The 112,179-nt window shown below is 62.9% G+C and carries 108 protein-coding genes, 2 tRNA genes and 2 pseudogenes (1 of these 112 only partly in view); 43 read left to right on the top strand and 69 right to left on the bottom strand.

Going from position 1 to position 112,179, the window contains the following annotated elements:
- Positions 1-160 precede the first annotated feature (160 nt).
- The 8 genes from N5A92_RS10150 to N5A92_RS10185 all read right to left on the bottom strand — a co-directional run bounded on the left by N5A92_RS10150 (position 161) and on the right by N5A92_RS10185 (position 8,336).
- Entirely contained in the window at positions 161-631 is a 471-nt protein-coding gene (locus N5A92_RS10150; protein ID WP_260902372.1) for a YbaK/EbsC family protein, read from the bottom strand.
- 18 nt (positions 632-649) lie between these two features.
- The gene (locus N5A92_RS10155; RefSeq protein ID WP_260902373.1) at positions 650-1,468 is read right to left on the bottom strand and encodes an MBL fold metallo-hydrolase; all 819 of its coding nucleotides are present in this window, start codon (positions 1,466-1,468) and stop codon (positions 650-652) included.
- Positions 1,461-2,264, bottom strand: a complete 804-nt coding sequence (locus tag N5A92_RS10160) for a TatD family hydrolase (protein ID WP_260902374.1) — start codon at positions 2,262-2,264, stop codon at positions 1,461-1,463. Before N5A92_RS10160 ends, N5A92_RS10155 begins: the two co-directional genes overlap by 8 nt.
- Positions 2,265-2,268: 4 nt before the next feature.
- The gene (metG, locus tag N5A92_RS10165) at positions 2,269-3,828 is read right to left on the bottom strand and encodes a methionine--tRNA ligase (RefSeq protein ID WP_260902376.1); all 1,560 of its coding nucleotides are present in this window, start codon (positions 3,826-3,828) and stop codon (positions 2,269-2,271) included.
- Between the two features lie 78 nt (positions 3,829-3,906).
- A complete protein-coding gene (locus N5A92_RS10170) occupies positions 3,907-4,971 on the bottom strand; it encodes a DNA polymerase III subunit delta' (RefSeq protein ID WP_260902377.1) in 1,065 nt (354 codons plus the stop codon).
- A complete protein-coding gene (gene tmk, locus N5A92_RS10175) occupies positions 4,964-5,638 on the bottom strand; it encodes a dTMP kinase (protein WP_260902380.1) in 675 nt (224 codons plus the stop codon). The genes N5A92_RS10170 and tmk overlap by 8 nt, the downstream gene beginning before the upstream one ends.
- A gap of 127 nt (positions 5,639-5,765) precedes the next feature.
- Positions 5,766-6,923 (bottom strand): D-alanyl-D-alanine carboxypeptidase family protein, encoded by a 1,158-nt coding sequence (locus N5A92_RS10180; protein WP_425248564.1) that lies wholly within the window; start codon positions 6,921-6,923, stop codon positions 5,766-5,768.
- 216 nt (positions 6,924-7,139) lie between these two features.
- Positions 7,140-8,336 (bottom strand): septal ring lytic transglycosylase RlpA family protein, encoded by a 1,197-nt coding sequence (locus tag N5A92_RS10185; RefSeq protein ID WP_260902383.1) that lies wholly within the window; start codon positions 8,334-8,336, stop codon positions 7,140-7,142.
- 254 nt (positions 8,337-8,590) lie between these two features.
- Here N5A92_RS10185 and N5A92_RS10190 point away from each other — a divergent pair.
- A tRNA-Ser gene (locus tag N5A92_RS10190) sits at positions 8,591-8,680 on the top strand.
- A 168-nt stretch (positions 8,681-8,848) separates the two neighbouring features.
- Here N5A92_RS10190 and N5A92_RS10195 read toward each other — a convergent pair.
- Positions 8,849-9,345: pseudogene (locus N5A92_RS10195) on the bottom strand (dihydrofolate reductase family protein).
- Positions 9,346-9,876: 531 nt separating this feature from the next.
- Here N5A92_RS10195 and N5A92_RS10200 point away from each other — a divergent pair.
- Positions 9,877-10,251 carry a hypothetical protein gene (locus N5A92_RS10200; protein ID WP_260902384.1) on the top strand — a complete coding sequence of 125 codons (375 nt, stop codon included), beginning with the start codon at positions 9,877-9,879 and terminating at the stop codon, positions 10,249-10,251.
- Positions 10,252-10,435: 184 nt separating this feature from the next.
- On the opposite strand, the gene N5A92_RS10205 is transcribed toward N5A92_RS10200, so the two are convergent.
- Both N5A92_RS10205 and N5A92_RS10210 read right to left on the bottom strand, forming a co-directional pair.
- Positions 10,436-10,708 (bottom strand): hypothetical protein, encoded by a 273-nt coding sequence (locus N5A92_RS10205; protein WP_260902385.1) that lies wholly within the window; start codon positions 10,706-10,708, stop codon positions 10,436-10,438.
- 683 nt (positions 10,709-11,391) lie between these two features.
- Positions 11,392-11,688 carry a glycine zipper 2TM domain-containing protein gene (locus N5A92_RS10210; protein WP_260902387.1) on the bottom strand — a complete coding sequence of 99 codons (297 nt, stop codon included), beginning with the start codon at positions 11,686-11,688 and terminating at the stop codon, positions 11,392-11,394.
- A 360-nt stretch (positions 11,689-12,048) separates the two neighbouring features.
- Here N5A92_RS10210 and N5A92_RS10215 point away from each other — a divergent pair, with 360 nt between their 5' ends.
- The 4 genes from N5A92_RS10215 (at position 12,049) to speE (ending at position 14,213) form a co-directional block, all read left to right on the top strand.
- Positions 12,049-12,363 carry a DUF1236 domain-containing protein gene (locus N5A92_RS10215; protein ID WP_260902388.1) on the top strand — a complete coding sequence of 105 codons (315 nt, stop codon included), beginning with the start codon at positions 12,049-12,051 and terminating at the stop codon, positions 12,361-12,363.
- A gap of 162 nt (positions 12,364-12,525) precedes the next feature.
- On the top strand, positions 12,526-12,789 hold the full coding sequence (locus N5A92_RS10220) for a hypothetical protein (RefSeq protein ID WP_260902389.1): 264 nt from the start codon (positions 12,526-12,528) through the stop codon (positions 12,787-12,789).
- Between the two features lie 84 nt (positions 12,790-12,873).
- Positions 12,874-13,353, top strand: a complete 480-nt coding sequence (gene speD / locus N5A92_RS10225) for an adenosylmethionine decarboxylase (protein WP_260902391.1) — start codon at positions 12,874-12,876, stop codon at positions 13,351-13,353.
- Positions 13,350-14,213, top strand: coding sequence for a polyamine aminopropyltransferase (gene speE, locus N5A92_RS10230; protein WP_260902393.1), 864 nt, complete (start codon positions 13,350-13,352; stop codon positions 14,211-14,213). Before speD ends, speE begins: the two co-directional genes overlap by 4 nt.
- Here speE and N5A92_RS10235 read toward each other — a convergent pair.
- From N5A92_RS10235 to pcsA, 7 genes are all read right to left on the bottom strand, one after another.
- Complete coding sequence (locus N5A92_RS10235; RefSeq protein ID WP_260902396.1) at positions 14,210-14,866, bottom strand: glutathione S-transferase family protein; 657 nt, start codon at positions 14,864-14,866, stop codon at positions 14,210-14,212. The genes speE and N5A92_RS10235 overlap by 4 nt on opposite strands.
- A 143-nt stretch (positions 14,867-15,009) precedes the next feature.
- Entirely contained in the window at positions 15,010-16,095 is a 1,086-nt protein-coding gene (locus N5A92_RS10240) for a BMP family ABC transporter substrate-binding protein (protein WP_260902398.1), read from the bottom strand.
- A 40-nt stretch (positions 16,096-16,135) separates the two neighbouring features.
- Complete coding sequence (locus N5A92_RS10245) at positions 16,136-17,050, bottom strand: ABC transporter permease (RefSeq protein ID WP_260902400.1); 915 nt, start codon at positions 17,048-17,050, stop codon at positions 16,136-16,138.
- A complete protein-coding gene (locus N5A92_RS10250; RefSeq protein ID WP_260903548.1) occupies positions 17,043-18,146 on the bottom strand; it encodes an ABC transporter permease in 1,104 nt (367 codons plus the stop codon). Before N5A92_RS10250 ends, N5A92_RS10245 begins: the two co-directional genes overlap by 8 nt.
- The gene (locus N5A92_RS10255; protein ID WP_260902402.1) at positions 18,146-19,723 is read right to left on the bottom strand and encodes an ABC transporter ATP-binding protein; all 1,578 of its coding nucleotides are present in this window, start codon (positions 19,721-19,723) and stop codon (positions 18,146-18,148) included. The genes N5A92_RS10250 and N5A92_RS10255 overlap by 1 nt, the downstream gene beginning before the upstream one ends.
- 153 nt (positions 19,724-19,876) lie before the next feature.
- Positions 19,877-20,848, bottom strand: a complete 972-nt coding sequence (locus tag N5A92_RS10260; RefSeq protein WP_260902404.1) for a quinone oxidoreductase family protein — start codon at positions 20,846-20,848, stop codon at positions 19,877-19,879.
- A gap of 2 nt (positions 20,849-20,850) precedes the next feature.
- Entirely contained in the window at positions 20,851-21,573 is a 723-nt protein-coding gene (gene pcsA / locus N5A92_RS10265; RefSeq protein WP_260902406.1) for a phosphatidylcholine synthase, read from the bottom strand.
- Positions 21,574-21,853: 280 nt separating this feature from the next.
- On the opposite strand from pcsA, the gene N5A92_RS10270 reads away from it, so the two are divergent.
- A complete protein-coding gene (locus N5A92_RS10270) occupies positions 21,854-23,083 on the top strand; it encodes a UbiH/UbiF family hydroxylase (RefSeq protein ID WP_260902408.1) in 1,230 nt (409 codons plus the stop codon).
- Between the two features lie 2 nt (positions 23,084-23,085).
- On the opposite strand, the gene N5A92_RS10275 is transcribed toward N5A92_RS10270, so the two are convergent.
- Positions 23,086-24,048: an AEC family transporter gene (locus N5A92_RS10275; protein ID WP_260902410.1), complete on the bottom strand. Its 963-nt coding sequence runs from the start codon at positions 24,046-24,048 to the stop codon at positions 23,086-23,088.
- Between the two features lie 105 nt (positions 24,049-24,153).
- Here N5A92_RS10275 and hspQ point away from each other — a divergent pair, with 105 nt between their 5' ends.
- Entirely contained in the window at positions 24,154-24,486 is a 333-nt protein-coding gene (gene hspQ / locus N5A92_RS10280; RefSeq protein ID WP_260902411.1) for a heat shock protein HspQ, read from the top strand.
- A gap of 65 nt (positions 24,487-24,551) precedes the next feature.
- Here hspQ and N5A92_RS10285 read toward each other — a convergent pair whose 3' ends face one another.
- A complete protein-coding gene (locus N5A92_RS10285) occupies positions 24,552-25,178 on the bottom strand; it encodes an invasion associated locus B family protein (protein ID WP_260903549.1) in 627 nt (208 codons plus the stop codon).
- 256 nt (positions 25,179-25,434) lie between these two features.
- Between N5A92_RS10285 and N5A92_RS10290 the strand changes: the two genes are divergently transcribed.
- Both N5A92_RS10290 and N5A92_RS10295 read left to right on the top strand, forming a co-directional pair.
- Positions 25,435-27,270: an extracellular solute-binding protein gene (locus N5A92_RS10290; RefSeq protein ID WP_260902412.1), complete on the top strand. Its 1,836-nt coding sequence runs from the start codon at positions 25,435-25,437 to the stop codon at positions 27,268-27,270.
- Positions 27,271-27,377: 107 nt separating this feature from the next.
- Complete coding sequence (locus N5A92_RS10295) at positions 27,378-28,061, top strand: DsbA family oxidoreductase (RefSeq protein ID WP_260902415.1); 684 nt, start codon at positions 27,378-27,380, stop codon at positions 28,059-28,061.
- Between the two features lie 335 nt (positions 28,062-28,396).
- On the opposite strand, the gene mfd is transcribed toward N5A92_RS10295, so the two are convergent.
- Together mfd and N5A92_RS10305 are read right to left on the bottom strand one after the other, a co-directional pair.
- Positions 28,397-31,903 carry a transcription-repair coupling factor gene (mfd, locus tag N5A92_RS10300; protein WP_260902416.1) on the bottom strand — a complete coding sequence of 1,169 codons (3,507 nt, stop codon included), beginning with the start codon at positions 31,901-31,903 and terminating at the stop codon, positions 28,397-28,399.
- A gap of 13 nt (positions 31,904-31,916) precedes the next feature.
- Positions 31,917-32,207: an FAD assembly factor SdhE gene (locus tag N5A92_RS10305; RefSeq protein ID WP_260902417.1), complete on the bottom strand. Its 291-nt coding sequence runs from the start codon at positions 32,205-32,207 to the stop codon at positions 31,917-31,919.
- A 92-nt stretch (positions 32,208-32,299) separates the two neighbouring features.
- Between N5A92_RS10305 and recG the strand changes: the two genes are divergently transcribed.
- The gene (gene recG / locus N5A92_RS10310; protein WP_260902418.1) at positions 32,300-34,408 is read left to right on the top strand and encodes an ATP-dependent DNA helicase RecG; all 2,109 of its coding nucleotides are present in this window, start codon (positions 32,300-32,302) and stop codon (positions 34,406-34,408) included.
- Here recG and N5A92_RS10315 read toward each other — a convergent pair.
- The 5 genes from N5A92_RS10315 to N5A92_RS10335 form a co-directional block, all read right to left on the bottom strand.
- The gene (locus N5A92_RS10315; protein ID WP_260903550.1) at positions 34,360-35,058 is read right to left on the bottom strand and encodes a DUF502 domain-containing protein; all 699 of its coding nucleotides are present in this window, start codon (positions 35,056-35,058) and stop codon (positions 34,360-34,362) included. The genes recG and N5A92_RS10315 overlap by 49 nt on opposite strands.
- A 101-nt stretch (positions 35,059-35,159) precedes the next feature.
- On the bottom strand, positions 35,160-36,983 hold the full coding sequence (gene glmS, locus N5A92_RS10320) for a glutamine--fructose-6-phosphate transaminase (isomerizing) (protein ID WP_260902419.1): 1,824 nt from the start codon (positions 36,981-36,983) through the stop codon (positions 35,160-35,162).
- Between the two features lie 147 nt (positions 36,984-37,130).
- Positions 37,131-38,259, bottom strand: a protein-coding gene (gene prfB / locus N5A92_RS10325) for a peptide chain release factor 2 (RefSeq protein WP_260902420.1) whose coding sequence is annotated in 2 segments (ribosomal slippage) — positions 37,131-38,192 and positions 38,194-38,259 — 1,128 coding nt in all. Because the reading frame shifts where the segments join, the coding sequence is not laid out codon by codon here.
- A 131-nt stretch (positions 38,260-38,390) separates the two neighbouring features.
- Positions 38,391-40,841 (bottom strand): penicillin-binding protein 1A, encoded by a 2,451-nt coding sequence (locus N5A92_RS10330; protein ID WP_260902422.1) that lies wholly within the window; start codon positions 40,839-40,841, stop codon positions 38,391-38,393.
- 208 nt (positions 40,842-41,049) lie between these two features.
- Positions 41,050-42,330 carry an N-acetylmuramoyl-L-alanine amidase gene (locus N5A92_RS10335; RefSeq protein WP_260902423.1) on the bottom strand — a complete coding sequence of 427 codons (1,281 nt, stop codon included), beginning with the start codon at positions 42,328-42,330 and terminating at the stop codon, positions 41,050-41,052.
- Positions 42,331-42,924: 594 nt separating this feature from the next.
- Between N5A92_RS10335 and N5A92_RS10340 the strand changes: the two genes are divergently transcribed.
- The 7 genes from N5A92_RS10340 (at position 42,925) to aat (ending at position 51,069) form a co-directional block, all read left to right on the top strand.
- Complete coding sequence (locus N5A92_RS10340; protein ID WP_260902425.1) at positions 42,925-45,522, top strand: ribonuclease E/G; 2,598 nt, start codon at positions 42,925-42,927, stop codon at positions 45,520-45,522.
- Between the two features lie 206 nt (positions 45,523-45,728).
- Positions 45,729-47,105, top strand: a complete 1,377-nt coding sequence (locus N5A92_RS10345) for a M48 family metalloprotease (RefSeq protein WP_260902428.1) — start codon at positions 45,729-45,731, stop codon at positions 47,103-47,105.
- 51 nt (positions 47,106-47,156) lie between these two features.
- Positions 47,157-47,909, top strand: coding sequence for a DsbA family protein (locus N5A92_RS10350; RefSeq protein ID WP_260902429.1), 753 nt, complete (start codon positions 47,157-47,159; stop codon positions 47,907-47,909).
- Between the two features lie 122 nt (positions 47,910-48,031).
- Positions 48,032-48,472 carry a type II 3-dehydroquinate dehydratase gene (gene aroQ / locus N5A92_RS10355; RefSeq protein ID WP_260902430.1) on the top strand — a complete coding sequence of 147 codons (441 nt, stop codon included), beginning with the start codon at positions 48,032-48,034 and terminating at the stop codon, positions 48,470-48,472.
- 37 nt (positions 48,473-48,509) lie between these two features.
- Entirely contained in the window at positions 48,510-48,971 is a 462-nt protein-coding gene (accB, locus tag N5A92_RS10360) for an acetyl-CoA carboxylase biotin carboxyl carrier protein (RefSeq protein WP_260902431.1), read from the top strand.
- Between the two features lie 22 nt (positions 48,972-48,993).
- On the top strand, positions 48,994-50,337 hold the full coding sequence (gene accC, locus N5A92_RS10365; protein ID WP_260902433.1) for an acetyl-CoA carboxylase biotin carboxylase subunit: 1,344 nt from the start codon (positions 48,994-48,996) through the stop codon (positions 50,335-50,337).
- A gap of 120 nt (positions 50,338-50,457) precedes the next feature.
- A complete protein-coding gene (gene aat / locus N5A92_RS10370; RefSeq protein ID WP_260902435.1) occupies positions 50,458-51,069 on the top strand; it encodes a leucyl/phenylalanyl-tRNA--protein transferase in 612 nt (203 codons plus the stop codon).
- Positions 51,070-51,093: 24 nt separating this feature from the next.
- Here aat and N5A92_RS10375 read toward each other — a convergent pair whose 3' ends face one another.
- The 4 genes from N5A92_RS10375 to gatB form a co-directional block, all read right to left on the bottom strand.
- The gene (locus tag N5A92_RS10375; RefSeq protein ID WP_425248565.1) at positions 51,094-51,513 is read right to left on the bottom strand and encodes a DUF2155 domain-containing protein; all 420 of its coding nucleotides are present in this window, start codon (positions 51,511-51,513) and stop codon (positions 51,094-51,096) included.
- Positions 51,514-51,601: 88 nt separating this feature from the next.
- Complete coding sequence (locus tag N5A92_RS10380) at positions 51,602-52,000, bottom strand: NADH:ubiquinone oxidoreductase subunit NDUFA12 (RefSeq protein ID WP_260902437.1); 399 nt, start codon at positions 51,998-52,000, stop codon at positions 51,602-51,604.
- A gap of 111 nt (positions 52,001-52,111) precedes the next feature.
- Positions 52,112-52,606 carry a GNAT family N-acetyltransferase gene (locus N5A92_RS10385; protein WP_260902440.1) on the bottom strand — a complete coding sequence of 165 codons (495 nt, stop codon included), beginning with the start codon at positions 52,604-52,606 and terminating at the stop codon, positions 52,112-52,114.
- A 2-nt stretch (positions 52,607-52,608) separates the two neighbouring features.
- The gene (gene gatB, locus N5A92_RS10390) at positions 52,609-54,111 is read right to left on the bottom strand and encodes an Asp-tRNA(Asn)/Glu-tRNA(Gln) amidotransferase subunit GatB (RefSeq protein ID WP_260902442.1); all 1,503 of its coding nucleotides are present in this window, start codon (positions 54,109-54,111) and stop codon (positions 52,609-52,611) included.
- Between the two features lie 276 nt (positions 54,112-54,387).
- Here gatB and N5A92_RS10395 point away from each other — a divergent pair, with 276 nt between their 5' ends.
- The gene (locus N5A92_RS10395) at positions 54,388-54,645 is read left to right on the top strand and encodes a YjhX family toxin (protein WP_260902444.1); all 258 of its coding nucleotides are present in this window, start codon (positions 54,388-54,390) and stop codon (positions 54,643-54,645) included.
- Between the two features lie 36 nt (positions 54,646-54,681).
- On the opposite strand, the gene N5A92_RS10400 is transcribed toward N5A92_RS10395, so the two are convergent.
- Both N5A92_RS10400 and N5A92_RS10405 read right to left on the bottom strand, forming a co-directional pair.
- Positions 54,682-55,113: a CBS domain-containing protein gene (locus N5A92_RS10400; RefSeq protein ID WP_260902447.1), complete on the bottom strand. Its 432-nt coding sequence runs from the start codon at positions 55,111-55,113 to the stop codon at positions 54,682-54,684.
- Between the two features lie 92 nt (positions 55,114-55,205).
- Positions 55,206-55,931, bottom strand: a complete 726-nt coding sequence (locus tag N5A92_RS10405; protein WP_260902448.1) for a rhomboid family intramembrane serine protease — start codon at positions 55,929-55,931, stop codon at positions 55,206-55,208.
- A gap of 338 nt (positions 55,932-56,269) precedes the next feature.
- Here N5A92_RS10405 and N5A92_RS10410 point away from each other — a divergent pair, with 338 nt between their 5' ends.
- The 3 genes from N5A92_RS10410 (at position 56,270) to N5A92_RS10420 (ending at position 58,548) form a co-directional block, all read left to right on the top strand.
- A complete protein-coding gene (locus N5A92_RS10410; RefSeq protein WP_260902450.1) occupies positions 56,270-56,902 on the top strand; it encodes a PAS domain-containing protein in 633 nt (210 codons plus the stop codon).
- 151 nt (positions 56,903-57,053) lie between these two features.
- Entirely contained in the window at positions 57,054-57,659 is a 606-nt protein-coding gene (locus tag N5A92_RS10415; RefSeq protein ID WP_260903552.1) for a PilZ domain-containing protein, read from the top strand.
- Positions 57,660-57,933: 274 nt separating this feature from the next.
- Positions 57,934-58,548, top strand: coding sequence for a transglutaminase-like cysteine peptidase (locus N5A92_RS10420; protein ID WP_260902451.1), 615 nt, complete (start codon positions 57,934-57,936; stop codon positions 58,546-58,548).
- 109 nt (positions 58,549-58,657) lie between these two features.
- Here N5A92_RS10420 and N5A92_RS10425 read toward each other — a convergent pair whose 3' ends face one another.
- On the bottom strand, positions 58,658-59,185 hold the full coding sequence (locus tag N5A92_RS10425) for a gamma carbonic anhydrase family protein (RefSeq protein WP_260902453.1): 528 nt from the start codon (positions 59,183-59,185) through the stop codon (positions 58,658-58,660).
- A gap of 140 nt (positions 59,186-59,325) precedes the next feature.
- Between N5A92_RS10425 and N5A92_RS10430 the strand changes: the two genes are divergently transcribed.
- Positions 59,326-60,063, top strand: a complete 738-nt coding sequence (locus N5A92_RS10430) for a hypothetical protein (RefSeq protein ID WP_260902456.1) — start codon at positions 59,326-59,328, stop codon at positions 60,061-60,063.
- A gap of 114 nt (positions 60,064-60,177) precedes the next feature.
- Here the strand turns inward: N5A92_RS10430 and N5A92_RS10435 are convergent, their stop codons facing one another.
- The 6 genes from N5A92_RS10435 to N5A92_RS10460 form a co-directional block, all read right to left on the bottom strand.
- Positions 60,178-60,387 carry a DUF3126 family protein gene (locus N5A92_RS10435; RefSeq protein WP_159591833.1) on the bottom strand — a complete coding sequence of 70 codons (210 nt, stop codon included), beginning with the start codon at positions 60,385-60,387 and terminating at the stop codon, positions 60,178-60,180.
- A 113-nt stretch (positions 60,388-60,500) separates the two neighbouring features.
- Positions 60,501-61,319, bottom strand: coding sequence for a serine O-acetyltransferase (cysE, locus tag N5A92_RS10440; RefSeq protein WP_260902460.1), 819 nt, complete (start codon positions 61,317-61,319; stop codon positions 60,501-60,503).
- A 115-nt stretch (positions 61,320-61,434) separates the two neighbouring features.
- Positions 61,435-62,304: an alpha/beta fold hydrolase gene (locus N5A92_RS10445; RefSeq protein ID WP_260902463.1), complete on the bottom strand. Its 870-nt coding sequence runs from the start codon at positions 62,302-62,304 to the stop codon at positions 61,435-61,437.
- Positions 62,301-63,056: an alpha/beta fold hydrolase gene (locus N5A92_RS10450; RefSeq protein ID WP_260902466.1), complete on the bottom strand. Its 756-nt coding sequence runs from the start codon at positions 63,054-63,056 to the stop codon at positions 62,301-62,303. The genes N5A92_RS10445 and N5A92_RS10450 overlap by 4 nt, the downstream gene beginning before the upstream one ends.
- Before the next feature lie 24 nt (positions 63,057-63,080).
- Positions 63,081-63,554, bottom strand: coding sequence for a DUF192 domain-containing protein (locus N5A92_RS10455; protein ID WP_260902467.1), 474 nt, complete (start codon positions 63,552-63,554; stop codon positions 63,081-63,083).
- 27 nt (positions 63,555-63,581) lie between these two features.
- Positions 63,582-64,178, bottom strand: a complete 597-nt coding sequence (locus tag N5A92_RS10460; RefSeq protein ID WP_260902469.1) for a cold-shock protein — start codon at positions 64,176-64,178, stop codon at positions 63,582-63,584.
- 226 nt (positions 64,179-64,404) lie between these two features.
- Here N5A92_RS10460 and N5A92_RS10465 point away from each other — a divergent pair, with 226 nt between their 5' ends.
- On the top strand, positions 64,405-64,845 hold the full coding sequence (locus N5A92_RS10465) for a VOC family protein (RefSeq protein WP_260902470.1): 441 nt from the start codon (positions 64,405-64,407) through the stop codon (positions 64,843-64,845).
- A 94-nt stretch (positions 64,846-64,939) separates the two neighbouring features.
- On the top strand, positions 64,940-66,472 hold the full coding sequence (locus N5A92_RS10470) for an acyl-CoA carboxylase subunit beta (protein WP_260902471.1): 1,533 nt from the start codon (positions 64,940-64,942) through the stop codon (positions 66,470-66,472).
- Here the strand turns inward: N5A92_RS10470 and N5A92_RS10475 are convergent.
- Complete coding sequence (locus tag N5A92_RS10475; RefSeq protein WP_260902473.1) at positions 66,469-66,762, bottom strand: hypothetical protein; 294 nt, start codon at positions 66,760-66,762, stop codon at positions 66,469-66,471. The genes N5A92_RS10470 and N5A92_RS10475 overlap by 4 nt on opposite strands.
- Positions 66,763-67,009: 247 nt before the next feature.
- Here N5A92_RS10475 and N5A92_RS10480 point away from each other — a divergent pair, with 247 nt between their 5' ends.
- A complete protein-coding gene (locus N5A92_RS10480) occupies positions 67,010-67,246 on the top strand; it encodes a hypothetical protein (protein WP_260902475.1) in 237 nt (78 codons plus the stop codon).
- 40 nt (positions 67,247-67,286) lie between these two features.
- Here the strand turns inward: N5A92_RS10480 and N5A92_RS10485 are convergent, their stop codons facing one another.
- On the bottom strand, positions 67,287-67,628 hold the full coding sequence (locus tag N5A92_RS10485; protein ID WP_260902477.1) for a hypothetical protein: 342 nt from the start codon (positions 67,626-67,628) through the stop codon (positions 67,287-67,289).
- Positions 67,629-67,866: 238 nt separating this feature from the next.
- Here N5A92_RS10485 and pncB point away from each other — a divergent pair, with 238 nt between their 5' ends.
- A complete protein-coding gene (gene pncB, locus N5A92_RS10490) occupies positions 67,867-69,171 on the top strand; it encodes a nicotinate phosphoribosyltransferase (protein WP_260903553.1) in 1,305 nt (434 codons plus the stop codon).
- Between the two features lie 66 nt (positions 69,172-69,237).
- On the opposite strand, the gene cckA is transcribed toward pncB, so the two are convergent.
- Positions 69,238-71,832 (bottom strand): cell cycle histidine kinase CckA, encoded by a 2,595-nt coding sequence (gene cckA / locus N5A92_RS10495; RefSeq protein ID WP_260902480.1) that lies wholly within the window; start codon positions 71,830-71,832, stop codon positions 69,238-69,240.
- A gap of 200 nt (positions 71,833-72,032) precedes the next feature.
- Here cckA and N5A92_RS10500 point away from each other — a divergent pair, with 200 nt between their 5' ends.
- Positions 72,033-72,761, top strand: coding sequence for a flagellar biosynthetic protein FliO (locus tag N5A92_RS10500; RefSeq protein ID WP_260902481.1), 729 nt, complete (start codon positions 72,033-72,035; stop codon positions 72,759-72,761).
- A gap of 6 nt (positions 72,762-72,767) precedes the next feature.
- On the opposite strand, the gene glmU is transcribed toward N5A92_RS10500, so the two are convergent.
- Positions 72,768-74,126 carry a bifunctional UDP-N-acetylglucosamine diphosphorylase/glucosamine-1-phosphate N-acetyltransferase GlmU gene (glmU, locus tag N5A92_RS10505; protein ID WP_260902482.1) on the bottom strand — a complete coding sequence of 453 codons (1,359 nt, stop codon included), beginning with the start codon at positions 74,124-74,126 and terminating at the stop codon, positions 72,768-72,770.
- A 75-nt stretch (positions 74,127-74,201) separates the two neighbouring features.
- Positions 74,202-74,939: a cytochrome c biogenesis CcdA family protein gene (locus tag N5A92_RS10510; RefSeq protein WP_260902483.1), complete on the bottom strand. Its 738-nt coding sequence runs from the start codon at positions 74,937-74,939 to the stop codon at positions 74,202-74,204.
- Between the two features lie 204 nt (positions 74,940-75,143).
- Here N5A92_RS10510 and N5A92_RS10515 point away from each other — a divergent pair.
- A tRNA-Lys gene (locus tag N5A92_RS10515) sits at positions 75,144-75,219 on the top strand.
- A 186-nt stretch (positions 75,220-75,405) separates the two neighbouring features.
- Entirely contained in the window at positions 75,406-75,627 is a 222-nt protein-coding gene (locus tag N5A92_RS10520; protein WP_260902485.1) for a hypothetical protein, read from the top strand.
- A 642-nt stretch (positions 75,628-76,269) separates the two neighbouring features.
- On the opposite strand, the gene N5A92_RS10525 is transcribed toward N5A92_RS10520, so the two are convergent.
- The 4 genes from N5A92_RS10525 to N5A92_RS10540 all read right to left on the bottom strand — a co-directional run bounded on the left by N5A92_RS10525 (position 76,270) and on the right by N5A92_RS10540 (position 78,717).
- Entirely contained in the window at positions 76,270-76,992 is a 723-nt protein-coding gene (locus N5A92_RS10525) for a hypothetical protein (protein ID WP_260902487.1), read from the bottom strand.
- Positions 76,993-77,017: 25 nt separating this feature from the next.
- Positions 77,018-77,284 carry a hypothetical protein gene (locus N5A92_RS10530; RefSeq protein ID WP_260902488.1) on the bottom strand — a complete coding sequence of 89 codons (267 nt, stop codon included), beginning with the start codon at positions 77,282-77,284 and terminating at the stop codon, positions 77,018-77,020.
- Positions 77,285-77,440: 156 nt separating this feature from the next.
- A complete protein-coding gene (locus tag N5A92_RS10535; RefSeq protein ID WP_260902491.1) occupies positions 77,441-77,590 on the bottom strand; it encodes a hypothetical protein in 150 nt (49 codons plus the stop codon).
- A 122-nt stretch (positions 77,591-77,712) separates the two neighbouring features.
- Entirely contained in the window at positions 77,713-78,717 is a 1,005-nt protein-coding gene (locus N5A92_RS10540; RefSeq protein ID WP_260902493.1) for a hypothetical protein, read from the bottom strand.
- A gap of 57 nt (positions 78,718-78,774) precedes the next feature.
- Here N5A92_RS10540 and N5A92_RS10545 point away from each other — a divergent pair, with 57 nt between their 5' ends.
- Entirely contained in the window at positions 78,775-78,939 is a 165-nt protein-coding gene (locus tag N5A92_RS10545) for a hypothetical protein (protein ID WP_260902495.1), read from the top strand.
- 978 nt (positions 78,940-79,917) lie between these two features.
- Here the strand turns inward: N5A92_RS10545 and N5A92_RS10550 are convergent.
- Positions 79,918-80,089, bottom strand: a pseudogene (locus N5A92_RS10550) (IS1595 family transposase); the annotation flags it as partial.
- A gap of 32 nt (positions 80,090-80,121) precedes the next feature.
- On the opposite strand from N5A92_RS10550, the gene N5A92_RS10555 reads away from it, so the two are divergent.
- Positions 80,122-80,277 carry a hypothetical protein gene (locus tag N5A92_RS10555; protein WP_260902498.1) on the top strand — a complete coding sequence of 52 codons (156 nt, stop codon included), beginning with the start codon at positions 80,122-80,124 and terminating at the stop codon, positions 80,275-80,277.
- On the opposite strand, the gene N5A92_RS10560 is transcribed toward N5A92_RS10555, so the two are convergent.
- A complete protein-coding gene (locus N5A92_RS10560; protein ID WP_260902499.1) occupies positions 80,278-80,469 on the bottom strand; it encodes a hypothetical protein in 192 nt (63 codons plus the stop codon).
- Between the two features lie 242 nt (positions 80,470-80,711).
- On the opposite strand from N5A92_RS10560, the gene N5A92_RS10565 reads away from it, so the two are divergent.
- Positions 80,712-81,434 (top strand): LecA/PA-IL family lectin, encoded by a 723-nt coding sequence (locus N5A92_RS10565; RefSeq protein WP_260902502.1) that lies wholly within the window; start codon positions 80,712-80,714, stop codon positions 81,432-81,434.
- 270 nt (positions 81,435-81,704) lie between these two features.
- Here N5A92_RS10565 and N5A92_RS10570 read toward each other — a convergent pair whose 3' ends face one another.
- The 4 genes from N5A92_RS10570 to N5A92_RS10585 form a co-directional block, all read right to left on the bottom strand.
- Positions 81,705-82,088, bottom strand: a complete 384-nt coding sequence (locus tag N5A92_RS10570; protein WP_260902504.1) for a DUF1515 family protein — start codon at positions 82,086-82,088, stop codon at positions 81,705-81,707.
- Between the two features lie 11 nt (positions 82,089-82,099).
- Positions 82,100-82,375 carry a hypothetical protein gene (locus N5A92_RS10575; protein WP_260902506.1) on the bottom strand — a complete coding sequence of 92 codons (276 nt, stop codon included), beginning with the start codon at positions 82,373-82,375 and terminating at the stop codon, positions 82,100-82,102.
- Positions 82,376-82,540: 165 nt separating this feature from the next.
- Positions 82,541-82,675 (bottom strand): hypothetical protein, encoded by a 135-nt coding sequence (locus N5A92_RS10580; RefSeq protein WP_260902508.1) that lies wholly within the window; start codon positions 82,673-82,675, stop codon positions 82,541-82,543.
- Between the two features lie 143 nt (positions 82,676-82,818).
- Entirely contained in the window at positions 82,819-83,904 is a 1,086-nt protein-coding gene (locus tag N5A92_RS10585; RefSeq protein WP_260902511.1) for an N-acetylmuramidase domain-containing protein, read from the bottom strand.
- A gap of 849 nt (positions 83,905-84,753) precedes the next feature.
- On the opposite strand from N5A92_RS10585, the gene N5A92_RS10590 reads away from it, so the two are divergent.
- Positions 84,754-85,836, top strand: a complete 1,083-nt coding sequence (locus tag N5A92_RS10590) for a hypothetical protein (RefSeq protein ID WP_260902512.1) — start codon at positions 84,754-84,756, stop codon at positions 85,834-85,836.
- 65 nt (positions 85,837-85,901) lie between these two features.
- Here N5A92_RS10590 and N5A92_RS10595 read toward each other — a convergent pair whose 3' ends face one another.
- Together N5A92_RS10595 and N5A92_RS10600 are read right to left on the bottom strand one after the other, a co-directional pair.
- Positions 85,902-86,513 carry a hypothetical protein gene (locus tag N5A92_RS10595; protein ID WP_260902513.1) on the bottom strand — a complete coding sequence of 204 codons (612 nt, stop codon included), beginning with the start codon at positions 86,511-86,513 and terminating at the stop codon, positions 85,902-85,904.
- 247 nt (positions 86,514-86,760) lie between these two features.
- Positions 86,761-88,086, bottom strand: a complete 1,326-nt coding sequence (locus N5A92_RS10600) for a hypothetical protein (RefSeq protein WP_260902514.1) — start codon at positions 88,084-88,086, stop codon at positions 86,761-86,763.
- Between the two features lie 18 nt (positions 88,087-88,104).
- On the opposite strand from N5A92_RS10600, the gene N5A92_RS10605 reads away from it, so the two are divergent.
- Positions 88,105-89,442, top strand: a complete 1,338-nt coding sequence (locus N5A92_RS10605; RefSeq protein ID WP_260902515.1) for a hypothetical protein — start codon at positions 88,105-88,107, stop codon at positions 89,440-89,442.
- 119 nt (positions 89,443-89,561) lie between these two features.
- Entirely contained in the window at positions 89,562-90,236 is a 675-nt protein-coding gene (locus N5A92_RS10610; protein ID WP_260902516.1) for a hypothetical protein, read from the top strand.
- A 78-nt stretch (positions 90,237-90,314) separates the two neighbouring features.
- Here N5A92_RS10610 and N5A92_RS10615 read toward each other — a convergent pair whose 3' ends face one another.
- The 5 genes from N5A92_RS10615 to N5A92_RS10635 form a co-directional block, all read right to left on the bottom strand.
- Positions 90,315-91,946 (bottom strand): AMP-binding protein, encoded by a 1,632-nt coding sequence (locus N5A92_RS10615; RefSeq protein WP_260902518.1) that lies wholly within the window; start codon positions 91,944-91,946, stop codon positions 90,315-90,317.
- A gap of 188 nt (positions 91,947-92,134) precedes the next feature.
- Positions 92,135-92,359 (bottom strand): hypothetical protein, encoded by a 225-nt coding sequence (locus N5A92_RS10620; protein WP_260902520.1) that lies wholly within the window; start codon positions 92,357-92,359, stop codon positions 92,135-92,137.
- Positions 92,360-92,460: 101 nt separating this feature from the next.
- Entirely contained in the window at positions 92,461-93,528 is a 1,068-nt protein-coding gene (locus N5A92_RS10625) for a Nal1-like putative serine protease (RefSeq protein ID WP_260902522.1), read from the bottom strand.
- An 87-nt stretch (positions 93,529-93,615) separates the two neighbouring features.
- The gene (locus tag N5A92_RS10630; protein WP_260902524.1) at positions 93,616-94,524 is read right to left on the bottom strand and encodes a bile acid:sodium symporter family protein; all 909 of its coding nucleotides are present in this window, start codon (positions 94,522-94,524) and stop codon (positions 93,616-93,618) included.
- Positions 94,525-94,600: 76 nt separating this feature from the next.
- Positions 94,601-96,106 carry an NAD(P)H-hydrate dehydratase gene (locus N5A92_RS10635; protein ID WP_260902525.1) on the bottom strand — a complete coding sequence of 502 codons (1,506 nt, stop codon included), beginning with the start codon at positions 96,104-96,106 and terminating at the stop codon, positions 94,601-94,603.
- A 299-nt stretch (positions 96,107-96,405) separates the two neighbouring features.
- Here N5A92_RS10635 and N5A92_RS10640 point away from each other — a divergent pair, with 299 nt between their 5' ends.
- Complete coding sequence (locus tag N5A92_RS10640) at positions 96,406-96,744, top strand: P-II family nitrogen regulator (protein ID WP_260902529.1); 339 nt, start codon at positions 96,406-96,408, stop codon at positions 96,742-96,744.
- 47 nt (positions 96,745-96,791) lie between these two features.
- On the top strand, positions 96,792-98,201 hold the full coding sequence (glnA, locus tag N5A92_RS10645; protein ID WP_260902530.1) for a type I glutamate--ammonia ligase: 1,410 nt from the start codon (positions 96,792-96,794) through the stop codon (positions 98,199-98,201).
- A 79-nt stretch (positions 98,202-98,280) separates the two neighbouring features.
- Here the strand turns inward: glnA and N5A92_RS10650 are convergent, their stop codons facing one another.
- The 4 genes from N5A92_RS10650 to N5A92_RS10665 all read right to left on the bottom strand — a co-directional run bounded on the left by N5A92_RS10650 (position 98,281) and on the right by N5A92_RS10665 (position 102,351).
- Positions 98,281-98,850, bottom strand: a complete 570-nt coding sequence (locus tag N5A92_RS10650; RefSeq protein ID WP_313958402.1) for an ABC-type transport auxiliary lipoprotein family protein — start codon at positions 98,848-98,850, stop codon at positions 98,281-98,283.
- A gap of 107 nt (positions 98,851-98,957) precedes the next feature.
- Positions 98,958-100,337 carry an MlaD family protein gene (locus tag N5A92_RS10655; protein ID WP_260902534.1) on the bottom strand — a complete coding sequence of 460 codons (1,380 nt, stop codon included), beginning with the start codon at positions 100,335-100,337 and terminating at the stop codon, positions 98,958-98,960.
- A 17-nt stretch (positions 100,338-100,354) separates the two neighbouring features.
- Positions 100,355-101,179, bottom strand: a complete 825-nt coding sequence (locus N5A92_RS10660; RefSeq protein ID WP_260902536.1) for an ABC transporter ATP-binding protein — start codon at positions 101,177-101,179, stop codon at positions 100,355-100,357.
- Positions 101,179-102,351: an ABC transporter permease gene (locus tag N5A92_RS10665; protein WP_260902538.1), complete on the bottom strand. Its 1,173-nt coding sequence runs from the start codon at positions 102,349-102,351 to the stop codon at positions 101,179-101,181. Before N5A92_RS10665 ends, N5A92_RS10660 begins: the two co-directional genes overlap by 1 nt.
- A 104-nt stretch (positions 102,352-102,455) precedes the next feature.
- On the opposite strand from N5A92_RS10665, the gene dgcA reads away from it, so the two are divergent.
- Positions 102,456-103,439 carry an N-acetyl-D-Glu racemase DgcA gene (dgcA, locus tag N5A92_RS10670; RefSeq protein WP_260902540.1) on the top strand — a complete coding sequence of 328 codons (984 nt, stop codon included), beginning with the start codon at positions 102,456-102,458 and terminating at the stop codon, positions 103,437-103,439.
- An 18-nt stretch (positions 103,440-103,457) separates the two neighbouring features.
- On the opposite strand, the gene N5A92_RS10675 is transcribed toward dgcA, so the two are convergent.
- On the bottom strand, positions 103,458-104,267 hold the full coding sequence (locus N5A92_RS10675) for a UDP-2,3-diacylglucosamine diphosphatase (protein WP_260902542.1): 810 nt from the start codon (positions 104,265-104,267) through the stop codon (positions 103,458-103,460).
- A gap of 127 nt (positions 104,268-104,394) precedes the next feature.
- Between N5A92_RS10675 and N5A92_RS10680 the strand changes: the two genes are divergently transcribed.
- From N5A92_RS10680 to N5A92_RS10695, 4 genes are all read left to right on the top strand, one after another.
- On the top strand, positions 104,395-105,174 hold the full coding sequence (locus N5A92_RS10680) for an SDR family oxidoreductase (protein WP_260902543.1): 780 nt from the start codon (positions 104,395-104,397) through the stop codon (positions 105,172-105,174).
- A 160-nt stretch (positions 105,175-105,334) separates the two neighbouring features.
- Entirely contained in the window at positions 105,335-106,177 is an 843-nt protein-coding gene (locus tag N5A92_RS10685; RefSeq protein ID WP_260902544.1) for a fumarylacetoacetate hydrolase family protein, read from the top strand.
- Positions 106,178-106,205: 28 nt separating this feature from the next.
- The gene (locus tag N5A92_RS10690) at positions 106,206-108,560 is read left to right on the top strand and encodes an NADP-dependent malic enzyme (RefSeq protein ID WP_260902545.1); all 2,355 of its coding nucleotides are present in this window, start codon (positions 106,206-106,208) and stop codon (positions 108,558-108,560) included.
- Positions 108,561-108,648: 88 nt separating this feature from the next.
- A complete protein-coding gene (locus N5A92_RS10695) occupies positions 108,649-109,671 on the top strand; it encodes a DUF2865 domain-containing protein (RefSeq protein ID WP_260902546.1) in 1,023 nt (340 codons plus the stop codon).
- Here N5A92_RS10695 and gltX read toward each other — a convergent pair.
- Together gltX and N5A92_RS10705 are read right to left on the bottom strand one after the other, a co-directional pair.
- Positions 109,589-110,962, bottom strand: a complete 1,374-nt coding sequence (gene gltX / locus N5A92_RS10700; RefSeq protein ID WP_260902547.1) for a glutamate--tRNA ligase — start codon at positions 110,960-110,962, stop codon at positions 109,589-109,591. The two genes, N5A92_RS10695 and gltX, sit on opposite strands and share 83 nt — an antisense overlap.
- Positions 110,959-112,179, bottom strand: the 3' portion of a protein-coding gene (locus N5A92_RS10705) for an MFS transporter (protein WP_260902548.1). Its footprint extends 24 nt past the window's final position; only the last 1,221 of its 1,245 coding nucleotides appear in the window; the start codon falls outside the window, past its right edge — the gene reads right to left on this strand; its stop codon occupies positions 110,959-110,961. Before N5A92_RS10705 ends, gltX begins: the two co-directional genes overlap by 4 nt.

Raw genomic sequence — 112,179 nt, forward strand, 5'->3', positions numbered from 1 at the left:
TCCGCAATCTCCCACGTCATCCAAACACGGGAGAGTGACATTCCTACTTTGCAGAATCAGGACATTTTAACTTTGCGCCTACAACCTCGGATCACATAAGATAGATTATGGAACTAACACGTACACCCTGATCTTGAGCTGCTGCTGCGGGCGCCAGCATCTATGCCACGATATCGGCCACCTCGGCGCGCGCTGCGGCAAGGAGCGCGTTCGGCTCGGCTGCAAAGACTGCATCGTGGGCGCCGGCCGCCGCCCAGACCGTCATGAAGCCAAGCAGCGTCGCATCGGCATAGCGTCGCACGCTGTCGGGATGGCCGAGTGGCGAAACGCCGCCGATGGCGAAGCCGGTTTCCTCGCGCACCTTGCGTGGATCGGCGCGCGTCAGGTTTTCGCCGGCAAGCCGGCCGGCTTTTTCCAGGTCGAGCTGGTGGCCGCCGGACACCAGGAACAGATGAAGCTTTCCGGATGTCTGGCCGGCAAAGACCAGCGATTTGACGATCTGGTCAACCGCACAGCCGCATTGCATCGCTGCTTCCTCGGCCGTGCGCGTCGATTCTCCCATGCGCCTGATTTCGATCTCCAGTCCGGCCTCCGCTGCCGCAGCGGCCACACGGTTGACGCTCTTTGACATTGAAAAAACCTCGTTATTTCAATCGCCTGGAATATCTATCTCAACAACCATACCATCATAAGCCGGGTCCACGTGATCCGGCGTTTCCCGCCGCACGGCCTCATAGTCGAGCGGGGTGTGCATATGGGTCAGGATGGCGCGCTTCGGCTTCAGCCGGTCGATCCACTCCAGCGCTTGCCCGAGTGAAAAGTGGCTCGGGTGCGGCCTGTGCTGCAGCGCGTCGATCACCAGCACCTCGAGGCCGGCCAGGAGCGGCACGGTCTCCGGCGGATAATCGCTCACATCGGAACAATAGGCGAACGGACCAACGCGGAAGCCCAGCGAGCGGATGTCGCCGTGAATCTGCGGCAGCGGTGTGAAGATCAGCGCTCCGCCCTCGCCGGTGAGCATGAACGGTTCCTCATGGCTGATGAGGTGCGGCGTCACGATCGGCGGATAGTTGCTCCCCAGGGGCGTCTCGAAGCAGTAGGCGAAGGCGTCGCGCAGGCGCTCCATGGTTGGCCGGTCGGCATGGATGTCAATGCGGTGGCGCTGCACGTGCACGTAGCCGCGCAAATCGTCGATGCCGTGGATGTGGTCGGCATGCGGGTGGCTATAGACGACCCCGTCCAGGCGCGGCACCTGCGCGGCGATCATCTGCTCGCGGAAGTCTGGTCCCGTGTCGATCGCCACGCGCGTGGCGCGCCCGTCCGGCTTGATGCGCTCCACAAGGGCGGCCGCCCGCGTGCGCCGGTTGCGCGGGTTTGCCGGATCGCAAGCGCCCCAGTCGCCGCTGATCCGCGGCACGCCCGGCGAGGACGCACAGCCAAGAATGGTGAGCCGCAGCCGGTCAGCCAATGTCAGGCACCTTCCTAAGCGAAGGCGGCACCTTGGTGAAGAGACGGAAGAAGTTCTCCGTCGTCAGCGCGGCCATCTCGTCGGCTGAGATGCCAACCGTCTCGGCCAGCACCGCCGCCGTGTGTGCCACGTAGGCCGGCTCGTTGCGTTTTCCGCGAAAAGGCACCGGCGCCAGATACGGCGCGTCCGTCTCCACCAGCAGCCGGTCATGCGGCACACTTCTGGCGATCTCACGCAGCGCCTCTGATTTCTTGAACGTCAGGATGCCGGAGAAGGAGACATAGCCGCCCAGCGCCACGCCGGTGCGCGCCAGAGCCGGCCCGGAGGAGAAGCAGTGCAGGATGAAGGGAAAAGCCCCCTTCCCTGTCTCCTCCTTTAGAATGGCCGCGATATCGTCGTCAGCCTCGCGCGCATGGATGACGAGCGGCAGGCCGGTCCGCCGCGCCGCCTCGATATGGATGCGGAAACCTTTGGCCTGCAGGTCGCGCGGCGCCTTGTCGTAGAAATAGTCGAGGCCCGCCTCGCCGATCCCGACCACTTTCGGATGTTTCGAAAGCGCCACGAGCTGGTCCGCCGTCACATCCGTTTCCTCGCCTGCGTTGTGCGGATGCGTGCCGAGGGTGCAGAAGACGTTGTCGTAGCGCTCGGCGATGGCCTTGATGCCGCCGAATTTCGCCACACGCGTGGAGATGGTGACCATCAGCCCAACGCCGGCCGTTCCGGCACGCGCCACCACATCGTCCCGCTCCGCTTCGAAATCCGGAAAGTCGAGATGGCAATGGCTGTCGACCAGCATGGCGCTAGACCCCCTGCCCCTTGTCCTCGGCCTCCACGTAGCGCGGGAAGACCGGTTGCGGCGCCGGCAGTGGCGTTCCGGACTGGAGCATGCCGGCTTCCGTGATGTCCGCAAAGCCGCGCTTGTCCGCCGGCACGGCGAGAAGATCGAGAAGCTTTTCCGCAGAGCCTGGAATGTAGGGCTGGCACAAGATGCCGACGCGGCGCAGCACTTCCGCCGTAGTATAAAGCACCGTCTCCATGCGTGCCGGATCGCTCTTGCGCAGCGCCCAGGGTTCCTGACCGGCAAAATAGCGGTTGGCCTCCGCCACCACCTCGAAGACGGCCGCAAGCGCCGTATGGATCGCCTGCCGGATCATCGCCTCGCGCGCCGTGGCAAGCGCCTTCTGCGCTCGGTCGAGAATGACCGTGTCAGCCTCCGCCAGCTCGCCCCGTTCCGGTACCTTGCCGCCGCAGTTCTTGGCGATCATCGAAAGCGAGCGCTGCGCCAGGTTGCCGAGGTCGTTGGCAAGGTCGGCGTTGGTGCGGTTGACGATGGCGTCGTGGCTATAGCTGCCGTCCTGGCCGAAAGGCACCTCGCGCAGGAAGAAATAGCGCACCTGGTCGAGCCCGTAGTGCTCGATGAGCGCGAAGGGGTCGACCACATTGCCCACCGACTTCGACATCTTCTCGCCACGGTTGAACAGGAAGCCGTGCGCATAGACGCGCTTGGGCAGCGGGATTCCGGCCGACATCAGGAAAGCCGGCCAGTAGACCGTATGAAAGCGCACGATGTCCTTACCGATCACGTGGACGTCCGCCGGCCAGTATCTCCATTGCGCATTGTCGGTATCGGGGTAGCCGGCGGCAGTGATGTAGTTGGTCAGCGCGTCGACCCACACATACATCACATGCTTGTCGTCGCCCGGCACCGGAACGCCCCACTTGAAGGTCGAGCGGGAGATGGACAGGTCCTTCAGCCCGGATTTCACGAAGCTGGCCACCTCGTTGCGCCGTTCGGCGGGCCCTATGAAATCCGGCTGCTTCTCGTAAAGCTCCAAAAGCCGGTCCTGATAGGCTGAAAGCCGGAAGAAATAGGTCTCCTCCTCGTTCCACTCGACCGGCGAGCCGAGCGGTTCACGGCGTACGCCATCCTCGCCCACCGTGGTCTCGCTCTCATCGAAATAGGCTTCCTGGCGCACGGAGTACCAGCCCGTGTAGCGGTCGATATAGATGTCGCCATTGTCGGCCATCCGCTCCCAGATCGCTTGGGCGGCGCGTTTGTGCCGCTCCTCCGTCGTGCGGATGAATTGATCGTTGGAGCTGCCGATGGCCCCTACCATAGTGCGAAAGATCGCCGAGTTGCGGGCGGCCAGATCCTGGACCGATACACCCTCCTTGTCGGCCGTCTGCTGCATCTTCAGCCCGTGCTCGTCCGTGCCGGTCAGGAAGAAGACGTCCTTGCCGTCATGGCGTTGGAAACGCGCCAACGCATCGGTCGCGATCACCGTGTAGGCGTGGCCGATGTGCGGCTTGCCGTTCGGATAGAAGATTGGCGTCGTTATATAGAAGGTCTCACGCGTCATATGGGAAGATGTCCAGATCGATATTGGCTCGCGCCCAGATAGCGCATCGCAGCGGCGAACGCCATGCATTGAAGCGGCTCAATTCGGGGGCATTCCGTGTTCCGCCTCGCGAAGCCGCCGCATCAGGCCCACCACGTGCTGCTTGCGCTCGAGATTGAAGATCTCCGCCTGGCGCACGGTCTCGGCCATCTCCTCCCACGAAGCAGCCATGCGTGCTGCCCGTGCGGCGTCGCCGGCCTCTGCTGCGCGCGTCGCCGCCCCGGCCACGCGGCTGAGCACCGTGCGGTTGAAGATATCAAACTGCACCTGGGCGTCTCGTGCCGCCACAGCCTCCGCCAGCCGGTATGTCTCGGACACATCGAACCGGCTCCCGCCGGCGACCCGCTCGATCGCCTGCGCAATCTCCAGCCCACCGAACTGGGTCAGTAGCACGGCATTGCGCACGCTGCCGCCGGCGCGCTCGACAAGCAGGCGCCTTTCCTCCGCGCTCTCGGGCAGGTCCGCGCCGAGGCGCTGCAAGAGTTCCTCCAGCGACCCCGCCCCCAATGGCTGAAGTTTTATGACCTGGCAACGCGAGCGGATGGTCGGTAAGAGCCTGCCGGGCGAATGGGCGATCAGCACGAACAGCGTGCGCGACGGTGGCTCCTCCAGGTTCTTCAAGAGCGCATTGGCGGCACTTGTGTTCATGTCGTCGGCCGGGTCGACGATGACAACGCGGTAGCCTCCATCCGATGCCGTCATGGAAAGAAAGCGGCTGACGCGGCGGATTTCGTCCACCGTGATCACAGTTTTGAACTTCTTCTCCCGCTCCCCGTATGGCCGTGTCAGGTGTAACAGGCCAGGATGCGCTCCCTGCGCCGCAAGCCGGAACGCTTGCGAGCGGGCATCTGCTTCGCCAAAAATTTGCGGCGCTTCTTCGCTCTTCGGATGGGTGAAGAGGTGGTGCGCCAGATGGAAGGCGAGCGTCGCCTTGCCGGTCCCGCGCGGCCCGGCGAGAAGCAGCGCATGGTGCAGCTTGCCGGCGCGGTAGGCGCCGGCGAGCATGGTGCGCGCTTCCTCATGGCCGACGAGCAGCGGGTTTTCCGCCGGCTCCGGGATGTCCGGCAGCGTGTCGTGCTGCTCCGGTGCCACACGCTCAAACATCGCCCGTCCCGCGCTTTGCCCCGTCAGTCTCGTCTTCCGGCATCGCTTTCTCGACTGCCCGCGCCACCGCTGCGGCGACTTCTGCACGCGGCGCCGACGCATCGATGACGACGCACCGTTGCGGCTCCTTCTTGGCGATGTCGAGGAAGGCCTTGCGCCGCCGGCGGTGGATCTGCAGGGTCTCCTTCTCGAACCGGTCGGCGCCCTCTCCTCCCCGCCGCTCCGCGGCCCGGCGCAAGCCCTCCTCCGGGTCGATATCGAGGATGATCGTCAGGTCCGGCATTACGCCGTTCACCGTTACGCGCTCCAAGGTCGCCATGAAATCGGCATCGAGCCCGCCGGTCACGCCCTGATAGACGCGCGAGGAATCGACGAAGCGGTCACAGAGAACGACGGCGCCGCGGGCGATCGCCGGCCGGATGACCTGCTCCACATGGTCGAGCCGCGCGGCGGCGAAGAGGATCGCCTCCAGCGTCGGCCCGAAGGGCTCCGCCGCGCCCGACAGGAGCACATGACGCACCGCCTCCGCCCCTGGAGAGCCGCCCGGCTCGCGGGTCACCAGCACCTCGCGACCCTCCTCCGCAAGATGCTCTGCCAGGAGCCGGATATGCGTGGACTTACCCGCACCCTCACCACCCTCGAACGTTATGAAGAACCCGCGCGGCAATTGTTCCTGTCCTAGATCGGCCTCGTCGGCCCTTCATAGTCACCCAAAAGTTGAAGGTCCAACGTTCTGTTGGAATAAGCGAAATGTCGAGACGCGCCCCTCGTTGCAAGCCCGTGCGGGATCGAAGTCACCGCATCCAGCCGAGCAGAAGCTCGCCCACCGCGCCGACAGCCCGTTGGCGCAGGGTGCCTTTCGCCACCGGTTCGGCGGCATAGAGCGGCGCCTCCTGGCTCAGCGTGTCACCGAGCCATATCTGCAATGTCCCGATCTCCGCCCCCTCCTCCACCGGCGCCGGCACCGGCCCTTGGTAGACAATGCGCGCCGACAGGCGCTCCGGCTCGTCAAGCGGCATGAGGACCGTCAGGCTTTCTGCCGTGCGTACCGCCAGGCGGCTTTTGTCGCCACCATAGACGTTCACCTCGCCGATCGCTTCGCCGGCGGCCAATATCTCTCGTTTTGCGAAGGCGCGCATGCCCCAGTCGATGATCTTGCGCGCCTCCTCCACCCGCTCCTCCTCACTCGCCAGGCCGCCGAGCGTGACGAATAAGCGCCGCCGCTGGCGTGCCGCAGATGCGGTAATGGCGTAGCCGGATGCTTCTGTGAAGCCGGTCTTCAGCCCGTCGGCGCCGATCTCCAGCGGCAGGAGCGGGTTGCGGTTACGCTGGAAGATGCCGTTCCACTCGAAGGCGGGCTGCGAGAAATATCCGTAGTATTCGGGATACTCGCGCCAAAGGTGCCGCGCCAGAAGTGTCATCTCCCGCGCCGTCACCTGCTGGCCCTCGGCCGGCAGGCCGGTCGGATTGACGAAGGTCGATTTTTCCAGGCCGATGGCGCGTGCCCGCTCGGTCATCAGATGCGCGAAATTCTCCTCCGATCCCGCCATGCCCTCGGCGATGATGATGCAGGCATCGTTGGCTGACTGCACGATGGCGCCCTTGATCAACGCTTCCAGCGGCACCGAGGATTTCACGGCGGCGAACATCGTCGCCGTACGCGAGGGAGCGCCGCCGGTGCGCCAGGCATGCTCGCTGACGAAAAACGTCTCCTCGAGCGCAAGCCGCCCCTTCTTCAACGCGTCAAAGACGATTTCCATCGTCATCAGCTTGGCGAGCGAAGCCGGCGGAAAAAGCTCGTCGGCATTCTTGGAATAGAGAACTGCGCCCGTCTCAGCATCGATCATGAAGGCGCGGGGCGCCTTGGATTCGAAGGGCGCTGCCCATAAAGGCCCCGCAAACACCAGGATGGCAAGGAGCAACGTTGCTACCGTTGCAACCGATCGAAACACTTCGTCCTCCGCCCGTCGACCCGCTCTATAGCATCGGCCCGAAAACCGGAATCGGCTTTCGGCAGCACGATGCACAGGTTCAACAACCTACAGTGTCCTTTGTACGTTCAAAAGGACGCTCGGCGCTGTATAGGCCCCGAATGGGTTTATAGGCGCGATAGGCTGCTGATCCAACCGCGCCGGCGGCGCGGATGCGGTGATCGATTTGGCAAGCGGTCAGTCGCGGACGGTAAAGGCGTCAACGGCGCCTGCCGCCCATGCGGCGCGCAGGACCTCGTTCAGATCGGCATCGCCGCCGGGCACCAGCGAGAGTGCGTAGAACGTATCTCCCTGCATCTCCGCCTCCTCGATGCGGATCTGCCCATGCGTCGAAAGCGCGTCGATCACGCTCTCTGCCTCACGGCGCGAAGCCCAGGTGCCGAGATTGACGACGGCAGCCTCCTGCGGCCGATCCTCCTGCTTGCGCGCCCACCATGCAGCGAGCGCCTCCCCGTCGAGCTCTGGCCGTAAAATGGCATCGAAGGCCTGCGAGGCGGCCTGCACCCGCTGGTCCGCATAGGACAGAAGTGCAAGGCTTTGGGTAGCGGGCAGCGCGGGCGCGGCGTGCGGCCTGTCCGGCACGATCGGCCCGACGGCCGGCAGTTCGATGCCACGCGCCGTTGTGGCGGGGGCCGGCTGGCTGGCAAAGGCGGTCACCATCTCGGGCACCGGCTGCGAGGGCGTCGGCCCGTTCATGGCGATCATCACGCCGGAAGGAAGACCGTCTGAAGGATCCGGAGCACGGTCGCCCGGCCGGTATGAGGCCATGAGGTAGCTCTCGTCCTGACCATGCAGCGGTGCGGGGCCGACATATTCGACACGGACCTTGGCCACGCCCGAATGCGTGTAGTCCAGCATCTCGGCCGCCCGTTTCGACAGGTCAATGACGCGGCCTTCGGCGAACGGCCCGCGGTCGTTGACGCGCACGACGATGGAACTGCCATTGTTCAGATTGGTGACGCGTGCATAGCTCGGCAGCGGCATGGTCGGATGCGCCGCCGTCAGATGCGTCATGTCGTAGACTTCGCCATTGGCCGTCAGCCGTCCGTGGAATGCAGAGCCGTACCAGGAGGCCGCGCCCTGGGTAACGTAGTTGGGCTCTTCCTTGGGGCGATACCACTTGCCCTTCACGCTGTAGGGCTTGCCGACGTGGTAGCGCCCGCCGCCGCGTTTCAGGCCAGACTTTCCCATGGCCACGCGCGGACTTGCCTTCACGCCATATTCCGATTCGGCGAAATATTCCTTGCTGCCGGTTTCCTTGAGCGCGACCTTCGGTGTCTGGCTGCCACAGGCCGAGACAAGCAACGCCAACGCACCAACGCCGACCGTTCCCCAATGCACCGGCGCCCCTGCCCGCTTATTTCGTATTCCCATAAACGCCTTCCCCCGGCAATTATTTGTTCTTCGTCTCAACCGCCTTCACGCCGGCAAACCACCGGCCAAAACCACGCATGCCCTGCCGCAGGTAACCCCACTCATGCGCAAGAAATCATTAGCGATAGGTGAATCACATGTGGCAGGAAAACGGCAAAAATAAGTATTACACATACCTCTCCTGATACCAACCTGCGCCAGACGCCGTGCCAGCGCTTGAAATAGCCGAAATTCGCGCCTACACGAAACGCGCTGGAGGGATGGCCGAGCGGTTTAAGGCACCGGTCTTGAAAACCGGCGTGGCAGCGATGTCACCGTGGGTTCGAATCCCACTCCCTCCGCCATTTGCCCTCTATAATCAACACTGCCGCCGATCATCGCACGGTATAGCGAACCGCCGATTCTACGCTGTAGCGCGATATGTTTTGGAGACCGGTTCAGCGCAATCAGGCTGCTTATGGCCCCAAAGTGGACGTGACCCGTCGGCGCAGTCAGTCGGGCGAGACGCGCGATTAAGCAGGAACGTAGGTCAGCCTAACCGTGTCCTCGCCAACGGGATCGGTGGAAACAAGGCGGAGCGGCGGCCGTGGGTCGGCAAAAAACGGCTTGCCGCGACCAAGCACGATGGGGTGGAAGTAGAGTCGATACTCATCGATAAGACCAAGGTCGGTCAGGCTTTGTGCTAGGTCTGGTCCGGAAACTGTAATCTCCCCAACGAGCCGAGCCTTCAGGCTACGTATCACCGCCTCGACGTCATCCTCGACAAGTGTGGCGTTCGGGCCGACGGACTTCAACGAGCGCGACACGACCCGTTCGGTTGGCGCCGCCACGCCGCCGCGAACTTGTGTTGCTCCGCACTCCACTCCGGTCGGTCTTCGTCCCAATAATGCATGGTCTCGTACATGCGGCGACCGTACACACTGCCGGTCAGGTCGCGCACGTGCTCTATCCAGTGACGAAAGAGCGCGGGACCTGTCCGCATTTCCAGGTGGTCGACGTAACCGTCCATGGACTAGTTCATTCCGAAGACAAGCTTTGCCATGCTACTAAATCTCCACCTCGAGGCCTTCACGAAAGTATGAGCAGCGTGACGCAGAAAGTGAAGTTGGCCGCAAACCGCGCGCCGCGTTGTCGGTTGGCGAATAACCAGATGCCCGCTTACCACCCAAGCCATTCGCTCGTGGGTCTATCTAGGAGCGTCATGGAGGGCTATGGCGTAGACGTAGTTCTCCGTTTCATCGCTCTCTACCCGCCATAGTGCCCTGAATTTCAACAGTGACAGAAACTGCCACATCGGCCACATAAAAACCCGCCGCCCCTTCCAGCAGCCGGGCGCACGGGGCGCACAAAAAACTCGTCGAAGCGAGCCGTTGACGTGGGGGCGTACCTAATCGCTAGGTTTGCGCAGATACATGTCACCGAGTTGAGACGGACCGTCAAAATCAGTGATGATGCTGCTCGAAACAAATCTGGCTTACGTCTCGTTCAGCAAATCGGCACCGTTTTGGGTGCCGCATATCCCCACCCAAAGGAGGACGAGATGAAGAAGCTTCTCGTAACAACGATGTTCTGCGGCGCTCTGGCCATGCCGGCGTTTGCGCAGGACGAAACGACGACATGTGCGGAATTTACGGAGATGGACACCACCGCCCAAACGGAAGCCCTGGCTTCCATCGAGGGCGCAGGCTCGGCCGATGTCGGTACGGACTCCACAGCCAGCGTGGAGGGTTCCGACGATGACACCGCCTCGGGCACGGCTTCCGGGGATATGGCAGCGGAAGCGACGGACGATACGATGGACGGCACGGCTGCCGAAGCAGGCACGGAAGTGACCGCATCGGCCGTTGTGGATGCGTGTGCCAACAATCCAGACATGCTGGTCGTAGACGCGATCGAGCAGGCCAAGTCCAACTGAGACTGATACCGCCAGCACGAGAGGGCGCACCGCCCTCTCGTCCGCGATAGCAACCTGTTTCGCAGCAACAAGAACCCCGCCGCCTGCTAGGACGGCGGGGTTTTCTCGGCGATCTGGGCTGCAAAAAAGCCCCCGCCGAGGCGGGGGCTATTTGTGACCTTCGCAGCTTGATACGCTGTAGCTATCAATGCCTCCCGAGCGCCTGATGGGCACGCATTGCAGGAGGCCGCTCAATGATGCTCCTGTCGAAGGCGATGCTGCCTCCGAACTTGATGATCTCGCGCGAAATCATCAGTTCCAACTCATCATCCGATTGCGCGAGGTCCGGAAAGACAATTCGCGTGCGCCGGATCATGTCTGCGATTGATACGGCTCTCTCGCCCTTCCGTCTTTCTAGGTAGAGTTTCAGCGCAGCTTGCAGTCTCGGAGGGATAGCCTGTACGCGTCCCTGTTTCATCTGCTGCCTCCTAGGTGAGAAACACGCAGTATGGAACCTGAAAACTGCATATTAGACCCTCTCCGAGGGTAGTGCGAATCAAAAATTGGGCAATATCAGCCTCACTGATGCACCTTTCCAAGCTGATAAGTTCCTGGTGCTCGTGGCGCATCCATTCGTTTGGGACAACGGCATCACGGCACCATCAGTTCGACGCACATGGCGTTCCTTTCGATGAGGTAAGATTGATGAAGACGAACTCCTGGCCGCGGACGTTACTCATCGTTGCCCTCGCAGCGGCCCTGTCCGGATGCCAGGTCTTCGGGGCAGCGAAAGCAGTTCGCATCACCGGCGAGACATTCGATGAGGCCGAATGTTTGGCTCGCGACTTCAGGGGTGAAGAACCATGCCCAAAGTCCAAGTATTGAGTCCGCAATAGCCTTCGGCCCTGTGCTGCCTGCGCATCTTCGACCGTTGGTTCAGAGTCCGACCCGGCGAAGCCTAACCGCCGATGAAGAACCCGCCACGGCGCGCGAAATTCTAGAGCGGCTATGCGCCTGAAACTTGCCGATGACTAGGTTAGAGAGTCTCTCCCACTACAGCGACCACTCGCTCTGTTGGCCCAATGCGACCACCCTTTATGGCTGCACGAAAAAGGCCGCCAAGGTGGCGGCCTTTATTGCGTTCCACAGGGCCGATGGTGATCAATAATTGCAGGGGGCGGTGTAGATGCTGCCATCTGCTGCCTGATAGCGGCAAAGCTCCTGGCTTTGACGTCGCGGCGCAGTCGCCGATCCGATGACACCGCCGAGGATCGCGCCGCCTGCGGCTCCGGCAAGGGTGCTCTTCGTGTCACGTCCGAGCGCCTGGCCGGCGAGTGCTCCGGCGCCGGCTCCAACCAACGCCCCCGTCCCCGCGCGCTGCTGCTGTTCGCTCGCACAGCCGGCTAATGCCATCGCCACAAGAATTGCAGAGGCAAGTTTAATCCTGCGAAATTCCATCGTGTCTTCTCTCCATAATATCCCCCACTCCACAAAGAATGCCCGCCACCGTTCCCGGTGGCGGGCGCAGCGGCAGGCTTTGGGATACCCGCCGCATGTTGCTAAGGCCACGCGATTGAGGCGCAGCTGTGGCGTGTTGGTCAAGCTCCGTTACCTGTAACGGGCATGGCGGGCGCGCTAGGCTAGGCCGCAACCAGATTCTCGGCGAAGAACCGGTGGTCATTGACCTTGGCCAGCGCCTTTCCGTATTGGACGCGCTGCCCCTGCTCCGTCCTTGCAGGCCGGTGCTTGTTGATTGGCGGGAACCAGTTTCCACCTCAGAAGTTTGAGCCGTCACCAGTACAACGGAGACAGACGGATATGAAAACGCTGACATCCATCACTCTATCAGGCTTCTTACTCGCAGCTGGTGCCGGTGCGGCATCGGCGCAGAGCGTCGTGATTTCGCCGGAGCAGGAGACGGTAATCCGTGAGTATGTGACGACCCAGGAAATACAGCCCATCGAGGTTCCGGCCGAGGTGACGATAGAGGTGGGCACCACTCTACCGGAAACGATCGAACTCCGGCCCCTGGAGGTTCCGGAGGCTGAGGTGGAATACCATTACATCGTCGTGGACAACCGGACCGTCCTCGTCGAACCGCAGACCCGGGAGATCGTTTACATCATCGAATAACGTTCAGGAACGCAATTGCACTACGAGAAGCCAAAACCTCCCATTGGCTTCTGGTGAACGGCCGCTCTCTCGCACAACTGGGAGCGGCCGCTGGGATTTGCCCAAAATGCGCCGGGTTGCGGTGGCATGGCACGGGCTCCGGTTATTGTCGGAGTGTTATGGATGTATTCGCGGTTCGTGCTCGCCCTTGGTGCCCTTGCGCTTCTTTCGGGATGCGCCACCATGACGCCTGAAGAGCGGCGCGCCGCCGACGAGGCGAAGTGCCGCTCCTATGGCTTTACGTCCGGCACCGACGCCTTCGCCGAATGCCTGCAGCGCATCGACCTCGACCGCAGGGCCGAGTGGCGGGCGCGCAGAATCGAGATGGATCATTGGCACCGGCCGATGGTGATCTACCAGCCGGTCGTCGTCAGGAGGCGCGACTGAGACTCGCCCGGTTGCCAACCTGCGTGTGATAACTATATTCGCGCTTCGACAGATCAGGCACATCTGCTGGTTGGAGGGGACGCCATGGTGCAAGACGCCCTCTTCCAATTGGGGATGGATTCAGCGCGACTGAACACCGCCCAAACGGAAGATAAAAACGATACGCAAGCGGCTGCAACGGCCGGCGGCGGCAAGGATCATTTCATTGAAAAGGACGGCGTGGAATGCGCCGGCGCGCATCTGATCGTCGATCTCTACGACGCGAAACGCCTCGACGACCTCGCTTTCATCGAACGAACGCTGATCGATTGCGTGGAGGCGGCCGGCGCCACGCTTCTGCATATCCATCTCCACCCGTTCGAGCCAAATGGCGGGGTAAGCGGCGTGGCTGTGCTCGCCGAAAGCCACATCTCGATCCATTCCTGGCCGGAGCGCGCCTATGCCGCGCTCGATGTCTTCATGTGCGGCGATGCCGTGCCGGAACGCTGTATCGAGGTGCTGGAAAAAGCCTTCCGCCCCGGCCGCCTTGAGGTCAAGGAACTGCTCAGGGGCAAGGAAGCGTGAGCGGGCGCAAGACCGTTTCGGAGACGCTGCATGAGCACGTGACGCTGTCCTTTACCGCGGACGAGGTGCTGCACGAGGCGACCGGGCACCACAAGCTCGAACTCGTCCGCAACCGCCTCTTCGGCAAGGTGCTCTTGCTCGACGGTGCGGTGCAGGTCACCAGCGCCGACGAGTTCATGTATCACGAGATGATGGCCCATGTGCCGCTCATGGCGCACGAGAATCCCGCGGACGTGCTCATCGTGGGCGGCGGCGATTGCGGGCTTGCCGAGGAGGTGCTGAAGCACGCCCGCGTAAAGGCGCTGACCCAGGTGGAGATCGATGCCTCGGTGCTCGACTTCTCGCGCCGCCACTTCGCCGAGTTCAACGCCCCGGTCTTTGACGACCCGCGTTTCCACGTCGAGATTGCCGACGGCGCGGAATTCGCGTCGGCAACACAAAGGCGCTTCGACGTCGTCCTCGTCGATTCCACCGATCCCAGCGGGCCCGGCGCAGCCCTCTTCACGCCGGCGTTCTACGCCAACATCAAGCGCATCCTGAAGCCCGGCGGCATCGCCGTCACACAAAACGGCGTGCCCTTCCTGCAGAAGCACGAGTTCGTCAGGGGCCTCAGTGCTCTTTCCTCGGTCTTCGCCGTCACGCGCGCATATCTCGTTTGCGTGCCCACCTATTTCGGCGGCCATATGATGCTCGGCTGGGCGAGCGAGACAGACGATGCGCTCAACGTGCCGGAGGAAGAGCTGGCGCGGCGGGCGGCGGGAATCGACACCCGCTATTACACGCCCGCCCACCACCGCGCGTCATTCGTCCTGCCGCGCTATATCGAGGACCTGCTCGCCGAGGCGCAGGCCCGGCCCTAGGCCGGCGCTTCGCCGCCGGCGGCCATCATCTTCTGGAAGAACGGGATTTGCGCGGCGAGAGCGGCGTCCTTCTCGGCGCTCGCCTTGTAGGCCGGGCGGCCCGTCGTCCGCGCCACATAGTCGAGGAAGACCGGCCGTTCCGGCAGCGCCTTGAGCATGTTCATGACATAGTTGATGCCGCCGCCGAGTATCACGTCCGCCAGCGTGAAGCGCTCACCCGCCGCCCACGGCTGGGCCGACAGCTTGCGTTCCAGATTGGCCACCATGTCGTCGTAGAGCCCGAACGGGTAGTCGTTGCTGATATAGCTGAGCCCATGCACCTTGGCGCAGACGACGGGGTCGAACACTGCGTCGTGGTAGACGAGCGTGCTGAGATAGGCCGCGCGGTCCGGATCGCCCACCGCCGGCGCAAGGCCCTTCTCGGGAAACGTGTCGCCCAGATAGATGGTGATCGCCGCCCGCTCCGTGACGACGGTGCCGTCATGCTCGATCGCCGGCACCTTCTTGTTGGGCTGGATCTTCCTGTATGCCTCCGGCGCGCCGCCCTCGCCGCGAATATCGACCAGTTCCATCCGGTACTCGACCCCCAATTCTTCGAGCAGCCAGAAGATGGTGGACGAGCGGGACCATGGTGCGTGATAGAATTTGAGCATCTTCCTCTCCTTCGGTTCGATGCGTGCATCCTAACAGGATGCTCCTGACAGCTGTCTGTCAGGATGACGTCGTACCCATCTCCCAAACAAGAGGGGCGGCCACGCGGGACCGCCCCTCCCTGTCACTTTCTGCAGCGCCGACGTCAGTTCGGCAGCTGATCATCCACGCCTTCAACATAAAAATTCATGCCAAGCAGCGTGCCATCGTCCGTCACCTCACCCTCGGCAAGCCACGATGTGCCGTCCTGCTTGTTGACGGGGCCGGTGAAGGGATGAAACTCGCCGGAGCGGATCTTCTCTTCCGTCTCCTCGGCGAGCGCCTTCACGTCGTCGGGCATGTTGGTGTAGGGCGCCATCACGACGTGGCCTTCGGCAAGGCCGGCCCAGACGTCGACCTGCTCCCACGTGCCGTCACGAACCGCCTTTACGCGCTCGACATAGTACGGCCCCCAGTCATCGACGATGGAGGTGAGCTGAGTCTCTGGGCCGAACTCGATCATGTCGGAGGCCTGGCCGAAGGCCTTGATGCCGCGCTCGGCCGCCACCTGCATCGGCGCGGTGGAGTCGGTGTGCTGGGTAATGATGTCGACGCCCTGGTCGATCAGTGCCTTGGCGGCATCGGCTTCCTTGCCGGGGTCGAACCAGGTGTTGGCCCACACCACCTTCACCTTGAAGTCGGGATCGATCGACTGGGCGCCGAGCATGAAGGCGTTGATGCCCATCACCACTTCCGGGATCGGGAAGGAGGCGATGTAGCCGGCTACGCCCGCCTCGGACATTTTGGCGGCGATCACGCCCTGAATGTAGCGGCCTTCATAGAAGCGCGAATTATAGGTGGCGACGTTCGGGTGCTCGCGCTTGTAGCCGGTCGCATGCTCGAACTTCACGTCCGGGAACTTCGCTGCCACCTTGTTTGTGGGGTCCATGTAGCCGAAGGAGGTGGTGAAGATGATGTCGCATCCCGAGCGAGCGAAGCGTTCGATGGCGCGCTCGGCATCCGCACCTTCCGGCACGCTTTCGAGATACGCTGTCTCAACATCGTCTCCCAGCTCCTCCTCGACCTGCAGCAGGCCCTGGTGATGCTGGTAGCTCCAGCCGAAATCGCCGATCGGCCCGACATAGATGAAGCAGGCCTTGGTCGGATCGTCCTGCGCCTGTGCCGTGCCGGCGGCCGCAAGCCCCAGCACGGCGGCGGCCGTCAGTGCCAGAAATGTCTTTTTCGTTCTCATTCCGTTTGTCCTCTTCCTGTTGCCTGTGGCGCCTTCCCGTCTAGCGTTCCGGCACGAATGGGCGCCCCAGCGATGCCGGCGTGTTCATCATGGTCAGTCTCCGGTTACGCGAGATTATGACAAGAACGGCGATCGTCGCCAGATAGGGAAGCGAAGATAATAGCTGGGAGGGGATCGCCATGCCCTGCGCCTGGGCGTGGAGTTGGCCGATGGTCACGCCGCCGAAGAGATAGGCACCGGCCACCACCCGCCACGGCCGCCACGAAGCGAAGACGACCAGCGCCAGCGCGATCCAGCCGCGCCCAGCGGTCATGTTCTCCACCCATTGCGGCGTATAGACCAGCGACAGATAGGCGCCGGCAAGACCCGCGCACGCCCCGCCGAACATGACTGCCAGATAGCGCACGGCGACCACGTTGATGCCCTGAGCATGGGCCGAAGTGTGATTGTCCCCAACCGCGCGCAGCATCAGCCCGGCGCGCGTGGCGAAGAGGAAATAGGCGACCGCCGCCGTCAGAAGAAGCGAGACGTAGAAAAGCGGGTCCTGGCCGAACAGGAGCCGCCCGACGAAGGGCAGGTCGGAAAGGAAGGGAATGTCGATGCGGCCGAGCTTCAATCCCGGCCGGCCGACGAACCCCTCGCCCAGCATGCCCGACAGGCCGAGCCCGAACAGCGTCAGCGCCAGGCCGGTCGCCACCTGATTGGTGACCAGCGACAGCGTGAGGAAGCCGAAGATGAGCGCAAAGGCAGCTCCCACCAGGATTGCCGCGAACACGCCGATCCAGACCGAGCCGGTCGTCAGCGCCACGGCAAAGCCGCTGATGGCGCCCATGATCATCATGCCCTCGACACCGAGATTGAGGACGCCCGAGCGTTCCACGACCAGTTCGCCCATGGCAGCGATGAGGAGCGGCGTCGCCGCTGTCGCGATGGTGATAAGGATCGATTCAAGCATGGCCGGCCGGCGCCTCCACGCCCTTCGCCCTCAAGCGGCGGGAAATGCGGATGCGATAATGGATGAGCGTGTCGCAGGCGAGCACGAAGAACAGAAGCATGCCCTGAAAGGCCCGCGCCACCTTGTCGGACACGCCGATTGAAATCTGCGCCGCCTCGCCGCCGAGGTAGGACAGTGCAAGCACAAGGCCGGCGGCGATGATGCCGAGCGGGTTCAGCCGTCCCAGGAAGGCGACGATAATCGCCGTGAAGCCGTAGCCCGGCGAGATCGACGGCCGCAGCTGGCCGATGGCGCCGGAAACCTCGCTGATGCCGGCAAGTCCGGCGAGCGCGCCGGAGACCAGGAAGGCGAAGATGACCATGCGCGCCCGTGAGAAGCCGGCAAACCGCCCTGCTCGCGGGCTCTGGCCGATCAGCTTCACCTCAAACCCCTTCAGCGTGCGCGACAGGACGAACCACAGCACCAGTGCCGCGACGATGGCGAAGATGAAGCCCCAGTGGGCCCTCCCCGAAGCCGGCCAGATCTCCGGCAGGACCGCATAGGCGTGGAAACTGCGCGTCTCGGGAAAGTTGAAGCCTTCCGGGTTGCGCCACGGCCCGCGCACCAGCCAGTCCAGGAAAAGCTGCGCCACATAGACCAGCATCAGGCTTGTCAGGATCTCGTTGGTGCCGAAGCGCGCCTTGAGCCATGCCGGTATGCCGGCATAAGCGGCACCGCCGACGACCCCCATCAGGAGCATCAACGGCAGCACGATCCACGACTGGAAACCGGGAAAGACGACCGGCAGGATGGAGCCGGCGATGGCGCCGATGATGAACTGCCCCTCCGCACCGATGTTCCAGTTGTTGGAAAGGTAGCAGATGGAAAGCCCCACCCCGATAAGGATCAGCGGCGCCGCCTTCACCGCGAGCTCATGCAGCGACCACGTCTCCAGAAGCGGCTCGATGAAGAAATAGTACAGCGCGTCGACCGGATTCTTGCCGAGGAACAGGAACATGATGGCGCCGGCCACCAGCGTGAGAAGCAGTGCGATAAAGGGCGAAAGCGCGCTGAAAAGCGCAGACTGTTGCGGCCGCTTGACGAGCTCGACGCGCATCATACCGCCTCCAGCATCGGCTCGGCAGTCTCGGGTGTGGCGCCGCCCATCAGCAGGCCCACCTTCTCGTAGGTTGCCTCGCCGATCGGAATGGGCGCGGAAAGCCGTCCGTGATGCATGACGGCGATGGCGTCGCAGATCTCGAACAGTTCATCGAGGTCCTGGCTGATGACGAGCACTGCCGAGCCGCCCTTCGCCAGATCGATCAGCGCCTGGCGGATGCGCGCCGCCGCCCCCGCGTCCACCCCCCAGGTCGGCTGGTTGACGACCATCACCATGGGCGCGCGGTCGAGCTCGCGCCCGATGACGAATTTCTGCAGGTTTCCACCCGAAAGTGCTGTTGCCTCCGGGTCTTCGCTGGCCTTGCGCACGTCCATCGCTTCGGCGATGCGCTTGGCCGCCTTGGCCACCGCGCCTTGGCGGATGACGCCCAGGCGCGACAGGAATGCGCGCGCGTCCGTGCGGCAGCGTGAGAGCAGAAGGTTTTGCGACAGCGTCATCAGAGGCGCGGCGGCATGGCCGAGACGCTCCTCCGGCACGAAGGCGGCCCCCATCAGGCGGCGGCCGGAAATGTCGCGCCGGCCGGCATCCTTACCGCGTATGCGCACGGCATCGGCCTTTTCCTGCAACACTTCGCCGGAAACCGCCTCAAAGAACTCACCCTGCCCGTTGCCGGCCACGCCGGCGATGCCGAGCACCTCTCCCGCATGCACGGAAAGATCGATATCGGAAAGCGAGACGGCAAAGGGATGGCCGGCCTTGCGGCTCAAACCCCGCACCTCCAGGAGTACCTCGCGTGCAGCAGAAGGCTTCTCGCGCACGACGGCCTGCACCTCGTCGCCCACCATCATGCGCGCCAGCGAGGAGGCGGTCTCGCGGCTCGGATCGCAATGGGCGATCACCCTGCCCTGCCGCAATACTGTCGCCCGGTCGCAGATGCGCTTCACCTCCTCGAGCCGGTGCGAGATATAGAGGATAGAGCGGCCTTCCACCTTCAGCTTTGCAAGCGTTTCGAACAGCCTGTCCGCCTCCTGGGGTGTGAGCACCGATGTCGGCTCGTCGAGGATAATGAGCTCCGGGTTCTGCAGGAGACAGCGGATGATCTCGATGCGCTGCCGTTCGCCCACGGAAAGATCGCCGACATGGGCGTTCGGATCGAGCGGCAGGCCGTAAGCCTCAGAAAGCTCGCGCGCACGCGCCGCCACGGCGCCGGCGGGCGCGGGATCGTCCAGCGACAGCATGATGTTCTCCGCCGCCGTCAGCGCATCGAACAGCGAAAAATGCTGGAACACCATGCCGATGCCGAGCTTGCGCGCTTCGCCCGGGCTGGCGATTGTCACCTTTTCACCTTTCCAGCGGATGGTGCCGGCGGCCGGCTCCAGCGCACCGAACAGCATCTTGACGAAGGTGGATTTCCCCGCCCCGTTCTCGCCCAAAAGCGCGTGAATCTCGCCGCGATCGATCGCCAGATCGATGCCGTCACACGCCTTCAGCGATCCAAAGAGCTTCGTCAGGCCCCGGACATCGAGCAGACTCTCGGCCCGGTTCTCGAGTGTTGCTGACACAACACCTCCCATTCAGCCGTGCATTTTTTTCTTCTTTAGTTCCCACAGCCATCGTAGGCGCGCAAGATTGCGTTGCAATAGGCGCGCGGCGATTGAAACTGCTTCAAGTTTTTCCACACCTTGTGGCCTGCTGATTGATCCGCATGGTTGGCGCCATCATCTATCCTACGGGATAAGCACGCTCGTCCCCGTGGTGCGCCTTCCCTCCAGATCCTGATGCGCCCGCGCCACCTCCGACAGTGGGTAACGCTGGTTGATGACCACCTTCACCGCACCCGAGCCGACGACGGAGAACAGATCCCTGGCCGCCTCCTCCAGATCCTTCTTCGCCGCGATGTAGTTGAAGATGGTCGGCCGCGTGGCGAAGAGCGAGCCTTTCTGGGCCAGAACAGTGATCTCGAAGGGCGGGACAGGGCCGGAAGACTGGCCGAAGCTGACGAACATGCCGAGCGGTCTCAAGCAGTCGAGCGAGGCGGGAAAGGTATCCTTGCCGACCGAATCGTAGACGACGTCGCACATGCGCCCGTCGGTGATTTCCCGCACCGCCTCCAGGAAGTCCTGCTTCGTGTAATCGATCACGTGGTCGAAGCCGTGGGCGCGGGCGATCTCGACCTTCTCTTCGGACCCTGCCGTGCCGATCACCGTGGCGCCCAGGTGCTTGGCCCACTGGCCGAGGATGAGGCCGACGCCGCCGGCCGCCGCATGGTAAAGGATCGTGTCCCCCGCCTTTACGGGATAGGTGCGGCGCAAGAGATACCACGCCGTCATGCCCTTCAGCATCATCGCCGCCGCCTGCTCGTCGGCGATATTATCCGGCACCCGCACCAGCCTCTCAGCCGCAATCAGCCGCCGCTCGGCGTAAGCTCCGCCGCGCACGCAATAGGCAACGCGGTCACCCGGCTTGAGGTTGTCGACACCCTCACCTGTCTCGAGAACGACGCCCGCCCCTTCCCCGCCGGGAACGAAGGGCGTCTCGGCCTTGTAGAGCCCGGTGCGGAAATAGATGTCGATGAAATTAAGGCCGATCGCCTTTTGCTCGATCAGCACCTCGCCGGCGCCTGGCTTGCCGGGATCGTAGTCCTCGAAGCGCAAAACCTCCGGCCCGCCCGTCTCATGCACACGGATTGCCTTGGCCATCGTCAAGCCTCCCTTTTTCCAAGCTGCGGCAGTGCCTGCATCACAGCACCGATGACGAAGAGATAGATGCCCGTTACCCCGATGCCGACTTTCACGATGAAGGCTGCCTGCATGTCCTGCAACAGGGCGGCGGCGCCGAAGGCGCACCAGGCCAGGAAGGCGCCGAGGTTCAGCGTCCTGAGCCGCTTCACCCGTACCGGATGCAGGAAATGGATCGGCAGGAAGGTCAGCACCGCCGACACCACCACCACCGTGAAGGAGAGATATTCGCCCGGTCCGATGACGAACAGGGTGAAGACGATCATGTTCCAGACGACCGGAAAACCCTTGAAGAAGTTCTCCGTCGTCTTGATGCCTGTGTCGGCATAGTAGATGGCACTGGAAACCACGATGATCGCCGCCGACAGGAAGGAAAGCCCCGCCCCCATGAAGCCGCTCTGATAGAGCGCAAAGGCGGGGATGAGGACGTAGGTCACGTAGTCGATGATGTTGTCCAGCATGTCTCCGGACCAGGTGGGCAACACCTCCTTGACCTCGAGCTTGCGGGCGATCGGTCCGTCGATGCCGTCGACGAGCAGTGCCAGCCCCAGCCACCAGAACATGGCCGTCCAGCGCTCCTCGCTTGCCGCCACCAGCGACAGGAAGGCCAGGAAAGAGCCCGAGGCCGTCAGCAAATGAACGGAAAAAGCCTTCGCCTGCGGTGCCGTTACCTTCTTCCTCTTCATGGGCGGGCTCCGCCCGGCCGCACGTATCCGCCTATCACGGTCGCCGACCCTTCCTGAATGACGAAGCTTCGCCCATTCATCCTCTGCCCCTTTCCGGCGGAAATTTCGCCGTCTGGCAAACGCATTAGCACGGCTCGCGCCGCCGGATGCAGTATCATGCCGCCAAACCGTGTGGAAAACCAACTGTCACGTCCGCATCGGCTGCGGCGCCTTTGCGCGTTGATCGCATTCCCGTGCCTGCCCTATATGTGCGGAACGGATCATCGAGAGGAAAGCCCCGGTGAACAACGATGTGAACAACGATGTGAGCGACGATCGGGACGGGACGATTCTTGTGGCCGGCACCGGCCCTGCGGGCCTCGCCGCGGCCCTGGCACTGGCCGCACTCGACCGGCCGGTGGTGCTTGCGGGCCCGCCGCCCGTCTTTGCCGACCAGCGCACGACGGCGCTGATGCGCCCGGCGGTGGAGTTCCTGCAGGGGCTCGGTCTCGGCGATGTGCTGCGCGAACATGCCGCCCCTCTCTCCACTATGCGCGTGGTCGACGCCACGGAAAGGCTGATCCGCAGCCCTACCGTCACCTTCCGCGCCGCCGAGATCGGCGAGGAGGCTTTTGGGCTGAACATCCCCAACGCCCGCCTCAATGCCGCGCTGGCCGATGCGGCGCGTGGTGAGGCACGCATTTCTTGGCACGAGAGCCTGGTGGAGGAATGGCGGCTGGGTCTGGAGACGGTCTCGGCACGGCTTGCCGACGGCACAACGGTCGACGCCGCGCTCGCCATCGCCGCCGACGGGCGCAACTCCCCTGCGCGCGCGGCCGCCGGCATCTCCGCCCAAACGCGGCGCCTGCCGCAAAGCGCGCTGGTGCTCAATTTCGGCCATGCGAGGCACCACGAATTCACCTCGACCGAATTCCATACCGAGCACGGCCCGTGCACGCAGGTGCCGCTTCCCGGCGGCTTCCGCTCGAGCCTTGTATGGGTCACGCGGCTCGAGGAGGCCGAGGAGTTGGCGGCCCTCGACGAGGCGATGCTTTCCAAGCGCCTGGAGAGGCGCCTGCAGTCCTTCCTCGGCAAGGTGACGGTGGAGGCCGCTCGCCAGGTCTACCCGCTCTCCTCCGCCCTGCCGGCGCGCTTCGCCGCAAGGCGGATCGCCCTTGTTGGCGAGGCCGCCCATGTCTTCCCGCCGATCACCGCGCAAGGCCTCAATCTCGGCATCCGCGACGTCATGGATCTCGCCGAGGTGGTGAGAACGCATCTGGACGATCCCGGCTCGACGGCGGCCCTCGTCCTCTACGATATGCGCCGCCGCCCCGATATCCTAGCGCGGTCTAGCGCGGTGAACCTGTTCAACGCCTCGCTCCTGTCCTCCCTCCTTCCCGCACAGCTTGCCAGAAGCGCCGGGCTTGGCCTCCTCGACAGAGCGCCCTTCCTGCGCGGCTTCTTCATGCGCGAGGGCATGCGCCCCGGCAGCGGCTTTTCCGCGCTTCTGTCGTCCGGGCGCCGCACCTGAGGCTACGGAAAAAGGTCGGGCGGAACGTAGCCGTTGGTGATCGCATAAAGCAGGCCGGTGACGGTCAAGACGGAAAGCGCCGTCGTGATCAGCACACTCGCCGAGGCACGCTCAACCCACACGCCGTAGTGCTGGGCGATAACATAGACATTGGTCGCAGACGGCAGCGCCGCCATGAGGACGGCGGTGTAGAGCCAGGTCTCCGGAAAGTCGCCGACGAGACTGAGCAGGACGTAGCAGATGAGTGGATGTACGACGAGCTTCAGGAGGCTGATAGCGCCAAGCTCGCGCGGCACGCGGCGGATCGGCCTCAGGGCCAGCGTCACGCCCATCGCAAACAGCGCGCAGGGTGCCGCCGCGCCCGCCAGATACTCAAGCAGGCGGTCGAGCGGCAGCGGCGCTTGAAAATTGAAGAAAGCCGCCGCGACACCCGCCGCCGTGGCGAGGATGAAGGGATGCAGCACGATGCTCCTGATCACGCCGAGGACGAGCTTCCGCGTATCCTCCTTCCGGCCGCCGGCGATCGCCATCATCATCGGCGCGACGGTGAAGTGAACGATGTTCTCGAAGGAAAAGATGAGCGCCACGGGCACGGCGGCTTCCGGCCCGAAGGCGAGCAGCACCAGGCCAGGCCCCATATAGCCGATATTGCCATAGGACGCCGCGAGCCCCTTGATCGTGCTCTCGGCAATCGCCCCGCGGCTGGCAATCATCGATGCAAGGAACATGATGGAAAAGATCGCATAGGTGGCCAGCACCACGCCGGCGACGTACCGCCACTCGGTGAGACGCTCGACGGGCGTCTCGGCGATCAATTGGAAGAAAAGCGCCGGCAAGGCCACGTAGACGACGAAAATATTCATCCATCCGAGCGCCTCGATGGGCTGGCGGATGAGCCTGGCGGCGAGATAGCCGATAAAGATCAGCCCAAAGAACGGCAGGACGAGTCCTGCGACATGTGCCATAAAAGCCCCTCTACTTCCGCCTGTAGGTGCGGCATCGCCCCGGAATCGGGTACGGGATTGAATTGTGCCTAAAGCTGCGCCACATAGGGGCAAAGGCTGAATGAAATGCAGAACATAAAGACAGCGAAGTTTTCAATAGGCCAGGTGGTCCGCCACCGGCTATTTCCCTTTCGCGGCGTCATCTTCGACGTCGACCCGGAATTCGCCAACACCGAGGAGTGGTATGAAGCCATTCCCGCCGAGGTGCGGCCGGCCAGGAACCAGCCCTTCTACCATCTCCTCGCCGAGAACGAGGAGACGGAATACGTCGCCTATGTCTCCGAGCAGAATCTCCTGGAAGACGAGTCGGGCGAGCCGGTCCGCCATCCCCAGCTTGCCGAGCTTTTCGTCGAAACCCCAGACGGCCGCTACGAGCCGCGCACCCGACAGCATCACTAGAGCGCCGTTGGCACAAACAAAAACAGGGCCCGAAAGGGCCCTGTTGCCGTTCAACGAAAGCCAGCCTACTGCGACTGCTTGGCGTTCTCCTGGGCCTTCTTGAGCCTCTCGGCGAACTCCTCGTTGTTCTTGCTGACGAACTCCTCAAGCTTCTTCTGTCGCTCGTCGAGATCGCTCTGCTCCAGCGGCTCGCCGTCATACGCGCCGGTGAAACCCTGCAGGGTCACCTTGACGGGGTTCGGCTGGTTCTGGAAGTTGACGGAGGTCAGCGTCAACTCCGAGCCACGCTTGAAGGAGTTGACCAGTTCGTCGGTCAGCGGGGCCTCGGCCACACAACGGTCCGGTACGCAAATGGCGTAGTCGACCTTCTGGGTGTTGCCGTCGTCGATCTGAAGACCAACTCCGGGCGGGACGAGACGGCCCGTCGGCACGGCGATCTGCAGCACGCGCCGGTTCACCTTTCCCGTCACCTCGATCAGGTTGACGCTTGTCAGAAGCTGGCCGGAGTTCGCGCGCAGCATGAACTGCACGTTGCAGACATCCACTTCTTCCTGCTTGGTGCAGGCCTTGAACCAACCCTGGGGCGGCTCCTGCTGGGCGAATGCGGCGCTGCCGTAGCCGACGGCGGCCAGACCGAGCGTACCGGAAAAAGCGGCCGCCAAGCAGCTCGCTCTCGCTTTCAGGCTCATCATCGTTTTTCCCGTTCCTTTCGAATTTACAGCCGTCGGGCTGCGCTGGTTACCGTAACTGTTGGCCGAATGCGGCGACAGCAAGGCCTGCGCGCCTGTTACAACGCCTGTGCCGGCGAATCTAGTGTTTCGCTCTTTTCCTGCAATCGATATCATCGGCGAAATCCGGTTATCGGCGTGGACAAATGGCGTGCGCGGCGCGAGGATGCGCCCGCTCCGGCAATCGAGTCGAACCATATTCCCAGACGAGGTTTTGACGATGTTTCGCGCAATTCTGATCCCGGCACTCGTCACCGTCCTGGCGCTCGGTGGCGCCGCGCATGCCGATGAAGCCCCCGCCCATGGCATTGCCATGAACGGCGAGCCGGCGCTTCCTGCCGATTTCACGCATTTTCCCTATGCCAACCCGCAAGCGCCGAAAGGCGGCACGATCACCTATTGCGTGGTCGGCTCCTTCGATAACCTTAACCCCTTTATCCTGAGGAGCATGCGCACCACGGCGCGCGGCGTCATCGATTCCATCTTCGGCAACCTCGTTTTCGAGCCGCTGATGCGCCGCAGCGGCGCCGAACCCTTCTCGCTCTACGGGCTTCTGGCCGAGTCAGTCGAGATGGATGACGAGCGGACCTACGCGGAGTTCCATATCGATCCGGAGGCCAAATGGTCCGACGGCGAGCCGGTGACGCCCGAGGACGTGATCTTCACCTACCAGACCTTCGCCGAAAAGGGCCGCCCGCCCTACAGCAGCCGCATGGACCGCATCGAGAAAATCGAGAAGACGGGCGAACGCAGCGTGCGCTTCACCTTCAACGAACAGGCCGACCGCGAATTTCCGCTCATCGTCGCCCTGACGCCGGTCATCCCGGCGCATGCCTTCGACCGCGAGACCTTCGACCAGGCGACGCTCAAGCCGGTGATCGGCAGCGGCCCCTACACCATTGAAACGGTAAAGCCCGGCGAGCGCATCGTCTTTCAGCGCAACCAGGACTACTGGGGTGAGGACGTTCCCTCCATGCGCGGCTTTGCCAACTACGACCGCATCAACATCGATTATTTCCTCAACGGCAACGCCCAGTTCGAGGCCTTCAAGAAGGGGCTGTGCTCGGCCTATGCCGGTGCCCAGTATACAGGCCTCGAACCGAGCCAGATCGACCGTGATTTCGACTTTCCGGCGGCCACCAACGGCGATGTCGTCGTCAAATCCTTCGAAACGAAGATCCCTCCGGTCGTCACCGGCTTCGTCTTCAACACACGCCGCGAGAAATTCGCCGATCCCACGGTCCGGCGGGCGCTGTCGATGCTCTATGATTTCGGCTGGGTGAACGCCAACATGTTCGACGGCGAGTATCAGCGAACGCTGAGCTATTGGCAGGGCTCGCAGCTGTCGGCTCTCGGCAACCCGGCGAACGACGTCGAGAAGGAACTGCTCGAACCCTATGCCGACAAGGTTTTGCCGGCGGTGATGGACGGTACCTACGGCAAGGGCGCGAACGAAGCCACCGGGATCGACCGCGATACCATGCGCCAGGCGCTGAGCATGCTGCAGGAGGCCGGCTACCGGATGGAAGGGGGCGTGCTGAAGAACGCCGACGGTACGCCGCTTTCCTTCGAGATCCTCATCGTCTCCTCCGAGCAGGAGCGCTTCGCGGCAGTCTTCCAGCGCACGCTGCGCCGGCTGGGCATCGACGTGTCGCTGCGCTTGCTCGACGATTCGCAGATCCAGCAGCGCAAGCAGACCTTCGATTTCGACATGATCATCGCCCCCGTCGGCTTTTCCGGCTCGCTGTCGCCGGGCATCGAGCAGATCGGCCGCTGGGGCTCGTCCTCTGCCAAAGCCGAAGGCTCGTTCAACCTCGCCGGCGTCTCCGATCCGGCGGTTGACGCGATGATCGACGCCATGCTGAATGCGGGCGACGAGGAAACCTATGTCGCCGCAGTGCGCGCCCTTGATCGCCTGCTCATTTCCGGCGCCTATATGGTGCCCATGCAGCACTACACCGATGAGTGGATCGCCTACTGGAACTATCTGGAACATCCCGAAACGGCGCCCGACAACGGCTATGATCTCTTCGCCTGGTGGCGCAAACCGGAATAGAGCAATTCCAGGAAAAGTGGAAACCGGTTTTCCGTCCGGAATTGCGAAAGAGCTAGATCGGATCATCGATCCCGCGAAACGACGATCCGATCTAGAGTGAGAGAAACGTGAGCGAAACCAGTGATATCGCCGTCGACGTCGTCTCCGACGTCGTGTGCCCGTGGTGTTATGTCGGCCAGCGTAACCTGCAATCCGCCCTCGACCGGTTGAAGGGGTTCGGCGTAGCAGTCCGCTGGCGCCCCTATCAGCTCGACCCGACAATCCCGCCCGAAGGCCGCGGCCGGCAGGAGTACCTCATCACCAAATTCGGCGATCCGGCGCGTATCGAGGCCATGCACGACCGCCTGCGTGAAATCGGTGCGGCGGCCGGCATCGCCTTCGACTTCGAGGCGATAAAGGTCTCGCCCAACACGCTCGACGCCCATCGCCTCATCCGCTGGGCGGCGACCGCCGGCGAGGATGTGCAGAACGGCCTCGTGCGCCGGCTCTTCCAGCTCTATTTCGAGGAAGGCGCCAATATCGGGGACCACGCGGTGCTTTTGGATGCCGCGCGCGAGGCGGGCATGGATGCCCCGCTGGTCGAGACATTGCTCCCTACGCCCGCCGACCGCACGGAAGTCGAAGCCGAAATCGCCACCGCCTCCCGCATGGGCGTCACCGGCGTCCCCTGCTTCCTCCTCGAAGGCCGCTACGCCCTCATGGGCGCCCAGCCTCCGGAGACGCTGGCCGACGCGATCGGCAAGGTTGCCGAGGCAAAGGCGCGTGGGGAGCTGGATGAGGCGCCGGAGTAGGCAGCGGGCGCCGGGCAAAAGCTTCGCCCATCATACTCCCCGCGCCGTCGGCGCCGCCCCCTGTTGCAAGTGTCGGGACAGCAGCCGGCGGGGCGCGTTGCGCGCGCCTTAAAATTAATAGAGTAGCTCGGACAACGCGCCCCGCTTCCCACGTTCTTTGACATAGCCCGGCTTCGGCAGAAGCCGGCAACGGATAAGCGTGTCCTCGCCAGGGAAGGCGCGATGCAGATGCGTCCCCTACTGAGCTCGTCGAAGGAGCGGGAAGGGGTAAGGGGTAGAGGTCGTGGCGACGCGCGCCGAAGGGCTCAAGATCACACAACAAACGCCCCCGGCGCTCAAGCCGCTTGTCTCTCCGCCAGCCGCACCAACTGCGTCATGATCGTCGCCGCCCCGGAAAGCCGCTTTTCCGCCGTCGGCCAATCGCGGATGAAGAGCACGCTCTGGTCCGGCCGGATCTTCGCGAGCTGCCCCTGCTCGCCGATGAAGCGCACCAGTTCGGTCGGCGCGGCGAAATTCTGGTTGCGGAAGGCGATCACCACGCCCTTCGGCCCGGCATCGAGCTTCTCCACATTGGCGCGCCGGCACAGCGCCTTGATGAAGACGATCTTCAAGAGATGCTGCACTTCTTCCGGCAGCGGACCGAAACGGTCGATCAGTTCGGCACCGAAGCCGTCAATTTCCTCCGGCGTCTCCAATTCGCCGAGCCGCCGGTAGAGCCCGAGGCGGAGCTGCAGGTCGGGCACGTAGTGTTCGGGGATCATCACTGCCGTGCCGACGGTGATCTGCGGCGACCAGCCGGTATCGGCCGCCTCGCCGGTGCCGCGCAGCTCGGCCACCGCCTCCTCCAGCATCTGCTGGTAGAGCTCGTAGCCCACCTCTTTGATGTGGCCGGACTGCTCCTCGCCCAGAAGGTTGCCGGCGCCGCGGATGTCGAGATCGTGGCTGGCGAGCTGGAAGCCGGCGCCTAGCGTGTCGAGCGACTGCAGCACCTTCAGCCGCCGCTCCGCCGTCGGCGTCAGCGTCTTGTTCGCCGGCAGGGTGAACAGCGAATAGGCACGCACCTTGGAGCGGCCGACGCGGCCGCGCAGCTGGTAGAGTTGCGCCAGGCCGAACATGTCTGAGCGGTGGACGATCAGCGTGTTGGCGGTCGGGATATCGAGACCGGATTCGACAATGGTCGTGGACAAAAGCACGTCGTACTGCCCGTCGTAGAACGCGTTCATGATGTCGTCGAGCTCGCCCGGCGCAAGCTGCCCGTGGGCGGTCGCCACCTTCAGTTCCGGTACCTGCTCGGCCAGGAACTCGCGCACCTCGGCAAGATCGGAGATGCGCGGCACGACGTAGAAGCTTTGCCCGCCCCGATAGCGCTCGCGCAAAAGCGTCTCGCGGATCACCAGCGGGTCGAAGGGCGAGATGAAGGTGCGCACGGCCATGCGGTCGACCGGCGGCGTGGCGATCAGCGACAATTCACGCACCCCCGTCAGCGCCAGCTGCAGCGTGCGCGGGATGGGCGTTGCCGAAAGGGTGAGCACATGTACATCCGACTTCAGCTCCTTCAGCCGCTCCTTGTGCTTGACCCCGAAATGCTGCTCCTCGTCGATGATGAGAAGGCCGAGGTTCTTGAAGCTGACCGAGGCGCCGAGCAGCGCGTGCGTGCCCACGACGATATCCACCGTGCCGTCGGCAATGCCCTTCTTGGTCTCGGAAAGCTCCTTCGAACCGACCAGCCGCGAGGCCTGGCGCACACGCACCGGCAGCCCGGCGAAGCGTTCACGGAAGGTCTTGTAGTGCTGGCGCGCCAGAAGCGTCGTCGGCACGACCACGGCCACCTGAAACCCCTCCATCGCGGCGATGAATGCCGCCCGCAGCGCAACCTCGGTCTTGCCGAAGCCGACATCGCCGCACACCAGCCGGTCCATCGGCCGCCCGGAGCTCAAGTCCTCGAGAATGGCGTCGATGGCGTTCTGCTGGTCGTCGGTCTCGTCATAGGGGAAGCGGGCCGCGAACTCGCCGTAGAGCCCATCGGGCGGAAGGAGCTTGGCGCCTGGCCGCATCTGCCGCGCAGCGGCAAGCTGGATAAGTTGGCCGGCCATCTCCAGCAAGCGCTTCTTGAGCTTGGCCTTGCGCGACTGCCAGGCAACACCGCCCAGCTTGTCGAGCACCGTTTCCGCCGCATCGGAGCCGTAACGCGACAGAAGCTCGATGTTTTCCACCGGCAGGAACAGCCGGTCGTCCCCGGCGTAGCGCAGTTCCAGGCACTCGTGCGGAGCGCCCGCCGCTTCGATTGTCCTGAGCCCGATGAAGCGGCCGATGCCGTGGTCGGCATGGACGACGATATCACCCGCTGAAAGCGCGTTGACCTCGGAGATAAAATCGGCCGCCTTCTTACGGCGGGTGGAGCGGCGCACGAGGCGGTCGCCCAGGATGTCCTGCTCGGCGACGACAGCAAAGCGCCCCGTCTCGAAGCCCGTCTCCAACGGCAGCACACCGAGGCCGGCCTGCCCCTTCGGCAACCCGGCAAGACCGCCCAGGTTCTCGACGCGGACCACATTGCCCAGTCCATGCTCGGCGAGGATCTGGCCGAGCCGCTCCGCCGAACCCTCACTCCAGCCGGCGATCAGCACATGCTTCCCCCCTGCCCTGAGGCTCCCGACGTGCTTCACCACATGGTCGAAGACGTTGGCGTTGGGGTCGGCGCGTTCCTCGGCGAAGTTGTGTCCGGCATGCGAGCCCGCATGCACCACCTTTCCGCCCCCGTCCTCGGGCGTCGCAAAAGGGGTGAAACGGACGAGGCCCCGCGCTTCGGCAGCCTGCGTCACCTCGTCGGTATCGAGATAGAGCTTTTCCGGCTCCACCGGCTTATAGGGCACGGCTTCGCCCAGCCCCTCCCCCGATGCCTGCCGCAGGCGCGCATCGTAGTGGTCGAGGATCAGCGCATGGCGCTCGCCGAGCGCCTCCTTCGCCAGATGGTCGAAGACGATCGGTGCATCCGGCAGATAGTCGAACAAGGTCTCCAGCCGGTTGTGGAAAAGCGGTAGCCAGTGCTCCATGCCGGCAAAGCGCCGGCCTTCGGAAACGGCCGCATAAAGCGCGTCGTCGCGCGACGGCGCGCCGAATGCCTCGATATAGCTGCGGCGGAAGCGGCTGATCGTCTCCGGTGTCAGCGTCACCTCGCTCATCGCCTGCAGCGACATCCCGTCGCGCTGCCCCGTCGTGCGCTGGCTTGCCACGTCGAAGGCGCGCACCGATTCCAGCGTATCGCCGAAGAAGTCGAGCCTGAGCGCCTCCTCCCAGCCCGGTGCGAAGAGATCGAGGATACCACCGCGCACGGCGAACTGGCCCACATCGCGCACCGTCGGCACGCGCTCAAAGCCGCCCTTTTCGAGCCGCCCGATCAGCACTTCCATGTCCACCTGGTTGCCGGGCCTGGCGCGAAAACCTTGTGCCTCAATGTGCTCGGCCGGCGGCATGCGCTGCAGGAGCGCGTTGGCGCTGACCAGCACCACGGCGCGGTGCGGCTGGCGCTTGAGCGCGGCCATGGCCGACAGCGCGTCGAGTCGGCGCGCGGCGGCATCCGTGCCTGGTGAGACGCGGTCATACGGCAGGCAGTCCCAGGCCGGCAGTTCGAGCAGCGGCAGGCCGGGAGCGGCAAAGCGCAGCGCCTCGGCGACCGCCGGCAGGCGCTGTCCGTCGCGCAGCACGAAGACGAGCGGCCCGTCCGGCGCGATCTCGGCCGATATCTGCGCCAGCGCGAAGGCTTCGAAACCGTCGGCAACGCCATCCACGGTTACGGGACCGGTTCGGCCGCGGGCAACGCCGATGGGATCGATCAGGTCTGTCATTTTTCGGGCCGTATCAGGTGGTGGGCGGCGCCGCGCAGGAGGCGCGCAGCCGCGCGAAGAGTTCGGTGTTGTAAGGCGTGGGCACTGCCTTCTCCCCCGTGACCCAGGGCAGAAGCGTATTGTCCGGAACCTCCAGAAGCGCCTCGAACGCCTCCAGTTCGGCGTCCGACAGCGCGCCGATATGCCGGTCGGCAAAGCCGCCCAGCACCAGGTCCATCTCGCGCATGCCGCGCCGCCACGCGCGAACGAGCGCGCGGCGCCGGCGCGGATCGAGGTCGGCGCTGGAGCGGGTGGTTCCGGTCATCGTCGTGCCTTTCGGTCTGCGAGGCGCATATAGCGTGTGACAACGGCGCTGTCAGCCTTGCGCGGCTCCTTTTGTTCCATAAGCTGACATTCATGCGCCCCTCGCTTCTCGATCCGCTGTTTGCGCCGGCAACGAGCCTCGAAGGCGTCGGTGACAAGGTCGCCGGCCTCATCGCTAATGTCGTGCCGGCCGATCTTACCTCGCGCCCGTTGCGCGTTGGCGACCTACTGTTCGTGCTGTCGCATTCGCTCATCGACCGCACGAATCGCCCCGGCGTGGCTCTTGCACCGCAGGGGGCGATCGTCACGCTGGCGCTCACGGTGGACCGCCACCAGCCCGCGCCACGCGGCAAGAAGAATATGCCTTACCGCGTCTTCGCCTTCGACGACACGGGCGAAATCGCCCTCACCTTCTTCCATGCCCACCAGGCTTATCTGGAGCGGCAGCTTCCGGTGGGGGCGGAGGTACTGGTCTCCGGCCGCATGGAATGGTTCAACGGCCGGCCCTCAATGGTCCACCCGGACTATATCGTGCCCGCGGCGGAGGCCGAGGCGCTACCCCCGCTGGAGCCGGTCTACCCGCTCACGGCGGGACTGTCCGCCAGGGTCTTGCGCCGCACCATCGGCAAGGCGCTCGACCGCCTGCCGGATCTGCCAGAGTGGCAGGACACATCGCTGCGGGAACGCCTCACCCTGCCGTCGTTCCGTGCAGCGCTGCAAACCCTGCATGATCCGCAACGTATTGATGACATCTCGCCCGAGGGTCCCGCATGGCGCCGCATCGCCTATGACGAGTTCCTGGCCGCCCAGCTTTCGCTGGCGCTCGTGCGTGCCCGCACACGCAAGCTCGCCGGCCGGCCGCTCACCGGCGATGGTGCGGTCACTGCGCGCATCAAGGCGGCCCTGCCCTATACGCTCACCCCCTCCCAGGAACAGGCCGTCGCCGATATCCATACCGATCTGGCGCACGAGCAGCGCATGCTGCGCCTACTTCAAGGCGATGTCGGCGCCGGCAAGACCGTGGTGGCCCTGCTCGCCATGGCGCGCGCGGCCGAGGCCGGCGGGCAGTCGGCGCTAATGGCGCCGACTGAATTGCTTGCCCGCCAGCACTTGGCGACGATCGCACCGCTGGCCGAGGCGGCGGGGCTGAAGGCTGCGCTGCTCACCGGCCGCGAGAAAGGCCGCGAGCGGCAGGCCGTGCTCGACGGCCTTGCCTCAGGCGGGATCAGCTTCGTCGTCGGCACCCACGCGCTGTTCCAGGAAACGGTGCATTTCCGCGATCTGGTGCTGGCGGTGATCGACGAGCAGCACCGCTTCGGCGTCCACCAGCGGCTCGCCATCAGCGCCAAGGGTGACGCGCCGGACATGCTGGTCATGACAGCGACCCCGATCCCGCGCACGCTGGTGCTTTCGGCTTTCGGCGACATGGACGTCTCCCGCCTCACGGAAAAACCCGCCGGCCGCAAACCCATCCGCACCGTCACCATGCCGACGGACCGGCTGGACGAACTGGTGGAGCGGCTGCGAAACGCCATTGCGGAGGGCCAGAAGGTTTATTGGATATGCCCGTTGGTGGAGGAATCCGAAGCCATTGAACTCACCTCAGCCGAGGATCGCTTCACGGCTCTCAAGCGCGTGTTCGGCGAGACGGTCGGCCTCGTCCACGGCCGCCTGGGAGCGCGTGAGAAGGACGAGGCCATGCGTGCCTTCAAGGAAGGCGCCACACGCATTCTCGTCGGCACCACGGTGGTCGAAGTGGGTGTCGACGTGCCCGACGCCACCATCATCGTCATCGAGCATGCAGAACGCTTTGGCCTCGCACAGCTTCATCAGCTGCGCGGCCGCGTCGGGCGCGGGGAGCAAGCCTCCTCTTGCGTGCTCCTCTACAAACCACCCCTCAGCGAGACCGCCAAGCGCCGGCTCGCCATCCTCCGCGAGACAGAGGACGGGTTTCTCATCGCCGAAGAAGATCTGAAGTTGCGCGGCGAAGGCGACCTTCTGGGCACTCGGCAGTCCGGCTCTCCGGGCTTTCAGGTCGCCCGTCTGGAGTTCCATGCAGAGCTTCTGGTGACCGCGCGTGACGATGCGCGGCTGGTGCTTTCGCGCGATCCGGAGCTAGCCTCCGAGCGTGGCAAGGCGCTGCGCGTGCTGCTTTACCTCTTCGGCAAGGATGAGGCAGTGCGCCTGTTGCGCGCTGGCTGAGCGGCAAGAGCCTCCTCTGCCAACTCCTGCGTACGGCGCTCGTATTCCGGTGAGACCAGGCCGGCGGAAATCACCAGCTTGGCGCCGTCCTCCACCGTCATGTCGAGCTCAATGACGTCGTCTTTCGGCACGAAGAGAAGGTAGCCGGAGGTCGGGTTGGGCGTCGTCGGCAGGAAGACGGCAATAGATGGATCTTCTTCGCCGTTGGTATGCCGCCGCACCTCACCGCGCGCCTCGGTGGCGATAAAGACGAGCGCCCACAATCCCTTGCGCGGATATTCGATGAGGCCGACCTTCTTGAAGGTCTCGGAACGCTCCGAAAGCACTGTCTCCAGAATTTGCTTGAGGCCCCGATAAACGCTGCGCACGAGCGGCATGCGGCCGAGGAAATATTCCCCGTAGGAGACGATGGTGCGGCCGATGATATTGGCCGTCATAAAGCCAACCAACGTGATGAGGATCAGCGCCACGATGAGCCCGAAACCGGGTACAGCGAAAGGCAGATAGGTATCGGGGTTATAGCGGGCGGGAATATAGGGCTTCACCCACGAATCGACCCAGCCAACGAAGGACCAGGCGAGATATGCCGTGATCGCCAGCGGCGCGGTGACGATGAAGCCCGTCAAAAAATAATTGCGCAGGCGGGTAATCACCGGGCAGGACCTCGAACCACGAATGATCGGAAAAGAAGGCGCGACACTGGCGAAGATTAGCCGAGGAAGGCTATCTCCGTCCAGATAGATTGCGCTGCCTACTCCACCGTCACCGATTTGGCAAGGTTGCGCGGCTGATCGACGTCCGTGCCCATGGCGACGGCCGTGTGGTAGGCCAGCATCTGCACGGGCAGCGCATAGACGATCGGTGCGATGAGCTCCGGCACCGTCGGCATAACGATGGTCTCGAAACTGTCGAGGGAGGCGCGAACCGCCCCCTCCTCATCCGTGATCAGGATGATGCGCCCGCCACGCGCTGCCACCTCCTGCATGTTCGAAACGGTCTTCTCGAAAATTCGGTCGCATGGTGCGATGACGATCACCGGCATCTGCTCGTCGATCAGCGCAATCGGCCCGTGCTTCAGTTCGCCCGCCGCATAGCCCTCGGCGTGGATGTAGGAAAGCTCCTTGAGCTTCAGCGCTCCCTCCATGGCCAGCGGATAGTTGGTATCGCGGCCGAGATAGAGCACATGGCGCACCTGCGAGAGCTCGCGCCCCACCTTCTCGATACGTTCTTCGAGCTTGAGCGCCTGCGCGGCATAACGCGGCGCTTCTGACAGCGCACGTATGTGGCTGCTCGCCTCCTCCGGCGAAAGTGTTCCCCGCTCCAGCCCCGCACGCACGGCGAGGGCAGCGAAGATGGACAGCTGACAGGTGAAAGCCTTAGTCGAGGCAACACCGATTTCCGGTCCGGCAAGGGTTGGAAAGATGCCGTCGCTCTCGCGTGCCATGGTGGAATCGCGCACGTTGACAATCGTCGCGATCGGCACACCTTCTTTCCGGCAGTAGCGCAGCGAGGCCAGCGTGTCGGCGGTTTCGCCCGACTGCGAGACGAAGAGCGCCGCACTCGCTTTCGTCAGCGGCATCTCGCGGTAGCGGAACTCGGAGGCGATGTCGATGTCCACCGGCAGGCGCGCGTAGCGCTCGAACCAGTATTTGCCGATCAGGCCGGCGAGATAGGCGGTGCCGCAGGCCGAGACGGCCAGACGGTCGATCTTGGCGAAGTCGATGGGCGTGTCGAATGACTTTACCCCACCGCCGGCGAAATCCAGGTAGTGCGCCAACGTATGCGCTATCACCTCCGGCTGCTCATGGATTTCCTTTTCCATGAAATGGCGATGGTTGCCCTTGTCGACCAAAAAGCTTGTGCCAACCGACTGCTGGCGCAGGCGCTCGACCCTGCTGCCGGAGATGTCGAAGATCTCCATGCCGGAGCGGCGCACCACCACCCAGTCGCCGTCCTCCAGATAGGTGATGGAATCGGTGAAAGGCGCGAGCGCTATGGCGTCGGAGCCGAGATACATTTCGCCGTCACCGTGACCGACGGCCAGCGGCGGGCCGTTGCGCGCGCCGACGATCAAATCCTCGTCGCCGCGGAACATGATGGCCAGGGCGAAGGCGCCATTGAGGCGCTTCAAGGCGGCAAAGGCGGCGTGCTGCGGACTCCTTCCCCGCCGCAGTTCGTGCGTTACCAAGTGCGCAACCACCTCCGTGTCGGTCTGGGAAGTGAATTGAAAACCTTCGGCCTGCAGCTCGCTGCGCAACTCGGCGAAATTTTCGATGATGCCGTTATGGACGATGGCTACGTCCTCGGAAAAATGCGGATGGGCGTTGGTCTCATTGGGAACGCCATGGGTGGCCCAGCGCGTGTGGCCGATGCCGATCAGCCCGCCGAGCGGCTCTCCCTGAAGCAGTTTTTCAAGATTGACCAGCTTGCCTTCCGCCCGCCTGCGGTCGAGCCGGCCGTCTTCAATAGTCGCCACGCCCGCCGAATCGTAGCCGCGATATTCCAGCCGCTTCAGCGCATCAACGATCAGGGGGGCGACTGGCGAGTGCCCCACAATGCCAACTATTCCACACATTTCTTCCCCGCCTCCTCTTTCGGACGCGTTTGTGCCTCGATGTTATTCGGCACCCCACTATCGACCGCTATCCAGCTCTATACAGCGCTACGGCGTCGCTCGCATTATCCAAATACAATTATGGTATCATGGCTGTCATTGCCGGCGCTACTCAATGTCGGCGACCTCCCCGCTCTCGCCGCTGACGCGCTGGGACAGCGAAGCCTTCATGAAATCGTCGAGATCGCCATCGAGCACCTCCTGCGGGTTGGTGCTTTCGGTGCCGGTGCGCAGGTCCTTCACGAGCTGGTAGGGTTGCAGCACATAGGAGCGGATCTGGTGGCCCCAGCCAATCTCGGTCTTCGATGCCTCGGTGGCGCTCGCTGCCTCCTCTCGCCTTTTCAGCTCTTCCTCGTAGAGGCGCGCGCGCAGCATATCCCATGCGGTAGCTCTGTTCTTGTGCTGCGAGCGTTCCTTCTGGCACTGCACCACGATGCCGGTCGGCAAATGCGTGATGCGGACGGCCGAATCGGTCGTGTTGATGTGCTGGCCGCCGGCGCCGGAGGCGCGGTAGGTGTCGATGCGTACGTCGGATTCGGAGACGTCGATCTCGATCGACTCGTCGATCATCGGATAGACCCACACGCTGGCGAACGAAGTGTGGCGGCGGGCGTTGCTGTCGAAGGGCGAAATGCGCACCAGGCGGTGCACGCCTGATTCGGTCTTCAGCCAGCCATAGGCGTTGCGGCCCTTCACCAGGATAGTTGCGGACTTGATACCCGCTTCCTCGCCGCCGTGGACTTCCAGGACCTCGACTTTCATCTTCCGGCGCTCGGCCCAGCGCGTGTACATGCGCAGAAGCATCGACGCCCAATCCTGGCTTTCCGTGCCGCCGGCGCCGGCGTGCACCTCCAGATAGGTGTCGTTGCCATCCGCCTCTCCGGAAAGCAGCGTCTCCATCTGCCGTGCCGAGATTTCCCCGCGCAGCGAGCGAATGGCCGTCTCCGCCTCTTCCACAACCGCTTGGTCGCCCTCTTCCTCGCCGAGCTCGATCAGCTCGATATTGTCGTCAAGAGATTGCGATAATCCGTTGATGGCGTTGACGTTTTCTTCCAGGGTCTGGCGTTCGCGCATCAACTTCTGGGCTTCCTGCGGGTCGTTCCACAGGTCGGCCTCCTCGGCGCGCGCGTTGAGATAGTCGAGCCGTTTTACCGCCTCATCCCAGTCAAAGATACCTCCTCAGCAGGCTTATTGCCTGCCTGATTTCGTCGACCAGATTTGCCGTTTCGGTACGCATGCTTTCTTCTTTCCTGGAAGTGGTCTTTGAATCGCGCGGAACTTATGGGCGCGGACGTGCCCTGTAAAGCGCCGCTGGCGGCGCGCTCGACGCGCGCAGCCGCCAACAGCCGGAGACGCTGTCGTTTTACTTCAGAAGAGCCCGCCCGCACCTGTATTGATGGCGCGGTTTGCCTGGGGAGACGTTGTTCTGGCAGGCCCGCCGGCAACACCGTCCATGTCGATCACCCAATAAGTATCGGCAGGACCGGTGCCCGGCTTGAAGGTTTCCATGATGACGCCGGGCTGGCCGGCTTCGGCGCGCATGCCGGTCTTGCGATCGATCGGAATGACCTTCATGCCCTCGGGTACACGGAAATCCACCTTGCGGGCATCCTCGAGCGCCGAGGCCATGAACTCTTTGAAAATGGGCGCAGCAAGGCCACCGCCGGTCGAGCCCTTGCCCATGGGCCGTGGCTGGTCGTAACCCATGAAGACGCCGACCACGAGATCGGGGGTATAGCCGATGAACCACGCGTCCTTCTCGTCATTGGTGGTACCGGTCTTGCCGGCGATGGGATAGCCGAGCTCGGAAACGGTCGTCGCCGTGCCGCGCGACACCACGCCCTCCATCATGGAGGTGATCTGGTAGGCGGTCATGGGATCGAGCACCTGCTCGCGGTTGTCGACAAGCTCCGGCTCCGCCTGACCGTTCCAGGCCTCCGCATCACAGCCGATGCATTCGCGCTTATCGAGCTTGACGTGGGTCTTGCCGAAGCGGTCCTGGATGCGGTCGATCAGCGCCGGCTCGATATATTTGCCGCCATTGGCCATCACCGCATAGGCCGAGACCATTTTCATCAACGTGGTCTCACCGGAGCCCAGGGACATGGCCAGATGCTGCGGCATCTTATCGTAGACACCGAAGCGCTCGGCATATTCGGCCACCAGGTTCATGCCCATGTCGTTGGCCAGCCGCACCGTCATCAAGTTGCGCGACCGCTCGATACCGGCGCGCAAGGTCGAGGGACCGGCGAACTCACCGCCATAGTTCTTCGGCTCCCAGACCTGATTTCCGATCTGGATGCTGATCGGCGCATCAAGAACCACCGACGCGGGCGTGTAGCCGTTGTCGAGCGCAGCGGCATAGATAATCGGCTTGAAGGCGGAACCGGGCTGCCGCAACGCCTGCGTGGCGCGGTTGAACTCCGACGCGGCGAAGGAAAACCCGCCAGCCAGGGCCAGCACGCGGCCTGTGTGCGGATCCATGGCAACAAGCGCGCCACCGATCTCGGGGACCTGCCGCAACATCCAGCCTGACTCGTCCTCCTTCTGCTCCACGTAGACGACGTCGCCGGCCTTCAGCACTTCGGCCGGCGAATTCGCCTTGACGCGGTTGCCGTCAACCACGTGGCGCAGCGCCCAATTCATGTCCTCAAGCGCGACGGTCGCGGTCTCGCGTTCCTTTGATAGTGCGCCGGAGACTTCGCGGCCAGGCTTCAAGCCGACAGTTACAGCGCTGTCGGAGGTCTCGAGCACGACGGCCAGGCGCCATTCGGGAACGTCGCTCAGGGAATTGATCTCGCCCAGCGGCTCGCCCCAATCGCCGGAGATATCGATGTGGTCGACCGGGCCGCGGAAGCCACGCAGTGTGTCGTAACGCATAAGGCCGTTCTGCAATGCCTTGCGGGCATAAAGCTGAAGCTCGGGGTCGAGCGTCGTGCGCACGGAAAGCCCTCCCTCGTAGAGCTGCTGCTCGCCGTAGTCGTCGATGATCTTGCGCCGCACAGCTTCGGTGAAGTAGTCGGCGGCGAAGAGGTAGCTGCCGCGCTGGCGCGGATTGACGTCGAGTCCAGTCGCCTTGGCCTTCTCCGCCTCCTCAGCGGTGATGTAGCCGTTCTCCCGCATCTGATCGATCACCCAGTTCCGGCGCTCGATCGCGCGCTCCGTGTGGCGGAACGGATGATAGTTGGACGGCCCCTTGGGCAGTGCGGCAAGATAGGCTGCCTCGGCTATGGACAGTTCGTTGACTGACTTGTCGTAATAAGTGAGCGCGGCGCCGGCGATACCATAGGAGCCGAGGCCGAGGAAGATTTCGTTCAGATAAAGCTCGAAAATGCGGTCCTTGGAGTAGGCCTGCTCGATACGGAAAGCGAGAATCATCTCGCGGATCTTGCGCTCGACGGTCTGGTCCGACGTCAGAAGGAAGTTCTTGGCCACCTGTTGGGTGATGGTGGAGGCGCCGACGGGGCGGCGTCCGGAGCCGATGTTCTGGATATTGGTGATGATGGCGCGCGTAAGGCCGATCGGGTCGATGCCGGGGTGATTGTAGAAATTCTTGTCCTCGGCCGAAAGGAAAGCGGCCTTCACCCGGTCGGGAACGGCCTGGATGGGCAAATAAAGGCGCCGCTCGCGGGCAAACTCCGCCATCAGCGCACCATCGGAAGCATGAACTCGCGTCGTGACCGGCGGTTCGTAGCTCGCCAGCTTCTCGTAGTCGGGAAGGTCCTTGGTAATGTCGCCAACATAAATGGCGATGCCGGCGGCCGCCAGCAACGCCAGAACCACACCGATGCCGAATAAATATCCTAAAAGACGTACCATGCCCGCTCCAGTGTGACCGAATAGGTTCGGCCCAAACACCTCCGCCCCTGCAATGATAGCATCACTGCTTCGGAGAGGAAAAATATCATCATTTTCTCGTCTCTGCCCGCCTCTTGTGGGTAAAATTGGGCGACTGCAAAATCAAAACACTGGTACTCGGCAAAAAAGCAGCCGGCGTGGTGTCTTTGCCACGCTTGCGCCGTGTGGGCTACCCGCCCGCCTTGGCTTTGACCGCCGCGAAGATCGCAATTGCATCGACGATGTTGGCCGCCGCGCGCGCGCGCCAGTCCGCGTCGCGCATCTGCTCCTCTTCCTTCGGGTTGGTCAGATAACCGAGCTCCAGCAGCACCGAAGGGACGTCCGGCGCGCGCAGGACGCGGAAACCGGCCGAGCGCAAGGGATTGTTGACCAGGTTGACCGTGTCCGTCAGCTCGCCGATCAGCGAGCGGGCGAAGTGTATGGAGAAAGCATGCGTCTCGCGCCGAATCAGGTCGGCGAGGATATCGGTGACGTCTTCCTTTTCTTCTTTAACGACAATTCCCGCGAGCGCATCCGAAAAGTTCTCTCGCGCCGCCGTTGCCGCTGCTTCCGCATCCGATGCCTTGTCTGACAAGGTATAGACGGTCGCGCCGCCGAAGCCGCGCTGCCGGATCGAATCGGCGTGAATGGAAATCAGGAGGTCGGCACCGTTCTCGCGGGCGATGCGCACGCGCTCGTCGAGGCGCAGGAAGATGTCGGTGTCGCGCGTCAGCACGACATTGTATTTACCCGTCTCCTCAAGCTTGTTCTTCAGCTCCAGCCCGAAGGCCAGCGTGATCGTTTTCTCCAAGGTGCCGTTGACGCCGTGTGCGCCGCTGTCGATGCCGCCGTGCCCTGGGTCGATGGCGACGGTGAAGCGGTCGTCGTCCGGTTGCGGTTTGGGTTTATCGGCAGCGGTACCGGCATCGGGAGCGGCGGCGATTCGCTCGCGCATCGCCGCCTCGAAGGCATCCTCGGACGCCGAGACCACATCTACGATAAGCCGGTAACCAGGCGAGGTTTCATTTTCGAGCACGGCGAGATTGTCGAGCAGGAAGGGACCTTCCAGAGTGAAGACCATGCGCGAGTGGCCGTCGCCCATCTTGCCGTAGCGCACTTTCGCCACGAGGCCGCGCGGGGCGAGTTCCGCCTCGTCGATGGCGAACTTCGTTTCCGGCAGGTCGACGACAAGCCGGTGCGGCGCGCGCAGGAGGAACCAGTTGATGTCGGGTTTACGATCGAATCGCATGACGATGCGCGTGCGCTGCTGGTCGCCCGCCATTTTGTAGTTATAGGCGCTGAAGGGCTGCGGGCTTTCCTCCGCTGTCACCGAATCGGCCAGCACGAAGACGGCGAAAAGTGCCAGCGCGAGGCTCCGCAGCAGCCAAATAGGTGGCAGCGCGGCCCTTCCGACCTTATATGACGGGAAGCGGAGCCATCCGATCCGCCCTGCGTTCTGCCGGTTCGACACGCGCACTCCTGCCCTTGAGCCCACCTTGATCGTGGTTGTCAAGGCGCGGTTACCCCAACCTTTCGACCGCTTCAAGGCAACGTCGGCTTGATCTTCCGACGAAGGAATCAGGGTTGCCATGGTTCGTGTCAAATCATAAAAGCGGCATTGAACCGTCACAGTGTCCGTCTCCGGATGCCGTCTGGCACTAGAGGCGCGGGCTTCGGGCAAATGCTTCTGAAGCAGACGCGACGCGGGCGACGGCGATGGTTCAAAAGGATTTCTTCGAGGTGTTTGCGGCGATGCCGAAACCCTCAACGTGAGGAAAACGGCCGGGACGAGATCCTGCGCCGGCTCTTTAAACAGAGCAAAGTAGCGGGTCCGATAGTCGGACCCTGGTTGAAACGGTGCTGCCAGGCAATGCGATGGCTTTAAGCGCACTCAGGAATCGTTCCCGAATCTCCCGCAGCGAGGATGCGGCGGCCGGGCTTCCTGTCGCTTGGAGGCCAGGGTCGGCAGCCCTCAAATTATCCGGCATGACAATTCGATGCGGCGCGGCACTAAGGCATTATCCTCCCGCCCGGCAACCGGATCGTGCCGGGGAGACAAGACTTTATGCCCAACAACAAGATGCTGATAGACGCCTCCCATCAGGAGGAAACACGCGTCGTCGTCGTACGCGGTAGCCGTATCGAAGAGTTCGATTTCGAATCACAGGATAAGAAGCAGCTTCGAGGAAACATCTATCTGGCGCGGGTGACCCGCGTCGAACCCTCGCTTCAGGCTGCGTTCGTCGAATATGGCGGAAACCGCCACGGCTTCCTCGCTTTCAGCGAGATACACCCCGACTACTACCAGATTCCGGTTGCCGACCGGCAGGCACTGCTGAAGGCAGAGGCCGACGAGGCCAAGGCCGACGACGAAGCCGAGGAAAAGGAAGCACAGGCTTCCAGCGGCCGCGGCAAGAAGCGCCGCCGCGGCGGCGGCCGTCGCAGTGGCAAGGCGGACGCACAAGAGAATGCACCTGCCTCGGCAGACGAGGCGGAAGGCCCCGAGGGTCCAGCCCAGGCCGAAGCTGTGCAGGGCGAAGCGATCTCGGAAGAGGTGCCGCGGGCAGCCAACGGCCATGACGAATCGAACGACGACGAGGAGGTCGACACGGTCGGCGCCGAGGACGCGATCGACGAGGCGCAGAACCGCCGGCGCCCGGTGCGCCGCAGCTATAAAATTCAGGAGGTCATCAAGCGGCGGCAGATACTGCTGGTGCAGGTGGTCAAGGAAGAGCGTGGCAACAAGGGTGCGGCACTCACCACCTATCTGTCGCTCGCCGGTCGCTATTCGGTGCTGATGCCCAATACGGCACGCGGCGGCGGCATCTCGCGCAAGATTACAAATGCGCAGGACCGCAAGCGGCTGAAGGACGTGGTGAAGAACCTCGATGTGCCGGAGGGGATGGGCGTCATCCTGCGCACCGCCGGCGCCAACCGCACCAAGGCGGAAATCAAGCGCGATTACGACTATCTCATGCGCCTTTGGGAAAAGGTGCGCAACCTGACGCTGGAATCCATCGCCCCCGCCCTCGTCTACGAGGAAGGCAGTCTCATCAAACGCTCGGTGCGCGACCTCTATAACAAGGACATCGACGAGATCCTGGTTTCCGGCGAGGACGGCTATCGTGAGGCCAAGGATTTCATGCGCATGCTGATGCCGAGCCATGCAAAGGTGGTGCAGCCGTATCGCGACACGGTCCCCATCTTTGCACGCAACGGCATTGAGGGGCAGCTCGACAAGATGCTGCAGCCGCAGGTGACGCTGAAATCCGGCGGCTACGTCATCATCAACCAGACCGAAGCGTTGGTCGCCATCGACGTCAACTCGGGCCGCTCCACCAAAGAGCACTCCATCGAAGACACCGCGCTGCAGACAAATTTGGAAGCCGCGGAAGAGGTGGCGCGTCAGTTGCGCCTGCGCGACCTTGCCGGCCTCATCGTCATCGACTTCATCGATATGGAGGAGAACCGCAACAACCGTGCGGTGGAAAAACGCCTCAAGGAGTGCCTGAAGAACGACCGCGCCCGTATCCAGGTGGGCCGCATCTCGCATTTCGGGCTCCTGGAGATGTCGCGCCAGCGCATCCGGACCAGCGTGCTGGAAAGCACCATGCAGCCCTGCCCGCACTGCGGCGGCACCGGACATGTGCGCTCCGAATCCTCGGTTGCACTTCTGGTGGTGCGTTCGATCGAGGAGTATCTCCTGAAGGATGCGCGCAACGACATTACCGTACGCACGCCCTCTTCCACGGCGCTCTACCTCCTCAATCACAAGCGCTCCAACCTGGTCGAGCTCGAAAACCGCTTCGGCGTGACGATCACCGTCGAAACCGATGAGGAATTGGGCGGTCAGCACTACGCGATCGTCAAGGGACAAGCCGCCACACGCCCGGTCCTGCCGGATCTGAACGTCATGCAGCCTCCGGTTCTGGAGCCTGAGGACGTAGACGTGGTCGAGGAGAGCGAGGAGCCCGAAGAGGCCGAGGAGCGACCCTCCGCCGCCAGCGAGGAAGCCGATGGGCCGCCGCGCAAGCGCAAACGCAGGCGCAGGCGCCGTGGCGGCCGCGACCGCGGCGGTGAACAGCCGGCAGCCGAGGCGGCTGCTGAGGTGAGCACCGGCGCGGTGCCGGAGGAAACTGCGGACGGCGCTGTACAGGAGCCGGCGGACGAGGACAGTGAAGGCGAGCGCAAGAAGCGGCATCGCGGCAAGCGAGGCGGACGTCGCCGCCGCGAAGCGCAGGAGCCCAGCGAAGCGGCGACTGAGGAGGCCGAACCAGTGCCGGCCGAGACCGCTGCCGAACCGGTGGAAGCTGAGCCCAGCCCCGCCGCCGCAGCTTCCCCACAAACCGAGGTAAGCGAAGAGGTCGCCGAGGAGAAGCCGGCCAAGAAACCGCGCAAGCGTCGCACCAAGAAAGCGGCGGACGAGGCGGAGACAGCATCGGCTGCGGAACCTGTCCCGCAGGCAGATACCGCTGCAGCAGCGGCCCCCGAGGCCGACGGCCAGGCCGATGCCGAGGAGCCTGCCAAAAAGCCCCGCCGTTCCCGCCGCAAGGCTGTCGAGCCATCGCCGGAGAGCCAGGAGCCGGTGGTGTCTTCGACGGAAGAGACCGGCAAGGACGCTCCCCGCAAGACAGGATGGTGGCAGCGAAGGAGCTTCTTCTAAGCGCACGAAGACAGACAGCCAGGGACAGAAACCCTGGCTGTCTTGTTTCTGCCGATCACGTATGATGTCTTCCGGTGAGGAGTTGCCTCATCGGCCGCCGGCTGGACAAGGACGCCGTCATGCCAAGGAATCACAAGGGCTTGATCGCGCTTTTTGCGCCTTTTCCTTGCCACGAAGCTCGATTACCAGTCCCCGCCATGTCGACCATGTCCAGTCTCGTTCGTTTCTTCCAGGTCGTGACCGCGTTGCTTGCCATTGCCGGTTTCCTGTCAGCAACGTCGGCAGCCTATGCGCAGCGTAATGTGCCCGTGGTGCGCGACGCGGAGATCGAGGCGCTGGTGACCGAATATGCCGCACCGATCCTAAAGGCGGCAGGGCTCAGCGGTTCGGGCATCGAGATCGTCCTGGTCAACGACAACAACTTCAACGCCTTCGTCGCCGGGCGGCGCATCTTCATCCATACGGGTGCGCTTTTGGCGGCGGAGACGCCCAACGAGATCATCGGCGTGATCGCTCACGAGGCGGGCCACATCGCCGGCGGGCACCAGCATCGGCTGCGCGAGCAGATCGCCCGCGCCCAGACGATGGCCGTGGTCGCCGCCCTGTTGGGCGTCGGCGCCGGGATAGCCGGAGCGGCGAGCGACATCGGCGGACTGGCGCAGGCCGGACCCGGGCTTGCAATCGGCGGTGCGGAAGCGGCCCGCCGTAGCCTTATGGGTTACCAGCGCACTGAGGAGGCCACCGCCGACCGCTCGGCTCTCGACTATCTGGAGGCGACTGGGCAGTCGGGCCGCGGCATGCTGAAGACCTTCGAACGGATGGCCCGTGACGTGGCTCTTTCGGGCGTCAACGTCGACCCTTACCAAGTCAGCCATCCCATGCCGCGTGACCGCATCGCAAACCTGCAGACGCTGGTCGAGCAAAGCCGTTACCGCGACCGCACGGATCCCCCTGCCCTGGTCCTTCGCCACAACCTGATGCGGGCGAAGATCGCCGCCTACACAGCCGGCCCCAATGCAGCGCCGCGGCTTTTCCGCGACAACCCACGGGGCCTGCCGATGCTTTATGCGGAGGCCACGTCGAGCTTCCTGAACGGCAATCCGCGCGATGCCCTTGCCAAGATCGACCGCTTGATCGCCGCTCAGCCCGGCAATCCCTATTTCCATGAGCTGCGCGGCGAAATCCTCATCAAGGCGAACCAACCGCGCGAGGCGGCCGCCGCTTATGCCAGGGCCGTCGACCTATCACCATCGCCGTCCGGCCTCCTGCAGGTGGGCTACGGCCAGGCGCTGTTGGCGACGGGTGAGCCCGACCTGGTGCGCCAGGCCGCTACCCAGCTCAAGGCGGGGCTGTCGCGCGAACCCGAATACGTCAATGGCTACCGCTTCCTCGCCCAGGCCTACGGCCAGACAGGCGATATCGGCGCGGCGGAGCTTGCCACGGCGGAAGGGAGCTTTCATGCCGGCAATCACCGCGAGGCGAAGATTTTTGCCGCACGCGCGCAGATGAAACTGCAGCGCGGCTCTCCGGACTGGCTGCGTGCCCAGGACATCATCGATTACCGCGCGACGGGCGAAAGGTGAGTGTTTGACCCTCTCCGTCCGCCACTCGAACAGCCCGCGAAGGAAGGTTCCATGAGAAAGACTGTTTTTGCCGCCGCAATGTCGGTTCTTGCGGCTTCAGGCTTGGCGCTGGATGCGGCGCGGGCCGAGGAGCATCCCGAGGCCGGCTTTACCCGATCCGAGATCGAGGGCATCGTGCGGGAATACCTGCTCTCCAACCCGGAGATCATGTACGAAGTACAGGCGGCGCTGGAGGAAAAGCAGCGCCGGGAGCAGGAGGCGAACAGCCAGAAAGTGCTAGCGGAAGCTTCCGACGATATCTTCAACAGCCCCTATGACGGCGTGGTCGGCAACCCCGAGGGCGACGTCACGGTCGTCGAGTTCTTCGATTACAACTGCGGCTTCTGCAAGCGGGCGCTGAGCGACATGGAAACGCTTGTCGAGAACGACAACAACCTGCGCTTTGTGCTCAAGGAATTCCCCATTCTGGGGCCGGACTCGCAAAAAGCGCATGTGGTCTCCATGGCCTTCCGGGCGCTGATGCCGGAGAAATACGGCGAGTTCCATACCAGATTGCTGGGCAACAACGGCCGCGCAACGGAGGAGAGCGCGATGAAGATCGCGCTCGAACTCGGTGCTGACGAGGCGGCGCTGCGCGAGGAGATGAAAAGCCCCGAGATCGCCGAGGCCTTCAACACCACATACGAACTCGCTAACAAGCTCCAGATTACCGGCACGCCTTCCTATGTCGTCGGCAAGGAGATCGTCTTTGGCGCGCTTGGAGGAGACGTGCTGAGCGAGAAGATCGAAAACGCACGGCAATAAATCAGGTACCGCAAACTGTCGCCCTTCCTTTGTGGACAGCCGCAGAAGCGGCTTGCGGTCTTTCCGGCGTGGCTTAAGCCGACTATAGAGAGCGGCGGCATATGCATGCCGGGGAAATCATGATGGCAAAGACAATTTATATTTTAAACGGGCCGAACCTGAACATGCTCGGCAAACGGGAGCCGGGCATTTATGGCGGCAAGACGCTGGCCGACATCGAGACCGATTGCCGAAAGCGGGCTGCGGTGTTGGAGCTTACGACGGAGTTCCGCCAGTCGAACCACGAAGGCGCCCTCGTCGACTGGATACAGGAGGCCGGCGAAAAGAACGCTGGCGGCATTGTCATCAACCCGGGCGCCTACGGCCATACTTCGATCGCCCTTCACGATGCCGTCCGCGCCGTTAACCCCCTTCCCGTCATCGAGGTTCACTTGTCGAACATCCACGCCCGTGAACCGTTTAGACACCAATCAATGATAGCGCCAGTAGCAGTCGGCATGATATGCGGCCTCGGCCCCATGGGCTATACGCTGGCGCTTGAGGCACTGGCGGCACGCTTATAGGTCTCCGAAGGTGCGGCAAGGCAGGACGAAAAGAGATATGTCAATGAAGAAACCCGGAGTCGACCAACAGCTCATCCGCGACCTGGCGAGCATCCTTGATGAGACCCGTTTGACCGAGATCGAGGTGGAGGAAGGCGATCTGCGCATCCGCGTGTCGCGCCAGTCCCCTGCGGCACAAGCATCTGTGGCCGTTCCGCCCGCGCCCGCCGCGATACAGGCACCCGCCGCCAAGGAGGAGGCGCCCTCTCCGGCTCCCGACACCTCGAAGAATGCCGTGCCCTCACCCATGGTCGGCACCGCCTACCGCTCCTCGGCTCCCGGCGCCGATCCCTTCGTGGAGGTCGGCCAGCAGGTTGAGAAAGGCCAGACGCTGCTTATCATCGAGGCCATGAAGACGATGAACCAGATCCCATCGCCCCGCGCCGGCACGGTGACGGCGATCCTGTTCGAGGACGCCCAGCCGGTGGAATACGGGGAGCCTCTGGTTGTCGTCGATTAATCGTTCAGGGGCGCCTCGCACAATGTTCCAGAAGATCCTCATCGCCAACCGCGGCGAAATCGCCCTTCGGGTCCTGCGGGCGGCCAAGGAACTCGGCATCCAGACGGTCGCCGTCCATTCCACCGCTGATGCCGAGGCCATGCATGTGCGGCTGGCCGACGAAAGCGTGTGCATCGGTCCGCCTGCTTCACGTGACAGCTATCTTAATATCCATCAAATCGTAGCGGCCTGCGAGGTCACGGGTGCCGACGCCATCCATCCCGGCTACGGCTTTCTTTCGGAAAATGCCAAGTTTGCCGAGATTCTCGCCGCCCACAACATCACTTTCATAGGCCCGTCGGCCGAGCACATCCGCGTGATGGGCGACAAGATCGAGGCCAAGCGGACAGCCAAGCGACTGGGTATTCCAGTGGTTCCAGGCTCCGAGGGGGCGGTACGCGACGACCGCACGGCCAAGAAGATCGCCGCCGAGATCGGATATCCGGTCCTCATCAAGGCGTCGGCCGGCGGCGGCGGGCGCGGCATGAAGGTCGCCCGCACGGAGGCCAACCTTTCCGAAGCCCTATCGACCGCCCGCTCGGAAGCGGGTTCGGCCTTTGGCGACGACGCAGTCTATATCGAGAAATATCTGGAAAAGCCGCGCCATATCGAGGTGCAGGTGGTGGGAGACGGCATGGGCAAAGCCGTACATCTGGGCGAGCGTGATTGCTCACTGCAGCGCCGCCACCAGAAGGTCTGGGAAGAAGCCAATTCTCCGGCATTGAATATCGAGCAGCGTACGCGCATAGGCGAAACGGTTTCGAAGGCGATGGCCGACCTCGGCTATTCGGGCGCCGGCACGATCGAATTTCTGTACGAGGACGGCGAGTTCTACTTCATCGAGATGAACACGCGCCTCCAGGTCGAGCATCCGGTGACGGAAGCGATCACCGGCATCGATCTCGTGCACGAGCAGATCCGCGTCGCCTCCGGCGGCGGCTTGTCGGTGCGCCAGGAGGACATAAGCTTCAACGGTCATGCCATCGAATGCCGCATCAACGCCGAGGATCCGAGGACCTTCGTCCCCTCGCCCGGCACAATCTCCCATTTCCATACACCCGGCGGACTCGGTGTGCGCGTCGATTCGGGCGTTTATTCCGGCTATCGCATCCCGCCCTACTACGACAGTCTCATCGGCAAGTTGATCGTGCACGGGCGCAATCGCGTCGAATGCATGATGCGGTTGCGCCGCGCGCTTGACGAATTCGTCGTTGACGGCATCAAATCAACGTTGCCCCTGTTCCAAGAGCTGGTTGGCAATGTCGATGTGGCGAATGGCGACTATGATATTCACTGGCTGGAGAACTACCTGGCCGACCACCATTAGGCGGGATCATCGTTTCACGGACCCGATGATCCGGCCCAATCTCCTGCTTTGTCGCGTTTCCGGACGGAAAACCGGTTTCCACTTTTCCCGGAATTGCTCTAGCGAGCGGGTGGTGGCGCGATGACGCGCCCCTTCGCACCCGGCTACCGTATCCCGCCGGATCTGCTCCTGCGGGCCTATGCGACGGGCGTTTTCCCCATGGCCGAGCATGCTGACGATCCGGAGGTCTTCTGGGTGCGGCCGGAAGCGCGCGGCGTGATCCCGCTCGACAAGTTCCACGTGCCACGCAGCCTGAAGAAGTTCATACGCCAGGAGCCTTATGAGATCCGTTATGATTCCGATTTCTCGGGCGTCATCGCGGCTTGCGCCGAGCCTGGCGCAGATCGGCAGGATACCTGGATCAACGCACCTATCCGCGAGGCCTACACCGCACTCTTTGAGCGCGGGCACTGCCATACGGTCGAGGCCTGGCGCGAGGGGCGGCTTGCCGGCGGTCTCTACGGTGTAACCCTGGGACGCGCCTTCTTCGGCGAGAGCATGTTCTCGCGCGAGGCGAATGCCTCCAAGGTCTGCCTCGTGCACCTCGTGGACCGGTTGAACGCGCGCGGCTTCGTGCTCCTCGACACCCAGTTCACCACGCCGCACCTGAAACGTTTTGGCGCTGTCGACGTACCGCGCCGGCGCTATGAACGGCTCCTGGCGGAGGCGCTGGAGGGTGAAGCGGTATTCTGAGGATGGCTGGCCGGCTAACAGGCCTCAGTTCGTCTCAGGCGGCGGCACGTCGGATTCTTGCTTACACGCCTTCAGCCACACGTCGTAGACGGCATGCTCCACCGCGTTCAGCCCCGGGCTCTCGGCGAACATCCAGCCGCTGAATATGCGCTGGATTTGGCGGTCGAGCGTGATCTCGTCCACCTCGACGAAGGCGTCCGTCTTGGGCTCCTCCGTCTCGGGCGAGCTGTAGCACACGCGCGGCGTGACCTGCAGGGCGCCAAACTGCACCGTTTCGTCCATGTAGACGTCGAAGCTGATGATACGGCCGGTGATCTTGTCGATGCCGGAGAATTCGGCGACGGGATTCTTGATCCGCTCTGCCTGTGCCTGGCCGGCAAGTCCGGCGAGGGCACAGACGGCAATCGCAATTCCAGTAGGCGACAACCAACGCGCTCGTATCATTCTTCTCGACCCCACCCTCAAGCGTTTCCGCTTCGGCTTTCGTAAATCGCCATTGGGCCTATTGCGCAAATGTGGCGAGAAAACAGGTTCAGCCGCCGGGCGTCCAGGCGTCGTAGTCGCCGGAAACGCGCGGCCGCTCCTCCTTAGTCAGCGCCGAGCCGCGCGGCCGGTAGGCGGCCGGCGTGCCGGTCAGGTTCGGCAGATGCGGCTTCTGCCACTCGCGCGGGGCGTAGTTCTCGGCCACTGGCGGCGTGTCCACCTTGTAGTGAAGCCAGCCATGCCAGCCCGGCGGCACCATGGAGGCTTCAGAATAGCCATTGTAGATCACCCAGCGGCGCGTGCGGCCTTCCGAATCGGTCCCGCCCTCGTAGTAGACGTTTCCGAACTCGTCCTCGCCCACGCGGCTGCCCTTACGCCAGGTGTGGAAGCGCGTGTTGAGCGTCGCGCCGTTCCACCAGGTAAAGAACTGAAGCAGGAATCTTTTCATCGCTCTCCTCGTGGGCAGCGCAGGTGATGGCCGGATGTTCGCCTTATGGCGGCGAAGCGGGACGAAGGCAAGGCCCCCGCGCGGTTTCGCCGCCGTCATTTCGGTTTGCACCTAGAGAGCGGTCGGGCGCTCGAGGACTGCCGCTCCTATACCCGAGCCCTCCTTACCGCAATCGGCCGTAGTGCCGACTTTCGAGAAGCCTTTGGCACGATAAAAGGCGGTAGCCTGCACATTGGCTTCCTCCACCTCCAGCCGAATCCGCCGGGCATCGGGAAAGCAGCTTTCCACCTCGCCCAGCAGAAGACTGCCGACACCCTTGCCCTGATGCGCCGGTTTCACGTAGAGCTGGTGCAGCATCACCGTCTCGCCCTTGTCGATGGCGCTTGCAAAGGCCATCCCGATAATCTCCCGCCCGTCGTCGACAAGGACAAATTCCGAATCAAGGCGTTCGAGGCGTGCCTTCAACGATGGGAGCGAGTGCCAGTCGTCGGTGATTTCGGCGACGCGCTCGGTGCCGTAGATGGAATCGTAGGTCGCATGCCACGTCTCCACCAGGAGCGCGCGAACGGCCTTAAGGTCGCGTTCGCCGGCCGATCGCAGGAACACCGCTAGTCCTCCAGCCCCAGCTTTGCTTTCACCAGCGCATTGACGGCTTGAGGGTTGGCCTTGCCGCCGGTCGCCTTCATCACCTGGCCGACGAACCAGCCGGACAACGTCGGCTTGGCCTTGGCCTGCTCCACCTTGTCGGGATTGGCGGCGATCACCTCGTCAACGGCCTTTTCGATGGCGCCGGTGTCGGTGACCTGTTTCATGCCGCGCTCTTCGACGATGGCATTCGGGTCGCCGCCCTCGTCCCAGACGATCTCGAACAGCTCCTTGGCAATCTTGCCGGAGATGGTGCCGTCTTTGATGAGGTCGATGACGGCGCCGAGCTGATCCGGCGAAACCGGTGTTTCTTCAATACCTTTGCCGGCCTTGTTCAAGGCACCCAAAAGGTCGTTGATGACCCAATTCGCCGCCGCCTTGCCGTCGCGGCCGGCCGCTACCTTCTCAAAATAGTCGGCAACGGCTTTCTCTGAGACGAGCACGGATGCATCATATTCGGACAGGCCGAAGCTTTCGATGAAGCGCGCCTTCTTCTCGTCCGGCAGTTCCGGCAGTCCGGCGGCGAGCGCCTCCACGTAGGCCTGATCGAACTCCAGCGGCACGAGGTCGGGGTCTGGGAAATAGCGGTAGTCGTGCGCTTCCTCCTTAGTGCGCATGGAGCGCGTCTCTCCCTTTGCCGGGTCGAACAGCCGCGTCTCCTGCACCACCATGCCGCCGTCCTCGATGATGGCGATCTGCCGGCGTGCCTCCGATTCGATCGCTTGGCCGACGAAGCGGATAGAGTTGACGTTCTTGATCTCGCAGCGCGTGCCGAAGGGTTCGCCCGGCCGGCGCACCGACACATTCACGTCGGCGCGCATGGAGCCCTCGTCCATGTTGCCGTCGCAGGTGCCGAGGTAGCGCAGGATGGTGCGCAGCTTGGTAAGGAATGCCTTGGCCTCGTCCGCCGAGCGGATGTCCGGTTTCGAGACGATCTCCATCAGCGCCACGCCGGAGCGGTTCAAATCGACATAGGACATCGTCGGGTGCTGGTCGTGCAGGGACTTTCCCGCGTCCTGCTCAAGGTGCAGGCGCTCGATGCCGACCTCGATCTCCTCGAAGCTGCCGTCCTTGGCCGGTCCCACCGAGACGATGACGATCCCCTCGCCGACGATGGGCTGCTTGTACTGGGAGATCTGGTAGCCTTGCGGCAGGTCCGGATAAAAGTAGTTCTTGCGGTCGAAGACCGAGCGGTGATTAATCTCGGCCTTCAGTCCCAGTCCGGTGCGGATCGCCTGCTTGACGCATTCCTCGTTGATGACCGGCAGCATGCCGGGCATGGCGGCATCGACAAGGCTGACGTTGGAATTGGGCTCGGCGCCGAAGGCCGTCGATGCGCCGGAGAAGAGCTTGGCGCGGGAGGTCACCTGCGCATGAATTTCCATGCCGACGATGATTTCCCAATCGCCGGTGGCACCGGGAATGAATCGCTTGGGATCAGGCGTGCGCGTGTCGATGATCGTCATGAGCCGTGCGTTGCGTTTCCAGAGAGGTTACGAATGCGGTACGCAGCGTTCGCTAGACCAAACCCGGGAGCCTGACAAGCCAAGCCTTTAATTCAAGCCCCTCTTGCGCTATGGGAGCTTTCCGCAGAGGGAATTTTTATGTCCATCATCCTGGAGACCTGCTGACGCCCTGCGCTCCTTTACGGGCCAGGGCGAAAACCAAAGCAGCCCCGCGCCGGCCGGCGCGGCATTGGTGCTGGCGCCATGTGCGCCGCAGGTTTTCCAGGATCTCAAGAGATGGACATTTCCCGCGCGGAACAGCGCATCCTTCACATATTGGCGCAGGGTGGCCGCATCGCCGTTGAAAAGGACGAGAGTGGCCGCATCGTAGCGCTCACCTGCATCACCCGCGACGGCTGGTATTCTCCCGGCCTCGATCTCATGCTTTTCCGCAAGATCAAGCGCAAGCGTGCCATAGCCTCGGCAAACGGCGGTCCCTACCGTATCACGCGGCGCGGGCTGCAGCTCGTGCGCGCTCAACCGGATAACCGTTGAGTGCAAGGGGGCCGCCGGCGGCGGCCTCCGATACGGTCAGGCTGTGGCGATGTAGGTGCGGATTTCCTCCGCCTCGCGCTCGACCTCCTGGATGCGGCGCTTCACAACGTCGCCGATGGAGACAATACCAGCAAGCCGTCCATCCTTTTCCACCGGCAAATGGCGGAAGCGGCCCTCGGTCATAATCTGCATGACCTCGTTGACCGTGTGCTCCTCGCGGCAGACCTTGACGCGCGCCGTCATCACTGCCGAGACAGGTTTTTCCAGCGCACCCGGCCCCTCGCGGGCAATGACGCGCACGATGTCGCGTTCGGAAAGAATGCCGCTGATGCGGTCGTCACCGGACTTGACCACGATCGCGCCGATGCCGCGATCGGCAAGCAAGGCGGCCGCCTCGCCCAGCGTCTTATCGGCGGCGATGGTCACAACATCGCGGCCCTTACTGTCCAAAATGGCCTTCACCGTCATGGGCATCCTCCTCTTGCAGCAGCGACCCACGCCCCAACGGGTTCTGCGGGAAGGATGTTGCGACGACCTGACGCAGTTTGCAAGGGCCGGGATCAACCCATTGGACGCCGGTCGAAAAGGCCGATGGCGAAGAATCCGACGAGGAAGCCGCCGATATGCGCCTCCCATGCGATTCGGGGTACGCCACCGGCGCCCGAGCCGAGTCCGACGATCAGGTTGACGGCAAACCAGACCGCCAGGAAGACCACCGTCATGCGTGAGCGCAACACCAGCGAGAGCGGCAGGACCGGTCCCGTGAACCCCGGCTTTCCGGCACTGCGGTCGATGTGGAAGGCGAACCGCGCCGCTGCCCCCATCATGCCCGACACCGCCCCCGACGCGCCGACCAGAGGGGCCGCGTCATAGGGGTGGAGGACGAAATGCAGGAAGACGGCCGCGAGCGCCGTCGCACACCACAAAAGCAGGAAGCGCATCGTGCCGATCCGGTTCGCCAGCGGTGAGCCGAAGGCGGCTAGCCAGATCATATTGACCGCCAGATGCGCTACTCCGCCGTGCAGGAAGGCGTAGGTGAAAGGGCTGACGAGCGCATAGACGTCAAGCGGATAGCCTCCCGTGTAGCGCAACGGCAGGAAGGCGAAATGCACGATTACGAGCAAGTCCTCCTGCCGGGTAAGCAAAAAGGCTCGAATCAGATGGACGGCCATGCAGATACCGATGAGCGCGGTTACGACACCGGCCAGATTGAAGACCGGCTCGCGGTGGCGGGGCTCTTGCCGGTCCTCCGTTTCGGCGTCGGTGGGCTTCGTGCCGTCGTCCATGCGTCCCGCTTCGGTGAAAGATTCTGATTGTGCGGTACCAGAGATATGCGGAAAACAGAAGCCGCCCAGCGTTTCCACTGGACGGCTTCCGGCCGAGTCCCCTACCCCGCCATATCCGTTGCAAGCGGCGTGCCATTTCTTTCTTCTTCGGCTTTCCCGGTGCCTTTCCCCTCCGGCTTCAGCGGCGCAACTATTTGTTAACCCTAACAAATCCTTCTCGTGCACAACCTGTCTCAAGGCTGGCACGGCACCTGCATCTTGCGCCATGTAGAGGATCGGAGCGCTGCTCCTGTCCTCCTCTGGGACAGGAACGGAATTTCACGATGGGACCGGTAGGCATGAATCAGGACGGATCGATGGCGCTGTTCCAATATTGGAACAGGCTGCGCGGCAACCGCCCCGCCCCGCGGCGCAGCGAAATTGAGCCAGCCGACATCAAGGCTCTCCTGCCCGACACATTCATTCTTGAGTGCGACGCACGCGCCGCACCGGTCTTCCGCCTCGCCGGCACGCGGCTGTGCGCGACTTACGGCAAGGAGCTCAAGGGGCATTCCTTCGCCTCCCTCTGGAGCGAAAGGGATCAGCCGGCGGTCAGTCGCCTCGTGCGCCACGCGCTGGATGAAAAGGCGGTAGCCCTGATCGCCTTCGAGGGCTTGAGCCGCGAAGGCCGCATCAACAGCTTCGAGCTCATCGTCCTGCCGCTCGAGGGCGGTCGCCAGAGCGTGCGCGCACTGGGGGCGGTGCAGCCGCTGATGAACCCGTTCTGGCTCGGCGCCGACCCGATCGTCGAAAATCGTGTCGAAAGCTTCAGCCTGACCGACCCGGACCACGAGCTCCAGTTTCTGAAGAACAGGCCCACCATGCCGGTCCCCCCGCTGGCGCCTGAAGGCGATGCGCTGGCATCGCGGTTGGACGAGGGCGGGCGGCGTATCCGTCATCTCGTGGTCTTTCAGGGCGGACGGCGTGCCTAGATTTAAGGACCTGGAGCCTAGATTGTGCATCCAAAACGGATGCGCCGCTCTCCAGGCCCGCCTTACCCGTTGTTAACACTTAGGGCATAGCGTCTTCGGTATTATCGGCCGACTTGCCTCTCGGGCGGCCGGAAAGGCGAAAGCGATGACGATGCCCGCGGCTATAAACCCGATCTCTCCAGGTGCCGAAAGAAGAGACTTTCAGCGCGTGAAAGTGACAGTTTACGGCCGCTATATGTTGCAGGACCGTTCCGAGTATCCCTGCCGGGTCACGGAGATGTCGCCGGGAAACGCGGCACTGGCCGCCGCGCGGGCCGGCCGTCCGGGTGAGCGGGTCGTCGCCTATCTCGACCATATCGGCCGCATTGAAGGTCGCATCACGCGCCTTCTGGATGACGGCTTCGCGATGACCATCACAGCCTCGGAAAGAAAGCGCGACAAGCTTGCCGCGCAGCTTACCTGGCTTGCCAACCGACACGAATTGGACTTGCCGGAGGATCGCCGGCACGAGCGCATCACACCGCGCAATCCGATCAGCGCTTTGCGCATGCCGGACGGGAGCGAGCACTCGTGCCGCGTTGTCGACCTTTCCCTATCGGGTGCGGCGATCGAGATCGACGTCAAGCCGGAGATCGGCGCGGAAGTTTACCTCGCTGCCATGCGCAGCCGGGTGGTACGCCACTTCGATGACGGCATCGCGATCGAGTTCGCCGTCGTCCAGGAGCAGAACGCGCTCAGGGCCAAATTCTCGAACTGAGAACTTCTGCCGGTTCGGGTCAGCTAAGCAAATGAAGCCCATGCCGTCCCGCGCGGCCGCACTGCCGCGTCTTCTCGGAAAGCGCTCTCCTTCCTTCATCCAATGCCCGGTGAGCGGGCGGGCGTTCATGCTTAATATCGGGTATAGGTAATTGGTGCGATTTTATACTTTGAACGTTACCACAAAGCAGAAAATTTGAGCTTATTTATACTTCCGGTCTTTGCCGGGAATAAATCGGAACCTGTCATTGTCTCTCTGAACGGGGAGACGAACAATGGTAACGACAAAACGGGTTCCGCTTCTGGCGGTCGCGGCGGTTCTGCTTGCTTCTTTGACGGGGGGTGCCGAGGCGGCTTCCGACATCATGCCGACCGGTGGGCGGGCTACGCAGCCGGTCGGCCACTATGAATTCTGTCAGCGGCAGCCGGCCGAATGCGGTCGCACGGCGTTCAATGCCGCACCTGTGGAACTGACGCGCAGTCTGTGGGCAAGGCTGATCGAGATCAACAACACGGTCAACGGCTCCGTCGTCCCGCGCACCGACGTGGAGCTGTGGGGCATCGAGGAGCATTGGTCCTATCCCGACCTTTACGGCGATTGCGAGGACTACGTGCTGGAAAAGCGCCGGCTTCTTATGGAAGCAGGCGTGCCGGCCGCCAACCTGCTCATCACCGTGGTGCGCCAGCCGAACGGTGACGGCCATGCGGTGCTGACGATCAGCACCAGCATGGGCGATTTCATTCTCGACAATCTGGAGCCGCGCGTCCTCGCCTGGTCGGAAACCGACTATCAGTATCTGAAGCGCCAGTCGGCGCGCCACGCGGGTCAATGGGTCTCCATCCATGACGGGCGTGCCGTGGCTGTCGGCAGCGTCTCGTCTAACCGCTGAACATAGGGAAACCCGGTCGAGTCCCCACCTCCCCGTCCCCAACGACCGGGTTAGGAGCCGGCCCTCCCCTGGGCCGGCTCCGCTTTTTTTTTCAGCGGATGAGATCGGATCAGGCGGGCTTAAGGCCGCGGCGGAAGCGCTTGGCGTTTTCGACATAGTGGGCGGCGGAGGCGCGCAGCATGGCCACCGCTTCTTCGTCGATTTCACGCACGGCCCTGGCCGGCGCGCCGACGATCAGCGAACGATCCGGGAATATCTTACCTTCGGTCACCAGCGCGCCGGCGCCGACGAGGCAGTCATTGCCGATTTGCGCCCCGTTGAGCACGATGGCGCCCATGCCGATCAGCGTGTTATCGCCGATGGTGCAGCCGTGCAGGATGGCCCTGTGGCCAATGGTGCAGCCGCGCCCGACGGTAAGCGGAAAGCCCATATCCGTGTGCATGACCGTCTGCTCCTGCACATTGGTGTCGTCGCCTATGAGGATCGGCTCATTGTCGCCGCGCAATACGGCGCCGAACCAGACGCCGACGTTGCGGCCGATGTGAAGCCGGCCGATGAGTGTCGCGTCGGGCGCCACCCAGCCGGTTTGCTCGTCCGTGAACTCGGGGTTTTCTCCATCGAGCGCGTAGATCGGCATGGCTGCGGGTCTCCTTTGGCGGGGCGGCGGGAGGATAGGCCCGGCCCGGCACTCCCTGCAAGCCCGTGGGGAAGGACTTCTTTACCTGCCGTTTACCGTAACAACGCAATGGTTTTTTGCGTTTCTTCAGGAGGTTCTCCGTGCAGGCTCGGTCGTCAACATTTCCCGGTTTCGCCGATATCGCGCCGCGCCGCGCGACACCACTCTCCCACCTGCTTTACGCACTCCTGGCACTCGCGCTCCTCTCGCTGGCCATCGGGATTGGCGGAAAGTGGTTGGGCCGCACCATCGTGCCCGCAGGCCATACCGATTCTCGGCAGGAGCGCGAGATCGTCGTCGGCAACAACGTCTTCCTCGTGCCGGAGAATGTCATCCGCTTCGAACGGATGCGCAGGGACGGTGTCCAGAGCCGGCTCGACCTTTACCTGCGCTGGCCCGATATGGAGGGCTATACGCTTGCGGCCCAAGACGATTTCAACCATTCAAGCGAGAAAAGGTCGATTGTCTTCATATCGTTCGAGCCACGTGCCTTCTCGCGTGACATGAGCGGCCGACTGGAGCCGATCTATCGCCACCTGCTCACGCCTGGCGCGCGGAATGGCCCGGCCGGCCTCAAGCTCCATGGCTTCAAGGAAGAAGCAGGGTTTGTGGACGAGGTCCTGGTAGTCGGCGAGCGGGAGCCGGAGGCGCCATTCGTGGCCCGATGCCTCACCGGTGCGATGGCGACGCAGTCGCTGGCGCCTTGCGAGAGGGACATCAATTTCGGCGACGGTCTCAGCCTTGTCTATCGCTTTCCCGAATCCCTGCTGGGCGAGTGGCGGAATCTAGACAGGGCGATGCTGGCGAAGGCGGAAGCTTTGTTGCAAACAGTCGACTAAACAATTCCAGGAAACGTGAAAGCCGGTCTTGCACCGGAATTACAAGGCAACGGGTTGGATCGGGTTCATCGATTCTGTAAATCGACCCGATCCAAGGGTAGAGCCCGGCCGCATCTACTCCAGGTCGATGTCGAGGATGGCCATCGAGAAATTGTAGGACAGCTCGCCCTCGTCTTCGTCCCGGAAAATGATGCCGAGAAACTCGTCACCGACATAGAGCTCGCAGGAATCCTCCTTGCGCGGCCGCGCCTTGACGCTCAAGGTCGGGTTGTTGAAGGTGCGCTTGAAATAGGCGTCGAGCTTTCTGATTTCTTCCGGCTTCACAAACTTCTCCGCTGGCTGTTCTTTTCGCCGCCAGCGCTTCTGGCATGGCGGCGACGCGGCTGTAAACCCTCAAACGGTAAAGGGCGAGCCGAAAGAAGCGCGGGAACGTCCGCCTATTCCTGCCGCAGGAGCTGGTCCATGGCCCGCGACGGCTCCTCGCAACCGGCCTCGCCGATGATGCGGGCGGGTACGCCGGCGACCGTTTTGTTCGGCGGAACGGGCTTGACCACGACCGAGCCGGCGGCGACCTTCGTGCAATGGCCGATCTCGATGTTGCCGAGGATCTTGGCGCCGGCGCCGATCAGAACGCCGTGGCGGATCTTTGGATGGCGGTCGCCCATCTCCTTGCCGGTGCCGCCGAGGGTCACACCCTGCAGGATGGAGACGTTGTCCTCGACCTCCGCCGTCTCTCCGACGACGAGGCCCGTCGCATGGTCGAGGAATATGCCCTTGCCGATCTTCGCCGCCGGGTTGATGTCGGTCTGGAACACTGCCGAAGAGCGGCTTTGCAGGTAGAGCGCGAAGTCACGGCGGCCCTTCCGCCACAGCCAGTGGGCCAGACGGTGCGTCTGGATGGCGTGGAAACCCTTGAAATAGAGCACCGGCATGATGAAGCGGTCGCAGGCGGGGTCGCGGTCGTAGTAGGCTTGGACGTCGACGCGCACGACCGCGCTCCAGTCCGGTTCGTCCTCCCACATAGCCTGGAAGGTCTGGCGGATGAGGTCGGCGCCGAGGTCGGGATGGTCTAGCCGTTCGGCGACCCGGTGGATGACAGCGTCCTCGAGCGAGGCGTGATTGAGCACCGTAGCATAGAGGAATGCGGCCAACAGGGGATCGTTGTCGACGGCCGCCTTTGCCTCGGCGCGGACCTCGGACCAGATGGGATCGACATGCTGTGGCGCGTCGGTGCGTACGGCATTTCTGGCCGTCATGAGCTTTCTCCCCTGCTGCGGGTGCGTTCAGGCTGGCCAACATAAGGCACAAGTGCGGCCGATTGAACTGCAAAATGCTTGAACAATGGTCAAGGAGAATTGATCACCGGTCGGATCAAGCAGCCTTGTTGCCGGTGAGGAAGTCGAGAACGGCGCGGGAGAAGACGTCGTTGCGGTCGCCGGCGACCATATGGCCGGCGCCGCCGACGTCGACATAGGAGGCAGAAGGCGTGCGCTCGACGAATTCGCGGGCGTAGGCCTCGTGGACGAGCTCCGACTGGACGCCACGCACGAGGAGGACGGGCAGCATGAGGCGGGGCAGCGCGTCGAAAATTGTCTGCATCAGCGCATCGGCACCGACATTGATGTTGTGCGCGCCCTTGATGAAGGCCGGATCCCAGTGCCAGCGGTAGCGGCCGTCGGCGTCGAGGCGCAGGTTCTTGCGCAGGCCCTCCAGCGAGCGCGGACGGCGGCGATGCGGCAGATAGGCCGTAATGGCGTCGGCAGCCTCTTCCAAGGTCGAAAACCCCTCCTCCATACGGGCGCCCATGAAGCCTTGGATGTGGGCCACGCCTTCGGGGTCCATGCGCGGGGTGATATCGACCAGGATGAGGGATTCGAGCAGATCTTCATCGTCTGTCTGAGCTGCGAGCGAGGCCAGCCCGCCGAGCGAGGCGCCGACGGCGGAGGGCCGGGCGTGGAAGCGCTCGGCGACCTGGCGGGCAACAGCGGCCATGTCTTGAGCAAAATGCGCGAAGGTGTAGTTGCCGCTTTCAACCCAGGCGCTTTCGCCGTGGCCGCGCTGGTCGACGGCGATCGCCCGCATGCCGCGTTCGGCGATGCTGCGGGCGGTGGCGTCCCAGGCGCGCCGTGTCTGGCCGCCGCCGTGCAGGAAGATGACCGGGTGGCCGCCGCCGTCCCACAGCGTGGCGGCGAGGCGGTTACCCTCGGCGCCGGTGAAAGCGATCTCCCGCGGAGCGTTCACAGAGGGTTCTCCTTCAGGAAATCGAGAACCCGCGCCTTGAAGGTGCGGTCACCGACCGACAGCATGTGGTCGCGGCGTTCGACGGCGAAGGCTTCGCCGTGGGGAAGCATATCAGCGAGCGGCTCGGGCGCCCCGGCGATATCGTCCTTGGTGCCGACGGCGACGAGTGCGGGCTGGGTGATCTTGGCGACATCGTCGGGGGTGAGGAGCTTGCGCGAGGTGGAGATGCAGGCGGCGAGCGCCTCGCGGTCGCTCTCCGTCTGGTCGGCAAACGTGCGGAACATGCGGCCGCGCTCGTGGGTGATGGTGGCGGGGTCTTCGGCGAGCAGCGCGTCAGCGATGTCGTCCCACTCGCCGACACCCTCGACCATGCCGATGCCCAGGCCTCCGAAGACCACGGTGGCAACACGCTCGGGATTGGTCAGCGCCAGGAAGGCGGTGATGCGGGCGCCCATCGAATAGCCCATGACGTGGGCGCGGGGGATATCGAGATGGTCGAGGAGCGCTGCTGCGTCCGACGCCAGCTTTTCCGGTGTGTAGGCTTCCGGGTCATGGCTTTTGGTGGAGCGGCCGTGGCCGCGGTTGTCGAGGGCGGCGACGCGGTAGCCGGCGTCGCGCAGGGTCTTCACCCAGCCGGTCGCCACCCAGTTGACGAAATGGGTGGAGGCGAAGCCATGGATGAGGAGGACGGGATCGCCCTCCCCCTCGTCGATGAAGCCGATGTCGAAGCTGTCATGGGAGAAGAACTGCATGCGCCCCGCAAAGCTCTCGCCGCCTCAGTTGTCGCTGGCGACCGCATCGATAAGCGGATGGCGGAGGCGGTCGCCGATCTCAATCCCGGCTTTCTGCGCGGTTCCCGCTTTCAGTTCAAGCACAAACTGCGCGGCGACCGGCGGCGCGATACTGTCGGTGGAGAACGGCTCGCCTTCCTCGATTGCCCTCACCTTGCCGTCCTCGCCTATGAAGAGAAGGTCGAGCGGCATGGGCGTGTTCTGCATCCAAAAGCCAAGCCGGCGGCTTTTCTCGAAGACGAAGAGCATGCCGTGGTCGTCGCTCATGGACTGGCGGAACATCAGGCCGCGAGCGCGCTTTTCGTCGGTGTCGGCGATTTCGATGGCGAAACGCTTCTCGCCGTTCGCGGTCTCGGCTACCAACGGATCCGGGTGGAGAGGAAGCAGCATCGGCTCCTGTGCCCGCGCGGCACCGATGTGGAACGCGAGCACCAGGAGAAACGACAGGATGTAACGCATGAACTCCTCCGGACAGGGCAAGCCAGCTTAATGGGCCACTGGCAACGTGCCCATATCCGGGTGAACTTCGGCAGCCATAAGGCCTTTCTCGCCGCGTCCGTACCGCACAAGCACCACTTGGCCAGGGCGCAGCTCCGTGATGCCGTAGCGGCGCAGGGTCTCCATATGGATGAAGATGTCCTCCGTCCCCTCCCCGCGCGTGAGGAAGCCGAAGCCTTTCGTGCGGTTGAACCACTTCACTAGGGCTCGCTCGAGCCCGCTTTCGGGCGTCACCGTGACGTGGGTGCGCTGGGCCTGGTCCTCGGCCGGATGCGTGGCGGTCGAAGTGTCCATGGATAAAATCTGGAAGGCCTGGAGGCCCTTTTCGCCCTGGCGGGCCAGACAGACGACGCGAGAACCGCTGAGCGCGGTTTGGAAACCGTCGCGCCTGAGGCAGGATACATGCAGGAGCACGTCCCCTACGTCCGGGCCGTCAGGCAGGATGAAGCCGAATCCCTTGGCCACATCGAACCACTTGATCGCGCCAGATATCTCGATGAGATCCGACGTTTCTTCAGAATTGCCCGCCCCCCGGGCCTTTTCCTTGCTGGCAAGCCCTCGTGTCGTCGAGGAATTATCCTCCATGCGCTTTGCCTTCCCTCAAGTCCGCTGGACTGATTCTGTCCGCTGAGGATAGCATCGGTTGTTCAGGCCTTAGCAAGACCTGCGCGGGTATTTTCAACAGCGCCCGTGCATTAGCGCAGCCCGTTGTGATGCTGCCATAAAAGACAGCTTCATCATTTGGCCATTGCCCGGCGCGCCGCCCGCGCCCTATGTTCGGCTCCTGTCACGACAAGAAGGGAATTGAAGAATGCGCTATCTGCACACCATGGTCCGCGTCCGCGACATCGACGAATCCCTCGATTTCTACCGCAATAAGCTCGGACTGGTGGAAAAACGGCGCTCGGAGAACGAGAAGGGCCGCTATACGCTCATCTTCCTGGCAGCGCCCGACGATGTGGACATGGCCGAGGAAACCCAGGCACCGCTGGTGGAACTTACCTACAACTGGGATCCGGAGGACTACCAGGGTGGGCGCAATTTCGGCCACCTCGCCTATGAAGTGGACGACATCTACGAGACCTGCCAGCGCCTGATGGACGGCGGGGTCACCATCAACCGCCCGCCGCGCGACGGCCGCATGGCCTTCGTGCGCTCACCAGACGGCATCTCCATCGAGCTTCTGCAGAAGGGCGAGGCGAAGGCGAAGGCCGAGCCGTGGGCGTCGATGGAGAACACCGGCGCGTGGTGATTGGGTGAGACAATAGGGATTTGGGCAGCGAGGCAGGCGGCGGCAACAGTATCTCCAGCTCCTGCTGCCTTGCCGCCCCATCCGAGGGAGGGATATGAAAGAGGTTCTCAAGGAGCTTGAGCGGCGGCGCTCAGCCGCCCGCGCCGGTGGCGGCAAGAAACGCATCGACCACCAGCACGCGAAAGGCAAACTGACGGCGCGCGAGCGGCTGGAGGTGTTTCTCGACGAAGGCTCCTTCGAGGAGTTCGACATGTTCGTCGAGCATCGCTCCACCGACTTCGGAATGGAGAAGACGAAGTTCTACAGCGACGGAGTGGTTACCGGCTGGGGCACCGTGAATGGCCGGACGGTCTTCGTCTTCGCCAAGGACTTCACCGTCTTCGGGGGGTCGCTGTCGGAGGCGCATGCCGAGAAGGTGATGAAGATCCAGGATATGGCGCTGAAGAACCGGGCGCCGATCGTCGGCTTCTACGATGCCGGCGGCGCACGCATCCAGGAAGGTGTGGCTGCACTCGGCGGTTATGCCGAGATATTCCAGCGCAATGTTCTGGCCTCCGGCGTCATTCCACAAATTTCCGTCATCATGGGGCCATGCGCGGGCGGCGACGTCTATTCACCGGCCATGACAGACTTCATTTTCATGGTGCGCGGCACCTCCTACATGTTCGTGACGGGACCGGACGTGGTGAAGACCGTCACCAACGAGACGGTGACGGCGGAAGAGTTGGGTGGGGCGCATATCCACACCACCAAGTCCTCCATCGCCGATGGCGCGTACGACAACGATATCGAAGCGCTTTTGCAGATGCGCCGATTGATCGATTTCCTGCCTGCCTCCAATACAAGCGAAATTCCCGAGATCGACTTTCACGACGATGTCGAAGAGCCCGACCATTCGCTGGACCGCCTCGTGCCGGCCAACGCCAACAAGCCGTACGACATCCGCGAACTGATCCTGAAGACGGCGGACGAAGGTGATTTTTTCGAGATCCAGGAAGGCTTCGCCAAGAACATCGTCACCGGCTTTGGGCGCATTGAAGGCCGCACGGTCGGCTTTGTCGCGAACCAGCCCATGGTGCTTGCAGGCGTGCTCGATGCCGATGCATCACGCAAGGCCGCGCGCTTCGTGCGCTTCTGCGACTGCTTCAACATTCCGTTGGTCACCTTCGTCGATGTTCCGGGCTTCCTCCCCGGCACCGGCCAGGAATATGGCGGCCTCATCAAGCACGGGGCGAAGCTCCTGTTCGCCTACGGCGAGGCGACGGTGCCGAAGGTGACGGTGATCACGCGCAAGGCATTCGGCGGGGCCTACGACGTGATGGCTTCGAAGCATCTACGCGGCGACATCAACTATGCCTGGCCGACGGCGCAGATCGCCGTGATGGGCGCCAAGGGCGCGGTTGAGATCATCTTCCGCAAGGACATCGAAGACGCCGAGAAGATCGCAGCGCATACGCGCATGTATGAGGATCGATTCCTCTCGCCCTTCGTCGCTGCCGAGCGCGGCTATGTGGACGAGGTCATCACGCCCCATTCGACGCGCCGCCGCGTGGCGCGCGCGCTACGCATGCTGCGCGGCAAGGATTTGAGCAACCCCTGGAAGAAACACGACAACATCCCGCTTTAGGATTGACCTTGCGGCGGCCTAAGTCCGCGTGGCTGCGTCCGCTTGGGCTTGGCGCGCCTCGGCTCGATTATATTCCCGGTGGTGCCTTGAAAGAAGATTGCAGCACCCATTGCCAGCGCTGCCGTCATTACCTGCGCTTCGAGTTCTGCCAGACTAAGGTCCTCGACCGGATGGCGCTCCTTTATCTCCGACGCGACGGCCGGCACGTTGACCGTGCCTTCGCGGTGCAATGCACGCTTCACGGCAAGCTGGAGTTCCGTTAGCAGACTGTCCGAGTACTGCCTTGCCATTGCCCGCATCCTGTTGATCCGCCGCATCCGAACGATCAGCGGCCGTACAGAATAGGACCTTCCATCTCTCTATTCAAGAACTTTTCTTTTTATTTCAATTATTTAGTAGAATGAGCGCAATGCTTGGACCATACCAGTGTGGGTTACGAAGCCGATTACTCATTATGCGTTCTTGACTAACTGGCCGGCGCACCCACATATTTCGCACGCACTCAGCGACAATGATTGTTCCTGGTGGAGGTGAGGCTTGTCGACACTCGAGCGACCGGAACGCCTGCAAATCATGCTGAGCCCCGAAGAGCTGCAGGCGCTGGAGGATTTCAGGTTCGAAAACCGCATGCCGAGCAGAGCCGCGGCGGTGCGGGAACTGCTGCGGCGCGGCTTGCAGTCAGGGGGATTCCTGAAAGTCGCCGCTGGCGCAAAATCGCAGGATTTCGGCGTCATAGACAATGATGCGACCGATCTGCCGCAGAACGATTCCTGATGTGCGGCGCGCCGCTGGTTCGGCGGCGGTGCCTCCTGCGCTAGAAAAGCTTCGGGGGCACAAACAGGCAGATGGTGCGTGAGTTGTCATCGCCGGCAACGGAGCACCAGTGATAGACGCCGTCGGGCGATTCCTTCACGCGCCGGTCCGTATAGGCTACCACCTCGCCGGTCGGATTGATGACGTAGCCCTCTGGCCGTTCAGACACCAGCTTGGCAGGTATCTCGCGGCAGTCCTGGTTGGAGCAACAGGCGTAGGGATATGCCCAACCAGACTTGGCTTGGTGCGCAAAGCTTGAATCGGATAAGGCGGGAAGTATTAGCGGCAGCAGCAGTGTGGCGGCAAATCCGCGAGAAAGGAAGGTCGAGAGTGAGCCGTTCATGGCTATTCCTCAAGAGGTTGTTCCTCCCAGGATCAGTCTCCTCCCGGCTCGTTAATCTTTTATTAGTAATGCCTAACATGATTCCTGGACTCGTGGCGATATAACGCTGCGCCTTGTTGATCGTTCCATTGCGGCACAACCTATTCCCTGCCGCCCGCGTCATTGACATTTTCGCCTTGGCGGTGTGGGTTCCGGGCAGATTACGCAGAGCGGACGGTGGCGAGGTAAAATGGCTAGCATGACAAAGACCGATCTCGCGCGCCGGGTCTACAATCACACATGGAAGCTCGATCCGATCTGCCGCAGCTTGTTGGACACGGATTTCTACAAGCTCTTGATGCTGCAGATGATCCGCGGCCTCTACCCGGATGTGAACGCCACCTTCTCGTTGATGAACCGCAACAAGAAGGTGCAGCTTGCGGCCGAGATCGACGAGGGGGAGTTGCGCGAGCAACTCGACCATGCACGCACCATCCGCTTCACCAAGAAGGAGATGATCTGGCTGGCGGGCAACACCTTCTACGGCCGCAAGCAGATCTTCCAGCCCGATTTTCTCGCCTGGCTCGCTGATTTCCGATTGCCGGAATATGAGCTTCGGCGTCACAACGGACAGTTCGAGCTGCACTTCCACGGGCGCTGGGAGGAAACCACCATGTGGGAGATTCCGGCGCTCGCCATTATCAACGAACTGCGCTCGCGCGCAGCCATGCGCTCGCTCGGCCCCTTCGCGCTGGACGTGCTCTACGCGCGCGCCAAGGCCAAGGTATGGTCGAAGGTGGAGCGGCTGAAGCGGTACCCCGACATCCGCATCTCGGATTTCGGCACCAGGCGGCGCCACTCCTTCCTGTGGCAGCGCTGGTGCGTGGAGGCGCTGAAGGAGGGGATTGGCGAGGCATTTACCGGTACCTCCAACGTGCTCCTGGCGATGGACACGGATCTGGAGGCGCTGGGTACCAACGCGCACGAGTTGCCCATGGTGCTGGCAGCGCTTGCCGATACGGAAGAAGAGCTGAGGGCAGCGCCCTACCGAGTGCTCGAGGACTGGCAGACCTACTACGGCGGCAATCTTTTGATCGTTCTGCCGGATACCTTCGGCACAGAGGCCTTCCTGCACGCAGCACCCGACTGGGTGGCCGGTTGGACCGGCTTTCGCCCCGACAGCGCACCGCCCGTCGAGGGCGGGGAACGCATCATCTCGTGGTGGAAGGAGCGCGGCCAGGACCCGCGCGAGAAGCTCCTAATCTTTTCCGACGGGCTGGACGTCGATACTATCGAGCGGACGCATCGGCACTTCAAGGGCCGCGTGCGCACGGCCTTCGGCTGGGGCACCAATCTCACCAATGATTTCGAGGACTGCGCGCCGAAGGAGATTGACAGCCTCAAGGCTATTTCCATGGTCTGCAAGGTAAGCGAGGCGAACGGAAGACCGGCGGTGAAGCTTTCGGACAATCCGGAAAAAGCGACCGGCGATCCGCAGGCAATAAAGCGGTATCTGGAGATTTTCGGCAGCGAAGAGCGCGTGCGGCGGCCCGTCACAGTCTGAAGCGGTTAACAGAAGTCACCACCTGTCACTGCCCCCTGGCCCGGTGGCCGTGCGCAGCGAGCCGGCCTAGGCCTCCCCTTCCAGCATTTCCTTCACCACCGTCGCCAACTGCTTGAGCGAGAACGGTTTTGGCAAGAATCCGAAGGTGGCGTCGGAAGGTAGGTTCTTGGCAAAGGCGTCTTCCGCATAGCCGGAGACGAAGATGAACTTGATATCGGGCTGGACCTTGCGTAGTTCGCCAAGAAGCGTCGGTCCGTCCATCTCCGGCATAACGACGTCGGAGACGACGATATCGATCTTGCCGTCGAGTTCCTTGAAAATCTCCAGAGCCTCCGTTCCCGAGCTTGCCTCGTGCACCTCATAGCCGCGTGAAGAGAGCGCGCGCACGCTGCCCATGCGCACGGCGTCCTCGTCCTCCACCAAGAGCACGCGAGCGGAGCCGGAAAGATCTCGGTTCTCCTGCTTTGCTTTGTGGGCCGCCTCGGCCGCGCCGTTGGCCACAGCAACTCGCGCCGCCTCCACCTCGGCCGCACCTGGCACATGCCGTGGCAGGAAGATGTGGAACGTCGTTCCCCTGCCAACTTCCGAATCGCAGAAGATGAAGCCGCCCGTCTGCTTGACGATGCCATACACCATCGATAGGCCCAGCCCCGTTCCCTTACCCACCTCCTTGGTGGTGAAAAAGGGCTCGAAAATCTTCTTCTGCGCCTCCGGTGGGATGCCGGTGCCGGTGTCCTCCACCTCGACCACCACATAATCGGCCGGCGCCAGCTCGCGATAGGCAAATCCGGCGCAATCATCGGCCGTGATGTTGCGCGTGCGTACGGTGAGCGTGCCGCCTTCGGGCATGGCATCGCGGGCGTTGACGGCGAGATTCACCACCACCTGCTCGAACTGGCCTATGTCGGCTTTCACCGGCCACAGGTCGCGGCCGTGCTCGATATCGAGCTTGATATCGTTGCCGACCAGGCGGGAGAGCAGCATGCGCAGATCAGCCAGCACGTCGGTCAGGTTCAGCACCTCGGGACGCAAGGTCTGGCGGCGCGAGAACGCGAGCAACTGGCGCACCAGAGAGGCGGCGCGGTTCGCGTTCTGCTTGATATTCATGATGTCCGGGAAGGACGGGTCGGACGGCCGGTGGTTCGTCAAAAGCAGGTCGGAAGCCATGATGATGGCGGTGAGCACGTTGTTGAAGTCGTGCGCGATGCCGCCGGCAAGTTGTCCGACGGCCTGCATCTTCTGGCTTTGCGCCATCTGCGCCTCGAGTGCCTTCTGCTCCGTGGTCTCCACGGCATAGACGATGGCTGCCTCTTCCGCCCCCTCGCCGCCGCCCGGATCGGCCACAGCGTTGACGTAGAAGCGCATGTGGCGCTCCTCGTCACCGGGCAGCACGGTGTCGATGGGGGCGATGTCGGCTTGGCGCTGCTTGGCCTTTTCCAACGCCATAGCGAATGCTTCGCGGTCGCGCTCGTGCATGACCGTGTCGAGGCGGATGCTCCGGTCAACGGCGTCGCGGTCGACGGCACTGGAAAATAGCGACAGGAAGGGCGCGTTGGTGCGCAGGATACGGCCGTCATGGTCGACACTGGCGATCGCCATGGGAGTCGAGTTGAAGAAGCGAGTGAAGCGCACCTCGGAGGCACGCAGATCGGCCGAGGCGTCCTCGCCCAACGTGCGGTTGAGCACGATGGTACGGGTTGGACCGGGCAAGCCCTCCCGGGTGGCCGTCACCCGGTGCATGAAGCGCACCGGAAGCGCCTCGCCGCGCACGGTGGCGAGATCGAGATCGATAACGGCGTTGCGCGTAGTGCCGTGCTCGGCCTTGACCGCCTGGATGAGCGCCATGCCGTCGCCGGCGACGATGTTGGGCAGGCTCAAGGCGCCGGGCACGAAATTGGCAAGGTCGATGCCCAGCCATTCGGCCAGTGTCGCATTGAGGTAGGTGACGCGGCCATCGGCATCCGCCGCGAAAAAACCGGCCGGCGCATGGTCGAGATGATCGATCGCCTTCTGCAGGTCGAGGAAGAAGCGCTCCTGCTCGGCACGCTCGTCGGAAATGTCGGTAAGAAGCCAGGCGGACAGCGGTCTGCGGTGGCCCGGTACTTTGAAAACGCGCGCCCAGGCGCGGTACCAGCGGGCGCCGGGTTCGCCGCCGGGCCGGATTGGCCGGGAAAGACGGAATTCGCCGTCGCCTGGCAGCCCGTCGCGCAAGCTTGCCGCCAGCCGCTCGGTCACAGGGGCGGCTTCCGGGTTGTCGGACAGAAGTGCCTCGACAGTCTTTACGTCGGTGGCCGAGGTGGCGCCGGTAAGCGCGGCATAGGCGCGGTTGGCATAGAGGATGTTGCCCCTGGTGTCGGTGACCAGTAGGCCCTCGGCCATGGAATCGATGAAGGAGCGGGAGAGCTCGTCGCCGGTGGATCGCGGGGCGATCTGGATAAAGCCGATGGCGCTGGCGAACAGGTATCCCACCCCGATCATGGCCATGACGCCGAGGACGCCGAGCAGAAAACCCTCACCGAGCCTTTCCTGGAAAAGCGCGAAGATCAGCGCCGATCCGGTCAACACGAGGATGAAGATGATGAGCCGCGTAATCACGCCTGGGCGCGCGCCCTGGTCGATGATGGGTGCCGTGTCTATTTCGCCGCCACTGATTTTGGCCATCCGTTTCCTGCCCGTCGCGCCGACTGCAAGCGGCCCCATGGTCTCCCCGCCATATATCAGGGCCAGAGGCATGCGCAAGGTCGGCAACGGTAACCGGCGGGCTCTCGACTATCGTGGCAGGTGGCGGATTCAACCTTGCCGGGGTGCATATCGACGCCTAGTTTGGCTTCCCTGACAGAAACTTGGCATGGAGCGCGATGATGGGTGAATGGCTGGCAGGTCTGGCGGGGGAAAACTATGTCACGGCGATATTGTGGACCCTTGCCGCACTCATCCTGCTCGCGATCGTCCTGATCGTTGTGCGCATGGTCCGCAACCGCGCCTCCGGCACGTTCGTCGCAGGCGGGCGCAACCGGCTGCCGCGCCTTGCCGTGGTCGATGCAACGGCGGTCGACAGCCAGCGGCGGCTGGTGCTGGTGCGCCGCGATGACGTAGAGCACCTGATTCTGATTGGCGGCCCGAGCGATCTGGTGATTGAGCCACGGATCGGCGCCCGCGACGGCGAGCCCACCATGATGCAGCGGCCGCCGCGCCGGGAGGCGGTCGCGCCTTCCGTGCCACCGCCCGCGCCGAGACCGCGCCCTACCCCGAACCTACGTGCCGTCACGCCTGCATCGGCGCCCGCCGCCCAACGACCCGTGCGCAGCGAGCCGGAGCGACCGGCCGCCCCGCCGATGCGGCACGCGGAGCCGCAGCCTGCGCCGCAAAGCGAACCGAAACCGGCATCCGCCGCGGGTGACGGCGAAGAGGACGCCGCTCTCGCCAGGGAAATCGATGTCGCGGTCGATGAACCGGTCAAGTTCGATGAACCGGTCAAGAAGGAGGCGGAGGAACCGTCGCCGCAGCCGCAGCGGGCAAACCTCTCCATCGAGGACGAGATGAGCCGCCTATTGGACGATCTCGCCGAGGAGCGGAAGAAGGGGGGGTGAGGCCCGCTACTTCTTTTTCTGCGCCGCCAGCCTCTCGCGCAGCAGCTTGCCGCGGCCCTCGCGCGTCGTCTGACGGGCGCGGCCGAAGGCGAGCGCGTCGTCTGGCACATTCTGGGTGATGACGCTACCTGAGGCGATGTAGGCACCCTCGCCTATCGCAAGCGGTGCGACGAGGGAGGAATTGGTGCCGACAAAGGCGCCGGCGCCGATGTCTGTGCGGTGCTTGTTGAAGCCGTCATAGTTGCAGGTGATGGTGCCGGCGCCGATATTTGCCGCAGCCCCCACCGACGCGTCGCCGATATAGGAGAGATGCGGCACCTTGGCGCCGGGTCCAATGCGCGCCTTCTTGACCTCGCAGAAATTGCCCACCTTGGCATTCTCCATCACCTCCGCCCCGGGCCGCAGCCGGGCGAAGGGGCCGATCGTGGCGCCGCTCTCCACCGTCGCCTCCTCGAGATGTGAAAAGGCGTGGATGCGGGCGTTGGCGGCGATCTTCACACCCGAGCCGAACCACACATTCGGCTCGATGACGGTGTCCGGGCCGATTTCGGTGTCGTGGGAGAAGAAGACGGTCTCGGGCGCAATCAGCGTGACGCCGGCAAACATCATCTCGCGCCGTCGCCTCGCCTGCCAGATCGCTTCGGCCTCGGCGAGCTGGATGCGGTCATTGATGCCGAGCGCGCTAACGTGATCCGCCTCGGTCGCCACGACCGAAAGCCCCCGGCTGTTGGCGATCTCAACAACGTCGGTCAGGTAGAATTCCCCCTTGGCGTTGTCGTTGCTGACGGCGTCCAGCAGGCCGAGCGCGTGCTCGCCCGCGATCGCCATGATGCCGCTGTTGCAGAAGCCGATACTTCTTTCCGCTTCCGAGCAGTCCTTCTCCTCGCGGATCGCCACGAGCCGTCCGTCCTTTTCAATCAGGCGGCCATAGCCGGCGGGCACCGGCGGGTGGAAGCCCAGGACGGCCGCCGCCGCGCCCTCCGAAAGCTTCGCACGGGCGTCCAGCAGCACCCTGGGCACGAGCAGCGGATGGTCGCCGAAGATGACGAGCACGTCGTCATAGCCGCGCGCAATCGCCGCGCGCGCGGCGAGCACCGCGTGCGCCGTGCCCCGCCGCTCCGGCTGGACGAAGAATTCCGGTGTCGGCGCGCCCACGGAAACACCGGACAGCGCCCCTTGCACCGCCTCGGCGCCGTTGCCGACCACGAGCGCCAGTGCGTCGGCGCCGGCAGCGCCTGCGGCCGCCATCACGTGGGCGGCCATCGGGAGTCCGCCGATCCTATGCAGCACCTTGGGCAGCGCGCTCTTCATGCGGGTGCCCTCGCCGGCTGCAAGGACAATGGCGAGGCAGGTTCGCTTTTTCATGGAAGAAATCCGCTCGTTACTCTGGAATCGGGCGATGTGTAGCACCCTGAAGGGCAAGCTCCAATGCGCCGGCTTTTATCCGAGCCGGCCGAGGGTCGGGAAGGTCTCCAGAAGCCAATAGGCCATGGTCTGCATACCGCCCGTCAGGAACAGGACGCCGGCAACGACCAGCAGCCCGCCGATGGCCTTTTCCACGCGGCCCAGATGCATGCGGAAGCGCTGCAGGAAGCGCATGAAGGCTTCGGAGAAGAGCGCGGCGATGAGGAAGGGAATGCCGAGCCCCGCCGAATAGACGCCGAGCATCAAAGCGCCCTCTCCCACCGTCTCGCGCCCGCCGGCAAGTGTCAGGATCGGCCCCAGCACCGGGCCGATACAGGGTGTCCAGCCGAAACCGAAGGCAAGGCCCATCACATAGGCCGCCCCCAGGCTCGCCGGCTTGCCGCCGGCATGGAAACGGGCCTCGCGTGACAGGAATGGGATGCGCACGATGCCCAGGAAATTCAAGCCCATGAGGATGATGACAAGCCCGGCCGCCATGGCCAATTCCTGCTGCCAGGCCCGCAGCACCGCCCCGATGGTCGAAGCGCCCGCCCCCAATGCAACGAAGACGGTGGAAAAGCCGAGCACGAAGGCGAGTGCCGCCGTCATCAGCGAAAGCCGGGCGCTCGGGCTGCCCTCGGGCCGTCGGAAATCCTCCACCGAGACGCCGGCCATGTAGCACAGATAGGGCGGCACGAGCGGCAGAACGCAAGGCGATAGGAACGAGATCGCCCCCGCCAACAACGCGCTTGCGTAGCCTATATCGATGGCCATGCCCTTTCCTGATCCCTCGCGGTTTCGCGTCCAGCCAGCATATAACCGCCAACCGACACACGCTCCAATCACCATCTCGTGGCAAACCGCCGCAGCTTCACGCATGATAAGAGCACTACAGCCGCTCCCTTTTGCGGTTGACCGGCGAAACCCGCCTGACTATGTTCCGCCGCACTCCCGCAAGCGGCCCTGCCGCTATCGCGCGAGCGCGTAGCTCAGCTGGTAGAGCAACTGACTTTTAATCAGTAGGTCCAGGGTTCGAGCCCCTGCGCGCTCACCAAAATATCCAAAGAAATCAATAAGATATAGACAAGTGTCTACTTACTATTTTGCCGAAACGCCACTTGGGTGCCGTATGGGTTCCTGGTAGAAAAATTTGCCGTGAGGGGCGAATCTAGGTTCCGGGGTACCGATTGCGCCAGCTCGCGATTTCTCGCAGACTGCAGCAAGGCAAAGGGGGAAGCAGATGGCTGAAGAGAACACGAAGCGAAGTGCGGTGGTGAGGGTCTACTGTGACGACACAAAAGACGATCTGCTCGCAGAGATGCCGATAACCGATCTTGGAATACAGACCGGCGGAGCTACGCAGCCGACCAGCGACGAAGGCTTGATCCGCATCGCCAAGCTTCAGGTTCGGAATACGCGGAGCGAGGATCCCGAAAGCCTGTACTATGAGGTCGCCCGGTAGGCCGGGCAGCGTACCGATTTGAAACTCGCCCGTGACATGGGAAGACGTCGCCACGGCAGGTCCACGCGACATGGATGCGACAGGCGGAGGAGCATAATCCAATGGAAATTCTGCGCAATGTTGACGTCAAACGCTTAGCCGAGTGTGCTCCAGGCGAGCTGATTAGAGTTGGCAATGACGACGAGCACGCCCTCGGCATATTGGAAGCAATCGACGCCGCTCGGGACAGAGCATACCTTATCGTCCTTCGAGGAGTAGGCATCGACGCCGATGCACCTCACCGCTATTCTTGGCCCGACACAGACGGCGCATGCGTGAGCTACGGTCCAGCCTGGGCCTTGGAGCTATTGGATGCGGAAGAGTCCTGGCCCGGGAATCGGACCCTCCACAGCCGTGGCACTGTCCTTCTGCGCCAGGATCAGCCACTGCTTATCGTGGGCTATGCTGATGGCAACAATCCGGCGCTTGAGATGACGTTTAGTCTCCAAAGGCACAGCCGAGTAAGGGAGCAAAGTGCGGAAGATGTTCCCTTCGCGCGTTGGAGAATTTGGGCCAAGGCGGAGGACCGAGGCGTTATCGGCATCCGACCAGTGTTTGAGTGGCCTCCGCAGCAAATTGATCCTGAGTGAAGGAATTCGGCCGCTAGTTGCGATGCATCACTTCGCTCGTCTCTCCAACGATCCGCATACTTTGCGAAGTGTCGATCACGAATGTAAACGTCGCCGTTCCTGAGGCTTGTCGGTTGCGCGGTTCGCTACGGACATGCCAGTCATAGATGCCGGACACGGAACAGATGTTATCCTCGCACTTGACGGTGGTGGAACGCGGACGAACCGCATAGAAGCGCTCGGGCCAACGTCGAAAGTAGTTGCGCTTATCGTTCAGGACCGACGAAAGCTCATGAAATTTTCCGTAGTAGAAAACTTGGCTTGCATAGGCGCCGCCAACCGCAGCGATCGCTTGCACCTCAGTCATCGTGTGAGCGGCAATCACCGACTCTACAAAACTTTTCAGTGCGGCGTCCTCAGGACGACTGGCAACGATTGGAGCAGTGTTTTCCCGTGCTGCCGCCGGCGGCGCCGCATCTTCCACCGTCACTACTCGGAACTGCTCCATTTCGCTGCGCGACAGGTAACGGACATCGTCGCTGCCATAAGACAGCGCTAACTGGAGAAGCGTGGGGTCAACCCCCATTTCGACCATATAAGCGATCACTTCAGCGGTAATCGCCTGGACGGCTTCGACTGCCTCAGTAGAGGAGAACCCAGCGTCCCTTTCGAAGGATGATCGATGCACGCCAATTGCGCCGGGCTCGGCAAATCGGGCCACGCACCCATAAAGGCGAGCGCACAGGCGGAGGAGCATTCGAGCCCGCGCGGCTGGAGGGTCGTCAGTTCAAAGGCTCGTATGATGCGGCGAGTTCCATCGCCTTCGCGATATTCCCGCCGCTTGAGTGGAACGCGACCACAGATGCGCCTTGGTCGGAAAGCTCGCTACGGAACCTCGTCAAGTCATCGCTGTATTCGAATTCCCCCTGGACGAGGACGACGACATAGCCGCCGTCCGTCTTCTCCGTCGTGTATTCGAGTGTGGCATGCGCAGGGACGCAGTAGAGCGACGCTGCAAGTAATGATGCCCCTGTACGCATAACGTTCATCGTTGCTCCACCCGCGTCACCATTGAGCCATCAGCGAATGGATTTTTCAAGCAGCAGCAATAACCCGGCCACCGCAGCAGCCGGGCTATGTGTGCCAACTTGGTGGGCTCAAGCTAAGGAGCCCGCCACCGTTTCCAGTGGCGGGCGCTTACGGACCTAGTCCGCCGCTTCCGGCTCGGCAGGTTCCTCCGTCGCTGGTTCTTCTTGAGATGCGGTCGGCTCGTCGCCTGTGGGCCAATACATGAATCCGAAAACCACAATGATCAGAACCGCAATGGCCACGATGGCCCAGTTTCGCCTGTCCATGGGCTGCCTCCCTTCCAAGGCCCCGCCCTTGGGAGAGGATGGCACGCCGACACGCAATGAGAAAGCCCGCCACAGTGAGGCAGCGGGCCAAGTCTGTTGCCAGGGGTCTCAGCTTCAGCTTTTTAGGCACGAATCGGAGGGCGCCGATCACCTACCACACGGCCAAGGACGCGCAGGGTCTTATTGTCTTCACTGAAGTCGTAGTGGATAAAGCCGTCCAAAAGGCCCATTTTTTTTCCCTTTGCGGCAAACCTGCCGTCACTGTCGCGGCGTGTCGGCTCCCAGGACACCAAATGTACGCCCCCGCCCCTGAACTGGAACACTACGAGACAGGGCTCATCGAGCTTCCCACGGGGGTCGACCAGAACTTTCTCGCTCCGATAATGTCGGTCGCACACCGTGCCGCCGATGCAATCGGTAAAGGCTGTGACATAGAATGGCGAGTCGTGCCGCTTCTCGAACCGCTCCTTGGCGGCTTCTTTATTAGCCTTGCTCTTCTCGAAGTATTTGAACTTTTTCAAATCGGCGGCCACTGAGAGCAATACATCGTTCAATCGCTTTAGAAACGCCATCTCGATACCCGTAAGCATCCCCTTGCGCTGAACTTCCGGCCGCTGAAACATGCCTTCAACGATACAATGAAGCAAATTTGCGTTGCCGTTAGTGGGGTGGGCGCCGACGTAGGCAAGATATTCATCAGCGAGGATAGCCCCCGCCTCCCATTCCCCCGAATAGCTATCGGCTCCGTGGATTCTCCAGTAGTCCACGCCACGTCCGATGGGTTTGCGCCTCGCCATGAACGACAAATCGTCGGCGGGATGGCCTTTGTGGCCCACCTGCGCCACGCGCATTTTAGCGACGGTTTCGATAGTCGTGTCGCGGAATTGTTCCTGATGATTGATCATGTTCATAGGGGTGTCCTCCTTTCCCTCCAGGAAGCCCCCCGCATTCGGCAGTCCAGCTGATTCGGCTTTACCAAGCGTTAACGCTGTTGCTGTGGCGGCGCCGACGCCGGTCAGCATGTGTCGGCGGTTGATCTTGGCAGCGGGCATAGCTTCGCCGGCAGCCGGTTCTTCGGCATGGTTTTTCTCCCAAAAGAGTGCTATCAACGTTAGCAGAGGTAACACATTGTTAGTGCCTGCGCAACTAACATCTGCTAACATTTGCAATCAGAGGACAGAAGAATGGCACGCACCGCCGCACTTGGTCTCAGGATCGAGCCCATCGTGAAGGAGGCTTTAGAGAAGGCTGCGAAGGCTGATCGCAGGACGGTGGCGTCCTATGTCGAGATGCTGATCGTCGCCGATCTAGAAGCCAAGGGATTCCTGCCCAAGGGCGCAGCGGAATAGGGTCTCGGAGGAAGAGACTCTCCTATGCCTGCTCGTCTTTCCAGACCGGTCGACGTAAAATCTTGATGGCCACCAAGCGCCGTATCGTCTGTGCGCTGGGTGCGTCGGCACGGGATAGGGAGCCAGCTCCACGCCCATGCTCCATGGCGGATCGATCCGCTCGGCCTTCAAATTGTCGTGGCCGGCGATTTCGCTGCCTTGGCGGCGTATCAGCGAGGCGAACTCGATAGTCCAGCAATTGCACCATATGTCAGCAGTTAGGGAGATCCAGCGTTTTGTAGCAAGGGATCATTACCTGAACCGGCTACACCTCTCGTCTGTGCCGCATGGCTGGAGGATCACCGTCGCCGCGTTAGCCCCATCCTCCGGCGTCACCGCCACCGCTATCGTCTCCCCCGCTGTCATCTCCTCCGGTGCTGCCTCCGGAGCCGCTGTCTGAACCGCCAGAATCACTTGACCCATCCGATCCGGATCCCGAGCCTGATGAACCGCCTGACCCTGAAGAACCGGAGGAACCGCCAGACCCGGACGAGGAGTTGGTGCCTGAACTCGACGATCCAGATGTGGACCCCCCTCTAGAAGACGAGTTGGACGAATACGATCCGCCACCGTCGCTTGTACTATAGGCTGGCCCGACGGGAGCCGCTGGCAATACTCGCGGATCCTCTGCGCTCTGATACTGAGGGTTCGGTTGAAGCATGGCGCACGCCGGCAGAGTGATTGACGCTGCCGAAACAACCAGCGATGAAACCAGAATCCGCATCGCAGCCTTCCCATGATCTGGACCCTCGGCAAAGGTATGCGTGCTCCCGATCGGCGCACAGCTGACCAATTGGCTGGCGAAGCCGCCGAAAGGTGCGACGCTACTTCAAAAGTAGCAGGGTCCCGGGATCAGTTTCGCGTGCAATGGTTCGTGCGATCACTCTGGGTGGCTGCCAAGCCAGCCATTGCAATGCCCGATTTCATGCCGGCGAACATCTGCCCCTCACAGCCTGGGGTGGAGAAGTCATCCGAGCGCATCGCCTCCCCAATAAGGTGGGCCAGAAACCAAGCCGTATTGTAAGGTGACCTCCAGAACGCAGTGAAGCTGATGCGCGCTAATGCCCTTCTTGTTGGAGCACATCAGGTGAATGGCCTGTAGCCAATTGTGCGGCGTTGGAGGGGCTCTCTGATCTCGGCCAGATGAAAGCGCTCGTGGATCTTACGCTGCTCTTCATGTTGCGGAACATGCCGAATGAACGCGATGCCCTCGCCTGGACGGAGCATTTTCACAGGCAGCTCGACCTTGGCGTGAAGGCGGTATTTTCGCAGCGGGATGGGCCGAGCACCAAGCAGTGATTAGTTGCGCAAGCGATTGAAGATGCCGAACCAGAATCCGTATTCCTCCTGATTGCCCTCGGCGCGCGCCTCAAGGGCACAGTAAGCAACAGCCGTCGGCGCATCGGCACCATAGATTGCTCTCGCCCATTCAACGATTCTGGTTTCGTCGACGTCTTCGAGAGCGTTCTTGTCGCCACCGTCCCGGCCCATAGATCCTCCTGCTTGCTGGCATCGGCAGTCTATGGAGATGGAACGGAAAATGCAAAAAGCCCCGCCAGCCATAGAGGCCAGCACGTAGGCGTGGCTCAGCACCGCCTTATTCCACTCGACCTGTAGTTTCTTACAATACCAGCTCCTCTCCCTTTTGCTTAACCTCAAATGGTTGGCGCGGATCTCGGCGCATCCAGAGCGACGTGCCGAGTTCACCGAGTTATCTTCGAAAGGAGCGACCGATGTGGCATGGGAAACTTGACGCCAGTGCGGAACAGGGGAAAGCAACAAGTGTGCACCTCAAAGAAGACGACGTGATCACGATCACCGTCACGGGGTCGGCAAAAAACGGGCCGGCCGCTCCGGAGGAAGGCCCTGACGGAGACCCTCAAAATAAAGACCCAAAAGCAATTCTGCCCGGAACGAATGTCGGTGCAGTTCTGATGCGGATTGGCAAGAACGGCGAGCTGAAGGAGATCGGCACCGGAGTGTCCCATCACCACTTTCAGGAGGAGGGCGAAATCACATTCCTGTACAACGATGTGCCGGGTGAGTATGGCAACAATTCGGGCACTTTCGACGTCACCGTCGAGAGAGTAACACCGGCGGTCGTGTGGAAAGGCACGCTCGAAGCGACGAATGAACCGGGCGTGCGAACTGGCCACACCGTCAGCAGGGGAGATGTGATCTCGATCACGGTTACAGGGACAGCAAACGCTGGAGGGCCGAACAACCCGGACACCGGTCCTGACGGGGCACTTCACTGGGCCAAAGCACTTCTGCCCAGTGCTAATGTCGGTGCATGTCTGATGAAGATTGGTAACGGCGACACTTGCACGGTCGTCGGGAGCGGACTGTCCCATTACACAGTGCAAGAGGACGGCGAAATTGCATTCCTCTACAATGATCAACCGGGTCAATATGGCGACAATTCTGGCTCCTATGAGATAACGCTCACAGCATAACTGCTGGCCAACGCACCAACTTCGGTGCCCGCCTCACAGAACCCCCGTGGCTTGGGGTCTGCCCCCGACGGGGTCAGGGAAAGCCACACTCCCCTGTCGAGCCCGGGCCTCCCACCGGGCTCGGCACCTTTCGCCGATTGGCCGGCTCTGTGACAATCTCGGCTCGCTATACGAGCGAAGGGGGGCGGGAACGGGCAAAAAAATGAGCCCCGCCAGCCGTGAGGCCAGCGGGGCATGTTAATTTTCTCGACCAGATTGGAGGCGCGATCTCTACGGCGGCGGCCGGCCGGTCAGCCAGGTATACGCCGCCATGAAGCCGGCAGCGGCGCCGATGACCCATCCGCCGATCTTCCAAAGCCAGACGCCCAGCGTTCCGGCGCCCACGGCCTGTTGGCGCATCTGCTTGATATCGTCGGTCACGGTCTGGACGCTTTCGACCTTGCCCTTGACGCTCATCATGTCGCTTTCCAGATGAGTCGTGCGCATCACCACCTCGTCGAGGCGTCGGTGCACGTTGGCGCGGCTCTGGTCGGCCTTGCGGATGCTCTCCGCGTTGCGTTTCTCGTTGCCCTCGATCTGTCGCTGAAGCCCCTGCACAGCGTTGGTGAGTTCGCCGACGGCCTTGTAGATTTCATTCAGGCTGGTTTGTGCCAAGTTCCCCGCTCCTATCGCTGCGCCAGTTCCGCGCGCCGCTCCGCGCTTGCCTTCGTGTGACGCTCGCATTCGAGCGACGTATAGACCCCGGTGACGCAACCGCCGGCGACAGTGTCGTCTATGCGATCCTGGTCGGCGACGCCCAAGCCCTTCGCCCCCGGCAGGCTGTTACCGATCGCCAGACGCAGCCCCGGTGCACTTGCCGGCTCGGAAGTCCCACACGCCGCCAGCGTCGACACAATCACGGCGAGACAGGCGAGCCTCACTCCCTTTGAGACCAGCTTCATTGTTCTGCCTTTCGATTTCGGTGCGCACCTCGTCGGCGCCCTGGTGTTTGACGAACTCATAGACGCCCCAGATCGCGCCGGCCGCGAGCACGGCCGCGCCGATCCAGGCGAAGATCCGGCTGATGCCAAGCGCACTGGCTATGACGGAAAACATCACCAGCACCCTCAGATCAGCCGCGCGATGGCGCCAAGGCCGAGCAACGTCACCGGCCAGCAATGGAGCGCCAGGCGCCAGGCGGGGCCGAGCGCGATGCGCCAGATGAGCGCCTGCCAGAAGGCGGTGTCATTGCCGCCAGCCATCAGACAATCCCTGCGACCAGGTTAAAGGCCAGGTCGATCAGCGCCGCTGCATCGGCGATTGTCAGGCCTCCAACCCAGGCCCCGCCACCTGCCACGAAAACAAGCGCGATGGCCCAGACGGACTTGCGTTTCCAGATCGGGCGTCATACGCGCACATCCCCCTCCTCCGTTTGCCGGCTCCTCCACCAGCCATAGAGGCCGTAGACGGCCAGCCCCGCGCCGATCAGGCCCGAGACCGCCAAAAGCCCGTTGGCGACCGTCTGCGCCGTCTCGATCTCGATCCCGAAGAGCGAGTAGCCAAGCTCTGCGATCTGGTCCCGGATCGACATGACGATGGCGACGGGCCCGAGACCCTTGGCCGCGTCGCGCACTTCCGGCACCTCCGTCACCCGCGGCTCACCAGGTCGCTCGTCGGGCGCCTTCCTGAAAGCCTGCAGCGCGCGCATCGTCTCCGGGCCCGCTACGCCGTCGACGGCAAGTCCGCCGGCGCGCTGGAAGGCCATCACGGCGTCCTTGGTGGCCGGTCCATAATCTCCGTCGACCTCCACCGCATGGCCCGCACGGCGGAGCAGCACCTGCAGCTCCAGCACACGCGCACCTTTGGAACCCATGCGCAGCATTCCCGTGGCCGCCGAGACGGGCTTTGCTCCGGACAGCCGCTCGTAGGCCCGCGCCATCTTCGTGTGATAGCCGTGCTTGGCGAAGCCCGGCCCGTTGTAGCCGCGGGCGAAGGCGGAGAAGTCCTTGCGCTGCAATTCGTCGACGAGGCCGGCCTTTTCCACATAGCGCGCCATCAATTCGATCTGCCCGGCGGCATCCTTGCGCGCCAGGCCCACGAGGCCCTTGACCGTCTTGAAGCCGAGCCACTGCCAGTGCGCCCCCATCACCTGGCCGAGGCCCCATGAGGTCGATTCCAGCGCGGCCTCGGCGTCGATCTCCATGGCGCGCGCGAGCAGCCGCCAGCGCGCCGCCTGCCCGGCCGGGTTCTTCACGGCGCCCGCATTGGGATGCGCCAGCCCCTCGCGCCGCGCCCGGTCGCGCTTCTCGCCCGTCAGGCGCCGGTCAAAATAGTGCCCCTCGAACCGGATCAGCGGCTCGTGCTTGCCGCCCACGACAGCGAAGACGCGGCCGGCGCTTTCCACCTCGGCCACGGCCAGCCATGCGGCAGGCTCCGTCTTTGTGCGCGCGGCAATGCGCTCGACCGCGCGAACGGTCGCTTCGTCGAACATGGTTGTTCCTTTCGGTTTTTCGGATTGGGTCAGGGAGTAAGCAGGAACTACCGGCACCGACGCGCGTTTGAGTGCACCAGATCAATCAGGAGCAATCAGATGTTGCGCGGCCTACTTCTTTGGCTTCTCGGTGTACCGCTAGTCGTAATAGTTCTGCTCTATATTTTTGTACTCTAAGGAATGCAGATTCTGACGCGCCCACCAGGTGGCCCCGACTAGGGAGCGGAACGCTGCAACCTTTGTTCCCCACAGCAACTGGCCTGCCGCTCTTTCGTGAGACGCAGGTTTAATCACATCAAGCGCCGCCCGTGCTACGATGCGATCGGTGGCGGGCGGTGACCCGACTGTGGTCAATGACCACGCCCAAACCCGCTGTCCGTCACTGCCTTTGTGATTTGCAGGGAGATGCTTGCTCGTCTCATCGCACAGACGAATTCACGAAGGATCGCCGCGCCCTTGGGCACGGTGCGATCCATGGTCTTTCCTTTCGACGTTGGTTATGGTGCCTATCGGTGGCGGGCGGTGGGCATCTCAGGCAACATCATTCGGCGCACTGGCTGCCACCGCCATGATCGGAAGGTCGAAACGTGGGCGAATTGACAACCTCGGCTGCGGCATTTGCTGGCTATGTCGCTATCTTCATTCTTATCTACTGGGCTTGGCCACGGTAGCTAGGTCTGACGCGCAGGATCGCCGCGCCCTGTGCGGTCCATGGTCATCCCCTTCAAGTTTGGCTATAAGTGCGAGCGGTGTCGGCCGATGGGAACTTCAGGCAACATCATTCGGCGCGCTGGCTGAAGGTGCGAAGTATTTTCCACTTCGTGAGGGGCAATCGCGGGGAGGCGCAGGGTGCGAAAGCTTTATCTTCACATTGGACACGGAAAGACCGGTTCCAGTTATATCCAGTCAAGCTTGGCGGGAAGCATCACAGCGATCGAGCAGACGGGAATAAGCTATCCAGTCCAAGACCACATGTTGGCGGCTAAAGAAGGCCGCGTCTCGTCTGGTAACGGCGTACTCTTTCTCGATAGCTTGAATAATGGCGCGAAACTCGACTGCCGCCAGCCAAGCGTACTCTATAGCGCTGAGAGATTGTTTCAGGAATTCACGAAGCCTGACATACAAGAGAAGTTCAGGGCATTCCTTCAGAGGGGAGAATTTGATTGCGCTGAAGTCCTTCTCTTTGTCCGCGACCCCGTTTCCAATGCATGCTCCAGCTATCAGCAGTGGGTCAAGCGAGGCGGATACACTGCCGACATCGTCCGTGGATTGCGGTCGTTCAACCGCCCCCAACAAGTGAATGAGGTTCTGGACTTCTTCGAGACGGTTCCTGAAGTTTCGGTCACCGTCAAAAACTACTCTGCATGCGCCGGCAACCTCCTTCAGGTCGTGGAGCACTGGTTGGATCTGACACCGGGCGTGCTCGCGACGCCCCCCATAAAGAACGTTAACCGGCCCCTTTCCATCGGTGAGGCCGAGCTGCAGCGTCACCTCAATCGCCACTTTCGAGGTCCCGGATATCTCCTCGCTGAGCAATTTGCGCTCCGGCTCCCCGAAATAGACGCAGAGCAAATCCGGCCTTCTCTTAAGGTGCAGCACTCGCTTTGGGAGCGGCTTAGTCCGGAAATCGAAAGGGTGAATGCCCGCATTCCCGCGTCCGCTCGATATGACCGCGAGAGGGATATTCGAGACGGCTCGGCCAAGATCAATGGACCATATACCTTCACGGCGGCTCATCTATCGATTGTAGCAGAGAGCATCGCCCAAGAGGCCAGGCGGGGAGATCGCTTGCAAAGCAGGTTGGACGAGGTGTTGCCGCTATTGGAATCCGCACGCAGTGAAGCGGCCCTCTTAAGAGAGGCAAACGAGGCAAACGAGCGGCCTCGGTGGTTCAACCCCATACGACGCCTGTTAGGGTTTACGCTACTCTGATTTATTGGGCGGTCCCGATATAGATAGCCATTCCCCGGCAACCATGCCGCCCACCTCCCAGAGGTCTAGAGCGCAATTAATGGCTTCACTCTCGCGAACGTATCAGTCCTTATGCAGCGCAGGATTGGGCGCCCCGACGCATTGTTCTTCACGAACTGGCCTGGGTTGGCGGCATCGATCTCCAACAGATCGCCAAAGACGAGCGCGGGCGCACCGTTAACGATGATATCGTTGATGCCGTAATAGCCAGCATGCTTGATGCGGCCCATCTCATCAGGATACAGATCGTTGCCGAAGGCGCAGCCCGCCGCGAGAGTGTCTGCATCGGCGCTGGTCATAAGGCGCACCTTGTTCACCGATCCGTCATAGGCGCACCAAGACCATATCGGGATGGCATCCGCCGTGGAATTCATCAGCCGACGCTCGCAATCCATGAAGATCGGCCGGTGGCGCCCGATGATGTCATATTCGGATGCGACGCCGGCTGCCCCGAGAGCGGAATTGATCAGCCCGAGGATGGTCGAGTTCGAGTCTGCAGTATAGTCGCCGTCAAAATCGACATTGATCGGTGCGCCGCCATCAATCGACATCGCTAATGTCCAGGTTTCGAGCGTACGGTTGCCGAGCCGCTTGCCGAGAGCCGTGATCTGAAAGCCGCCCCCCGTGCCAACTGTCATCTCGGCGATGTTCTCATGGCTCCAGACATACCCTGGCAGTCCACCGCCTCCGGTTTGTGTATGCACCTCTCCGAAGAGCGCGTCGAGAAGAGCCGGGGTCGAATCGCTGGCGTCTACTGATGAGCTTGGGCCTGTCGTGGAACTTTCGATCCTTAACGCCCGCTGCGGTCCGGACACTTTGGAGACGAGCGGCGCGCATGCATACCCTCTGATCTGGAACTGCCATGAGGGGTCGGCGGGCTGATTTTCAGGATCGCTCGAATAGCCACGGGTTGAACCTCAGGTCGAGGTCGCCGGTCGAACTGACGCCGTAGAGTGTCACAGAGCCCGGCTGCCCCGAACCGAGACCAGCGAACCAGAACGCATAGGTCTCGTCGTCATCGGTCCAGGTAAGCGCGAGCTCAGTGTTTTTGATCTCCAGAGAGAACGGCTTGTCGTTGTCGTTCGTGTCATGGAGACCGAAGCCGCGCTGGTATCCCTGAACATAGCATTGATCGAGGAAGACTTGCTGGCCAGAGCTCGTCCCATATCCGAATGGCCGGTCGAGCATCCACACGGCGCCCGGATCACCCGCGCCGCCGAGGCTAACCTGATAGTCATAGGCGCCCTGGTTGCCAAGATGAATGGCGCGTACGCGCTCGAAATTCTGAACATTGTCCGGGTGCGATCCGCCGGCATCGTTGTGGAACGTATAGCGGACGTTCTTGCCAATCGCAGTGAAGTCGCTGAACTTGTTGGTATACCACGCCCTGAGCGGCTCGTTGGTCGCCGTGTCGGCAGGTGCCTGTAGGTTCTGAATAACTGAGGGGACGGAATCGCGCCCAACAATATCCAAGAAATTAGGAATGATGTAGCTCACATCGCCCACCACTGCGGCGTCGTGAGTGTATGTGCCTGGCTCTATCTTGACCGCATGCGGCTCCGTGATCGTGCCGGAACCAAGGGTATTGTAGGCAGTTCGGAAATCGGTTGTATCGCCAGACCCGTCCTCAGCGAGAATGGTTTCCTGCGCATACAATATCGGTGTTAGCGCGGTGCCGACCGCCTCGTCGACTGAAACCTTGCGCGTCCGCTGCAATGCAGCTGCGAGCGCTTGCTCCGGCAGGGCGCTTGTGCTGCTCACGACCGTGGCAACAACCAGCCTGTGCGACAAGTAGGTGATCGTCTCTGTGCCAGCGGCATTCGCACCGCTTGGGCGCACAAATGGCCTGATCTCGCTCTCTCCCCCCGTGAGCACAAAGCTGACATCGCGATAGAGATTGTTCCCGATGCGCTCTGATCGATCGAGCGAAAAGGTCGTCGTCGACGCAGAGCCGGAGGACAACGGGACGGCGACGCCACCACGGATCACCGTTACGAATGCCGTGATTGTGGGATTGAACGTTTCCGAGACCTCAAAGATCATCTGGCATGTCACTTTGACGCCGGCCAGTTTGGAGATATCTCCCGTCTTCTCCCTGATCTGAATGAAGGCCGAAGTCGATCCATCGACGCCGTTCTGACCGGCGGCGAATGAAAGGCCGATTCTGCTGCCATCCGCATCGGTGATCGCCGTTGAGTCGAATGGAGCCACGCCAAGTGCATAGAAGTCTTGGAAGCCGTTGGCGAAGGCGCTAAGGCTTCCCTGGTGATGGCGGCGGTGTTGGTGACAGCCCACGCGGTGTTGGCATATTGGGTGCCCTCACGCACCAGGACACGGGCGCGCAGTTCCGTCGCCGGGTTACAAGTTCTCGTCAATTTCGCCGCGGTGGAGACTAGAGAGTACAATCAAGAGCCGGCTCGAGAAGCGCTGTCTTCCCTTTTTCACATTATCTATTCAGGTACCCATTCGCCACTCGAAGTGCGCCGAGCGGCGGTCATTAATCTTTTGCAGGAAAAGGAGGACAGGTGCAGAGACTTGGGATTCGAAGCCTTGGCCGCCGCGCTGAAGGCCGATCACTTCACAACACATTTTGGGAGCGATTTTGGTTCTCGGTCTCGCGATTACGGCTGGCGTCCGAAGACAGCGGAGGAAGTTCGATCATGGTTCGTATCGTGGTTTGACCTATGCCGCGAAATCGACAGTGCCAAAGGTGACGACGCGAATCGCATCCGCATCATAATTGCCGATGCGTTTAGGGGCCTTTGGGGCGTTCGAGAAATTAGAAGCAATCTCGTGGCTCTGAGTGAAGATTTGATCGCTGAACAAAGCTGGCCCGAGGGTTGGCTTGCAATCAAACGTGTACTGAGATGGGATATCTCCAAGGACGACGTTTCTGCACTAAAACTTGCAACGTGTTTGGAGAAGCAGCTTCGACCTATCGATTTGGTGACTGAGGTTAAGGCGCGGATTTTCGCAAAGGGAATTGCTGCATTCGATGTTGCAGATGAGGATGATGAAGAATCCGCGTCTTCGGCACACGAGAAGGCAAGTCGTTATGCGGAGAAATTAGGCGAGAAGGTTGCCAACGATACTGATGCCCTCGGGCAAGTTGAGAATTACCTGATAAGTCGAGAATACAGTCAAACAGCTTATGCGTTTGGGAGAGGGCTTGGAAAGTCCTATCCAAACGTGGCTGCATTGCTGTCGCGTATTCGTGATCTGATTGCTCAGAGCGCGAGCGATAAAATATCACTTATTCCTGTTCGTGGCCTTATCTCGGGTTGGAGCTCTGTTGATCCTGAAGCCGCTGAGGAATTCTTCGAAAACGCAATCTCCGATGAGGTCTGGTCGGCCTGGTTCGTTGAGCTACAGGTCCAACAAGACATGAATGATACCGCCTTCGAGCGGTTGATGTGCGCTATTCGAGATGGACGCACGCCCTTGTGGCAGTTTCGTTATCTCGCGGGTGGTCGTGCGACAGACCCCTTTTCCCCCGATCAGATCGGGGCGCTGGTGTCTGAATTGAACAAGCTGGACAGGATGGCTGCTTTGTCGCCTTTGATTTGATGGCTATGGCAATCCACTGCGCAAGCGAAAAGAGTGAAGGCTACCGACGAGAGTTGCGATCGGTCGCACTTGCTTTCCTCGCGGAGGTCGATTGGTCACAAACAAAGCGTGATCATGGGATGTTTGACCACGATATCGATGTGGTGCTCCGCTTTGCGATATCATCCGGCGGATCGGCGAATGCGATTGGCGCAGTTCTCGCGAGCGTATTAAGCAGTGAAAGAAAACCGGAACGATATTTCAGCTATGGACGTTCGAAAATGCTCGCACCATTCTTCGAGTTTTTCTCACGTCAGACGTTAGATGCCATCTATCAGCCAGATGAAGATGGAAGCTACTCCAGTGCGTATCAGCTTGTAACAGACAGTTTCTCCGAGCACCGAGAATCTGCGATTGCTAAGGTACCTTCCGACATTCTTATTGAATGGTGCAATCTATCACCTTCAGATCGATACCCATTTGCCGCTGCTACTTGCCGCTTGTTCGAAAACCGTCATGAATCGAATAACAAGCTATGCATTTCGGAAACTGCAAAATCTCTGTTGAATAATGCGCCTGTAAAGCTTGAAGTCGTTCGTGAGTACATAAGTCGCTTCCAGCCGAGGTCGGGGAGCGGATCACTTGCGGATACTCTCGAACAACGGATACCTCTGTTGGACCAACTAAACCCAGAGAATAACCATGACATTGCCAAGGCAGTGTCGAGAGCTGAGGCTGAGCTAAGGCGATGGGTTGATGCCGAGAGAAAACGCGAAGCCGACGATGAGCGCAGAGACGCAGGAAGCTTTGAATAGTCATTAGGGTGCGTGCGGCGGCGGCAGATCGTGATTCTAAATCAAATGGTTATAAGTTCAGCTTATAGCTGACCCGACCTATTCGCCTTCCCGCCGCGCCCGCTCGCGGAAGATGCGGCGGATGATTTTGCCGGTGGTTGTCAGCGGCATGGAATCGACGAATTCGACCTCGCGCGGATATTCATGCGCCGAGAGGCGGTTGCGCACCCATGATTTGATCTCCTCCGCCAAGGCAGCATTGGCTGCGGAGGCATCCTTGAGCACCACGTAGGCCTTTACGATCTCCGTTCGGAGAGGATCGGGTTTGCCGACGGCGGCGGCGAGCGCGACTGCGGGGTGGCCCGTCAGGCAGTCCTCGATCTCGGTCGGGCCGATCCGGTAGCCCGCCGATGTGATGACGTCGTCGTCGCGGCCGACGAAATGGAAATAGCCGTCCTCGTCCACGAGGCCCTGGTCGCCGGTCGTCATCCAGTCGCCGATGAACTTTTGCCTCGTCGCCTCTTCGTTCCGCCAGTATTCGAGGAACATCACCGGGTCGGGGCGCCGGACCGCGACCTGCCCCACCTCGCCTTGCGCAACCGGCTCTCCTTCCGCGTCGATCACCGCGACCTGGTGGCCTGGTACGGGCAAGCCGATGGCGCCGGCGCGGCTCACGCCGATTTCACCGCAGGAGGAAAGCACGAGGTTGCACTCGGTCTGGCCGTAGAACTCGTTGATGGTGAGGCCCAGTTCGGCGCGCGCCCAGTCATAGGTCTCGCGGCCCAGCGCCTCGCCGCCGGAGCCGACGGTTCTCAAGCTCAGGCGGAAGCGCCTGGCGATGTCCGGCACGCCCTTCAGCATCCTGAGTGCGGTGGGCGGGATGAAGGCGTTGCGCACCTTCATCTTTTCCATCAGGCCGAACGCCGCCTCCGGGTCGAACTTGTCGAAACGACCTGCCACCACCGGCACGCCCAGATAAAGCCCGGGCAGGAGCACGTTAAGGAGGCCGCCGGCCCAGGCCCAGTCGGCTGGCGTCCACAGGAGGTCGCCCGGCTGCGGCAGGAATTCGTGATGCATCCCGACGCCCGGAAGGTGGCCGAGCAGCACGCGGTGGCCATGAAGAGCGCCCTTCGGCGGCCCCGTGGTGCCGGAGGTGAAGATCATCATCGCCGGATCGTCCGGTCCGGTCGCCTCGGCTGTGAACGCGTCGGAGTTGTCGGCGACGAGTTGGTGGAAGTCGTCGGCGCCCGCGTCGGCGCCGTCAGTCGAGATAGTCGTCTCCAGCGCCGTCAGCCGGCCGTTGACCGCCTTCAGTTTGTCCAGTCCCGCCCCATTGGTGATGACCGCTTTCACGCCGGCCGTCTGCAGTCGATATTCCAGCGCTTCAGTGCCGAAGAGCAGCGCCAGCGGCACGGCGATCGCGCCGAGCTTGTAGATTGCCGCATGGCTGATCGCCGTCTCGAAGCATTGCGGCAGCAGTAAAGCGACGCGGTCGCCCCGCTTGACGCCGGCTGTCCGCAGCGCGTTCGCCAGCGCATTGGAGCGCGCGGTCAGTTCACCGTAGGTAAGTTGTTCGACCGTGCCGTCGGCGCGAAACTCGAAGAGAGCCACGCGCTCCGGCTCGCGCCCGCCCCACGCATCGGCGACCGCCGTGCCGATGTTGAAGGATTGCGGGATGTTCCAGCGAAAGTCGCGATAGAGCGCCGCATAGCTGTCGCGCCTTTCAAGCATGGGCGGGCCCCGCCGTGAGAAATCTGTCATTACGAAAGCCCCGCGGCATGCATAAAAGCACCAGTCATGGAACGAATGTATTCGCCCTGCGGGGGCGGAGCAATCCGCCCGTTCGCTCGGGCCGGACGAGGAACGATCGATCTGCGGTCGAAATGGCGGCGTCTTGCGAAAAGGTTCGCCGTGAGGCCTCAGAATTTCCGTATCGTTCCAACGACGTCGATCACGACATCAAGACCGTCGAACGTCCGCGGCAGCTTGGCTGCCTCCTCGTCGCGGGAGACATAGACGTTCAGCGCGAGGTCATCGGCGTTCGGGCTGAGACATATTCCGACGCCGGTCACGCCTTCTGATTGGCCGAACTGCGCCTCGAAGGCCTTTCGGATCTCGACCGCCTGCTCCATCGAATGCTTCATTCCGGCCGTCTCGTTGTCTCCTGGATCGAAGATCCGATCCGACTCCTTGTTCCGCCGGAATTCCGGCCGGAAAACCGGTTCCCACTTTTCCTGGAATTGCTTTAAATCAGCGTCACTCCAAGGTGCTGAACGACGGATGATATAGGGTTCGCCCCGGTTATTCCAACACCGCCGGCGCCTCCGGAGGCGGAGCCTGAGAACAGGAGCCCGACGGGCCGGCCTTCTTCGTCCACGATCAGTGATCCGCTGTCGCCCGGCCTGCTGAAGGGCCGCGTCGGCGACATGTCCATTTCGATGACGATCTGGTCATCGAACCTCGCCAGGCCGTCGCCCATGTCGACGAGAAAATTATTGACGCTGACGGCCCGCACGCGCCCGCGCGTGAAACTGGTCGTGCGGCCGGACTTGAATACCGTCATGCCCGGGAGGGCTTCCGCAAGCGGTTCAGGCTTCAGCGTCATCGCGGGTTCGGGCTTATGCTCGCCGCTGTAAAGCGTGTGGGGATCCTCTTCGCGCTCATGCTCCGAGAGCGTCGCGACCGCCGCGTCGACGAAATTCGGGACGCCCTCATATTGAATGGGAACCAAGCGGGTGAGCGCGGCAATGTCGTCGGATCCCGGCCTGCCGCCGTCTCGCGCGCCCGGCTGCATGATGGGCGTCGGCGGTGCCACCTTGTTGACGTCCGCCAGCACATGATTGTTGGAAAGGATCGCCCTTTGGCCCGTCTCATTGTCGCTGCAGAAGCAGCCGAGCGTACCGGCATATTCCACCGTGATGGGCGAAATGCTTGAGCCAAGCCGGAGCGGATCGTGGCGAGCGGTCGTCCATAGCGGCCGCTGGCGGCCGATATAAAGCACCTCCGCCTCACCCTTCGCGAAACTGACGATGTCCTCCACGACGGTGCTGCGCACCTTGCGGCGATCCTGGACCAGTACCGCGAGCCTGGCGTCGGCAGATGCGGTATCCCGAGTGACGACACCGAGGGCAATATCCTCGACCGCCCGCTTCTTCGCCGTTTTGCGGTAAACCCGCCCTCTCTCCAGAAGAAGGGGATCGAGGTAAAGGCTCGAGGGCGGCCGTCCGACGTAAGCGGTCGTGGGCGCTTCAACGAAATCGAAAACCCTCGAAAATATCTGTGCTTGGAGTTCAAGCGCGGAATCGAAATTCATCCTGCCTCCAGCGTCCGTCCCCGCGAATCGAATCTTAGCACGGCGCACGGACGGTATGGGTGGCGCAACCGCGACGGGCGTTGACCATCACCGGGAAGCCAGGTCGGACGCGGCCGACCGCCGATTGAGCATCCAGACAAACACGCCCCCGGTGATGTACGCGATGACGCCGTAAAGCGCGGGGGGAATGGCCATCTCGGGGTTGTTCAGCATGTATTGGCTAAGCGCCAGCGTGATGACGAGGGCGGCGTTGTGGATGCCGATCGACATGGCTAGCGCGATCGTCTGGCGCCGCTCGACACCGAGTGCCAGCGGCGCGAAGTACCCCACCGCGAAGCTCACCAGATTGAAGACAAGTGCCGTGGCGCCGATGACGGGACCCCACGCCACCACCAGGCCCCAATGGCTGACCAGCGCGAATATCACGATCGCCGCCAGAAAGAATGTCGCCAGGGCCTTTACCGGCCGGTCGAGGCGGCGCGCTATCGCCGGATATCGGCTATGGATGAACATGCCGATCATGGCCGGTACGACGGCAAGCGCGAAAATCTGCAGTATGTGGTCGATCCCGACGGAAACGGTTTCCGTTTCTCCGTAGAACAACAGCAGCGAGACGTTGGCGACGATCGGCAGGCTGATCAGCACGAGAACGGAGGTGACGGCGGCGAAGGTGATGCTGAGGGCGACGTCACCGCGGGCGAGATGGGTGTAGAGCGTGGCCGAGGTGGCGCCGGGGCTCGCCGAAAGGAGCATCATGCCGACGGAGATCGCGGGCGGCAGATCGGACAGATAGACCAGTACCAGGCAAAATGCCGGCAGGATCACCGCCTGGCAGACAATGCCGATCAGGATCGGCTTCGGCCTCGAGAGTATGCGCTTGAAATCCTCGAGCTTGAGCGAGAGGCCGAGGCCCAGCATGATGATGACGAGCGCTATCGGGAGCCCCAAGTTCAGCGCCGGGTTCGACTGCATGCTGCCGATTTCTTCCGCCCCCATGATGCCTTCTCCTGTCGATGGATGTACCAGCCGCGCGGCCGGAGCGCGGACAATCTCTCCTACCTGCGTTACTTTTTTATTTTTCTTCGCCGAGACAGGCGCACAACACTTCCGGTAGCCGCTCCGGCAGATCCTCTGCAATCAGCCCGGGACCGACCCGCCGCCCGGCCTCGGCATGCAGATGGACGGCCGCGCACGCCGCCTCGAAGCCGGGCATCCCCTGGCCCAGCAGTCCGGCGATCATCCCGGCGAGCACATCGCCGGAGCCGGCGGTGGCGAGATAGGGCGTGGCATCGGTGTTAATGGCAGCTCGGCCGTCGGGGGCGGCGATGACGGTGTCGGCACCCTTGAGCACGAGAACGGCATGGGCGCGGACGGCAGCCTGGCGGGCCCTTTCCAGCTTGGAGAGAAGCGCGTCCTCGGCGAGATCGGGGAAAAGCCGCGCGAATTCGCCCTCATGGGGGGTAAGCACCAGGGTTGCACGGCTTACCCCGGCGGCGGCGAAGAGACGGTCGGGCACCTCGGCGAAAGCGGTAACAGCGTCGGCATCAAGGACGAGGTGGGCTGCAGCGGTGCCGGAGGCGGGGTGCAGCACGATCTCAGTGAAGAGGCGAGCAGTTGCGCCAACGCCGAAACCGGGGCCGATCACGAAGGCTGCAGGGTGACGCCGTTCGATGAAGGCGGCAAGCTCGGCCTCCTCTTCCACGCGGTGAAGCATGATGGCGGTGAGATGCATGGCATTGACCGCCAACGCCGCGGCGGGTGAAAGCACTGTCACCGCCCCTGCCCCGATACGCGCCGCGCCTCGTGCGGCGAGCCTGGCCGCGCCGGTCGCCGTCGGCGGGCCGGAGAAGACGGCGACATGGCCGCGCTTGTATTTGTGCGTGTCCCGCTCGGGGCGCGGCAGCAGCGTTTGCCAGAGCGCCGGCGTGTTCTCACGACAGGTCGGACGGATCGTTTGGAGAACGGCGGCGGGGATTCCGACATCGGCAACGACCGTCTCACCGCATAGCTTGCGGCCTGGAAAGAGCAGATGGCCGGGTTTCTTGCGGAAGAAGGTGACAGTGAGGTCGGCGGTCAGCGTCGTACCCAACACCCTGCCGCTGTCGCCGGCCACGCCGGACGGCAGATCGACAGCGATGACGGGGGCCTTCGCTGTCGCTGCCTTCTCCAGCGCCTCGGCGTAAGGCCCCTCCACAGGCTTGGAAAGGCCGGCACCGAAGAGGGCATCGACGACCGCCCAGCCGGGTTCAGGCGCGAACCTGTCGAGGGGACGGGCTTCCAGCGGACACTCGTCGGCCGCTCGCGCGCCGTCGGTGCCGGCCGGCGGCACCTCTTGGCGCCAGAGGCGTACGGCAAGTCCCCGTTCGTGAAGCAGGCGAGCGATCACATAGCCGTCGCCGCCATTGTTGCCGGGGCCGCACAGTACGTCGTAGCCGGCCGCATCGGCGAAACGGGTCAGAAGCTCCGCTACCACTGCCGCCCCCGCGTTGAGCATCAGCGGATAGCTCCCGGCGCCCCCGGCCTCTGCGGCCAGCCGATCCGCCTCCCCCATTTCCTGCGGCGAAAGGATTTCGTGCATGAAACGTCCCTCGATATGGGCGCGATATTGGCCTCTGCGGGCGCCGGCGTAAATGAGGCGCGGGGGTGATGCCTATTCTTTTTGCATCGTGCACATTATTTAGCCAGACGTTAGAATGGCCGCGGTGCACCGGCGCGGCATGTCGGCCGGCTCACGCGCGCCATCCCGCTGTCCGCGCGGGCAAAGGCGGGCAGGCGCGAAGGCAGACATGCCTTACGGCCGGTTGGCACGGTTCGTGCATACGCAACAGCGGAGCGGGGGGCACCCCTGCTTTTGCAGCAATCGGAGGCCGCCGAAACATGAAAAAGATCGAGGCGATCATCAAGCCGTTCAAGCTCGACGAAGTGAAGGAAGCCCTTCAGGAAGTCGGACTGCAGGGCATTACCGTCACCGAAGCCAAGGGGTTCGGGCGTCAGAAGGGACATACGGAGCTCTACCGGGGCGCCGAATATGTCGTCGACTTCCTGCCCAAGGTGAAGATAGAGGTGGTGCTGTCGGACGATATGGTCGACGCCGCAATAGAGGCCATCCGTAAGGCCGCGCAGACGGGACGTATCGGCGACGGCAAGATATTCCTCACAAATGTCGAGGAGGTCATCCGCATCCGCACGGGTGAGACCGGTGCGGACGCGGTGTAGGCCGACCGATTGTTAGAATAGTTGTCATAGACAGGGGTTTGAAAAGCATGACGACAGCACAGGATATCCTGAAGCAGATCAAGGACAATGACGTGAAATTCGTCGATCTGCGCTTTACCGATCCGAAGGGCAAGCTGCAGCACGTGACGATGGACGTCAGCGCTGTCGATGAGGACATGTTCGCCGACGGCGTCATGTTCGACGGCTCCTCGATCGCCGGCTGGAAGGCCATCAACGAGTCCGACATGGTCCTGATGCCCGATACGGAAACTGCCCATCTGGACCCGTTCTTTGCACAGTCGACGATGGCCATCATCTGCGACATCCTGGACCCGATCTCCGGCGAGGCCTACAACCGCGATCCGCGCGGCACCGCCAAGAAGGCAGAAGCCTATGTGCGGTCGGAAGGCTTTGGCGACGAGGTCTATGTCGGGCCGGAAGCCGAGTTCTTCGTTTTCGACGACGTGAAGTACAAGGCCGACCCGTACAACACCGGCTTCAAGCTCGATTCGACGGAGCTGCCCTCCAATGACGACACGGACTACGAGACAGGCAATCTCGGCCACCGGCCGCGCGTTAAGGGCGGCTACTTCCCGGTGCCGCCGGTTGATTCGGCTCAGGACATGCGTTCAGAGATGCTGACTGTGATGGCCGAGATGGGCGTTACGGTCGAGAAGCATCACCACGAGGTGGGTGCGGCCCAGCACGAGCTCGGCATGAAGTTCGACACGCTGACACGCAACGCTGACAAGCTGTTGATCTACAAGTACGTCGTGCAGCAGGTGGCCAACGCCTACGGCAAGACGGCCACCTTCATGCCCAAGCCCATCTATGGCGACAACGGTTCGGGCATGCACGTGCACCAGTCGATATGGAAGGAAGGCAAGCCGACCTTCGCCGGCAACGAGTATGCGGGCCTCTCGGAAAGCTGTCTCTTCTACATCGGCGGCGTCATCAAGCACGCCAAGGCTATCAACGCCTTCACCAACCCGACCACCAACTCCTATAAGCGTCTGGTGCCGGGCTTTGAGGCGCCGGTTCTGCTCGCCTACTCGGCGCGCAACCGCTCGGCCTCCTGCCGCATCCCCTTCGGCTCCTCGCCGAAGTCGAAGCGCGTCGAGGTGCGCTTCCCGGATGCGATGGCCAACCCGTACCTCGCCTTCGCGGCGATGCTGATGGCAGGCCTCGACGGCATCAAGAACAAGATCCATCCCGGTCAGGCCATGGACAAGGATCTCTACGACCTGCCGGCGAAGGAGCTGAAGCGGGTGCCGACTGTCTGCGGCAGCCTGCGCGAGGCTCTGATGAGCCTCGACAAGGACCGCAGCTTCCTGAAGGCGGGCGGTGTGTTCGACGACGACCAGATCGACGCCTACATCGAACTGAAGATGGCCGAAGTGCTGCGTTACGAGATGACGCCGCACCCGGTCGAGTTCGACATGTACTATTCCGCGTAAGGGATAGCGCGGGCGCCGGATGCAAAGAAAACCCCGGGTCATCGGCCCGGGGTTTTTCCTTGTCCGGTGAGATGATCGCTCACATCACGCCGATAGACCAGTCGACGATCTCTGCCGCGGTGTGCTGGAAGGCCCGGTCGAGGGCGGCGACGAGTGCCGCCGTGCCACTGCCGGTGACGGGGGCGATGGCGGTGAAGTCGCGCGAGGCGCGCACTACGCCATTGCGGTCGTTCAAGACGCGAGCGTTGAGCTCGACATAGGCGCGGTCGCCGCCGCCTGGGCGAATCTCGAAGGCACGGATATCGACGATGACCTGATAATCGATGGCGAGGCCCTCCCCGGGCCTGCCGACGCCGCCGACGCGGCCTGAGCGCTGATAGGCTTCGACCAGCCGCGCCTGCACCAGGCGGGGAAGGCGGTCGGACCAGCGCGCACCGCCAAGCAACTGCACGGCCCCGCTCGATGTGCGCACAACCATGTCCTGGCCGTCGAGCACCTTGAGGGCAGACGGCTCGGGGACGAGAACCTGTGTTCGTGAGAGACGACGGCCGGTGTCGGGCAGCACTGGTGCACCGATATCGTAGGCGTCCACCGGCGGCGGCCCGAATCCCGGAATAGCGGCGCATCCGCCGAGAAGCAGCGCGGCCAAAGCAAGCCCCCCCACTGAAGAACCCCTCATATCCAATCAAAAGCTCCCAGACTGGAAGGACTGCCCCCGCACGTTCGGCCTCTTCTTGCGGGGCCTGTTCACGCTTGTCAACGCCGTGAGCGCCCGTCATAGCGGCGGATGGACCCCTCGCCGCCGGTTATGATGCGCTGCGGATTCTGCTCGAAATCGCTGACGGCCTGCTCAATTCGGTTGATGGAGCGGCGCGCATCATTGACCAGCGCCTCGACATCGCGCAGGCCCTGTCCCGAAAAACGCGCCAGCCCCTCGGTGATGGTGCCGACGCGGGCGTTGAGCGTATCGGCGACCTCGCGGAAGGACTGCAGCGTGGCGCGCGCCTCGGCCATCAACCCCTCCCCGTCTCCCTCCTCCAACATTCCGTCGAGCTTCGCCAGAACCCCATCGATGCGCACGGATGCCTGGTTGAGCCGGCTTGCCAGCGAGCTGGCGTCGGTGATGAACTGGTCGATGTCCTCGTTTCGCTGGCCGATCGTTTCGCTCACTCTGGCGATGTCGTTGGAGGCGCGGTCGAGCTCTGCGCTGGCCTGGGCAAAATTGTCCACGGCGCTCGCCACCGCGTCCGCATCCACGCCGGCGACTATCTCGTCCACCTTGCTGAGCGTCCGGTTGGCGTTTTCGGAGAAGGTGCCGAGAGAGGCGACCGCCTCGTCCACACCGGTGGCGATCCCGTCCAATCGTTCGCCCGCATCGGCAAGCTGCTGGGTGAACCGATCAACGTTGTCCACGACGTCGGCGACCTGCTGCTTATCCACAGAATTGATGAGTTCCTCGGTCGCCCGCAGGGTCGAATTGAGCTGCCCGGAGATATCGGAGATGGTCTGCGAGAGCTCGCCCACGCTGGCAAGGAATTGGTCGACGCCGTCCGCATTGTCGGCCAGCGCTTTGGTAAAGGTCTCCACATTGTTCAGCGTTTCCGTCAGCGGTCCACGCGCGTCGGATACAAAGTCCTCCAGTTCCCCGATCATCGAATCGGCGCGGGTGAGAACGCTTTGGGTCGTCTGCAAAAGGTTCGTTACTGCTGACGGGCTGGCACTGATCGTAGCGATCTCTCCCCGTTCTCGGGCCTGATCTAGGAGGTTCGGCTCGTCCGGGTCGCCCCCCGTCAGCTCGATGGCCGCCTGGCCGGTCGTAAGAGTGGCCAACCCAACCTCCGCGCGGGTGGATGCGGTGATGGGCGTTTGCTCCCGATTCACCTCCGCATCGGCTATGGCAAATCGCGGATTTTCGGGGTCGACATAGACACGACGTACATTGCCCACCCTCACACCATTGAAAAGCACTGCACTGTCGGGCCCGAGCCCCAAGGCGGAGCCGGGGATGCGGAAACGCATCGGCGTCATCTCGCCCCGGCCGCCGATGCCCGCCGTCCAGTAGATGAAGCCGAAGGCGGCGAGCACGGCGAGGACCGTGAAGATCCCCACAATGACGTAATTGGCTTTTGTTTCCATAATCTACGGCTCTTTTCTTATTCGTCCTGTGAGGGAACGATACGCCGCGCCCGCTTACCTCTGAAGTAGGATTTTACCCACGGCTCTTCGCTCTCCATCATATGCTGCACCGTGCCCTCCACGAGTACACGTTTCTTGCCGAGCACTGCAATGCGGTCGCATGCGGTGAGCAGGCTGTCCAGGTCGTGGGTAACCATATAGACGGTCAGGCCCATCGTATCGCGCATCTTCACCACCAGTTCGTCGAACTCGGCTGCGCCGATAGGGTCAAGGCCGGAGGTAGGCTCATCGAGGAAGACGATGTCCGGATCGAGCGCCAGTGCGCGGGCAAGTCCGGCGCGCTTGATCATGCCGCCGGAAAGCTCGGAGGGGTATTTATTGGCCGCGTCGCGCGACAGGCCCACAAGCTCCACCTTGAGCAGGGCCAGTTCGTCCATCAGCTTCTTCGGCAGATCGATATATTCGCGCATGGGAACCTGGATGTTCTCCAGCACCGTCAGTGCGGAAAACAGCGCGCCGTGCTGGAACAGCACACCTTGGCGCATGTCGATCAGCAAGCGCCCGGCCTCATCGAGCTCGGCCAGGTCCCGGCCGAAGAGCCGGATGGACCCGCTGGCCCTCGGGACCAGCCCGAGGATGGCCCGCAGGAGCACGGATTTGCCGGATCCCGATGCACCGACGAAGCCGAGAATCTCGCCGCTATAGACATCGAGCGACAGGTTCTCCAATACCGTCTTGGTGCCGAATTGCACCGTCACGTCCCGCGCCTCGAGAATAACGTTCCCCTGACCGGCTTCGCCGGCGGCACGCGCTTCCCCATTCGTTTGCTGGTTTCCGGCCATCAGAAATCGATCGCTGCATAGAACATGGCGAACATGCCGTCGACGACGATGACGATGAAGATCGCCTTCACGACGGAGGCGGTAACGTGCCGGCCGAGCGATTCGGCGCTGCCGCCCACCTTCATGCCCTCGACGGAGGCGATGATGCCGATGATCATGGCCATGAAGGGAGCCTTTATAAGACCGGAGAAGATGCTGGTCAGGTCGATTGCCTCCCGCAAGCGGTCGATGAAGGCCGATGGCGAGATATCGGAATAAATCCATGCTACCATCATGGCCCCGCCAAGGGCGGCAAAATTGGCGACGATGGTCAGGCACGGCACTGCGATGACGAGGGCGACGAGGCGCGGAAAGACCAGCACGCCAACCGGGTTCAACCCGATCACGGTGAGCGCGTCGACCTCCTCGCGCATCTTCATGGAGCCGATCTCGGCGGTGATCGCGCTGCCCGAGCGGCCGGCGATCATGATGGCTGTCATGAGTACGCCGAGTTCGCGCATGATGAGGATGCTCACTAGGTCGACGACGAGGATCTCGGCGCCGAAATAGCGCAGCTGAAAGGCGCCCTGCTGGGCAATGATGGCGCCGACGATGGCCGACATCAGGACGATGATCGGGATCGCGCCCACGCCCATGCGGTCGATCTGGCTGACGATCGCCGTCGGATTGACCGCGTGCTTGCGGCCCAGCTTCATCTGAGCCCCGCTGATCGTGGCGCCCAGGATGTGCATGCCGTAGAGGATGTCGTCGCGCGCGTCGTAGACGGAGCGGCCGATGGCGGCCAGGAGATTGACAATCCAGGAGCCGCGGCGTCCGCCACCCGGGAGTGTGGGCTCCTCAGCGACGGGCATGACTTCCGCCAGCAAAATGGAGGCAGATTCCGACTGGCCCGTCATCTCAACCGCTGCTCCGCGCTGCTCGTAGTCGACAACCAGCCGTCCCACCAGCCATGCGCCGGCGGTATCGAGATGCCGCACACCGCTCAAGTCGAGGTGAAGCCGCGCGATGCCCTCTTTGTTCCGAAGGTCCCGCATCTCGCCGTCGATATGGCCCACCGTGCGCGTCGTCCAGTCGCCGGCGAGGCGGCAGGTGAGCGTGCCGCCGTCTTCCGACCGGTCGAGATGCGCAGGCGCCGCATCGTCCTCGGCGGCCTTTTCGTCTTCTTGCCTCATTGCCCTGAACACCATAAGCACCATCCTTAGAGCGGAGATGTGGCGAAGAAAACTGCTTTACCATGTGAAAACGGTGCATAGCAGGGCGACAGATCGAGGAACCAATGGCGCGTACGATGACCGTCGAGATCGAAAACTTCCCGATCGCCGGGGTTTTTCGCATCGCCCGCGGCGCCAAGACACAGGCGCAGGTGGTGACGTGCATCCTGACTGAGGACGGCGCGGCGGGCCGCGGCGAATGCGTGCCCTATGCGCGCTACGGCGAGAGCGTGGAAAGCGTGGTCGAGCAGATCGAGGAGATGCGCCGCGAGATCGCCGAAGGCATCGACCGTCAGGCGCTCATGGCGCGTATGCCCGCTGGGGCGGCACGCAATGCCGTCGACTGCGCATTGTGGGATATGGAGGCGAAGCGGACGGGCAAGCGCGTGGCGGACATGATCTGCCGGACACGGCCACACTCTGTCACCACGGCGCAAACCATCTCGCTCGGCACACCGGAAGAAATGGCGGCGCATGCACGCGCCAACGCCGACAAGCCGCTGCTGAAGATCAAGGTCGGCGCCGAGGACGACGCCGCGCGACTGCGCGCGGTCGCTGAAGCCGTGCCCGACAGCCGGCTGATCATTGACGCCAACGAGGGCTGGACGGAAGCGAATCTCGAGGAGAACCTGCGCGCGGCGGCCGAGTGCCGCGTGGCGCTGATCGAGCAGCCGCTGCCGGCGGGCAAGGATGCGATGCTGCGCGACGTTCCGCACCCCGTTCCCATTTGCGCCGATGAGAGCCTGCACACCGCCGAGGACCTTGCGGCGCTGAAGGGGCTCTACGACGCGGTGAACATAAAGCTCGACAAGACCGGCGGATTGACGGCTGCGCTCATCCTGCGCGAGCGGGCGCGCGAGATGGGTCTTTCGGTGATGGTGGGGTGCATGGTGGGCACGTCGCTCGCCATGGCGCCGGCGGTGCTCCTGGCGCAGGAGGCGGATTTCGTCGATCTTGACGGCCCTTTGCTGCTTCAGCACGACCGTGTGCCGGGGCTCGATTACGCCGGCGCGCGGGTTTCGCCACCGGAGGCGGCGCTGTGGGGGTGAATTTGCGGAAGGGCGGAGCTATGCCGCCTCGGCAGCTTCTTCCTCGACAACCGCGCGCCGAGGCTCCGCGGCCGGGGCGGCGACCCGAGTCCAGCGAATGATCTCGAAGCGGCCGTTGAAATCCTCGACAAGAGCCGTGCAGCTTTCCACCCAATCGCCCGTGTTCATGTAGAGGACGCCCATGATCTCCTCCATGGCCGCATGATGGATGTGGCCGCAAATGACGCCGTCCACGTCGGCGCGGGCGGCTTCCTGGGCCAGCACGTTCTGGAAAGAGCTGATGAACTTCACCGCCTTCTTCACCTTCACCTTGGCCCAGGAGGAGAAGGACCAGTAGGGCCGGCCAAAGAGGCGGCGGAAGACACCGATCACCCGATTGACGACGATTGCCGCGTCATAGGCTTTGTCGCCGAGATAGGCGAGCCAACGGGCGTTGTGGACGACGGCGTCGAACTGGTCGCCGTGGACGATGAGGAACCGCCGCCCGTCGGCCGCCTCGTGGACGGCACGGTCGGCCACCACGATGCCGCCGAAATGCACGCCCTGAAATGAGCGCAGGAACTCGTCGTGGTTGCCGGCGATATAGAAGATGTTCGTGCCCTTGCGCGCCTTGCGCAAAAGCTTCTGCACCACGTCGTTATGGGCCTGTGGCCAGTGCCAGGAGCGCTTCAGCCGCCAGCCGTCGACGATGTCGCCGACGAGATAGATCGTCTCGGCGTCATGATGGCGCAGGAAGTCGACGAGGAACTCGGCCTTCGCCGGCCTGGAGCCCAGATGGACGTCGGAGATGAAGATAGTGCGGAAGGTGCGGGGCGCGGCGGCGGGCATGATATCGTCCGATGCGGTGTGCGGTCGCGCTTCCTATGCCCCGATTCCTGTCACAGCCATGTGACGGTTGCCACGCGGTGACGCTGCGGGTAGACGATCAGGCAGTCTGAACAATTCGGGGCATGCAATGGATCTCGGCATCAAAGGCAAGAACGCCATCGTCTGCGCATCGAGCCGCGGGCTCGGGCGGGGCTGTGCCATGGCGCTGGCGGCGGCCGGCTGCAATCTCGTCGTCAACGGGCGTGATCCGCAGGCGCTGAAGGCGACGGCGACGGAGATACGCGACCGCTTCGGCGTCTCCGTAGAGGAGGTGGCGGCGGATGTTTCCACGCACGAAGGCCAGAAGGCATTGCTCGCCGCCTGCCCCGCGCCCGATATTCTGGTGAACAACAACGGCGGCCCGCCGCGCCGCGATTTCCGGGAGCTTTCGCGACAGGCGATGCTCGACGGGGTGACGCAGAACATGGTGACGCCGCTGGAGCTTATCCAAGCGACCATCGACGGCATGACCGAGCGCGGCTTCGGCCGTATCGTCAACATCACCTCGCTTTCCGTCTATATGCCCATTCAGGGCCTCGACCTTTCGTCCGGCGCGCGGGCGGGTCTGACGGCGTTCCTGGCCGGTGTGGCGCGCGGCGTGGCCGGCAAGAACGTCACCATCAATAACCTACTGCCCGGCAAGATGGATACCGAACGCCTGCAGAGCGGCATCCGCTTCGGCGCCGAGAAGGCGGGCACGACCTATGAAGAGCAGGCCGAGCGCCAGGCTGCGGAAATACCCGCCGGCCGCTTCGGCACGGCGGATGAGTTCGGCAGCGCCTGCGCCTTCCTGTGCTCGGCTCACGCGGGCTACATCACGGGCCAGAACCTCGTGCTTGACGGCGGGCTCTACACGAGCGCCTTCTAAAGCAATTCCAGGAAAAGTGGAAACCGGTTTTCCGTCCGGAATTGCGACAAAACAAAGAGTTAGACCAGTTCATCGATTCCATGAAACGCTGAACTGGTCTAAGACAACCTTCCCGCCGCATCCCGCGGCAATTCACCCAAGGAATGAGGGAGAGAAGACTTTGAAACTCTTGCGTTTTGGCAACAAGGGCGCGGAAAAGCCGGCCGTTCTGCACGATGATGGGACCATCCGAGACGTCTCCTCGCTGGTCGCCGATTTCACGCCTGAGACCCTGTCGCCGGCGCTCGCGCGCATTCTTGCCTCCGCCGAGATCGGCTCCCTGCCCGAAGTGCCGTCGTCGGTGCGAATCGGTGCGCCGATTTCGCGCATCGGCCACTTCATCGCCATCGGGCTGAACTACGCAGACCATGCCGCCGAATCCGGCCTGCCTGTGCCGAGCGAGCCGGTGGTCTTCTCCAAGGCGCCGAGTTCGCTTTCGGGCCCCTATGACGACGTGATGCTGCCGAAGGAGTCCCAGAAGTCCGACTGGGAAGTGGAGCTCGCCGTCATCATCGGTGAGCGCTGCGATTATGTCGAAGAGAAGGATGCGCTGTCGCATGTCTTCGGCTATGCCGTGTGCAACGACGTTTCCGAGCGCGAATACCAGGCCGAGCGTGGCGGTCAGTGGGTGAAGGGCAAGAGCGCCCCGACCTTCGGCCCGCTGGGGCCGTGGCTGGTCACGACGGACGAGATCCCCGATCCGCAGAACCTCGACATGTTCCTCGACATCAATGGCGAGCGTCGGCAGACCGGTACTACCAAGACGATGATCTTCACCGTCGCCCACATCGTCTCCTATCTGTCGCAGTTCATGGTGCTGGAGCCGGGTGATGTCATCACCACCGGCACGCCGCCCGGCGTCGGGCTCGGCATGAAGCCGCCGGTCTATCTGAAGGCCGGTGACGAGATGCGGCTGGGCATCGCCGGCCTCGGTGAGCAGCACCAGCGCGTCGTCGCGCGCTAAAGGCGTAACAGGCAGGGCGTTGGCAGAGATGGCAAGGCAGACACCGGTGAAGACCAAAGGCTCTAAGCTCGATGAGGCCGCCCTCTTCTTCCACCGCTATCCCATCCCGGGAAAGCTGGAGATCCAGCCGACGAAGCCTCTCGGCAACCAGCGCGACCTGGCGCTGGCCTATTCGCCCGGCGTTGCCGCCCCCTGCATCGCCATTCGCGACGATCCCCGCACGGCGGCCGAATACACCTCGCGCGCCAATCTGGTGGGCGTGGTGTCGAACGGTTCGGCCGTTCTCGGTCTCGGCAACATCGGGCCGTTGGCGTCAAAGCCGGTGATGGAGGGCAAGGCCGTACTCTTCAAAAAATTCGCCGGCATCAACGTCTTCGATATCGAGATAGACGCTCCCGGGGTCGACGGCATGGTTGAGACCATCGCCGCGCTCGAGCCCACCTTCGGCGGCATCAACCTGGAGGACATAAAGGCGCCGGAATGCTTCGAGGTGGAGGAGCGCCTGAAGGCGCGCATGTCCATCCCCGTCTTCCACGACGACCAGCACGGCACCGCCATCATCGTCGCCGCCGCAATCCTCAACGGGCTGGAACTGGCCGGCAAGGACATCGCCGAGGTAAAGATCGTCACCTCCGGCGCGGGTGCCGCCGCGCTTGCCTGCCTCAATCTCCTGGTCTCCCTCGGCGCGAAGGTCGAGAACATCTGGATCACCGACCGCTTCGGCGTCGCCTACCGTGGGCGGGCGGAGGAGATGGACCGCTGGAAGGAGCCTTATCTGAAGGACACCGATGCACGGGCGCTGACAGAGGTCATCGGCGGGGCCGATGTCTTTCTCGGCCTTTCGGCGGGCGGTGTCTTGAAGCCCGAGATGCTCAAGGAGATGACCGAGCGGCCGCTGATCATGGCGCTCGCCAATCCCATACCGGAGATCATGCCGGAACTGGCGCGCGAGGCGCGGCCGGACGCCATGATTTGCACTGGCCGCTCGGACTATCCGAACCAGGTCAACAACGTCCTTTGCTTTCCCCATATCTTCCGCGGTGCGCTGGATGTCGGCGCCACGGCCATCAACGAGGAGATGAAGCTCGCAGCCGTGCGCGCCATCGCGGCGCTTGCTCGCGAGGAACCGTCGGACGTGGCGGCACGAGCCTATTCGGGCGAGATACCGATCTTCGGCCCTGACTTTCTTATCCCCTCGCCCTTCGATCCGCGGCTCATCCTGCGCATCGCGCCGGCAGTCGCCAGGGCGGCCATGGAATCGGGCGCCGCCACCCGGCCGATCGAGGACATGGACGCTTATCTCGACCGGTTGAACCGCTTTGTCTTCCGCTCCGGCCTGGTCATGAAGCCGGTCTTCTCTGCCGCCAAACAGGCCGGCCGCAAGCGCGTCATCTATGCCGACGGCGAAGATGAGCGCGTGCTGCGGGCCGCCCAAGTGGTGCTGGAAGAGGAATTGGCGGAGCCGATCCTCATCGGCCGGCCGCAAGTGGTGGACGTCCGGCTGAGGCGCTACGGCTTGAAGATCAAGCCGGGCAAGGATTTCGAGATCATCAATCCGGAAGACGATCCGCGCTACCGTGGCTATGTGGACCTGCTCATCCACATCGCCGGACGGCGCGGCGTGACGACGGAGGTCGCCCGCACGCTGGTGCGCACCAACACGACAGTGATCGCCGCGCTGGCCATGATGCGCGACGAGGCTGACGCCATGATCTGCGGGCTGGAAGGCCGCTTCGAGCGGCATCTGCGCCATGTCGACACGATCATCGGCCGCCGCCCGGGCGTCAACGACCTCTCGGCACTCTCCATGCTGGTTGCGCAGCAGGGTGCCACCTTCTTCACCGACACCCATGTGACGCTGGACCCCAGTGCCGCCGAGATCGCCGAGATGACGGTGCTCGCGGCAGAGGAGATCCGCCGTTTCGGCATCGAGCCCAAGGCCGCCCTTCTGTCGCACTCGGATTTCGGCTCGCGCGACAGCCCGAGTGCGCTGAAGATGCGCGAAGCCGTCGCCATCCTCCACGACACCGCTCCGGGCCTGGTAGCCGATGGCGAGATGCACGGGGATTCGGCCTTGTCGGAGACACTGCGCCAGCGCGTCTTTCCCCATGCAGGGCTCGACGGAGAGGCCAATCTCCTCGTCTTCCCCAATCTCGACGCCGCCAACATCACGCTGACGACGGTCAAGGCGATGACGGACGCGCTGCATGTCGGGCCGATCCTGCTCGGTACGGCGCGGCCGGCGCATATCCTGACACCCTCGGTCACCTCGCGCGGCGTGGTAAACATGACCGCGCTCGCGGCTGTGGAAGCGCTGCAGAACCAGAACCGGATGCCGGTTGTCCAAGGCGAGGCACCGGCGCAGGGAGCGACACGGGCATAACCTGCGTTTAACCCATCGTTGTTACGCGGTAGACTGTTTTCACGCATCATGCACCGGCCGCCGTGCCGGAGTCTGGCAGGTAAAGGGCATGGGGGGCAGGAAATCCGTCTGCGCGTGCATGTGCGGCGCCGCGCTTCTCGCCTTTTCAGTAATGACGGGCGAGGCAGCAGCCCAGTCGCGCATCTGCCGCAACCTCGAAGCGCAGCTTTCCGTCGTCCCACGCGCGGCGAGCCGCGCCCAAATCGACCAATACGACCGCGCCATCGCCAGGCAGGAGACCGAACTTGCGCGGGCGCGGGAGAGTGCCCGCCGTGCCCGCTGCGGCGGCGTCTTTGGCGGGCGCAACGCACAATGCCCCGCTTTGACTTCCACCATACGCCGCATGACCGACAATCTTGCGGACCTCAAGCGCAAGCGCAGCGCGATGGGCGGCGGCAACGGCAGACAGCAACGGGCGCGGCTGCTTGCAGCGCTCGAGCAGAATGGCTGCCGCGGCGCGGCAACCGCCACAAAGCCGCCCCGACAGCGCAGGGAATCAGCAGACCGCACGGCGCCGAAAGCCCCCTTGCCACCCGCCGGCGCCACGTACCGCACCATGTGCGTGCGGCTGTGCGACGGCTATTACTTCCCCATCTCCTTCTCTGTACCGCCAAGCCTCTTCCAGCGCGACACCAAGACATGTCGAGCGCGCTGCCCGCAGGCCGATACGGCGCTTTACGTGCACAGGGTGCCGCAGGAAGAGAGCGATGAGATGGTCTCGGCCCGCGACGGCACGCCCTACCGCGACCTCGGCACGGCCTTCGCCTATCGCACGGCCTCCTCCAACGGCCCGGCATGCGGCTGCAAGGTGCGAAAGCCGGAGGGCTATACAGTCGTCGCCGGAGAGAACGAAGGGCTCACCGACGAGCCGGAGGAGGACGCTGTTCTTTCTTCGCCTGCCCAGACGCAGGGAAGCATCGTGTCGTTTGGACGCGAAGAACAGCCGGTGGAGAAGGCGCCCGTTACCGCCGATACGGGCGAGCGGCGCGTCAGGGTTGTCGGGCCAGAATTTTTTCCCGATCTAGAAGAGGCAATAGATCTGCGAGCTCCGGCCCCGACTCCCGCCCCGTGAGTGCCAGCCGCAGGGGCTTGAACAGCGCCCTGCCCTTGCGCCCCGTCTGCGCCTTCACGCGGTCCGTCCACTCATGCCAGGACTCGCTGCCCCAGGGTTCGGGCGGCAGGAGCTCGAACGCGGTGCGCACAAAGGCGCGGTCCTCGTCTGATAGTGCGGCCGTTTCCGGTGGCCCCTCGGTGACGACGCGCCACCAGTCCGCCGCCTCCTCCAGAACCTCGATATTGCCACGCACGGCGTTCCAGAAGGCTTCGGCCTTTGGTCCGGAAATGCCGAGCTTGTCGAGCCTGGGCGCTGCCTCTTCGAAGGGCATGGCGTGGATCAGGCTGCGGCTCAAGGCCTGAAGTTCCACGGGATCGAACTTCGCCGGTGAGCGCGAGCTTGACGCGGGGTCGAAGCGCGCGGCCAGCGCCGCCATGTCGCGGCAAGCCGTCACCGCTTCCGAGGTGCCGATAAGGACGGCCAGCGACGCAACGGCCATGGGCTCGATGCCGGCTTCTCGCAGGCCGGCGATGGAGAGCGCGCCGGAGCGCTTGGAAAGTCCCTCGCCGGTGGTGGTGGTGAGCTGGTTATGATGGCCGAAGGCAGGTGCTTCCGCGCCCAGTGCCTTGAACAGGGCGATCTGGGCGCCGGTGTTCGTCACGTGGTCGTCGCCGCGGATGATATGCGTTACGCCCAGTTCGATGTCGTCGACCACCGACGGCAGGGTATAGAGGAACGTGCCATCCTCACGCACCAGCACGGGGTCGGACATGGAGGCCAGATCGACAGTCTGCGGCCCGCGTACGACGTCCTCCCAGTGGATTTCGGTACGCTGCGACGACAGGGGGTCGGCGTCGAAATTAGGCAACAGGAAGCGCCAGTGCGGCCTTCGGCCTTCCGCCTCCAGCCGCGCCCTCTCCTCCTCATCGAGCTTCAGCGCCTCACGGCCATAGACCGGCGGCAGACGACGCGACAGCCTGACCTTACGCCGCCGATCCAGCTCTTCCGCCGTCTCGTAGCAGGGATAGAGAAGCCCGGCCTCCTTGAGCTTGCCGACGGCGCTCTCGTAGCTCGGAAAACGGTCCGACTGGCGCACAACCAGATCCGGCTCGATGCCCAGCCAGCGCAGGTCCGTTTCAATCTGTTCGGCGAACTCCCGTCGCGATCGTGCGGTATCAGTATCGTCGAAGCGCAGGATGAAACGCCCACCCGCCTTCAGCGCGAACAGGTAATTGAACAGCGCGGGGCGCGCGTTGCCTATGTGGATCTGCCCCGTCGGGGACGGCGCGAAGCGGACGGTGACACTCATGGCGCGGAGGTAGCCGAGGCCTCGCCGGTTTGCAAGGCACGTGCCGTCAGGCGCCGCGAGACTGCGAGCATGAGGAGTGCTGCGCCGAAGCAATAGAAGCCCATTGTTGCGACCTGCAGAGGATATGAAACACCCAGATCGATCAGATAACCCGTCAGCCCCGGCCCCACCGCAGTGGCAAAGACCATGATGGCGACGATGGAAGCCCTTACCGCGCCAAGATGGCGTGTGCCGTAGATTTCCGGCCACAGCGCGCCGAAAAGTGTCGACGAAAAGCCGTAGGACACGCCCAGCAATCCCATGAAGACGAACGCCGTCAACTGAGCTTCGAACGAAGCCAGCACCAAACAGGCAACCGCCAGCGGCAGCAGGAAGGATGGCAGCAGAGACACCGCCGAGAAACGGTCCACCAACTGACCCGCCACCAGGGCGCAGATGACGGTCATCGCCGCCATGAAAGTGAAGGAAGAGGCAAAGACCTCGAGCGACCAGCCGCGCAGCTCGACAAGGTAGATTTGGTGGAAGGCGATGGTCGTGCCGATGAAGCCCGGCGCCATGACGCCGAGGAGCAGCGCATAGAACAGCGGATCGCGCATCACCTCGCCGCGCGTCCAGTCGCGCGACGTCGCAACGCGCGGGGCGGGATCGCTGGAGCGTGGCGCCCGCTCGACCGCCATCAGCCCCGAAATCACCGGCAGCGCGACGATCACCAAGAAAGCGGCGGCGATCAGCCAGCCATTGCGCCAGCCGACAAGGCCGGCGACGGTGACGAAGACGATCGGAAAGACCGCCTCTCCCACATTGTGGCCCAGAATGGTGATGGAGACGGCACGACCGCGCTGGGCGGCATACCAGCGGCCCATGGCCGTCAGCGCGTTCTGCGTCATCATGCCCTGCCCGAACAGGCGCAGGAGATAGATCGTCACGCACAGGAGGACGACGGAGGTGGACAGGGCCATCAGGATGCAGGCCATCGCCAGAATGGGCACGATAATGAACGTGACCGTCTTTACCGTATAGCGATCCACGATCTGGCCGAAGCGCGGCATGGTAAGGGCGCTGGCGAGCGTGGCCAGCATATAGATCATGCCGAAGGCGCCGTGGGACAGGGCGTATTCCTGGCGAATGTGACCGGCCGACAGCGAGATGAAGAAGGTTTGTCCGAAAGAAGAGAAGAAGGTGAGGAGGAACCCGCCGGCGAGCCAGCGCGCGTTCTC

Origin of the sequence: Chelativorans salis, assembly GCF_025336525.1 — a bacterium.
Classification (GTDB): Bacteria; Pseudomonadota; Alphaproteobacteria; order Rhizobiales; family Rhizobiaceae; genus Chelativorans; species Chelativorans salis.

Excerpts from the sequence above, each read along its gene's own strand:
- N5A92_RS10665 (WP_260902538.1), bottom strand. The coding sequence starts at position 102,351 with ATGAGGCAAGAAGACGAAAAGGCCGCCGAGGACGATGCGGCGCCTGCG.
- N5A92_RS10525 (WP_260902487.1), bottom strand. The coding sequence starts at position 76,992 with ATGCTCCTCCGCCTGTGCGCTCGCCTTTATGGGTGCGTGGCCCGATTT.
- accC (WP_260902433.1), top strand. The coding sequence starts at position 48,994 with ATGTTCCAGAAGATCCTCATCGCCAACCGCGGCGAAATCGCCCTTCGG.
- N5A92_RS10675 (WP_260902542.1), bottom strand. The coding sequence starts at position 104,267 with ATGCCCGCCGCCGCGCCCCGCACCTTCCGCACTATCTTCATCTCCGAC.
- N5A92_RS10255 (WP_260902402.1), bottom strand. The coding sequence starts at position 19,723 with ATGGGAGGTGTTGTGTCAGCAACACTCGAGAACCGGGCCGAGAGTCTG.
- N5A92_RS10555 (WP_260902498.1), top strand. The coding sequence starts at position 80,122 with ATGAAAGCGCTCGTGGATCTTACGCTGCTCTTCATGTTGCGGAACATG.
- N5A92_RS10185 (WP_260902383.1), bottom strand. The coding sequence starts at position 8,336 with ATGGGAATACGAAATAAGCGGGCAGGGGCGCCGGTGCATTGGGGAACG.
- N5A92_RS10240 (WP_260902398.1), bottom strand. The coding sequence starts at position 16,095 with ATGAGAACGAAAAAGACATTTCTGGCACTGACGGCCGCCGCCGTGCTG.
- glnA (WP_260902530.1), top strand. The coding sequence starts at position 96,792 with ATGACGACAGCACAGGATATCCTGAAGCAGATCAAGGACAATGACGTG.
- N5A92_RS10610 (WP_260902516.1), top strand. The coding sequence starts at position 89,562 with ATGTTTGACCACGATATCGATGTGGTGCTCCGCTTTGCGATATCATCC.
- cysE (WP_260902460.1), bottom strand. The coding sequence starts at position 61,319 with ATGACGGCCAGAAATGCCGTACGCACCGACGCGCCACAGCATGTCGAT.
- N5A92_RS10520 (WP_260902485.1), top strand. The coding sequence starts at position 75,406 with ATGGCTGAAGAGAACACGAAGCGAAGTGCGGTGGTGAGGGTCTACTGT.
- N5A92_RS10500 (WP_260902481.1), top strand. The coding sequence starts at position 72,033 with ATGGGTGAATGGCTGGCAGGTCTGGCGGGGGAAAACTATGTCACGGCG.
- N5A92_RS10395 (WP_260902444.1), top strand. The coding sequence starts at position 54,388 with ATGGACATTTCCCGCGCGGAACAGCGCATCCTTCACATATTGGCGCAG.
- N5A92_RS10695 (WP_260902546.1), top strand. The coding sequence starts at position 108,649 with ATGGGGGGCAGGAAATCCGTCTGCGCGTGCATGTGCGGCGCCGCGCTT.
- N5A92_RS10200 (WP_260902384.1), top strand. The coding sequence starts at position 9,877 with ATGAAGAAGCTTCTCGTAACAACGATGTTCTGCGGCGCTCTGGCCATG.
- N5A92_RS10455 (WP_260902467.1), bottom strand. The coding sequence starts at position 63,554 with ATGCGTTACATCCTGTCGTTTCTCCTGGTGCTCGCGTTCCACATCGGT.
- N5A92_RS10620 (WP_260902520.1), bottom strand. The coding sequence starts at position 92,359 with ATGAAGCATTCGATGGAGCAGGCGGTCGAGATCCGAAAGGCCTTCGAG.
- gltX (WP_260902547.1), bottom strand. The coding sequence starts at position 110,962 with ATGAGTGTCACCGTCCGCTTCGCGCCGTCCCCGACGGGGCAGATCCAC.
- N5A92_RS10205 (WP_260902385.1), bottom strand. The coding sequence starts at position 10,708 with ATGAAACAGGGACGCGTACAGGCTATCCCTCCGAGACTGCAAGCTGCG.
- N5A92_RS10380 (WP_260902437.1), bottom strand. The coding sequence starts at position 52,000 with ATGAAAAGATTCCTGCTTCAGTTCTTTACCTGGTGGAACGGCGCGACG.
- gatB (WP_260902442.1), bottom strand. The coding sequence starts at position 54,111 with ATGACGATCATCGACACGCGCACGCCTGATCCCAAGCGATTCATTCCC.
- N5A92_RS10220 (WP_260902389.1), top strand. The coding sequence starts at position 12,526 with ATGTATTCGCGGTTCGTGCTCGCCCTTGGTGCCCTTGCGCTTCTTTCG.
- pncB (WP_260903553.1), top strand. The coding sequence starts at position 67,867 with ATGACAAAGACCGATCTCGCGCGCCGGGTCTACAATCACACATGGAAG.
- N5A92_RS10420 (WP_260902451.1), top strand. The coding sequence starts at position 57,934 with ATGGTAACGACAAAACGGGTTCCGCTTCTGGCGGTCGCGGCGGTTCTG.
- N5A92_RS10305 (WP_260902417.1), bottom strand. The coding sequence starts at position 32,207 with ATGACCGGAACCACCCGCTCCAGCGCCGACCTCGATCCGCGCCGGCGC.
- N5A92_RS10585 (WP_260902511.1), bottom strand. The coding sequence starts at position 83,904 with ATGTTCGACGAAGCGACCGTTCGCGCGGTCGAGCGCATTGCCGCGCGC.
- N5A92_RS10535 (WP_260902491.1), bottom strand. The coding sequence starts at position 77,590 with ATGGACAGGCGAAACTGGGCCATCGTGGCCATTGCGGTTCTGATCATT.
- N5A92_RS10640 (WP_260902529.1), top strand. The coding sequence starts at position 96,406 with ATGAAAAAGATCGAGGCGATCATCAAGCCGTTCAAGCTCGACGAAGTG.
- N5A92_RS10595 (WP_260902513.1), bottom strand. The coding sequence starts at position 86,513 with ATGACAGTTGGCACGGGGGGCGGCTTTCAGATCACGGCTCTCGGCAAG.
- N5A92_RS10375 (WP_425248565.1), bottom strand. The coding sequence starts at position 51,513 with ATGATACGAGCGCGTTGGTTGTCGCCTACTGGAATTGCGATTGCCGTC.
- N5A92_RS10150 (WP_260902372.1), bottom strand. The coding sequence starts at position 631 with ATGTCAAAGAGCGTCAACCGTGTGGCCGCTGCGGCAGCGGAGGCCGGA.
- N5A92_RS10340 (WP_260902425.1), top strand. The coding sequence starts at position 42,925 with ATGCCCAACAACAAGATGCTGATAGACGCCTCCCATCAGGAGGAAACA.
- N5A92_RS10260 (WP_260902404.1), bottom strand. The coding sequence starts at position 20,848 with ATGGCCAAGGCAATCCGTGTGCATGAGACGGGCGGGCCGGAGGTTTTG.
- N5A92_RS10405 (WP_260902448.1), bottom strand. The coding sequence starts at position 55,931 with ATGGACGACGGCACGAAGCCCACCGACGCCGAAACGGAGGACCGGCAA.
- N5A92_RS10215 (WP_260902388.1), top strand. The coding sequence starts at position 12,049 with ATGAAAACGCTGACATCCATCACTCTATCAGGCTTCTTACTCGCAGCT.
- N5A92_RS10275 (WP_260902410.1), bottom strand. The coding sequence starts at position 24,048 with ATGGCACATGTCGCAGGACTCGTCCTGCCGTTCTTTGGGCTGATCTTT.
- N5A92_RS10410 (WP_260902450.1), top strand. The coding sequence starts at position 56,270 with ATGAATCAGGACGGATCGATGGCGCTGTTCCAATATTGGAACAGGCTG.
- N5A92_RS10565 (WP_260902502.1), top strand. The coding sequence starts at position 80,712 with ATGTGGCATGGGAAACTTGACGCCAGTGCGGAACAGGGGAAAGCAACA.
- N5A92_RS10630 (WP_260902524.1), bottom strand. The coding sequence starts at position 94,524 with ATGGGGGCGGAAGAAATCGGCAGCATGCAGTCGAACCCGGCGCTGAAC.
- N5A92_RS10460 (WP_260902469.1), bottom strand. The coding sequence starts at position 64,178 with ATGGAGGATAATTCCTCGACGACACGAGGGCTTGCCAGCAAGGAAAAG.
- N5A92_RS10635 (WP_260902525.1), bottom strand. The coding sequence starts at position 96,106 with ATGCACGAAATCCTTTCGCCGCAGGAAATGGGGGAGGCGGATCGGCTG.
- N5A92_RS10425 (WP_260902453.1), bottom strand. The coding sequence starts at position 59,185 with ATGCCGATCTACGCGCTCGATGGAGAAAACCCCGAGTTCACGGACGAG.
- N5A92_RS10285 (WP_260903549.1), bottom strand. The coding sequence starts at position 25,178 with ATGATGAGCCTGAAAGCGAGAGCGAGCTGCTTGGCGGCCGCTTTTTCC.
- N5A92_RS10625 (WP_260902522.1), bottom strand. The coding sequence starts at position 93,528 with ATGAATTTCGATTCCGCGCTTGAACTCCAAGCACAGATATTTTCGAGG.
- metG (WP_260902376.1), bottom strand. The coding sequence starts at position 3,828 with ATGACGCGTGAGACCTTCTATATAACGACGCCAATCTTCTATCCGAAC.
- N5A92_RS10615 (WP_260902518.1), bottom strand. The coding sequence starts at position 91,946 with ATGCTTGAAAGGCGCGACAGCTATGCGGCGCTCTATCGCGACTTTCGC.
- N5A92_RS10660 (WP_260902536.1), bottom strand. The coding sequence starts at position 101,179 with ATGGCCGGAAACCAGCAAACGAATGGGGAAGCGCGTGCCGCCGGCGAA.
- N5A92_RS10450 (WP_260902466.1), bottom strand. The coding sequence starts at position 63,056 with ATGCAGTTCTTCTCCCATGACAGCTTCGACATCGGCTTCATCGACGAG.
- N5A92_RS10465 (WP_260902470.1), top strand. The coding sequence starts at position 64,405 with ATGCGCTATCTGCACACCATGGTCCGCGTCCGCGACATCGACGAATCC.
- speD (WP_260902391.1), top strand. The coding sequence starts at position 12,874 with ATGGTGCAAGACGCCCTCTTCCAATTGGGGATGGATTCAGCGCGACTG.
- N5A92_RS10235 (WP_260902396.1), bottom strand. The coding sequence starts at position 14,866 with ATGCTCAAATTCTATCACGCACCATGGTCCCGCTCGTCCACCATCTTC.
- N5A92_RS10170 (WP_260902377.1), bottom strand. The coding sequence starts at position 4,971 with ATGTTTGAGCGTGTGGCACCGGAGCAGCACGACACGCTGCCGGACATC.
- hspQ (WP_260902411.1), top strand. The coding sequence starts at position 24,154 with ATGCAGAACATAAAGACAGCGAAGTTTTCAATAGGCCAGGTGGTCCGC.
- N5A92_RS10160 (WP_260902374.1), bottom strand. The coding sequence starts at position 2,264 with ATGCTGGTCGACAGCCATTGCCATCTCGACTTTCCGGATTTCGAAGCG.
- N5A92_RS10575 (WP_260902506.1), bottom strand. The coding sequence starts at position 82,375 with ATGAAGCTGGTCTCAAAGGGAGTGAGGCTCGCCTGTCTCGCCGTGATT.
- glmU (WP_260902482.1), bottom strand. The coding sequence starts at position 74,126 with ATGAAAAAGCGAACCTGCCTCGCCATTGTCCTTGCAGCCGGCGAGGGC.
- aroQ (WP_260902430.1), top strand. The coding sequence starts at position 48,032 with ATGGCAAAGACAATTTATATTTTAAACGGGCCGAACCTGAACATGCTC.
- N5A92_RS10680 (WP_260902543.1), top strand. The coding sequence starts at position 104,395 with ATGGATCTCGGCATCAAAGGCAAGAACGCCATCGTCTGCGCATCGAGC.
- N5A92_RS10475 (WP_260902473.1), bottom strand. The coding sequence starts at position 66,762 with ATGGCAAGGCAGTACTCGGACAGTCTGCTAACGGAACTCCAGCTTGCC.
- cckA (WP_260902480.1), bottom strand. The coding sequence starts at position 71,832 with ATGGCCAAAATCAGTGGCGGCGAAATAGACACGGCACCCATCATCGAC.
- N5A92_RS10245 (WP_260902400.1), bottom strand. The coding sequence starts at position 17,050 with ATGCTTGAATCGATCCTTATCACCATCGCGACAGCGGCGACGCCGCTC.
- N5A92_RS10210 (WP_260902387.1), bottom strand. The coding sequence starts at position 11,688 with ATGGAATTTCGCAGGATTAAACTTGCCTCTGCAATTCTTGTGGCGATG.
- dgcA (WP_260902540.1), top strand. The coding sequence starts at position 102,456 with ATGGCGCGTACGATGACCGTCGAGATCGAAAACTTCCCGATCGCCGGG.
- N5A92_RS10510 (WP_260902483.1), bottom strand. The coding sequence starts at position 74,939 with ATGGCCATCGATATAGGCTACGCAAGCGCGTTGTTGGCGGGGGCGATC.
- N5A92_RS10415 (WP_260903552.1), top strand. The coding sequence starts at position 57,054 with ATGCCCGCGGCTATAAACCCGATCTCTCCAGGTGCCGAAAGAAGAGAC.
- aat (WP_260902435.1), top strand. The coding sequence starts at position 50,458 with ATGACGCGCCCCTTCGCACCCGGCTACCGTATCCCGCCGGATCTGCTC.
- N5A92_RS10485 (WP_260902477.1), bottom strand. The coding sequence starts at position 67,628 with ATGAACGGCTCACTCTCGACCTTCCTTTCTCGCGGATTTGCCGCCACA.
- recG (WP_260902418.1), top strand. The coding sequence starts at position 32,300 with ATGCGCCCCTCGCTTCTCGATCCGCTGTTTGCGCCGGCAACGAGCCTC.
- pcsA (WP_260902406.1), bottom strand. The coding sequence starts at position 21,573 with ATGAAGAGGAAGAAGGTAACGGCACCGCAGGCGAAGGCTTTTTCCGTT.
- N5A92_RS10530 (WP_260902488.1), bottom strand. The coding sequence starts at position 77,284 with ATGAACGTTATGCGTACAGGGGCATCATTACTTGCAGCGTCGCTCTAC.
- N5A92_RS10250 (WP_260903548.1), bottom strand. The coding sequence starts at position 18,146 with ATGCGCGTCGAGCTCGTCAAGCGGCCGCAACAGTCTGCGCTTTTCAGC.
- glmS (WP_260902419.1), bottom strand. The coding sequence starts at position 36,983 with ATGTGTGGAATAGTTGGCATTGTGGGGCACTCGCCAGTCGCCCCCCTG.
- N5A92_RS10560 (WP_260902499.1), bottom strand. The coding sequence starts at position 80,469 with ATGGGCCGGGACGGTGGCGACAAGAACGCTCTCGAAGACGTCGACGAA.
- N5A92_RS10330 (WP_260902422.1), bottom strand. The coding sequence starts at position 40,841 with ATGGTACGTCTTTTAGGATATTTATTCGGCATCGGTGTGGTTCTGGCG.
- accB (WP_260902431.1), top strand. The coding sequence starts at position 48,510 with ATGTCAATGAAGAAACCCGGAGTCGACCAACAGCTCATCCGCGACCTG.
- N5A92_RS10400 (WP_260902447.1), bottom strand. The coding sequence starts at position 55,113 with ATGACGGTGAAGGCCATTTTGGACAGTAAGGGCCGCGATGTTGTGACC.
- N5A92_RS10545 (WP_260902495.1), top strand. The coding sequence starts at position 78,775 with ATGGCACGCACCGCCGCACTTGGTCTCAGGATCGAGCCCATCGTGAAG.
- N5A92_RS10345 (WP_260902428.1), top strand. The coding sequence starts at position 45,729 with ATGTCCAGTCTCGTTCGTTTCTTCCAGGTCGTGACCGCGTTGCTTGCC.
- N5A92_RS10290 (WP_260902412.1), top strand. The coding sequence starts at position 25,435 with ATGTTTCGCGCAATTCTGATCCCGGCACTCGTCACCGTCCTGGCGCTC.
- N5A92_RS10580 (WP_260902508.1), bottom strand. The coding sequence starts at position 82,675 with ATGGCTGGCGGCAATGACACCGCCTTCTGGCAGGCGCTCATCTGGCGC.
- N5A92_RS10350 (WP_260902429.1), top strand. The coding sequence starts at position 47,157 with ATGAGAAAGACTGTTTTTGCCGCCGCAATGTCGGTTCTTGCGGCTTCA.
- N5A92_RS10470 (WP_260902471.1), top strand. The coding sequence starts at position 64,940 with ATGAAAGAGGTTCTCAAGGAGCTTGAGCGGCGGCGCTCAGCCGCCCGC.
- N5A92_RS10655 (WP_260902534.1), bottom strand. The coding sequence starts at position 100,337 with ATGGAAACAAAAGCCAATTACGTCATTGTGGGGATCTTCACGGTCCTC.
- N5A92_RS10690 (WP_260902545.1), top strand. The coding sequence starts at position 106,206 with ATGGCAAGGCAGACACCGGTGAAGACCAAAGGCTCTAAGCTCGATGAG.
- mfd (WP_260902416.1), bottom strand. The coding sequence starts at position 31,903 with ATGACAGACCTGATCGATCCCATCGGCGTTGCCCGCGGCCGAACCGGT.